This is a genomic window from Pedobacter nyackensis, assembly GCF_032678475.1.
GTDB classification, from domain to species: domain Bacteria; phylum Bacteroidota; class Bacteroidia; order Sphingobacteriales; family Sphingobacteriaceae; genus Pedobacter; species Pedobacter nyackensis_A.
The window spans coordinates 461371-576713 of sequence record NZ_JAVTSF010000004.1; the positions used below are offsets into that span (position 1 = coordinate 461371).

General features: G+C 40.2%; 82 protein-coding genes (2 of these 82 only partly in view). 13 read left to right on the forward strand and 69 right to left on the reverse strand.

Annotated features, from left to right (window positions below):
• The 6 genes from R2Q84_RS15915 to rocD form a co-directional block, all read right to left on the reverse strand.
• Window positions 1-2528, reverse strand: the 5' portion of a protein-coding gene (locus R2Q84_RS15915; RefSeq protein ID WP_316817563.1) for a TonB-dependent receptor. It extends 931 nt beyond the left edge of the window; 2528 of the gene's 3459 nt are visible here — the first part of the coding sequence; the start codon lies at window positions 2526-2528; the stop codon falls past the left edge of the window.
• 267 nt (window positions 2529-2795) lie between these two features.
• On the reverse strand, window positions 2796-3962 hold the full coding sequence (locus R2Q84_RS15920; RefSeq protein WP_316817564.1) for a FecR family protein: 1167 nt from the start codon (window positions 3960-3962) through the stop codon (window positions 2796-2798).
• Window positions 3963-4069: 107 nt separating this feature from the next.
• Window positions 4070-4642: an RNA polymerase sigma factor gene (locus R2Q84_RS15925; protein ID WP_316817565.1), complete on the reverse strand. Its 573-nt coding sequence runs from the start codon at window positions 4640-4642 to the stop codon at window positions 4070-4072.
• A 246-nt stretch (window positions 4643-4888) separates the two neighbouring features.
• Window positions 4889-5956, reverse strand: a complete 1068-nt coding sequence (locus R2Q84_RS15930) for a saccharopine dehydrogenase C-terminal domain-containing protein (protein ID WP_316817566.1) — start codon at window positions 5954-5956, stop codon at window positions 4889-4891.
• Between the two features lie 125 nt (window positions 5957-6081).
• Entirely contained in the window at window positions 6082-7041 is a 960-nt protein-coding gene (locus R2Q84_RS15935) for an arginase (protein WP_316817567.1), read from the reverse strand.
• A 4-nt stretch (window positions 7042-7045) separates the two neighbouring features.
• A complete protein-coding gene (rocD, locus tag R2Q84_RS15940) occupies window positions 7046-8305 on the reverse strand; it encodes an ornithine--oxo-acid transaminase (protein WP_316817568.1) in 1260 nt (419 codons plus the stop codon).
• Between the two features lie 149 nt (window positions 8306-8454).
• Here rocD and R2Q84_RS15945 point away from each other — a divergent pair, with 149 nt between their 5' ends.
• On the forward strand, window positions 8455-8910 hold the full coding sequence (locus R2Q84_RS15945; protein WP_316817569.1) for an Lrp/AsnC family transcriptional regulator: 456 nt from the start codon (window positions 8455-8457) through the stop codon (window positions 8908-8910).
• A 64-nt stretch (window positions 8911-8974) separates the two neighbouring features.
• On the opposite strand, the gene R2Q84_RS15950 is transcribed toward R2Q84_RS15945, so the two are convergent.
• The gene (locus R2Q84_RS15950) at window positions 8975-9421 is read right to left on the reverse strand and encodes an SRPBCC domain-containing protein (RefSeq protein ID WP_316817570.1); all 447 of its coding nucleotides are present in this window, start codon (window positions 9419-9421) and stop codon (window positions 8975-8977) included.
• 121 nt (window positions 9422-9542) lie between these two features.
• On the opposite strand from R2Q84_RS15950, the gene R2Q84_RS15955 reads away from it, so the two are divergent.
• Window positions 9543-10523 carry a GlxA family transcriptional regulator gene (locus tag R2Q84_RS15955; protein ID WP_316817571.1) on the forward strand — a complete coding sequence of 327 codons (981 nt, stop codon included), beginning with the start codon at window positions 9543-9545 and terminating at the stop codon, window positions 10521-10523.
• On the opposite strand, the gene R2Q84_RS15960 is transcribed toward R2Q84_RS15955, so the two are convergent.
• Window positions 10520-11008: a hypothetical protein gene (locus R2Q84_RS15960; protein WP_316817572.1), complete on the reverse strand. Its 489-nt coding sequence runs from the start codon at window positions 11006-11008 to the stop codon at window positions 10520-10522. The genes R2Q84_RS15955 and R2Q84_RS15960 overlap by 4 nt on opposite strands.
• A gap of 9 nt (window positions 11009-11017) precedes the next feature.
• Window positions 11018-11368: a DUF2200 domain-containing protein gene (locus R2Q84_RS15965; RefSeq protein WP_316817573.1), complete on the reverse strand. Its 351-nt coding sequence runs from the start codon at window positions 11366-11368 to the stop codon at window positions 11018-11020.
• Window positions 11369-11573: 205 nt separating this feature from the next.
• Here R2Q84_RS15965 and R2Q84_RS15970 point away from each other — a divergent pair, with 205 nt between their 5' ends.
• Window positions 11574-13535 carry a right-handed parallel beta-helix repeat-containing protein gene (locus R2Q84_RS15970; protein WP_316817574.1) on the forward strand — a complete coding sequence of 654 codons (1962 nt, stop codon included), beginning with the start codon at window positions 11574-11576 and terminating at the stop codon, window positions 13533-13535.
• Window positions 13536-13582: 47 nt separating this feature from the next.
• Window positions 13583-15763, forward strand: coding sequence for a glycosyl hydrolase family 95 catalytic domain-containing protein (locus R2Q84_RS15975; protein ID WP_316817575.1), 2181 nt, complete (start codon window positions 13583-13585; stop codon window positions 15761-15763).
• A gap of 44 nt (window positions 15764-15807) precedes the next feature.
• Here R2Q84_RS15975 and R2Q84_RS15980 read toward each other — a convergent pair whose 3' ends face one another.
• From R2Q84_RS15980 to R2Q84_RS16005, 6 genes are all read right to left on the reverse strand, one after another.
• Window positions 15808-16566 carry a hypothetical protein gene (locus R2Q84_RS15980; RefSeq protein ID WP_316817576.1) on the reverse strand — a complete coding sequence of 253 codons (759 nt, stop codon included), beginning with the start codon at window positions 16564-16566 and terminating at the stop codon, window positions 15808-15810.
• A 24-nt stretch (window positions 16567-16590) separates the two neighbouring features.
• Complete coding sequence (locus tag R2Q84_RS15985; protein ID WP_316817577.1) at window positions 16591-19908, reverse strand: TonB-dependent receptor; 3318 nt, start codon at window positions 19906-19908, stop codon at window positions 16591-16593.
• 136 nt (window positions 19909-20044) lie between these two features.
• Window positions 20045-21049: a FecR family protein gene (locus tag R2Q84_RS15990; RefSeq protein ID WP_316817578.1), complete on the reverse strand. Its 1005-nt coding sequence runs from the start codon at window positions 21047-21049 to the stop codon at window positions 20045-20047.
• 93 nt (window positions 21050-21142) lie between these two features.
• Window positions 21143-21730, reverse strand: a complete 588-nt coding sequence (locus R2Q84_RS15995) for an RNA polymerase sigma-70 factor (protein WP_316817579.1) — start codon at window positions 21728-21730, stop codon at window positions 21143-21145.
• A 90-nt stretch (window positions 21731-21820) separates the two neighbouring features.
• A complete protein-coding gene (locus R2Q84_RS16000) occupies window positions 21821-23950 on the reverse strand; it encodes a GDSL-type esterase/lipase family protein (RefSeq protein WP_316817580.1) in 2130 nt (709 codons plus the stop codon).
• A gap of 22 nt (window positions 23951-23972) precedes the next feature.
• On the reverse strand, window positions 23973-25544 hold the full coding sequence (locus tag R2Q84_RS16005; RefSeq protein WP_316817581.1) for a sulfatase: 1572 nt from the start codon (window positions 25542-25544) through the stop codon (window positions 23973-23975).
• Between the two features lie 283 nt (window positions 25545-25827).
• Here R2Q84_RS16005 and R2Q84_RS16010 point away from each other — a divergent pair, with 283 nt between their 5' ends.
• Window positions 25828-26631, forward strand: coding sequence for a DUF6266 family protein (locus R2Q84_RS16010; protein WP_316817582.1), 804 nt, complete (start codon window positions 25828-25830; stop codon window positions 26629-26631).
• On the opposite strand, the gene R2Q84_RS16015 is transcribed toward R2Q84_RS16010, so the two are convergent.
• Window positions 26617-27045 carry a hypothetical protein gene (locus R2Q84_RS16015; RefSeq protein WP_316817583.1) on the reverse strand — a complete coding sequence of 143 codons (429 nt, stop codon included), beginning with the start codon at window positions 27043-27045 and terminating at the stop codon, window positions 26617-26619. The genes R2Q84_RS16010 and R2Q84_RS16015 overlap by 15 nt on opposite strands.
• A gap of 725 nt (window positions 27046-27770) precedes the next feature.
• On the opposite strand from R2Q84_RS16015, the gene R2Q84_RS16020 reads away from it, so the two are divergent.
• Window positions 27771-28298 carry a DinB family protein gene (locus R2Q84_RS16020; RefSeq protein WP_316817584.1) on the forward strand — a complete coding sequence of 176 codons (528 nt, stop codon included), beginning with the start codon at window positions 27771-27773 and terminating at the stop codon, window positions 28296-28298.
• Window positions 28299-28383: 85 nt separating this feature from the next.
• On the opposite strand, the gene R2Q84_RS16025 is transcribed toward R2Q84_RS16020, so the two are convergent.
• The 15 genes from R2Q84_RS16025 to R2Q84_RS16095 form a co-directional block, all read right to left on the reverse strand.
• Window positions 28384-29205, reverse strand: coding sequence for a BRO family protein (locus R2Q84_RS16025; protein WP_316817585.1), 822 nt, complete (start codon window positions 29203-29205; stop codon window positions 28384-28386).
• A gap of 253 nt (window positions 29206-29458) precedes the next feature.
• Window positions 29459-29806 carry a hypothetical protein gene (locus tag R2Q84_RS16030; RefSeq protein WP_316817586.1) on the reverse strand — a complete coding sequence of 116 codons (348 nt, stop codon included), beginning with the start codon at window positions 29804-29806 and terminating at the stop codon, window positions 29459-29461.
• A gap of 78 nt (window positions 29807-29884) precedes the next feature.
• Window positions 29885-30349: an Lrp/AsnC family transcriptional regulator gene (locus R2Q84_RS16035; RefSeq protein WP_316817587.1), complete on the reverse strand. Its 465-nt coding sequence runs from the start codon at window positions 30347-30349 to the stop codon at window positions 29885-29887.
• A gap of 114 nt (window positions 30350-30463) precedes the next feature.
• Window positions 30464-31273: a sulfite exporter TauE/SafE family protein gene (locus R2Q84_RS16040; protein WP_316817588.1), complete on the reverse strand. Its 810-nt coding sequence runs from the start codon at window positions 31271-31273 to the stop codon at window positions 30464-30466.
• An 11-nt stretch (window positions 31274-31284) separates the two neighbouring features.
• Window positions 31285-32439 carry a cysteine desulfurase family protein gene (locus R2Q84_RS16045; RefSeq protein ID WP_316817589.1) on the reverse strand — a complete coding sequence of 385 codons (1155 nt, stop codon included), beginning with the start codon at window positions 32437-32439 and terminating at the stop codon, window positions 31285-31287.
• A gap of 168 nt (window positions 32440-32607) precedes the next feature.
• Window positions 32608-33999: a sulfatase gene (locus R2Q84_RS16050; protein ID WP_316817590.1), complete on the reverse strand. Its 1392-nt coding sequence runs from the start codon at window positions 33997-33999 to the stop codon at window positions 32608-32610.
• 92 nt (window positions 34000-34091) lie between these two features.
• Entirely contained in the window at window positions 34092-36635 is a 2544-nt protein-coding gene (locus tag R2Q84_RS16055; protein ID WP_316817591.1) for a hypothetical protein, read from the reverse strand.
• A 110-nt stretch (window positions 36636-36745) separates the two neighbouring features.
• Complete coding sequence (locus tag R2Q84_RS16060; protein ID WP_316817592.1) at window positions 36746-37117, reverse strand: DUF1801 domain-containing protein; 372 nt, start codon at window positions 37115-37117, stop codon at window positions 36746-36748.
• A 7-nt stretch (window positions 37118-37124) separates the two neighbouring features.
• Window positions 37125-37583, reverse strand: coding sequence for a GyrI-like domain-containing protein (locus R2Q84_RS16065; RefSeq protein WP_316817593.1), 459 nt, complete (start codon window positions 37581-37583; stop codon window positions 37125-37127).
• Window positions 37584-37634: 51 nt separating this feature from the next.
• Complete coding sequence (locus R2Q84_RS16070; protein ID WP_316817594.1) at window positions 37635-38360, reverse strand: YafY family protein; 726 nt, start codon at window positions 38358-38360, stop codon at window positions 37635-37637.
• A gap of 212 nt (window positions 38361-38572) precedes the next feature.
• Entirely contained in the window at window positions 38573-40951 is a 2379-nt protein-coding gene (locus R2Q84_RS16075; protein ID WP_316817595.1) for an alpha-galactosidase, read from the reverse strand.
• A 23-nt stretch (window positions 40952-40974) separates the two neighbouring features.
• Entirely contained in the window at window positions 40975-42711 is a 1737-nt protein-coding gene (locus R2Q84_RS16080; RefSeq protein WP_316817596.1) for a RagB/SusD family nutrient uptake outer membrane protein, read from the reverse strand.
• A 23-nt stretch (window positions 42712-42734) separates the two neighbouring features.
• A complete protein-coding gene (locus R2Q84_RS16085; RefSeq protein ID WP_316817597.1) occupies window positions 42735-46052 on the reverse strand; it encodes a TonB-dependent receptor in 3318 nt (1105 codons plus the stop codon).
• Window positions 46053-46291: 239 nt separating this feature from the next.
• Entirely contained in the window at window positions 46292-47437 is a 1146-nt protein-coding gene (locus R2Q84_RS16090) for a FecR family protein (protein WP_316817598.1), read from the reverse strand.
• 58 nt (window positions 47438-47495) lie between these two features.
• The gene (locus R2Q84_RS16095) at window positions 47496-48092 is read right to left on the reverse strand and encodes an RNA polymerase sigma-70 factor (RefSeq protein ID WP_316817599.1); all 597 of its coding nucleotides are present in this window, start codon (window positions 48090-48092) and stop codon (window positions 47496-47498) included.
• A gap of 243 nt (window positions 48093-48335) precedes the next feature.
• Between R2Q84_RS16095 and R2Q84_RS16100 the strand changes: the two genes are divergently transcribed.
• On the forward strand, window positions 48336-50078 hold the full coding sequence (locus R2Q84_RS16100) for a hypothetical protein (protein ID WP_316817600.1): 1743 nt from the start codon (window positions 48336-48338) through the stop codon (window positions 50076-50078).
• A 114-nt stretch (window positions 50079-50192) separates the two neighbouring features.
• Here R2Q84_RS16100 and R2Q84_RS16105 read toward each other — a convergent pair whose 3' ends face one another.
• Both R2Q84_RS16105 and R2Q84_RS16110 read right to left on the reverse strand, forming a co-directional pair.
• On the reverse strand, window positions 50193-51203 hold the full coding sequence (locus tag R2Q84_RS16105; protein WP_316817601.1) for a zinc-binding alcohol dehydrogenase family protein: 1011 nt from the start codon (window positions 51201-51203) through the stop codon (window positions 50193-50195).
• Window positions 51204-51290: 87 nt separating this feature from the next.
• A complete protein-coding gene (locus tag R2Q84_RS16110; RefSeq protein WP_316817602.1) occupies window positions 51291-52199 on the reverse strand; it encodes a polysaccharide deacetylase family protein in 909 nt (302 codons plus the stop codon).
• Window positions 52200-52399: 200 nt separating this feature from the next.
• Here R2Q84_RS16110 and R2Q84_RS16115 point away from each other — a divergent pair, with 200 nt between their 5' ends.
• Complete coding sequence (locus R2Q84_RS16115) at window positions 52400-53245, forward strand: helix-turn-helix domain-containing protein (protein WP_316817603.1); 846 nt, start codon at window positions 52400-52402, stop codon at window positions 53243-53245.
• 65 nt (window positions 53246-53310) lie between these two features.
• Window positions 53311-55266 carry a TlpA disulfide reductase family protein gene (locus R2Q84_RS16120; RefSeq protein ID WP_316817604.1) on the forward strand — a complete coding sequence of 652 codons (1956 nt, stop codon included), beginning with the start codon at window positions 53311-53313 and terminating at the stop codon, window positions 55264-55266.
• 59 nt (window positions 55267-55325) lie between these two features.
• Here R2Q84_RS16120 and R2Q84_RS16125 read toward each other — a convergent pair whose 3' ends face one another.
• The 36 genes from R2Q84_RS16125 to R2Q84_RS16300 all read right to left on the reverse strand — a co-directional run bounded on the left by R2Q84_RS16125 (window position 55326) and on the right by R2Q84_RS16300 (window position 109618).
• Complete coding sequence (locus R2Q84_RS16125) at window positions 55326-56819, reverse strand: alpha-L-fucosidase (protein ID WP_316817605.1); 1494 nt, start codon at window positions 56817-56819, stop codon at window positions 55326-55328.
• Window positions 56820-56840: 21 nt separating this feature from the next.
• A complete protein-coding gene (locus tag R2Q84_RS16130) occupies window positions 56841-58622 on the reverse strand; it encodes an alpha-L-fucosidase (RefSeq protein WP_316817606.1) in 1782 nt (593 codons plus the stop codon).
• Window positions 58623-58632: 10 nt separating this feature from the next.
• Entirely contained in the window at window positions 58633-60405 is a 1773-nt protein-coding gene (locus tag R2Q84_RS16135) for an alpha-L-fucosidase (protein ID WP_316817607.1), read from the reverse strand.
• A 24-nt stretch (window positions 60406-60429) separates the two neighbouring features.
• Window positions 60430-61563, reverse strand: a complete 1134-nt coding sequence (locus tag R2Q84_RS16140; protein ID WP_316817608.1) for a glycoside hydrolase family protein — start codon at window positions 61561-61563, stop codon at window positions 60430-60432.
• A 70-nt stretch (window positions 61564-61633) separates the two neighbouring features.
• The gene (locus tag R2Q84_RS16145) at window positions 61634-63310 is read right to left on the reverse strand and encodes a RagB/SusD family nutrient uptake outer membrane protein (protein WP_316817609.1); all 1677 of its coding nucleotides are present in this window, start codon (window positions 63308-63310) and stop codon (window positions 61634-61636) included.
• A 3-nt stretch (window positions 63311-63313) separates the two neighbouring features.
• Complete coding sequence (locus R2Q84_RS16150; protein ID WP_316817610.1) at window positions 63314-66607, reverse strand: TonB-dependent receptor; 3294 nt, start codon at window positions 66605-66607, stop codon at window positions 63314-63316.
• Between the two features lie 206 nt (window positions 66608-66813).
• Window positions 66814-67944 carry a FecR family protein gene (locus R2Q84_RS16155; protein WP_316817611.1) on the reverse strand — a complete coding sequence of 377 codons (1131 nt, stop codon included), beginning with the start codon at window positions 67942-67944 and terminating at the stop codon, window positions 66814-66816.
• A gap of 66 nt (window positions 67945-68010) precedes the next feature.
• On the reverse strand, window positions 68011-68577 hold the full coding sequence (locus R2Q84_RS16160; RefSeq protein WP_316817612.1) for a sigma-70 family RNA polymerase sigma factor: 567 nt from the start codon (window positions 68575-68577) through the stop codon (window positions 68011-68013).
• Window positions 68578-68824: 247 nt separating this feature from the next.
• On the reverse strand, window positions 68825-70141 hold the full coding sequence (locus R2Q84_RS16165; RefSeq protein WP_316817613.1) for a MutS-related protein: 1317 nt from the start codon (window positions 70139-70141) through the stop codon (window positions 68825-68827).
• Complete coding sequence (locus R2Q84_RS16170; RefSeq protein WP_316817614.1) at window positions 70138-71493, reverse strand: MutS-related protein; 1356 nt, start codon at window positions 71491-71493, stop codon at window positions 70138-70140. Before R2Q84_RS16170 ends, R2Q84_RS16165 begins: the two co-directional genes overlap by 4 nt.
• Before the next feature lie 3 nt (window positions 71494-71496).
• Complete coding sequence (locus R2Q84_RS16175) at window positions 71497-73800, reverse strand: Gldg family protein (protein ID WP_316817615.1); 2304 nt, start codon at window positions 73798-73800, stop codon at window positions 71497-71499.
• Window positions 73801-73805: 5 nt separating this feature from the next.
• The gene (locus R2Q84_RS16180; RefSeq protein ID WP_316817616.1) at window positions 73806-74741 is read right to left on the reverse strand and encodes an ABC transporter ATP-binding protein; all 936 of its coding nucleotides are present in this window, start codon (window positions 74739-74741) and stop codon (window positions 73806-73808) included.
• A gap of 84 nt (window positions 74742-74825) precedes the next feature.
• The gene (locus R2Q84_RS16185) at window positions 74826-76247 is read right to left on the reverse strand and encodes a RagB/SusD family nutrient uptake outer membrane protein (protein ID WP_316817617.1); all 1422 of its coding nucleotides are present in this window, start codon (window positions 76245-76247) and stop codon (window positions 74826-74828) included.
• 12 nt (window positions 76248-76259) lie between these two features.
• Window positions 76260-79664: a SusC/RagA family TonB-linked outer membrane protein gene (locus tag R2Q84_RS16190; RefSeq protein WP_316817618.1), complete on the reverse strand. Its 3405-nt coding sequence runs from the start codon at window positions 79662-79664 to the stop codon at window positions 76260-76262.
• 138 nt (window positions 79665-79802) lie between these two features.
• Window positions 79803-81026: a FecR family protein gene (locus R2Q84_RS16195; RefSeq protein WP_316817619.1), complete on the reverse strand. Its 1224-nt coding sequence runs from the start codon at window positions 81024-81026 to the stop codon at window positions 79803-79805.
• A 143-nt stretch (window positions 81027-81169) separates the two neighbouring features.
• A complete protein-coding gene (locus R2Q84_RS16200; RefSeq protein WP_316817620.1) occupies window positions 81170-81778 on the reverse strand; it encodes an RNA polymerase sigma-70 factor in 609 nt (202 codons plus the stop codon).
• Window positions 81779-81937: 159 nt separating this feature from the next.
• Window positions 81938-82855: an endonuclease/exonuclease/phosphatase family protein gene (locus R2Q84_RS16205; protein ID WP_316817621.1), complete on the reverse strand. Its 918-nt coding sequence runs from the start codon at window positions 82853-82855 to the stop codon at window positions 81938-81940.
• Window positions 82856-82873: 18 nt separating this feature from the next.
• On the reverse strand, window positions 82874-83998 hold the full coding sequence (locus R2Q84_RS16210; RefSeq protein WP_316817622.1) for an agmatine deiminase family protein: 1125 nt from the start codon (window positions 83996-83998) through the stop codon (window positions 82874-82876).
• A 74-nt stretch (window positions 83999-84072) separates the two neighbouring features.
• Window positions 84073-84900, reverse strand: a complete 828-nt coding sequence (locus tag R2Q84_RS16215) for an AraC family transcriptional regulator (protein WP_316817623.1) — start codon at window positions 84898-84900, stop codon at window positions 84073-84075.
• Between the two features lie 145 nt (window positions 84901-85045).
• The gene (locus R2Q84_RS16220; RefSeq protein ID WP_316817624.1) at window positions 85046-86293 is read right to left on the reverse strand and encodes a glycoside hydrolase family 27 protein; all 1248 of its coding nucleotides are present in this window, start codon (window positions 86291-86293) and stop codon (window positions 85046-85048) included.
• Between the two features lie 123 nt (window positions 86294-86416).
• A complete protein-coding gene (locus tag R2Q84_RS16225; RefSeq protein ID WP_316817625.1) occupies window positions 86417-87283 on the reverse strand; it encodes a BT_3987 domain-containing protein in 867 nt (288 codons plus the stop codon).
• Window positions 87284-87306: 23 nt separating this feature from the next.
• Entirely contained in the window at window positions 87307-88866 is a 1560-nt protein-coding gene (locus R2Q84_RS16230; protein ID WP_316817626.1) for a RagB/SusD family nutrient uptake outer membrane protein, read from the reverse strand.
• Window positions 88867-88964: 98 nt separating this feature from the next.
• A complete protein-coding gene (locus R2Q84_RS16235) occupies window positions 88965-92222 on the reverse strand; it encodes a TonB-dependent receptor (protein ID WP_316817627.1) in 3258 nt (1085 codons plus the stop codon).
• A gap of 226 nt (window positions 92223-92448) precedes the next feature.
• Window positions 92449-93633 carry a FecR family protein gene (locus R2Q84_RS16240; RefSeq protein ID WP_316817628.1) on the reverse strand — a complete coding sequence of 395 codons (1185 nt, stop codon included), beginning with the start codon at window positions 93631-93633 and terminating at the stop codon, window positions 92449-92451.
• 120 nt (window positions 93634-93753) lie between these two features.
• Entirely contained in the window at window positions 93754-94323 is a 570-nt protein-coding gene (locus R2Q84_RS16245; protein ID WP_316817629.1) for an RNA polymerase sigma-70 factor, read from the reverse strand.
• Between the two features lie 193 nt (window positions 94324-94516).
• A complete protein-coding gene (locus R2Q84_RS16250) occupies window positions 94517-95767 on the reverse strand; it encodes a redoxin domain-containing protein (RefSeq protein ID WP_316817630.1) in 1251 nt (416 codons plus the stop codon).
• A gap of 5 nt (window positions 95768-95772) precedes the next feature.
• On the reverse strand, window positions 95773-97440 hold the full coding sequence (locus R2Q84_RS16255; RefSeq protein WP_316817631.1) for a trypsin-like peptidase domain-containing protein: 1668 nt from the start codon (window positions 97438-97440) through the stop codon (window positions 95773-95775).
• Between the two features lie 10 nt (window positions 97441-97450).
• On the reverse strand, window positions 97451-98683 hold the full coding sequence (locus R2Q84_RS16260) for a TlpA disulfide reductase family protein (RefSeq protein WP_316817632.1): 1233 nt from the start codon (window positions 98681-98683) through the stop codon (window positions 97451-97453).
• Between the two features lie 9 nt (window positions 98684-98692).
• Window positions 98693-99970, reverse strand: a complete 1278-nt coding sequence (locus tag R2Q84_RS16265) for a TlpA disulfide reductase family protein (RefSeq protein ID WP_316817633.1) — start codon at window positions 99968-99970, stop codon at window positions 98693-98695.
• A 19-nt stretch (window positions 99971-99989) separates the two neighbouring features.
• Window positions 99990-101078 (reverse strand): TlpA disulfide reductase family protein, encoded by a 1089-nt coding sequence (locus R2Q84_RS16270; protein ID WP_316817634.1) that lies wholly within the window; start codon window positions 101076-101078, stop codon window positions 99990-99992.
• Window positions 101079-101146: 68 nt separating this feature from the next.
• Complete coding sequence (locus tag R2Q84_RS16275) at window positions 101147-102628, reverse strand: RagB/SusD family nutrient uptake outer membrane protein (RefSeq protein ID WP_316817635.1); 1482 nt, start codon at window positions 102626-102628, stop codon at window positions 101147-101149.
• A 22-nt stretch (window positions 102629-102650) separates the two neighbouring features.
• A complete protein-coding gene (locus tag R2Q84_RS16280; RefSeq protein WP_316817636.1) occupies window positions 102651-106175 on the reverse strand; it encodes a SusC/RagA family TonB-linked outer membrane protein in 3525 nt (1174 codons plus the stop codon).
• Between the two features lie 253 nt (window positions 106176-106428).
• Window positions 106429-107352 carry a TlpA disulfide reductase family protein gene (locus R2Q84_RS16285; protein WP_316817637.1) on the reverse strand — a complete coding sequence of 308 codons (924 nt, stop codon included), beginning with the start codon at window positions 107350-107352 and terminating at the stop codon, window positions 106429-106431.
• Between the two features lie 15 nt (window positions 107353-107367).
• Complete coding sequence (locus R2Q84_RS16290; RefSeq protein WP_316817638.1) at window positions 107368-108564, reverse strand: FecR family protein; 1197 nt, start codon at window positions 108562-108564, stop codon at window positions 107368-107370.
• A gap of 88 nt (window positions 108565-108652) precedes the next feature.
• The gene (locus R2Q84_RS16295) at window positions 108653-109252 is read right to left on the reverse strand and encodes an RNA polymerase sigma-70 factor (protein ID WP_316817639.1); all 600 of its coding nucleotides are present in this window, start codon (window positions 109250-109252) and stop codon (window positions 108653-108655) included.
• 66 nt (window positions 109253-109318) lie between these two features.
• Window positions 109319-109618 (reverse strand): hypothetical protein, encoded by a 300-nt coding sequence (locus tag R2Q84_RS16300; protein WP_316817640.1) that lies wholly within the window; start codon window positions 109616-109618, stop codon window positions 109319-109321.
• A 260-nt stretch (window positions 109619-109878) separates the two neighbouring features.
• On the opposite strand from R2Q84_RS16300, the gene R2Q84_RS16305 reads away from it, so the two are divergent.
• From R2Q84_RS16305 to R2Q84_RS16320, 4 genes are all read left to right on the forward strand, one after another.
• On the forward strand, window positions 109879-110469 hold the full coding sequence (locus tag R2Q84_RS16305) for an RNA polymerase sigma factor (protein WP_316817641.1): 591 nt from the start codon (window positions 109879-109881) through the stop codon (window positions 110467-110469).
• 110 nt (window positions 110470-110579) lie between these two features.
• Window positions 110580-111593, forward strand: coding sequence for a FecR family protein (locus tag R2Q84_RS16310; protein ID WP_316817642.1), 1014 nt, complete (start codon window positions 110580-110582; stop codon window positions 111591-111593).
• Window positions 111594-111853: 260 nt separating this feature from the next.
• Entirely contained in the window at window positions 111854-115195 is a 3342-nt protein-coding gene (locus R2Q84_RS16315; RefSeq protein ID WP_316817643.1) for a TonB-dependent receptor, read from the forward strand.
• A gap of 10 nt (window positions 115196-115205) precedes the next feature.
• Window positions 115206-115343, forward strand: partial view of a hypothetical protein gene (locus tag R2Q84_RS16320; RefSeq protein WP_316817644.1) — the 5' portion only. The gene runs 672 nt beyond the window's last position; 138 of the gene's 810 nt are visible here — the first part of the coding sequence; its start codon is at window positions 115206-115208; its stop codon lies off the right edge, out of view.

Consider the following 115343-nt stretch of genomic DNA (forward strand, 5'->3'; position numbering starts at 1 on the left):
CCAAGTACAGCAGGAAGCTGCCTTGAAGAAGTTAACATATCTTTTACTTCTCTGATGTAATAATCATAAGAAATATTAAGCTTATTGTTCAATAACGCAATGTCAGTTCCCCAGTTTTTAGTATACTGTCTTTCCCATGTTAAACTTGGTGAAACAAGTCCCGGAGAAAACACCGCAGGCGGTTGTGCCCCACCAAGGATATTTGTTATTTTAGATGAACTAGGTAACATAGGAATATATGGGTAATAATCAGGATCGCTTGAACCAGGTTTGTTTACCGTCTGATTACCCAATGAACCATAAGAGAACCTTAATTTAAAATCGTTGATAACTGGCTTCAGCCCGTTAAAGAAACTCTCTTCGGATACCCGCCAACCTATTGATCCCGAAGGTAAAAATACATAACGGTCATCCACCGGGAACCGGGAAGAACCGTCTCTTCGTCCATTTATCTCAAGTAAATATTTGTTGTCATATCCGTAATTAAATCTAAAAAACTGACTTTTTAAGCCCCATTCTCCTGCTTCTGCAGTATAAGTTGGATTACCAAGGGCAAGCCCGATATTTGGTGTATTGGCACTAATCAGGTCATTACGGAATATAGAGTTTTCATCCTCACGAAATTCCTCCTGGCTATATCCAAGCATCCCTTTGATGTTATGCTTGCCAAAATCCCTTTCATACTCCGCAAACAAATTAAACACACTGTATTTGCTGGTATTATACCCCTGTCCTAAGCCACTTTGTCCATCACGTATACTCGCCTTAGGATCAGCATTCTGATAGTACAATGGGACATAAGGGTTTTGGTAATTTCCATTTACCGTTTGAAAAGTATAATTAGAAGTTACCCGAAGACTATTATTCAAAAAACCAGACTGCGCTTCAAAAGTGGTCAGATAATCATTCTTCTGGGACTCTCCACGTCCGCCATCTTTTAAATATCCCAGTAAAACCCCTGTAGCTGTATAAGATCCATTTGGATTATGTACAATTTCAAAACTCGGCTGTCTTCCTATTGCATGGAACAAATCACCTCTCGAAGGCCCGTTCCATAACGTAGGATATTTGTAGCCGGTTCTGCTAAATTGAGTGTTGTTACTTAATTTTAACCAGGAGGTCAACTTATATTCAGTTTTACCACGCAATGAATACCTGCTGTAAACGTCAGGGTTTCCTTCAAACAATCCCTCCTGTCTCAAATAGCCAGCGGAAACACTATAGGTAACCTTTTCGGAACCGCCTCTGACAGATAAATTATTATCCCAGGTTGGCGTATTCTCTCTGAAAAGCTCATCAAACCAATTTGTTGATCCAACATATATATACTTCGTTGGATCTGCAGGATCGGTATAATAAGGAGGCAGACTTGGATCGGCAGAACGTCTGTTTGCATAATCCATAAAAGTCTGGTTATAAAGATCTGTTCCGTAGTAAGCTTTATAACCTTCATTTTTAACACGCATTACAGTTCCCGGATCGGTAACAATGTTCGGCAACTGGGTTAAACGCTTTGCAGAAAAATTAGATAAAAATTCAACTGACGTTCCGGAATTAAACTTGCCACTTTTGGTGGTGATCAGGATTACACCAAAGGTAGCCCTTCCTCCGTAAATAGCTGCTGATGCCGCATCTTTCAAAACAGTAATGCTTTCCACATCCTGTGGATTGATTGCATAAAGGCTGGCATTTGAGGTTGTAGGCACTCCATCTATTACAATAAGCGGAGATCCACCATTAATAGATTCATATCCCCTGATATTCAGGTCAGAAGTACGGCCTGGTTCTCCACTAAAATTGGTAATGGTTAAATTTGGGATCACCCCCTGTAAGCCCTGGGCAATATTGGAAATCGGGCGGTCTTTCAGTACATCACCACTAACAGTACTTATTGCTCCCGTTAAGTTTACTTTTTTGGTGGAGCCATAGCCCACAACTACAAACTCTCCGAGATCCGCAGAACTTTCCTCAAGTTGTATGGTGATCGACGTTTGTCCGCTCAATGAAACCTCTTTGGATTTATAGCCTATAAAAGAAATAACGAGGACATCGTCTTTATCTGCTACAATAGAGAACTTTCCATCTGCGTTTGTAGTCGTTGCTTTTTTAGTACCCTTCACTTTCACGGAAGCTCCAGACAGCGGTAATCCCTTACTGTCTACAACTTTGCCATCGATACTGATAAAAACCGCCAGTGGAATCCCTAAAATCCCCGCCGACTCTTCCTCGACCCTGGTTTTCACCACAATGGTTTTGCCAATAATAGCATAACTAAGCGACTGATCTTTAAACACATCATTCAAAACCAGATAGAGCGACCTATCCTTTACATTCAGAGAAACTCTGTTTCCTTTTTTAAGCAATTCTGTTTGCACCCATAAATCATAGCCACTTTGCTTCTTAATTTTATCCAGAACAAGTTCCAGCGATGCATTCTTTACTGCTAAAGTAATGCTTTGCCCATAACCTGAAGCATACGTATGCAGGCAGGTTACAAAACAGATCAAGGCTACTAGTTTGATTCGCATGATAAATCTTCTTTTTCTATCTGGGCAAATCCCCATATACCAGGCTAAAAAACCCTGGGCACTTCTATTTGCCACCTTATTTTTATAAATAGGTAGGTACGGAGTAAAAAAATCCATATTTTTGTTGGGTTTGGTTGTTTCGTAAAAAAGTTATTCCATTTTTTTATTTTAGATTTCAGCCAGCTAATGCCGGATGTGGTACGAACACATTCCGGTTTTTTTTTGGCTTAATCGGGTAAAAACTGCCTTGCAGCTTTACCAAATCAGCTAGTCTTGTACTATAATCCTCCTTCCGTCAACTTTAAAATTTAATCCTCCTGTTTTTAATATTTCAAATATTTGGGATAATGGTGTATCTCTTGATATAGTTCCCCTAAAATGATAATCGGGAACCGCCCCTATAAATTCAACATCTACGTCATACCATCTTGAAAGCTGTCGCATAATGGAAGACAGACTGGCATCATCAAATTGAAAAGATCCATTTTTCCATGATAAGATTTCTTCCATTTTCGGATGCTCATTTAAACTTATCGCTTGGTTGGCATTTACAGCTTGCTGCCCAGGCACTAACGTAAGGCTGCTTTGTTTTTTTGAGTCCAAATGAACTTTTACACTTCCTTCCACCAAAGTCGTTTTTACATTTCCTTCATCCAGGTAACTGTTAATATTGAAATGTGTGCCTAAAACTTCAACCACCTGGTTTCTACTCGTCACTTTGAATGGTTTCATTTTATACTTGGCCACTTCAAAATATGCTTCTCCGGTAAGCACAACCTTTCTTTCATTCCCAGTGAATGTAACAGGAAATCTTAATGAGGAAGCAGCATTAAGCCATACCCTTGTTCCGTCCGGCAAATTAATAAGATACTGCCCTCCTCTTGGTGTCTGTATTGTATTGTAAGCAACACGACCTTCTGCATCCTTATGTGATCCTTCGCTCACTGTATAAACCAATTGTCCTTTAGTAGTTTTGGAAATGCTTATTCCTGATTGTTGGGCAACTTTACCATTACCTACTGCATCAAGATCAAGTTTAGTTCCATCGTCTAAAATCAGGAAGGCTTTATTTCCTCCCGGAGTTATGGCACTAACATTCGCACTTAATTTACTTTGTCCCTGATCTGTTTTATCTAATTTAAAATACAATCCAATAGCGGCAACAAAAACAACTGCGGCGGCGGCAGATAACCACCTATAATTTATTTTCTTCCCCAAATAAGCCTGTTTGTTTTTAATATTTAAATCAATTTGCTTCTTTAGGTTTTCTTTTAACGCTAACAATGTCTCTTTGTTCAAAGATTCCGTAAGGTCATCTTCACTATTGGAAAGCGCGGAATAGGCTTCCAAAAAGTCTTTTTCTTCATTAGATGCAGTTCCATTATTATATCTGGCTATGATTCGTAAAATTTGCTTTTCAGTAAGATGATCCATTAGACACGTGCTTTAATAGTATGACCCCTGACAAGAACAAAAGCCCAGTCGTCATAAATATTTTTTTTTAAAGCATGGTTTATTTGGAAAAACTCCCTTACGATGAGTTAAGAGCACATCAATAAAAGAAGCGTCATTGTAAGTACTGTTTTGAGTCGGGCCAGTGCCCGTCCCAAATGATTACGAACTGTTTTAGGGGATAAACAAAGTTGATCCGAAATCTCAAGCGTATTCAGATTTTCGTGATACCGCTTTCTAAAAATTATTCTTTGCTGATCGGGTAAGTTATTGATCAGTGCCTCATAAGATCTGACAAATTCTTTAAATAAAAGTTCCCCATCTGTATGATCGCATGACACCTCTGTTTCTGTCAATAAATCGGAAATCGGACTGCAACGCCCCTGCTTAACCATAAGCTTATAGGCCTTATTTCTAACAGCAGTAAAGAAATAAGCTTTAAGGTTTTCAATCTTATCATCCTTATCTCTTAACCATAGTTTCGTAAATATATCCTGGGTAATATCCTGTGCAGATGGTACATCTTTAATCTGCTTATAAGCTGTATTGTACACAAGCTTCCAATACCTATCATAAAGTTCATTAAAAGCTGAATTGTCAGAATTTCTGATCAGCTCTAATAACTCTTCATCGGTTCTGCCTTGTACCAGATTCAATTTCATGATATTGTAAAGTTACCCCTTGTTGCCTGTCGGCTATTATTAAATATAAATATACTAATACTAAACATTAGTTTATTTTAATTCAATTTTATTTTTTTATTAATTTTTACCTGAAAAAAAGCAAAATCCAGTATTAAAATTAACTTGGAACGTACGCCATGCAAATCCATAACTCAAAAGAGTCCGTACCATATAAAATCATGATACGGACTCTTTTGAGTTATATAGGTTACTTATCTGACTTTACTATTTACCTTCAAACATTCTACCTGTTTGGGTAGCAATCAGACCTTCAAAAAGGATTTCCTCTTGTTTAACAAAGCCTTTCGAAGGTAGTGTGCCATTGGCAACCATCTCTACAACTGCAACCAGACTGGCCGCAGTAGTCCAGGAAATAGCACGCCATAATTGTCCGTCTATAACTACCGGGGCATACGACCTGTAGAACTCATTACGTCTCAACTGTCCATCTTTCCAGCCCTCGGCAACTGCATAAACCAATACTACATCTTCCTCCACGGGTGGCTTCGCATTTTTCAGGATCTCTTCCAGTTGCGGTTTATCATTTTTAAGATGCAATTCATGGATTAAAAAATTCATAAGATCACAATGTCCCGGATAGCGAATGGTTTTATAATCCAGTTTATCCACTTTGCCTTCATAAGTTTCGCACATTGTGCCCAATCCCCCCGAAGTGTAAAATGCCTCGTATTCCGCTCCCTCTATGTTGATGACTTCTTTACCTTGCAGGGAAATGACTTCTTTGCGCTGGCCATTATGAATCGCCACCGCATCGTTGATGTATTCATTGACTACTCCTGTTGCCGACCATGTAAAAGAATAGCCCATTTTTCCATTCGGATATTTAGGGAGTGCACCAACACGCATTTCTATGGAACGCAATTTTTCAAAATCTTTAGCCAAATCAGCGCCAATAATCCCGATGATACCTGGAGCCAGACCACATTGAGGTGCCAGAACAGCTGTTGCCGTGTCACTCAGGCTTCTGATGTAATCAGTAGTAGCCACATCTTCTGTAAGGTCGAAATAATGCTTACCATGTTGATGCGCTATTTTTGCTATGGTCTTATTTAAAAAATAAGGAAGTGCAGATACCACCGCATCGTATTCAGCAATTAACTGCTCCATCAAGACAGCATCCGCAACATCACCTGTGATTACCTTAAACGGAAGGTCATAGTGGTAATATGGTTCCTGCTTGTCCATCCCGGTAACTTCAAACTGCTTGCTAAGTAGCAGTCCCACAAGCGTACCCACTTTACCAAGGCCGAGAGTTAATACTTTTTTAATCATAAGGTTAATATTTGGTTTTTTTTTTGAATGTTCAAATATGCTCACATTTACCATTAGCAAACAATACAGATTGATAAAGAAACGATAAGCGACGCTAATCAATCAAAACTAAAACACCTGACAGGTTATATTGTTTTCTTGATGGAAGACGTTATTTCTTCCAATATTTCGAAAGCCGTCTCCGCCATTTTATTGCCTTTATTGTCCAGCAAAGGATTAACTTCCACCACTTCAAAACACACAACTTTCCGGCTCTCGATAATGCGTTTAATAATGGCGATGATTTCATACTGATCGAAGCCCTTGGAAACAGGTGTACCAGTACCCGAAGAAATTAAATCACAATCCATACTATCCACATCAAAGGATATATAGATCAGGTCACACGCTGTTAGTTTTACCAGAGCTTCCTCTAAACAGGTATCTAAGCCTCTAAACCGGACCTCTTCCACCCTATAGTTTTTAATACCCAGGTTCCGCATTTGAATATCTTCTGCTTCTTCGGTATCACGAACACCGAAATAGATCACATGCTCAGGTTTTAACTTGGCCTGTGGAGTCCCAATCGTTTTCAGATTATCCCAGAAAAGTAAGGTTTCCCCCTCCACTTTATTCACCTGACAATCCAGGTTATCATTGGCTAATGCGGCGGCCATGGGCATTCCATGTATATTTCCCGAAGGAGAAGTATATGGGGAATGTAAATCTGCATGGGCATCTATCCAAACTACACCAAGGGTTTTATCCGGATAGATAGTTTTTATCCCGCTGATTGTACCTAAAGCCGAAGAGTGGTCCCCTGAAAATACCAGTGGGAAATGATCCCCGACTAAAGTCTGCCCGACGACTTTAGCTACCCGGGTACATTGCTGTAATACATGCTCGATTCTTTTGGCAAAAGAATTCCTGTCTTTGTTGTAGATCGTTTCATTGTGTGTTTCCACATCGACAAAAGGGAAACTATTGAAATACTCGCTACCCTTATTAATTGCAGCAATTTCAATAGCATCTATCCCCATATCAGAACCACGTGTCCCTGCACCAATATCAGATCTGTTTTTTATGAGCTTAATCGACCGCTTCATACTGCTAGGCAAAATCCAATAGCGATTTTTCGATGATCGTCAGGCTCTCTTTTATTTGTGCTTCAGTAATTACCAACGGTGGGGCTAAACGGATCTTGTTACCATGAGTAGGTTTTGCCAGCAAACCATTTTCCTTAAATTTAAGGCAAATATTCCATGCAAGATCAGACTCTTCTGAGCTATCAATTACGATGGCATTCAACAAACCTTTACCTCTTACAAGATTAATAATCCCTACCCTTTTCGCTATATCTTCCAATCCTGTACGGAATATTTCGCCAAGTTTAAGCGCATTTTCAGCCAGGTTTTCATCAATAACAACCTGCAAAGCTTCTTTAGCTACTGCACAAGCCAGCGGATTACCGCCGTAAGTAGAACCATGTTCCCCTGGTTTTATGGTCAGCATAATTTCGTCGCTGGCCAAAACCGCTGAGACCGGTAATACACCTCCAGAGATCGCTTTGCCTAATATTAAAATGTCGGGTTGGTTAGTTTTATCTTCAGCAGTGATGTCGTATGAAGCCAACATACTTCCAGTACGGGCAATTCCAGTCTGGATTTCGTCAGCAATAAAAAGCACATTATATGTTTTACACAAAGCTTTAATACGGGATAAGTAATCACTATCGGGTACAACTACCCCTGCCTCCCCCTGAATCGGTTCTACAATAAAACCAGCAATGTTTTTATCTGCTATCAATAATTTCTCAAAAGATTCCACATCATTATATGGAACGTGAGCGATCCCATCTACAAAGGGGCCAAAATTTCGCCTGGCGCTTTCATCGTCGGATGCCGAAATGACCGAAATGGTCCTACCGTGAAAATTCCCGTTGGCAAATACAATTTTTGCCTGATCCTGAGCAATACCTTTTACCTGATAAGCCCATTTTCTGCAAAGCTTCATGGCAGTTTCTACGGCTTCTACCCCAGAATTCATGATTAAAGCTTTATCAAAGCCAAACAACTTGCAGACAAATTCTTCAAAATCGCCCAATTTATCATTATAAAAAGCACGGGAAGTCAGCGTTAATTTCTCCGCCTGAACTTTTAAAGCGTTTATAATCCGTGGGTGGCAATGCCCCTGGTTTACGGCTGAGTAAGCCGAAAGAAAGTCGTAATACTTTTTCCCTTCTACGTCCCAAACAAATACCCCTTCTCCTTTTTCCAGTACTACAGGCAAAGGATGGTAATTGTGTGCGCCGTATTGATCTTCTTTCTCTATTAACTGTTCACTTTTACTTAAGTTTGCTGTAGTTCCCATTGTCGAATATTTAAACTGTTCACAACAAAGGTAACAATTTAACTTATTTTAACACAAAACAAAGTAAATTTAACTTTTTAAAACACACAAAAAGATTAATTTAACTTAAATTGATCAAAATTTGAACAAAATACTCCTTTAAGAAAATAATGATGGACGCTATAGATGAATTCGACATTCAGATTTTAAAACAACTCGAAAAAGACGGACGCATGGCCTATTCTGCAATTGCAACTGCATTGGGGGTATCAAATACCATGATCCATCAAAGAATATCGAGATTGACCGAACAAGGTATCTTAACCGGGATTAAACCTGTTTTAGATGAGAAAAAAATAGGTTACGACTGGGGTGCTTTTACCGGTATCACGCTTGAAAAAGATCACGATTCAGATCGCATTATCGAGGAATTAAAGAAAATTCCGGAAGTTACAGAGTGTTATTATATCACAGGAACTTATACCCTGTATCTAAAGATCATTGCCAAAAATCATGAGCATATGAGAAAAATACTCTATGAAAAAATTGATGGCATATCTGGTATCGCTAAAACCGATTCTATTATGGAGTTAGGTTGTGCATTTAAAAGGAATATCATTTTATAGATAAAAAAACAAGCTGTATCATTAATCCGGTCTTCATCCTGAATTAAAGATACAGCCTGCTATACTAATTCCAGTTGTCTATTTTTACATCAATGGGATCTGGAGTACCTTTTCCGGTTTCTATAAGAGACTTAAGGCTCATTAGAAATATTGCCCATTTGGTACTGCAATGATGCATAAACTCTACGGGTTCCTTCCAGTTTAAGTGCCTGAAAAGAACAATAACGTATTCGCCTTCTTGTTTCAGTTCCCAGGTAATGGTTGTGCCCACCCATTCATCCGGTCCAGCTACAACTACCCAACCCACATATGTAGGCGCTGTAAGTTCTGAAACTTTGATATCAAAACCTCCCGCTCCAAAGCGAAATTCGATGATATTGCCAACCTGATTACCTTCTCCCTGAGTGTTACTTGTCCACCACCCGGCAAGACCATGCCGTGTAGTCAATGCCTGATAAACATCGTCAATAGACGACGATTTGATTCCAATTCTATGCAAGATATCTGCCATAACTATTTTCTCCTTTTTATACGTAAAAATAAGGCTTAAAAATTTGATATACAGGGCGTAAAACAGACATTCCAATGGGTTGATTTAGACAACCAAAATTTTTATATTCGTTAAAAAGATTATGAAACATCTCACCATAGTTGTTCCGGATGGTCAAAATAACCTAAGCAGCATTGTAGGCGCATATAAGATATTTACAAGGGCCAACGCTTATTGGCTAAATACCGGAAAGAAGGAACTATTTAAAATCCAACTGGCAGGAATTTCCAAAGAAGTAGATTTCTATGAAGGATTGTTTACGGTAAAACCGCATACGACTATTGCCTCAATAAAGAAAACTGATCTCATTATTATCCCTTCATTAAACCATAATTACGAAGATGCGGTAAAGGGTAATAAATTAGTGATTGACTGGATAGAGAACCAATATAAAGCAGGTGCCGAGGTTGCAAGTATATGCACCGGTGCATTTATGCTCGCCTCAACAGGCTTGCTGGATGGAAAAAACTGTTCTACACATTGGGCTGCAGCAGATAATTTCAGGCTGATGTTTCCAAGGGTAAACCTACATGCCGATCAACTGATTACCGATGAAAATGGGATCTACACGAATGGAGGGGCATACTCCTTTCTGAACCTGATGATTTATCTGATAGAAAAATATTACGACAGGCAAACGGCGATCTTCTGTTCCAAAGTTTTTCAGATCGAAATAGACAGGCAAAGCCAGTCGGCCTTTACCATATTTACCGGCCAAAAAAAGCACGATGATGAAATGATAAAAAATGCCCAGGCTTATATTGAGAGTAAGCTTGATGAAAAAATATCTATTGAACATTTGTCGTCCCACTTTTCTGTTGGCAGGCGAAATTTTGACAGACGATTTATCAAAGCTACAGGGAATACACCTATCGAATATGCACAAAGGGTAAAAATTGAATCGGCCAAGAAGTCATTTGAAACCAGCCGAAAAACAATTAGCGAAGTCATGTATGGAGTAGGCTATTCGGATGTCAAAGCATTTCGGGAGGTTTTTAGAAAAATAACAGGATTATCTCCACTGGAGTATAAGCGAAAATATAATAAAGATATGCAGTATTAAATGGAAATCTCTTCATACAATACATCAAACCTGCCTTGATAAATATATGTCTCCCCCACTCCACCACCATATTCTTTACTTCTTTTCAAGTGCAGGTAAAAATCTCCTGTTATGCGTTTCTTTAAATTGTCGATAAGCCTTATCTCAAACTTGTTGGTTTTAGTAGAATCTAATTGATATTTATCAGAGATTGAAGCAGACAGACGAGTGGGTGATAAAGTGGAATAAGCCTCTAACTTTTCAATCTTTTCCTTCAGAGCAGGCCTCTTAAATCTTATGGTAAAGGTTTCATTAGCCTCATTTCCCAAAATCGAAATTATACTGTCTTTGGTATTAAAAGAGGCAGCGGCGGCCGTTTCCGACCACTGTACTTCATTTTTCTTAACTTTAATAGACGACGCAGAAGATCCACTATCCGAATTCCTCGTTTTACAATTTGAAAACAGCAGGACCAAAATACACAACGGTAACACTAAATATTTCATCGTTTTTTATTATTTCCTTAAAATTTTATCCATTGTCTTTCCTTTTGCCAACTCATCAATCAGCTTGTCCAGATAACGTATCTGCCGCATGAGTTCCTCTTCAATTTCTTCCACCCGGTAACCACAGATTACACCTGTAATTTTTGAAACATTGGGATTAATTTGTGGTGCCTGAGCAAAAAAAGTTTCAAAATCGGTTTTATTGTCTAAAAGTCGCTGGAATGTCTGCGCATCGTATCCTGTCAGCCAAAATATGATTTCATCTACTTCCTCTTTTGTCCGCCCTTTTTTCTCTGCCTTTTGAATGTAATGCGGATAAACGCCTGCAAAAGACATTTTATAGACTCTTGTATTGTTCATTATACCTGTTATTAATTCCTAAAGTTATTCGTTTTATCTGAAGGACAGAAATTATATGATTGCAAAAATAACATCAATATTTGTCAAGATAGTGGCTTCCAGACCAACACCATTACTGTAGTTTTGGAGTTGTTGCTTATCTATAACCAGACAGGCCAGCCATTGGCATGTTTCTATAGGACAGCAACACATAACGAATATTTCAATGGTTAGAATTCTATTTCTTTTGGCCTTTATTGGCCTTAATCTTAACACGGTAAAACTGTCTGCTCAAACAAAATCCGCAGCATCATTAGTCAATAGTAACACACATGATCGTAAATACCACGTATCTGTCAATGGTAATGATGCCAATAATGGATCATCCTCCAGCCCGTTAAAAACCATAACGGCAGCAGCCGGCAAAGCGATGCCTGGCGATGTAATTGTGGTGCACGCGGGCATTTATAGGGAGCAGATTACACCACCCCGGGGTGGCAATTCTGATACGGAGCGCATTGTATACCAGGCAGCAAAAGGAGAGAAAGTGACCATTAAAGGATCTGAAGTCGTAAAAGGCTGGCAACGTCAGGCACATGATACATGGATTGTGAAAATTGCCAACAGCTTTTTCAAGGATTTCAACCCATATAAAGAAGACATTCATGGCGATTGGTTTTGGCCAACCCCAAAAGAGAGAAAATACCTGAGAGGCGCCGTATACCTGAATGGCGACTGGCTGATGGAAGCAGCAAAAAAAGAAGAAGTTTTTGGGGAAACTGATCAAAAAAATCCGCTTTGGTGTGCAACGGTAGACAAAGACAGTACCACCATCTGGGCACAGTTTAAAAACGTGGACCCGAACCGGGAACTTGTGGAGATAAATGTTCGTCAAACAGTTTTCTACCCAGATAAGCCCTTCATCAATTTTATTACTGTTCAGGGATTTGTTATGGAGCAGGCTGCGACCAATTGGGCTCCTCCCACTGCCGAACAAATGGGTCTGATTGGCACACACTGGAGCCGTGGCTGGATCATTGAAAATAATACCATTCAATATTCCAAATGTGTAGGCATTGCCCTGGGGAAATACGGAGATCAGCATGATAACCATCAGACTGAATCAGCAGAAGGCTATGTTGGTACAATTAAAAGGGCGTTGGCTTTTGGCTGGAGTAAAGGAACTATAGGCGGACATCTTGTTCGCAACAACACCATTGCTTACTGTGAGCAAACAGGGATTGTAGGCAGTATGGGTTGCGCATTCAGCGTAGTAGAAGGAAATACCATTCATGATATCCATATTCGCCGCTTATTTAGCGGAGCAGAGCAGGCAGGGATTAAATTTCATGGCGCTGTGGATGTACAAATCCGCAATAACCATATTTACAGAAGTAGTTTTGGTATCTGGCTCGATTGGATGGCCCAGGGTGCCCAGGTAAAAAACAACCTGATGCATGATAATAAAGAGGATATTTTTTTAGAAGTAAACCATGGCCCAATGCTGGTCAGCAACAATATTTTATTATCTAAAACTAACCTGCTGATGAATTCCAGTGGAGCAGCTTTTGTACACAACGTTTTCGGTGGAAAAATAGAAGTGATCAATTACGATGGCCGGTTAACTCCTTATCAAAGACCTCATTCTACTTTTGTTGATGGCTTACATGACAATCCCGGTGGAGATGTCCAGTTTGTCAACAACCTTTTTATAAATGGTGGAAATGCAGGCCAATATGGGAAGGCACTACTACCAGTAACATTTATCGGAAATGTATATACGAAAGGAGCTATAAGGGCCATTAAGAATGACAAGCCGATGAGATTGGGTGAAACGACAAAAGACACAAAAGAAAAACTAAAACAGCAGAAAGAACAGGATGCAACTGAACAACAGGCCTTAATTAAAAACGACTTCGATGCAGGGGGACTACTAACAACCCGGGAAGGCCAGGTTTATCTGGACATTAATCTTGATAAAAAATGGTTAACGGAACAACCAAGAAAAATGGTGACAACCAAATCACTTCTACCTGCAATTGTGCCTGACCTGCCTTATGAAAATGTAGACGGCTCTCCATTCAAATTAGATACCGACTACCTTGGTCGTAAACGCAATACCAAGAATCCTTCACCGGGCCCTTTTGAAATTAAACAAAATGGCAAACAACAAATTAGGGTCTGGTAAATAAAATTTTTAATTTAAAGGTATATCCGCAGTTAGCACTAAGAATTATGAAACTGTTAAAACTATTTTCTTTTTTGTTGTTATACCCTTTTGGTATTTATGCTCAAAATCATCATCAGGAAATTCCCCATGTTGCAACGTTAAAAAACACCTGGACAAAACGGCCCCAACGTATTCCAAATGACGTTTCGATAGATGCACCATTGATGGGAAATGGTGATGTGACGATGAGCGTAGGATACAAAGACAATTCATTACGCTACTATATCTCAAAAAATGATTTTTGGCGGTTACGTTCCCAATCCGATAACCTATCTGGACCACGCGTGGCAGGATTTGTAGACATTAACATCGAAGATTTGAATGATGCGAATTTTACTGCGCAGCAGCTAATCAAAAATGGCATCACTACTTGCCTGTTGAATAAAGGTGCGGGTAAAATAGCAGCAAAATCTTGGGTATCGGCTACTGAGAACCTAATCTTTATAGAAATTAAGGCTATTCATAAAGCAGCAAAAATTTCTATTGGTTTAATCAGCCCGGAAAACCCACAGGCAAATGTAAAAGCGGGGAAAGTAAATAATATTTATTGGCTTACCCGTGCTTTTACTGATCAGGTGGATATTCCAACAGAAGTAGCGATAGCTTTAAAGACCATTAATTTTAAAGATACAATTACCCTGCAGCCAGGTAAGAAATTACTTATAGCTATTGCGGTTGAAAGCAAATTCAAAAACGAAAAACCGCTGGAATTTGTGTTGAACCAAATAAAAAAAGTCAATGAAAATTCGACTGCAATAACAATGAAGCAACACAATAAGTGGTGGGATGCCTACTGGAATAAGTCTGCAGTAACCATTGAAGATACCACTTTAATGAAAGCATATTACCAGGGGCTATATACGATGGCAGCCTGTAGTCGCGATCCGAAATTCCCTCCAGGGATATTTGGATGGACAACCACAGATAAACCGGCCTGGAATGGAGACTATCACCTGAACTATAATTTTCAAGCTCCATTTTATGCTATGAGCTCGTCCAATCGTCTTGAACAATCCATTCCACACGATGCACCGCTTCTTGATTTTATGCCAAGAGGAGAATGGTACGCTAAAAATGTTACGCATACCCGGGGGATTTTGTATCCCGTAGGTATCGGGCCTATGGGGATTGAAGTAACCAAAAGCCATCCTTCCTATATCAATTCAAAAAATTCGGAGCTGGAAGGCCTGTTTTTTGGTCAACGCTCCAATGCCGCCTACGGACTGCTCAATATGGCCCAGTACTGGCGTTCTACTTACGACAATAGTTATGGCAAAAAGATATATCCCTATGCCCTGGGCGTAGTAAACTTTTGGGAGGATTACTTAAAATTTGAAAACGGCAGGTATGTCATTTATGACGATGCAGTTCATGAAGGCTCAGGCAACGACAAAAACTCCATTTTATCACTGGGGCTTATTCGAAATACCTTTGATTTGATTCTTGATTTGAGTACTAGTTTAAAAATAGATGAAAACAGACAAAACAAATGGAGGGATATTTTAAGCAAACTCAGCGAGTTCCCTGTTCAAACCAGGAATAACAAAAAAGTATTTAGGTATAGCGAAGTAGGTACTGCCTGGTGGAATGACAATGGATTAGGCATTCAACATATTTACCCTGCTAATGCGATCACGCTCGACAGCAAGGAAGAGTTAATAACAATTGCCCGTAATACTATTGACGAAATGCAACGCTGGCATGATTCGAATACCAGCAGCAGTTTTTATACCGCGGCTGTCCGGGTTGGTTATGATCCCCAGGTTATTTTAAATGAATTGCATAAATATGCTTTGAAGACCTACCCAAATGGGTTTCAGTTCAACAATCCCCATGGTATCGAAAACAGTTGTACCGTTACAAATGCGCTCAATGAAATGCTTTGCATGAGTGTAGGAAACAACATTCGACTGTTTGGTAGTTTTCCTAAAAATAAAAACGCAAGTTTTAAAGACATCAGGGCCTGGGGTGCTTTCCTGGTTTCAGCAAGCTTAACAAATGAAATTGTATCTGATGTTAAAATCCGGAGTGAAAAAGGAAGACTTTGCAATGTAACTAATCCCTGGCCAGGCAAAAAAGTACTTTTGGTACGTAACGGAAAAAAGGCTGAAGTACTTGAAGGACATAAAATTTCTTTTAAAACAGCAGTAAATGAAACTGTGCAGCTGAAACCAATAGCTCGCTAATAACAGAGCGAGGACTCCAGTGCTGAAATCCTCGCTCTTCTCAACTACTTTCGAAAAAGAGGTACCAGGTCTTCCTGAGGATAAAGTACAACTTTTCCAGATGGTTCTTTTCCTAATCCTACATACCAGCTTTGCACACCTCCACCTTCATAGCCATATTTGTTAGGCAATTGAATCCCTGCAGACATAAAACTATAGTTGACGTCATTATCTATAAGATATTCTTTCTTCCCGGCCTTCAATAGAAAAACGTACATTTCACCCTCCAGCGGCGGTATCTTAATAAATTCTGTCCACTGCTTAGGTTGTACGTTTCTTACCAGGTATTCTGCTGCATTAACATCAGAACCATCACCATAAGCAACATCCAAAGCCATCCCCGGTGGAAAATCAAAATAGAAGGCAATTTGCTCTACTCCATCAACACCTGCCGGATATAAATAAGTTTCGGTCACTTTTACACCGTCATAAAAAAAGTTAATCGGTTTATCTGCAGGTCCGTTACTTTTTATGCTTTGCGTATAAAGCACCTCTCCTGAACTTTTTTTCTTTAGTTCCATCTTTACGACATCCTCTTTTTCGTAGGCCATGTTGCCATTAAAACTTGCCTTGCCATAGTATTCCCGCATCTTGACTCCGTCGAAATACTGTTCCAGCGTATCGCCCATTACAAAGCCCTTAAAACTGATGGGACGTAAATTTTTAATAGGTGTAATCGCCGGTTCGCCATCCTTTTCACATGAGGAAGTTAGTACCACCAGGAATGTGATCAAAATCATTAATGCATTATATTTTTGTTTCATGTTATTTCAGTATTGAGTATAGAATTAAAAATTATAGGAAAGTGAGAGACTGAAGCTGCGCCCTAAGTACCGGGTAAAAGTCTGACGGTCGCCAATCTGTCTGGAAATACCTTTACTATCATCCGCATAGCCTTCTTCGAATTTATTGGTAAAACCCCATTTGTATTTATAAACGTCATTCCATTCCGAATTAACAGGTGGCTTTGCATTTTTTATCTCGTAAGTAGAGGCATCATTTATAAAAAAGCGGTAAGGAGCATCCAGCAGATTACTCATGTTAAGTTTGAACTGCGCTTTATTACGGTAAAAACGATAACTGACTTGAGCGTCCAGCTGACTTCTTGGTCTTTCGTATTCTACCAGATTTGGATCATTTCCGGTAATAAATGTCTTATACCCCATGTAATTGTAAACCAGGTTCAGGCCTAAATACTTACCTGTGTAATTCAAACCACCATTTACTACCGTAGGCACCTGCCCATATAACGGACGTTTGTATTTCATATACTCGTAATAGGAAGTCTGTTTTCCCTGGGCATCTATTTCATACCTCAACACCCTGGACTGTACTTCAGATTTCAGCAAGGTAAGGTTACCACTCAATGTAATCTCTTTTAGCAAAGCAACTGAAGGCGCTATAAAACCGAGAGACTTGCGAACTTCTACCTCCATACCTCGGATTTTACCCCAATCGGAATTATTGGTATAGACATATAGATTGTCGGTTCCCGAAACATCATCAACGGCATAGAACTCTGCCGGTTTATCAAAATACTTGTAAAAACCACCAATGGAAATAACGTCTCCTGCCCCGGGAAACCACTCTAGTTTAATGTCATAATTGTCAATTGTCGTAGACTCCAGTCCCAAATTCACCTGCATCCTTCCAAAATTGGTATTGTACCTGGAGAACCTGGAATTATCCATTAATGAAGGCCTAACGGCAGTTTTTGCATAAGAAACACGCAGATTGAGGTTGTTAACCGGTGTATAGGTCAAATGAGCTGAAGGCATAAACTTCCATCTTACACTATCCCTAAGTGTCACTTCAGGCGTCCACTGCATATTGCTACTGTTCTGCAAACTATCGTACCTGAAATACTCATACCTTCCTCCCCAAACCAACCTTAATTTATTTGCGATCCTATTGTCGAGCATCGCATACACAGCCTTGTTGACATCCTTGCCTTCGTATCGGCTCAAGTGGAATGATGAGGGCATATAAAGCACATTTTCCATTGGCTTTTCCATCCCCATATGGTTACCAAATTCTTGTATCGCCATGTATCCATATGGATTGTTTAATGTTACAAAGCTAACTATCGGTAACATGTTCCACTCATAAGTGGCATGCCTGTCCAGGTAAAACACTCCGGTTTTGAAAACCTGCTTTTGTTTGCCGATATTAAAATCGATGGCTGCATTCAGGCCCGCAGTAAGGTTACGTTCCTGGTAAACGAATTTATCGCGTTCCAACACACCTCCACCACCCGGCGCACTACCCTGACCTGGCATATATTTATAAATCAACTTATTAGCCATTTCCTCAGGAAGAAGTCCCGCCGTAACCGCATCGGTTTCCCGGGCACTAATAGATACCCTTGCAGCGTTCCAGTCCAGTTTTACCTTACCCAACAAATGTTCCCCGCTCACTTTGTTCTGTAAAAGATCGGTAAAAACAGGCCGGTCATCTTCTTTAATTATTGGATGTTTATTGGTTCCCCCGTCTTTCGGCTCGCCATACCGCCAGCCAGTAATCCGTTCCAGCTGCTCGTTGAATACCCGTGAATAAAAATTGTTAGTCGTAATCTGATGTTTGTCGTCCCTGTAGCCTCCATTCAACAACGCACCCAATGTGGTATTGAAATTGTACAGATGACCTTTATTAACATTATCAGGATCATTGGGTGTTACATTGATTTCCCAGCCTCCACGCCTGATGTTGTCTATTTCGTCGATATTCTGGGTATTTCGGTAACTCAAGGACCCCACAAAACCTATTTTCTGAGCCGTTTGTTTCCGCAACCCGTAACTCTGTCCAATGCTTAACTGGTAATTCTGAGAAGGCATACTTTGGAAAATCCTGCTACCCAGGCGCTCAGTTCCCCCTATCATACGGTTCTGATTGGCTACCTCTGCAGCAGTAGTATTTCCCGGATTCGAATTCCTTGGGTTGAAACTGGAGACATCTTTCAGTCCCGCCGGAAAATGATTCCTACTTCCATCATCAAAGCCCAGGTAATCATATTTCCCACGCTTATAAGCATAAAAATCTTCCCCAATAGTCCTGGAATTGAAAGAGGTACCTGCACTGAAAGAAATGAAATTCTCCCGCGGAATAGAGATTGTATTTACCTGGATCAGCCCTCCTCCGAAGCCGGAAGTCATATCAGGCGTAGCCGATTTGTTCACTACAACGCTTTCAACCAGGTTACTCGGGATCAGGGTAAAATCAAAATTCCGGCTTTGCACATCAGTGCTCGGCAACATAATCCCATCCAGCTGGGCTACATTGTATCTTTCCGCAGCACCTCTTACCACCACATTCCTATTATCAGTAGTACTCAATCCTGTAATCCGCTTGAGTGTTTCTCCGATATGTTTGTCGGGGGTCGCACCAATCTGTTCGGCAGAAATACCATCGGTCACCGTAGCCGCATTCTTTTGCCTGGCATACAAACCTTCTACAGACGCCTTGCGATAGGTACTGGTAATTATTACTGTATTAAGACTCTGGGCATTTTCCTTAAGAACAATATCAAGAGGCGTATGCTTATCTGAGATCACCTTAACATCTGTAATTCTTGTAGAACGGAAACCAATATAGCTTACTTCTAAGGTATAACTGCCCGGGGCAAGAGCAATCTGGTAACTTCCATCCACGGCACTACTAACAACCTGGTTAAGTCCGGGTACTTTCAGGGATGCTCCCGGGAGAGGTTCACCTTTACTGTCGAGGATTTTTCCTGAAATACGACCAGGTCGTTGTACCGGGCTATAAGTTACCACAATATTTTCACCTGTTTGCTGATAACGGGTTCCAGTACGTTTAGAAAGCAGTTGCAGCACTTGTAGAAGTGTGCCGCTGAACTGAAGGTCTATCTTCCGGTATTCTCTAATTTCGCCCAGTGTGTAAACAAAACTAAAGGGCGTTTTTGTCTCTATTTCCTCCAGTATAGCAGAAATCGTTTGCTGCCTGGCATTTATATTAATGTTAATTTCACTCATTTTCTGCGCTTCGGCCACATTAGCCATCAACAGCGTAGAGGTTGTAGCGAGTAAAACAAGGATTAAGGTGCTGTACTTCATGATAACGAATAGCTTCGTTCGTATTTTTTTCATTATTTTTGTTTGATTTTAAGGAGTTTATTCTTTTTAAAATGTATCCCCTTCTTTAGTTGTCCAGACGCGAAAAGGGGAATAATATTGATGGTCTGCGGTTAACACTGCAGACCTTTTTTAATTGTTTGCAGTTGGTCTATAGGCAGCCCCTCCCCTTAATAATAATGTGATTATCATGAATACTATAGGAAAAACCTGCGCTCTTTTTAAGCAGGTCGAGTAAAGCAGTTATCGACAAACTTTTAAAAGTTCCTTTAAACCGGCAGTTTTTTAACTGTTCCTGTTCAAAGCTGATCTTAACATTATACCATCTTTCCAGCATTAAGGCAATCTCCTCAAAACGCTCGCCTTTAAGGATCAGGATATCCTTTTTCCAGGCAGTAACCTGGGCGAGATTGCTCAGGGTATCGACTTTCAAAAGACCTGAAACTTTGGTATAAGACAACTGCTGCCCGGCTTTTAAATTCGCTAAGGCTTTTTTCTCATGGGATCCATTTTTAATTTCTCCTACTTCCACCAGCCCTGTTGCTACAGTCACGTCAATATTTCTGTCTTTATCAAATGCCCGGATGTTAAAAGATGTCCCCAGTACTTTGGTATATAAGCCAGTATATTCGACGATAAAAGGTTTAGCCGGGTTCTTTGCAACCTCAAAAAATCCTTCACCCTGAAATGATATTGTCCGGTTATTTATATTATAGTCCGATTTATAGCTGAGGCTACTTCCTCCACTAAGCGTAACTACAGTACCATCACTCAGTGATATAGTTTTCCTTTCTCCATATTGTGCGCTCAGGGTATGCGACTTCAAAGGGGTTTGCTGCGAGTGATTAAGGCTGCTAAAAAAATAAAGAAAACCGATCACAATAGTCAGACAGGCGGCCACTGCGTAAGGAATAAGATATCTAATCCAGTCCCTTTGAGGTTTGATTTGCTGCATAACCTTTTGTATGCGCAATTCGCTATCGGCATCCAATACCGCCTTAAGCCTACATTCTTCCCACAGCTGTTCCATCGGCCCGGATAATGCATCCCTGGCATGTGATTGGCTTATGAAATTCATAAGCTCCTTCTTTTCTTCAACGCTCAACCTGTTATCTACATAAGCGGAGAAGAGCTTGCTTAACTTCTGTTGTTCCATTACCAGTATGACAAACCCGAAATGGGTTTTGTCTACCAGTCCATATTAAGTTTAGATTAAACTTAATTCACAATTATTTAACACCGCATTTAGCTAGCGTAGAAAGCTGAGCAGCACCACTACACACAACTGATCGGAGACGCTTGTTCTTAACAATTGATATGATTTTGCCAGCTGAGTGCGTACGGTACTCGGAGAAAGGCCAAGTTTTGCAGCAATTTCACCCGTCGTTAATCCCTGTTCCACTTTCATGCGATAAATGATCTTACGCTGTGGAGAAAGCTGATCTACGAGCGTGTCTGCTATTTTTTTCAAGTCATTGTATTGCATTTCTGCTTCAGCATCAAAGCTGTCCTCTTGTGCTGCTGCATATTTTTCTTCATGGGCATATCGCCGTGCAATTTCTTTAAGGGTATTTATCGACTGGTTTTTAGCCATAGAAAACAGCCAGGCAGGAAGTGACTCAATTGTATTCAGTGATGTTCTTTTTTCCCATATTTTAAGAAATATATCCTGTGAGATTTCCTCCGCTAGTTCTGGGGACTTAACAATCTTCAAAGCAAATTGAAAAATCCGGGGTTCATGTCTGCGCATCAATTCTTCCAGGGCAGATGTTGCTCCTGCTGCCATTTCCCTCAGAAGTTCAGTATCTGTATGTATGTCAGCCCGCATTCTATCCATCGTTTAGTGCAAAAATAAAAGCCCCAATGTTATGGTAGTATTAAGATTTAGTATTTCATCAATACGATCTACCATAAGTAAAGTACTCAACTATTTATCTTCCAGCATTTTTTTTACGATCGGTTCAATGGCGTTTGCCCAGGTTTTGTATCCTTCTGGTTGTAAATGAATACCATCTGATCCGTATTTCGAGGGGTCCAGATCACCATTGGACAACATAAAAGGTGCAGCTATCATTTCGTATTTAAATTTGTTATGCGGCTGTCGGGCCAACAAACGGTGGACTTCTTCGTATTTTTTTCTTCTTTCCTCATCTTTTTTCAGTCCTACAGGTAAAGGGCCTAGTAAAAGTACCTTTGTTGAAGGCATATTTTTTGATGTCCAATCGGTGATTTTTTTGATGCCTTCAGCAACTTCTATCGGACTATCTCCTGCAATCAAGTTGTTTACGCCAATCATTACCACCATCACCTTTGGTTTAGCCTTTGCATAATTACCATTTTGAAGACGCCATAGTATATTTTGAGCTTTATCACCAGAAATACCTGCGGTTTCCCATTTCAGGTTTACAAAAACACTATCAAAAAAAATTCTACCTGGTTTGTAAGTTACCGACGTTCTATTGCCGCCTATCCCTTGCGTAATCGAATTACCTAAAAAAAGAATATCCAGACCTTTTTCAGCCATTAACAGGCTATCTATGTCATCCTTCTGTGCCCACCAATCTTTACCATTATTCCACCCTGCTCCAGATCTGTATTCGAATCCGGGTGCTGCAATTGTAGCAAAATTAACCTTCTGCCCGGTTGCGGCTAAAATAAAATTAGTAATCGGCGTAGGGTCCTGTAAGCTGTGCGGATGGTGATTTACGCCAGGTTTATGTATAACCTTGATATTACCTCCTGAAGCCAGTACCCGTTGCTCAAATGGCGTTGTATTTTCCGCAATAGGCACAACATTATCCACATCTCCTACTACATGCAACATCGGAAAACCTAGCTTTGCTATTTTTTCGGCATTGTCTAAAGGACTATTTTTAAAGTTATCGGCTTGCTCATCTGTTAGCTGGTAATCTTTCTTAAATATTTCCCAGTTTTCCTTGCTGCCTGGACTTGTACCTTTGCCCCCCGGCCAGCTTTTTAAATCGAGCACCGGTGCATCGGCATAAACACAAGCTACCTTACCTGGATTGGCCAAAGCCCAATTGTATACATAAACCCCACCCCTGCTCATGCCTTCTAAAGCTACTTTTTTCGAAAGTCCACATACTTGCATCAGGTTGTAAAATTTGTTCCATAAACCGATGGCTTCTGTATTACCAAAAAGTTCCGACGCATCGCAATAGGCTATATGAAAACCTCTTTCCAGCAAGGAAACATCAGCTTGTGGTTCATGCCCCCAGAACCTTGCCCGCAAAACCCAGGGCTTGCCGACAGCGGCTATCTTTGGTTTTACAATTTTACATTCCCTTCCGTTCAATTTAAATGTTGCACATTCAAATCCGTTGAAATTGCTAATATTTTTCTCTTCTTTGATTTTAGAGAAGATATCTGATTTTTTATCCCCCTTTTGTGTGATGGCCTCATATAAGCGCGACGCGATTACCGCAGCACCAATAGACGATGGATGAATCTTATCCGGAAGCAGGTCGGGTTTATCAAGAAATAGGCTATGTAGGTTAACCACCTCCAATTTTTCTTCATAAGCCAGATGTTTGATCATAGGGATGATGTTCTTCTGTATCACAGCATCATAGATTTGATTGGTATCGGTTGAAAAGCTGGGTAAAGGCAGCAATAAAATGATACGGGGTTTGGAAGGCAACCGTCTAAAGCTCGAAATAAGTTCCTTATAATTACTTTCAAATTCATTGTATCTTCCCCTGTTGGCCGCCTTGCTATCATTGGTTCCAAGCTTTATCAACACAATATTAGGGTTGCTGGCTAATGCGTCGGCATAGGCCTTTGTTTTCCAATAAGGGTTTACAGTATTTTTTAACAAGGTGGCGCCGCTCTGTCCAAAATTCATTACTTCATAACCGTTACCCAGCATACGCTGCAATTGTGCAGGATAGGAATTTTTCTCCCGATTAAATACCCCCGAACCATACGTAATGCTATTGCCTACGCAGGCAACTCTAATCTTCTGGGCCGATACTGAAGTGTAGAAAAAGATAGAAAAAAGAAACAGGACAAGCTTAGTATTCATATTTGGTTTCATCAAAGTGTGTTTTTTATGTAGGTTAATTACTACCAGGCCAGGCTACCGGTTTGTTATCAGATTTATTAATCGGCATAGGTGCATTCCATCCTTTAAGCTTTTTCCCCAGCAAATCGGTTAATTCGTTTGTTTTTCCGGCGTTTTGCAGGGATAAGTCTTGCGTTTCTGAAATGTCGTTCTTTAGGTTATACAATTCCCTTTTGCCATTGCGTTGGTTGTAAACCAATTTCCAGTCGCCCATGCGCAATGCGCTAAAATAATTGATACCTATCTCTTTGGCGTTGTTCCATTTGTTGGGATAGTGCCATACCAATACACGGGAATCATCTTTAAACGAAGGGTTCTTAAGTATGGGTACAAAACTCTTTCCATCAATCTTCTGTACGGTTTTGTAGTTTTTAATGCCGGCAAGCTCCAGAATGGTAGGAAAATAATCTTCAATAATAAGATACTGATTGGCTACTGTACCGGGCTTTACCAATGCAGGATATTTGACCAGCATCGGTTCCCGGATCCCACCTTCATATACTGAACCTTTTCCTGCTTTTAGCGGCAGGTTCTGTGTATGTTCTTCACCTCCTCTTTCACTGGCTAAACTTAAACCTCCATTGTCGCTCATAAAAATAATCAAAGTGTTTTTTTCAATGCCTTTCTTTTTTACAAAATCAAGGATGTCGCCCAAACTTTTATCCATCCCCTCTACTAAACTGGAGTAAGCAGCGTCAGTTTTATCCAGTCCGGCATCAAGGTATTTTTTCAGAAATCTTTCATCTCCCTGTATAGGTGTATGTACCGCATAATGCGACATATTCAAAAAAAATGGCTGCTTGCTTTTAATAGGTGCTTCCAGTGTTTTCAACGCTTCTTTTGTCAGCCCTTCCGTTAAAAAAACGTCAGTACCAAAGTACTCTTCCATATCGGGAACTGCACGACTTGTAGTTTTACCAGGCATATTGCCATAGTTCTCCTTCGGCAGATAACTTTGCGGATGACCTGCTGCATGCCCGGCAACATTTACCATAAAGCCCATGTTGTATGGGTTTGCGCCTGGCGTGCCTGCCGGCCCCCAATGCGCCTTGCCTACATGTATGGTAAAATAGCCTGCATCCTTTAACAGTTGAGGAAACGGAGTGGCATGAACTGTTTTTTCGATGCCTGCAACAGGACTCATCCCGTTGATATTCCAGTTTGCCGGCAAGAACTGACTGTCAACTGCATCTGTATTTTTATTCTTCTCAGGATTGGTCCAGTTGGTAATGCCACTATGGGCAGGATTTAATCCTGAAAGCATAGCAGAACGACTTGGTGTACATACGGGGGCTGCATAAGCATTGGTAAATTTCATACCTTCTCTGGCCATTCGCTCCATGTTTGGGGTATGGTAACGTCTGTTTAATGGAGTTGTTTTTGACCAAAATGGCAATGAAGTATCTTGCCAGCCCATATCATCAACCAGAAAAACAATGATATTAGGTTTTGTTGTGACCTGTGCCTGTGTGTTTTGAACACAACCGATAGCCAGGGCGATTAAAAGTGTACGTATAAGCATAAAAAATGAAGGATCATCCATAAACATATAAAATATCTTGCTCATATTCATCAAATATTTTAAACAGTCATTGTCCAGGACATCCATAAAATAGCACCATTCGATCAGTTGTAGGATAAACAATAGTTATAATTATTGGGCTGGCATTACTCCGGCTTTAGAAGGGGGTTACTAGGGCCTTTCTAGGGCTAAACACCCTAGAAAAGCCCTGTTAAGGCTTAAGTAAAACCCTGATAATGATCAAATAAATATTAACACAGATCAAACTTTATCCTATTATGTATGTTATTCCCCTACTGTTTAATTAATTACGCTTAATATTTATGATATGGGAAAAATATTCAATGGTATGTTCGGTACCATAATCGGATCAATGGGAAATGTAACTGCTTATATGTTAAATGGGCAGAATGTAACACGGCTTAAAGCCCGAAAAATCAGCCATTTTAGCAAAAATCAACTTGCAAACCAACAGGAAATGAAAGTTGTTAATGAGTTCTTTTATTTTATGACGGACTTTTTAAAAGCTGGATTTGGTTTAGCTGCTCAAGGCACAACTAAAAATTACCATAATCTGGCTACCTCTTACAATAAAAAAAATGCACTAAAGGGTGTATACCCGAATATAGAAATGGACTATACAAAGGCTTTGTTAAGCACAGGAGACCTGCTTGAAGCACAAAACCCAGTTGTGGAAGCCGTACCCGAAGGATTGAAATTTAACTGGGATTTACCGGAAGTAAATTCAAGATCAGGAGAAGATCAGGTTATGATACTGGCTTATGGAACAGTCTCGAAAAAGGTACAAAGTATTTCGTACGGACCGAAACGATCCGCAGGAGAAGCCATACTTCAACTGCCGCCTAAAATGCAGCAGGAGCCTGTAGAAACCTATATTTCTTTTGTATCAGCAGACCGCCAAAGTATTTCAAATAGTAGCTACGCAGGCAGAATTGAACCCGTTTCACAAATTTCCAAGGTTGTCAAAAAAACGACAAAGAAGGGCATTATCCTTTTAGCTATTGTATCGCCTAAAATGACTACAGTACAGCTAAAGGAGCCATCAAATCCTATATCAACGGATGCTCAGAAGAATTCATCATTCCGTTCTCCATTTTTAGATCCGGGCTGAGGCTACTGTAAACTCCTTGTTTGTAATAGCCTTCTCTTTAATTTTACGTGCAATTTTTAGGGCTTCATTCTCTGATACAGCCATTACGTAAATACAGATTTGCTCGTCTTCAAAAAAATAATGCCCGTTCATAGCGAGTTCGGAACGCTGCAAGTCATTTGCCAGGGAAATGACGTATACATCATTTTGCAAATTGAGCTGGATGAAATAACAATCTCTGGTAATATCCGTATAAAACCCGGGGTTGAGGTGACATGCTACAATCTGTGCATCGCTAAAGGTATTAAATCTACTTAAATAGGCTTTAGCAGCATCTTCATCATCAAAAGCTACATGAACGGGAATATCATTCAGTTCGTTGGACTCGAGGATAAAATAGATGGTTGAGTGGGTTACTGGTTGATGGAATTTCATATTACTGTTTTTAAACGTTAAATAATATGAGTCCCGACCGGGTTTGAGAGGTCTTTAATCTGTTTTAACCACACACAGGGTTAAAACGAAGATGCACTATAGCGAACTCTAAATACCGACCTGCCAGGCTTACCACAGCCCTTGGACACGGATTTACAATAGAGCCCATAACGCTATAGTGCACTATCAAAAGTACAACAATATTCATTATGGGCATTAACCTATTGTCTCTGTCCATGCAACATGTGGTAATTTGGCAGACGAGACTCTTTAATTAATACCTCATTTAAGAAGTAATGATATGTTGTTATATTTCTTTATTTCATTGGCTTAATATTTTTTTGGGGATCTATTCTCAGTTTATTTCAAGGTTTCACCTAACAACTTTCAGCTGCTACATGCACCTTACTCAAATGTAATTAGAAAACTTTAAATAACAAAATTATCCAATACATTAACATAAAATCAAATTGGTAAAATTTTGACAAAAAATCCAATATTTTGACTTCAATCACTAACCATCCAAATCAGCCCATCAAAATGTCTATTTCACCTATCCTAAGACATAGCATCTACTTGTAAATTTGTCAATAGCTTAAATTAGGAAAACATTAAAGATTAATTAGTGTTAAATATTAAATCATTCGATTTCAAGCCGGTACATTGGTAGACAAGCGCAGGAAAAAGTTAAAAAATTTAAATACTCATTTTAAAATTTAAAAAATATGAAACTTAAAAGTTTAGCAATCGCGCTATGTTTAATCGTAGGCGGTCAATTGGCAATGGCACAAGTAAAAGTCGCCGATGTGGTAAAGGATTGGGAAAGATCGAAAGCTTATACTAAAGAATATCTGGATGCGATGCCGGAAAGTGGCTATGCGCTAAAGCCTACTCCAGAAATGCGATCTTTTGCAGAACAACTATTACACCTGGCAGATGCCAATTATGCTTTTGTTTCGGCAGCTACAGGAACGAAAGCTCCATATGCTCAGGCCGAACTGGAAAAAACCAGTAACAAATCCAAATCTAACGTGAGCGACCTGGTATTGGCAAGCTATGATTTTGTAATCGATAACGTAAAAAAGATGTCTGATGCACAATTAGACGAAGCTACCAAATTGTTTGATCGCTTCGATATGTCTAAAGGAGCGGCTATAGCTAAGGCTTTTGAACATCAGGTACATCACAGAGGGCAAACAACAGTATACCTTAGATTGGCAGGTGTTAAGCCTCCACAAGAAAAACTGTTTTAAGTTACTTTATGAATAGCACTTCAGTTTTATCTAAATGGGATGATTTTACTTGTATCAAACAACATAATCATCCCACTTTTTATTATTATTTCAATCTCTTTTTTTGCTCTCCTACTGGCAAAAAGTTCTCTTCAGATATCACCTTCTTACCTGTTTTTTCTTCAAGCGCCAACCTAGCGTCTTTGGCAATTTTCCCGCCTTTTTTACCTGCAACGGCATTTTCTTCTAGTCCCTCAGCTTCATCACTTTCTGCAATCTGGCGTGTCGACAACTCGGCCAACGCTGTGAACAACAGTTCCGCTTCGGTCATATGATCTCGTAGATTTTGTCTTTCCAGGCCTTTCACATCTTTATGTGTCTTTACCGTCATACCTGTCCATTCCTGATGAATAATATTGGTTAGCAAAGAAAACTCATCTCCTTTTTGAACACCATGCTCTTGCCAGTAATCAGTCAACTTACTACGGGTCTCCTGTCCAGACATGCGCTGCTGAATCCATTTCTCACTCCTACCAGCCTTCTGCCAATTTTCTCTGGCTCTATCCAGACTTTGCTCCGGATCGGCGATTTCCTGCATCCGTTCATAGCCAACTTTAGCAAGCCATATTTTAAATGGCTCAGCTTTAGGTGAGGGAATAGATTGAATTAAACGAAGTAAAGACGTTGTATCAGCTACGTCGGTTTCGCGCATCTTGCCATCTCCAGCCTTCATTTTCAACTGTACGATTTTTTCGTACAGTTCACTCCCCTCAATGTCAAGTTTCTTTTTCAAGTCACTCCAATACCGTCTAGGTACAGAACTTCCCGTCAATACCTCAATTACGTCAATCACAGAAAAATACCATTTCTGATCAGTTTCACTCCATTCTGAACGAATTCGCTTGCTCTCAAATAATTTGATATTCATATTATAAAGATTAAGAGCTAATCTAAGCCCTTTTTCAGCCAACAGCCACAAATAAATAGGAATATATTATTTATTGGAGATGATTTCCGGACTACTAATTGTTTTAACGATCAACCTGTTTCTGAGTTTATTTTCTTCAGGAAATACGCAATCAGACTTAATCGGTGAGAAAAAAAATCCCTATACATCCATAATCCTCGAATATTCCGGGACACATTTTTCCCTTTAGGATCAATCAAAATATAGATTTGTACTAACGAGGATTGGAGTGCCTTTTCATTATAACCTTACCTCTGGCACGTTTCTTAGACTCTTTAGCATACTTAACCTGAGCTTTATCTTTTTTGCCGAAGATCTTCGTAAACCACTGACTGAATTTGCTGGTTTGGTTTTTACTGGATTTGTGCAGTAAGTTACCTGAAGGAGCGATAACAATCGCTGCACTCCCGATGACCGGTTGCGTACCATTTGGATCAGCGACATTACCGTTTACGACAGGATTTGTACGCACAGGATCCCCTACAACCTGAGCCTTGCTCAGCTCAGTACAAACCAGGCATACAGCTATTATAAGAAACGTAGACTTTAGATATTGGTGCATTATTTTTTTCGTTTAGTTTGACTAAATATACAGTATTTGTATCAAACAAAAAACAACAAAGAAATGAATACCAACGTATTACAATGGATATGCGGTATCACTTTTAATTTCAGACATCACAAATGACGTTTGAATAGTACTTATACTGGATAAGGTCGCTAGTTTTTCATTATAAAATAAATTGTAATCATCCATGTCGCGTGTGGCAATCCTGAGAATAAAATCAAATGTACCGGTCATTTGAAAGCATTCCATTACTTCTTCAAATTTTGCGACTTCTTCCTTAAACTCTTTCAAGCACTCTTTGGTATGGGATTTTAAGTGGACTAACGAAAATGCGATATGACTTCTTTCTATTTTTCTGTTATCAAGAACAGCGACAACCCGCTTAATGAATCCATTCTCTTTTAACCGCTTTATCCGTGCGTGAGTTGTAGCGATAGACTTATTTACCTTAGTGGCTATAGCCTCATTGCTTTGAGCAGCATCTTTCTGCAAGATCTGTAGTATTTTGATGTCAATATCATCTAAACCTGTAGCCATAAAAAGTCGATTCTAAATTGTTAAACTGAATAAAGATACAATAAAAACAGATATAACTGAATAATTTACGGATAATCGAAAAAGTATAGCGAGATCTTATTAAGATATGCCTACTTAGTTCATAATTTTCAAAAAGTTATAGCCTTCTCGGGTAATGATCAGGATACCAAGTATTAAAATAAACCAGCCAAAACAGGCTTTTAATCTTTTTGAATTGATCCTGTCGGCAAGCCTTGCTCCCGCTACACTACCTACCAATGCTATTGCAGAGATGATGAGCAAGAATTTCCAATTTATGTCCACGTGATCAAGATCATTTACGAAACCCGATAATGAGTTTAGTGCGATAACGGCCAGCGATGTGCCCACCGCTTTTTTAATGTCCATTCCTAGCAGTAGGGTCATTACAGGAATTAACATGAACCCACCACCTGCCCCCAAAAAACCTGTGACGATTCCTACCAACAGTGCATAAGGAATAGTTGATAAAAGGTTTCCGTTAGCAGGGATATTTTCTACATCGTCTTTCCTGCCTTTATTGATCATAACAATTGCTGCTAAAATCATCAGACAGGCAAAAAGCACAATACAGAGCAGGTCGTAACTTACAGGTGCATTACCCAAATGTCCAAAAGATTTGGGCATTACCGGAATGATGAAATGTCTGATGGCAACGACCACAATCATGGAAGTAAGTCCGAACGCCAGCGCAGAACCAATTAACACATCACCTTTACGAAATTTACCTGTTGCGGCGAAAAAACTAGTTATGCCTACTACAAACAATGAATATGAAGTAGCCAGAATTGGAGGCATATCAAACAGGAAAACCAGTACCGGAACCATCAATATACTTCCACCTGCGCCAATCAGCCCAAGTGAAATGCCTATTGAGGCACAAGCAAGATATCCTATCAGTTCCATTTTATTGGAAATTATATAGTTGAAGGTTCCTTCTTTTGAAATATTGAGGCTGCAATTTCAACCGCTTTGAAAATTTCCGCCTCAGTAGTATGCTTACTAAAAGAAAAACGCAGGGTAGCACAAACATCAGATTTGCCAATCGCCCTGATTACATGTGAACCGCCATCACCACTACTGCAGGCACTACCTCCCGAAACACAAACACCCTTCATATCAAATAAAGTAACCAGGTATTCACCTTGTTCATCTAAAGGGAAACAAACGCTTAATACCGTATAAAGTGAATTTTCAGGATTATTAAAAGAAACGCCAGGAATTGCCAACCTAAGCTGCGTTCTCATAAACTGGTTTAGCTGTGCAATGTATTTGCTGTCACGATCATAACCCGCAGAAGCAAGTTCAAGCGCTTTTGCAAATCCGACTATACCGTGTACATTTTCTGTCCCGGCACGTAATTTCCGCTCCTGGCCACCTCCAAAAATCAAAGGATAAGCCTTGATCTCATCACTCACATAAAGTAAACCTGTACCTTTTGGACCATGAAATTTATGTCCTGCGGCAGAGGCGAAATGTACCCCGCACTCTTTTAAATTGATTGGATAATGTCCAATGGTCTGAACACAGTCGGAATGAAATAAGGCTGCATTTTCCCTACAAATTCTACCCACCAGTTCGATATCAAGCAGACTTCCTATTTCGTTATTGGCATGCATTAATGACACCAAACACTTTTTCCCAAGCTTTGATTGTGTAGAAAGCTGGGTTTCCAGATTCTTATAATCAACTTCACCACTCTCTGTAAGTTTAACATACGAAAATGTTATATTTTTACTATGTGTATAATGCTCAACGGTATGCAACACCGCATGGTGTTCAATAGGAGAAGTGATGATATGTGTACAATGAAGTTCATTGACAGCTGAAGCGATAGCCGTATTGTTGCTTTCAGTTCCCCCACTTGTAAAAATAAGTGTTGATGGTTTTACACCCAGGATCTTCCCAACGCTCTTTCGGGCTTCCTCAATCGCCGATTTTGTATTCCGGCCAAGGGAATACGCGGAAGAGGGATTACCAAAATGTCCCTGCATATAAGGTAGCATGGCATTTAAAACTTCAGGGTCAAGTGCCGTAGTTGCTGCATTATCGAGGTAGATAGGTTGTTCCATACTGAAAAGAAAAATAAGTTAGTCAACAACAAAACTCGATGAAATTTAAAAAAACATCAATACTCCTTCATTATTCCATAAATTATTCGGTTTTTTAATCAAATTACAGCATTAATTTCAGCAACAGTACCTATTCCTCTCATTGAATTGAAAATATACTACTTATGATTATTTATCAGTACGGATATAATCTTTGTTAAGGTCAGTAACAGGTGGTGCATAAGTTTTGCTTTTCCAGATCTGCATTAAGGTCATTAACTCTTTTACTTTGTCGGCTTTTTTTGCGGCCAGATTAAACTTTTCACCTAAATCAGTTTTTAAATTATACAACTGTACCGAATTATCCTCGAAGTAATGATGTAATTTCCAATCTCCCTTGCGTATAGTTTCACCTGGTCTTGTCCGGAAAATTGGGTCGTTAGTTTCTTTATTCCCTCCTTCTAAATAAATTGGAAAATACCAATATAAGGGGCGATCAATTAAAGTTTCACCTGCTTTTTGGGTAAGCAGATAATTGTAAACACTTTCCCCGTCAACCTGCGGGTAATTTGTAATTCCTGCCACATCCATTAAAGTAGGATAAAAATCTAAGTTAGTTACAGGCAGGTCAGATGTTTTACCGGGTTTTATTTTATCCTTCCAAATAAAGGCTAATGGTACACGGGTACCGCCTTCAAAATAACTTCCTTTGCCTGCCCTCAATGGATGTTGATGGGTTACGCCATTCAACCCTCCGTTATCTGAGGTAAAAATGATGAATGTATTTTCCAATACACCTTTTTCTTCGAGTGCTTTTACCAGAACCCCAATATTCCTATCCTCGTTATTAACCATAGTAGCGTAGGCTTTATTGGTTTGCCCTTCATCACCTTTATTCGCAAACTTGTACATTAAACTGTCTACTTTTTGGATTGGGGTATGTACTGCGTAACTAGCATAATAAAGAAAAAAAGGTTTGTCATTTTTTAAACTTTTTAAATAATCAACCGTTTTATCCACAATTAAATCCGGTAAATATTTGGTATTCGGTCCTTCCAGCTTAACATTTTTATAGGGTGGATAATAACTACCTGGGCTACCAGCATGAGAGCCTCCAATATTAACATCAAAACCATATTGTAGTGGATCATCGCTCATATGCCATTTCCCCGCAATACAAGTAGCATATCCGTTTTCTTTTAAAACCTGTGGGAGAATTTTAAACCTGGGATCTAATGTTTCTATATTCTTTACAGGAATCAATTTTCGGTCTCTGCTGTTCCCTCTCGCTGAAGTACCCACCGTATAAATACCGTGTCGGGTTGGCCATAAGCCTGTTAGTAAACAGGCCCTGCTTGGCGCACAATTGGAGGCTGCGGCATAACCATTTGTAAAAACCACACCTTGCTTTACAAGCGCATCTATTACTGGTGTTTCATAAAACTTAGAACCCATAAACCCCGCATCTTTCCATCCCATATCATCAATATTAATGATTAGGATATTAGGTCTTTTCGACTGGGCATTTAAAAGCGTCGAGCAAAAAAGAAATAAAAGAATTATGCTAAGATTTTTCGTCATGTTATTCCGTGTTTTCAGATAAAATTAATGCTTTCATTTTATCAACCAACAATTTCTGTACAGACTGCATAGCAATCACGATAAAACTCCCCTTAGAACATCTTTACCGTTTGTCTTCTGGTATCATTTGTCATTGCCCACAACATATCATTTGCATTTTTTGCCGGCTGTGTGCTCACTGTTCTTTCTGCCAGGATATGTGCTTCGAAGCCTGAATTTTTATCGTATTCAATTTTAATTTCCTTTCCGGCATAGGGTAACAAATTAAAAGCATGCATTGTCCATGCCTGTGCTTTGTCATTGATCATACCCGATTTGGCATAGCTGGCAAAGGCATTCAATTTCGATTTATTGCTTCTGCTTGGTTTGAGCAGCTCTCCGTTTATCTTTATCGCCGGACTTTCGGGATAACCTATAACCAGCAAATCGCAACGTCCCTTTACATCACCTGGTACCATCAATGTAGTCGCAGGCAAATTATTGTCCGCTTTGTCTGTAGTGAACTTTAGGTCTGACAGCGCAGCAACAGGAGCTCCGGATGGCTTACCTTTCTCGAACTCAAATGCCAGGGTAGCATAGCCTGGTATTTCAATCACCATATCCTTACCTGAAACAAATGCCAGCGGATACGCTGCCTGGTATGGGAATACCACGTTGGCACGATAAGCTTCCTGACTTCCTCCCTTATATCCCACAGTATGATCGAACGGGACAATAAGTTTTTGTGTAACCGCAGCGGTATTCCGGGCAATCAGCACACCTTTATCACCTTCCCATCCTACATAGCCATAAGCTTTGCCATCATCAGGTCTTCCACCGACAAAGACTGTATTGGTCAGCATTGCGCGGTTCTTTTTCGCCCAGCCATCAACAGTGCAAAGTACCTTCCAGTCATCAGGTTTCATTACTGATGGAGAGATGTACCATTCCTTTAACAAAGTACCCCGTCCATAGTGCATCAGTACATATTCTGCCCAATCCTGCAGGTTGTCTTCCTTGCTTTCCATCATTCCTGTACTCGTTTTGATGATACCATGTGTCATCAATCTTGATATGGGGATCAATGGTCTGTCTGCCGGGTTACCATACATCCGCCAGATGTATGTATCCCGATCTGTCGACCCCATTGTTCTGGTCGAAATTTCGGCCCAGTTACCATTCGTACCGTCATCTCCGGCAAGCATCCAGAGGTAATCCGAATATTTTAACCACCAGGGTGAGAACCAGATCCAGTTGGTCATGTTCTGATAAATACCAGGGTTCATTTTACGGGTAGCTGTCAGTACTTCAAGCGTTGCATCCAATGTTGCCTCATGACCGTGGCGGTCTGTTGCCGGATGATTATTCCCTTCGCCCATATCGCTAAGCACATTAAAGTCGTGCTTGTAATAAATTGTGTTGGTTTCTTTGGCAATCTGCGGAATCTTTTTCAATACTTCTTCTTTGTATTTGGTTGCGGAAATACTGTAGTTTCTTCCGTACCTTTTGAAGTAATCATTCCGGACTGCTTCTTTATATCCATTTTCAACGCCCCAATCAATATTATTGGTATAACCGTTAAGTGACAGCCACAACCCAAACCCTACACCTTCGTCATTTAGTTTATCACTCAATGCCTTCACATCTTTATAACCATTGGGAAAATATTTAGGTGTTGGTTCCCAGATAGACTTTCTGTCCTGCCAACCATCATCGGCCACCATGGCGTCCATTTTTACCCCATACGGACTTATTGCGGTTTTGAATGCGCGCCATATATTTAGTAATCCGTCGCCTTTTAAGTCCTTAGCCTGCGGCTCAAACCAGTTATTAAAATGCAGGAACGAACGTGGGGCTTTCCATATTGTAGCCAGGTAGTCCATGAATGCCAGCTCTACATCTTCCTGTTTTACAGTCGTCCCGGCAACTGCAGTCTTGCTCACAAGCTTATATTTTGAACCATGCTGAACAGCAAACCCTGGAAAATGCATTAAGCGCAACAATCCCTTTCTGGCCTGTGGTTCAATATCTCTTCCATCAAGGTCAATAAAACTGTAGTTACCTACTTTCTCATAATGCCGGCTATAGTCTTGTGGCGTATTGCCGTCGGTATGCCGGCTATAGCCAGCAGGATATTCCAGACCGAAATACCATAGCTGGTTTACAAACACAGGTTCCCCACGTCCGCCACCAATTGCCTGCTGATCTGTTGTAAAACGTTCTACCTCCAGGCGGTCTACCGTAGCTGGACTTGCATATTCCAAGGTCAGTTCTTTTCGACTAAAAGACTGCCCTTTCAACAGATAATACTTAATGGTTAACTTTTGCGGTACCGCATCTTTACCTTTGTTTACAGGTAAGGGTTCATAAACAATACTAAGGGAAACAGTATCCTTAAGTGTTTTTAAAACCGGCTTTGCTACTACTCTGAAATCGTTAATGGTATATATTTTATTGCTGTTAAGTGGCAGAATAGAGAATTCGTCGCTATTCACTATCAGTGTTTTATTTCCCTGCAGGTTTGAAAATTTTTGGGTTCGCCATCCTTTCCCATCAAACTTTAAGGTCCGTGCTATTTTATCGTTTTTTAAAATGATTTGCTGAGCATAAATACTGAACGGTAAACAAAGTAATACGATGAGTAATTTCCTGATCATGATAGTGATAGCTTAGTATTTGGTTTAAACAAATAACGCCATTACGAACATACGATCATTTTACGCTACTAACATTTCATTAAAGAATTTTGGCAAAGACACTGGCTGTGTCATGCTTTGATTATGATGATTCCTTTCCTATATAAGTCCAATGCTTTTTGCAGGATGTTTTCAATTGTCTTTACAGGCAGATCTATGTTTGGGTTAACTCTAAAAATCTTCATCCTGGAACGATCGCCTTGTTCAAGTTTGGGATGGTCAAGGTATTTCCCTTCTACCATAAGGATATATGGACCGCCTGTTTTTTTATCAGTCCATAAATAGCAAAACATTTTTTTTTTATAGCAGAAGCAGGGCATGCCCCACTTCTGTGTTTCGGTGACCTCTGTATCCTGCTCAAGTATAATACTTCGCAATGCGAGCAAACAACTTTTGTTGGGCTCGTCTTTGTTCAGATAGTAGTTATGAAGGTCGTTTAACATTGATTTCTTATTTTACGGCTATTAAAAAGTCTATCTCTGCATTTGCAGGATTTTGAGCTTTTTCTCCAAAAACTTCCAGGTCTGCAGTAAACGCTCTGTCTAAATCCATTCCCCAGATTTCAATCCATTTATTGATAATCAGTCCTTCCATCAAATCTCCTTTTGCGGATAACTTCACATAGTTTCCACCGTCAAATGATTTTCCGGTCATTCCATCAGGAATATCATTTAAGCTTTCTACTTTACAACCTAATATCGTAGTGTAAGGTCTTGTATGGTCTTTTTCATAATCAGTATAGATCGAATATACAGTATTATCAATTTTGTTGGGAATAGCTTCCATGATTTTCTCTTGCATAAACCTGGCCCACAAATTTGAGATATCTGTTCCTGCCTGCCCGTTTTCATTTGTGGTTCTTACTGAAATCCCAATTACTTTAAAAGGCTCTATTTTTAAACTGTTCATTTTTTTATTTTTTTTGATGAACTACAAAATTAAAATGGCAATGCGACAGCCTTATGTCAAGGGTTTAGATAAATATTTCGCTTTGCAAATTTCAAAATACTCCTGCAGCGTCATTTTATGAGGTTCAAACCTGTCTGTCAAAGTGTTTAGATTTTGTATTCTATCCAAACGGAAGGACCTGAAATCTTTTCGCAGTCGGCAAAAGGCAATAAGTATCCAATTGTCTTGTGTACTATAAAGTGCAAATGGCTCAATAGTCCTGTCAGTCGTTTGTTTCGTTTCCGGTGAATGATACTTTATTTTAACAAGATTAAAATTTGTCAGAGCCAACTGTAAGGTTGAGAGGTAATCACTGGTTTTATCATTATCGGTCCCCTGTCTAAACACAATGCGGCTGGAAAGCAGGTTAGCTTTATCTTTCGTATTGCTACGTAAAACAGATTTTATTTTATTGATGGCTTCAGTGTATTCTTTTACGAACGAAGCATCTTTATTTTTAAGTATGAGTTGCTCCGCAGTGATCAATGCATTGGCTTCGCTTTCGGTAAACATTACAGGTGGGACAGTATAACCCTCCATTAAGGTATAACCTTTCCCTTCTTCTGCAAAAATGGGTATACCGGCTTGTTCTAATGCCTTTACGTCCCGATAAATTGTCCTGTTGCTCACCGAAAATTTGGTTGCAAGTTCGGAAGCAGTTAAAAGCCGTTTTGTTTGCAGCTGTGTTAGAATTGCGGTTAATCGTGAAAGTCGTTTTGTGTCTTTATTGTCGTTCATCAGTCGTTTTCTGTCGTTACATTTTGAGCCAGTTCATAACTATAACTACAATCAACTCAAATATAATAAAACAACGGGTCGATTAATTTACACTAATGACGATTTTACACATTGGACTTCACTATCATAAAAAAGGCGGGCTTTGCGCCCGCCTCACCTGCTCTCCAGACCAAGCATTTGTGATCAACTTATGTTGAGAACCTTTACAGATTTTACTTTTTAAAAGAGATCTGCCAGTTAATCACCTGGTTTTCCCGGGCTTTGATCACAACTCTCAACCATCCCTTTTCTGTTTGAGGTAAAATATCAATAGTTACATTTTTTGCATCCCCAATTAATTTTGCTTTATCTACCTTCCAGGCTGCGCCATCATTTAAACCCGCAATACGCAACTCATAAGTGTCTCCACCAATTATTTTGCTGGTTCCTGTTAATACCCCGGCTTTCCAGTCTTCCTTAAGCAAGTCGATCATTCCCTGGGTTACGTGTTGCGAAGTAGAAACCACCACTGGATGATTGGTTCGGGCACGAACAGCAATCATTTTACATGATTCTGCAGGCAACTCCTCTGAGATGGCACCGGAGATATTCTCCATCGGCTTATTCGCCCAAAAATCAAATGCATAATACGTTTTTTTACTATTCAATCCTGCCCAATCCAGTGTGGTACTTATTTTATGAGTGGTAGTTTCCCAATTAAATAAACCAATTACATTTCGTTCCGTCCCTGTTTTTTTATCTGATGCACGCCAGATAGATGGTAAAAATTTATCAAACAAGTCCACAGGCCGGGCTATGCCTTCATGAGAGGCCATACAGCGTTTCATAATATCAAGTCGTTCCTCCGGTAAATCAGGAAGCCAATCGCTGCTCAGAAAGAACTGGCTTGTAATTGCAACAAACGAAGGTAGCAACCTGGCTCTTGTCAAACTACCAATTCCACCAGCACCCGGATCTGCGGTTGACAACCCCTTTTCCCTAAGCATAGATGGATCAGGATCATTCCACCAAATCTTACCGTTCATGAAGTAGAGTCTGGAGGCGCGAATTACACCTGTGCGAATGGTTTGCCCATCATGATTAAAATCGGGCCCAATGCGCATGGAATTGACTAAGCCAATTGAAGCTCCAAATGAGCGCATATTCTGACTTGCGCTACATCCAGAAAAAAACACATCCTCACCAACTGCTTTCCTTATAATCCTCAAACCATCTCTATAAGCTTCAATTTGAGTTTTAAGTGGGTTGAACAAGGGTTTTGAATTACCAATACTGTCGTTTTTGTAACCATCATTAATATAAACCAGCTTGGTAACTGTTCCTGTAAAAAGTCCATCCATTTTAAAATAATCATAACCCCAGTTTTTCATGGTTTTGGCAAGATCAGCGATATGGGTTTGCACTTCAGGTTGAGTAAGATCAAGAGAGGTTCCGCCCCAGTTTGTATCGAAAGGCTTACCATTTGTATGCTTCGCAAACCAGTGCTGACGGTCTTTGTATTCGGGATCCTGATAATTACGGGCGAAGGGCATCCACCAGATTCCATTTCCTAAACCAGCCGCTTTAAGTGCTTTTGCAGAACCAGACATCCCATTGGGGTAGCCACCTTTTGGATCCACCCGATCAAAACCACGACGGGGCCCATTGAATTTACCACCTGCCTGCCATTCGTCATCTATTTGAATTACGCCTAACCCAAACGATTTTAGATTCTTTTCTTCAATAAATTTCGCCAATTCAATATTAGAAGCTTCACTACCGGCACCACCGTTTTTTTCGGAATACCATGTACAATAAACCGCACTACGTGCCTTCAGCTTAATATTTTGTTCCTTTGCCACAGCATCTGCAAATTGTTCTTCACCTAAACGAGCATCATCAAAATAACCTACTATCATTGTCTCTACAGCTTCACTTTTTCCGGCAGGCAAAAGAAAGTGCCCATAATCTATCTGTGCCTTTATTTTAACTAAGTTATTCTCAATATTTGAGAAAAGCACACCACTACCTTTTTCGTTGGTAATCCAACCTGCTACCACACCATTACGGGATTCAGGATCAACCGTTGTCAGGAAAACATAACTACCTGGATTTTTATCGGGTGCAAGCAATCCACCAGTGCCTATGGTTTTCAATTGATTTGCGGGCTTCCCGAGGTCAACACTGAAAGAAACGGGGATAAGTTTTGGAATATCGACATCGCTGTTGCCAGCATTTTTTATAGTCTGGCTTATAAAAAGAAAAGGCTGTTGGGGATAAAGTGCAAATGAAAATAAATTCCCATCAGTTGTTGTTACTAACAATGCCGCACCGTTACCAAAAGCAGTACTAACCACTTTTTTCTGCTCCACAGTTTTAATGACGCCGTTTGGAACCACATTTTTCAGGAATGTCTTTTTAGCTGATTTAGCTCTTACTTCAAATCCTTTAACTGCGGGATTGTATATCACCGTTAAAAGCTGATTACTTATACTGTTCTTTGTAACAGGAGGGACAACATTGTCCCTCCCGATGTATTTTATTGATACCGGATACGCACTAGTCACCGAAAAAGTGAGGAGTGCCATTGTAATTACAAATAGCTTCTTCATATATTTTTATAAATTTTATTTCATTAAGGTTGGTACCCGGGATTTTGGGTTAGTTTATTATGGCTACGCTGAATTTCGCTGTAAGGAATAGGTGCCCAGTACATTTTATCAACCCACCTGCGATTCTGATCTACAACAAAATTGTAGTTATATTCCATAACCGATCCATTTTTGTATATATCTACACCCATTACTGGTTTGTTTAGCGCTTCGGGGCCTGTTTTCCACCGCCTGATGTCATGCAGCCTGTGATCTTCAAGTACCAACTCAACTCTTCTTTCTCTTCTATATCTGACAAGCAGTGCATCCCCGCTTTCAGTTACCGGAATTAAACCGGCAATTTTACTACGAACAGCATTTATTGCTATTCTAGCAGGGCCTTCATTGCCAAGCGCAATTTCGCATTCGGCATAGTTCAAATAAAATTCGGTTTTACGAAAATAGATCCAAGGATTAACTTGAGTAACGCTACCAATACTTCTGGATTCAAGTCCCTCCACTGTGTATTTCTTAAAATTATAGCTGGTAGGAGAAGCTCCATCTGCATAAAAAGCAGCCCCCCGGGATTCGTGCCCATTCAATGCCGGGTTGGAAGGGTTATTTTTATCACGATAGTACTGAAGTGCGCGAGTCATTTTTGTAGTATGCGGGTCGTAGAATATGGCTCCGTTGAACATAAAATTTGCATAAAACCGTGGGTCCCTATTTACATAAGGATTCTGTGGATCATAACCAGAACCGGCTTCCAAAGGTAACTTACCATTCATCATTTCATAGCTATCGACGATATCCTGTGTTGGGGCTACTCCCGACCAGGCATTCATCGAGTTGGGATAAAGCCAAAAATTGGCGCCTTCTCCGGCAGTATTCTCCGACTGTGAGTTGGCCGGAGTGAAATAACGTGCAAATATAATTTCCGTTTGGTTTTTACCATTAAAAGTATTGTAATAGTCCGCATCACTACCATTGCTGATCATATTAAAACCTGGCAAATTCATTACAGCTTTATTGGCATCTCTGGCCGCGATCCATTTATTTTGATCGTTAGATGGATTAAATAAAGCACTAGCCGCATATAGCAAAGTTCTCGCCTTTAAAGCCATTGCGGCCTCTTTGGTTGCCTTTCCTTTTGGAGCGCTTGCAAAACCTGGCAAAACGGTTATTATTTCATCACATTCCTTTACAATAAATGCGGTAACTTCTTCGATACTGTTTCTGGATACATCAAAAGTTTTAGCATCAAGCTGGAAAGTATTGGTAATAATGGGTACTCCACCGTAAAACTTCATCAGATCGAAATATTCGAATGCTCTTATAAACCTCATTTCGGCACCAAGACTGGTTAGGATGCTAGCATCTATTTTACTGGTAGCCGCCTGTTCTAAAAACGAATTTGTCCGTCTTATAGCCGTAAAGGCATTGTTCCACAGCCCCCGTGTCATTCCCTCCCCGTTATCTCTAACTATCTCCCCGGCAGTATAAGCCAACTGGCCACCGACATATCTTGCGTATGCATTATCCGTCATCCCTTCTGTAAGGCCATCATCAGCACTAAAAGGTTGTCTAAGGTATCTATAGGTTCCATTTACAAAAAGGTTCAAAGTCGCGGCATCGCTAAAAATACTTTTCTCGCTGAATGAATCTAAAGGTTCGAGGTCCAATGCTTTACTGCATCCTGCAAGGAGAGCAGCAGCTAATAAAATGGCTGAAAGAGAATTCCTTCCACCTATTAAAAATGAATATATATATGTGCGTTTCATGATTATCATAATTTTAAGTAAGACTAAAAAGTTGCGTTTAATCCAAACGAAATGATCTTTGTTTGAGGAAATACGAAACCTCTTGAATCAACAATTTCAGGATCTCCCAATCCATCTTTTTTAAGTTTATCAAACGTTAGCAGGTTATAACCATTCACAAATAACCTGGACGATTGAAGGCCTATTTTGGAAAGTAAGTCTTTGGAGAAAGTATAACCGAGCTCAATATTCTTTAACCTCAGGAAAGAAACATCTCTGAGGAAAAGATCATTGTTTGCTGCACTTCTGCCTATGCTTGGCAATGGCGCATTTACATTCTCGGGGGTCCATGCATTTTTTACGAAATATTCCGGCGCATTATTGCTATTATCGAACAAGTAACCAAAGTACTGAACCGCACGCGCCTGTCCCTGAAGCTGCGCACTGAAATCAAACTGGGCATACTGAAATCCCAGGTTAAATCCATACTGAATTTGTGGGGTAGCATTCCGTTCTATTGGATATCTGTCATCTCCATTTACTTTCCCATCGCCACTTACATCTTCATAAATAAGATCTCCCAGCCTTTTACCGTCCAAACCAGGGTATTTACTTAAATCGTCGGCTGTTCTGTACACGCCGATAACCTTATATAAAAACTGTGTTCCTAGTGGCCTCCCTGTAGTATTCTGATACGGGACTACCGGCGGCACTTCGTCAACAAACACAACTTTGTTTTTGGCATAAGTAAAATTACCTCCTACATTAAAACGCAGACCACCGAAAGTTTTCGTATAATTTATTTCGCCATCAATACCGGCATTATCTACAATCCCTATATTTTCATTAGGTAATAAAAGTCCTGTATAGTTTGGTACCGTTGCATTTCTTTTGGCAAGTATATCTGAGGTTCTACTTTTAAAATAATCAACGGTAAAGGAGAGGGAATTGTTCAGTATGGTCGCATCTAAACCGATGTCAAAACTTTTTTTCTTTTCCCAGGTAATGTATGGATTTGCAGCAACACCAGGGTTTAAAGTGGAAACATCTTTACCATCGAACACATAGCCGCTGCCAAAGTTGTACACATTTAAGTACTGATACTGAAGTACCCGATCATTTCCAAGTAAACCATAAGAAGCTCTTATTTTCAAAGCATTCACCAACGAAATGTCTTTCATAAAACTTTCTTCTGACATTACCCAACCCAGGGAACCACCTGGAAAATTACCAAAACGCTGTCCTTTAGGAAAAATTTGTGAGCCGTTAATCCCAACGTAAAACTGTGCCAGGTACTTTTTATTGTAAGCATAAGATATGCGGCCAAGGTAGTTCTGACGGGCACCATCGCCTGCAGTACCATTATTACTCTGGTTATCTTTTATCGGACTACCTGCAAAAAGTTGATCAATTGCCGATGATGCAAACCCCACTCTGGATGCCGAGAAATTTTGACTATTGCTTTCATTTTGTTCAAAGGAAACAAATGCAGAGATAGTATGTTTATCAAACTCCCTTTCGTAATTCAGCTTTGCATTTTTTGTAATGGATTGGCTTTTGGAAACGCCTTCTGAAAGTGAAGCAGGATTGGGGCGAGTACGTGGTACCGCAACCCCGTTTTCTTCCACATAAAAAGTCCAGGGTTGTTGCCACACTTTTTGAAAATTCTGTCCCTGATCTATTGCAAAAAAACCGTCAATAGATAGACCTTCTACACCTGGTATTTTGTATTTAGCCTTTAATGTTCCATTAAACAAGAAATTTTCTGTTTTATCGTAAGACTCTCCCGTAACAACGCCAAGAGGATTGTTGTTTCCTCTTCCTGCTGCTGGATAACCGCCCAAAATTGTTGCAGGCAAAACAGGTGGTCCCAAAACGCTCCAACTAAACAATGCTCCGTCATTAACACCAAGAAAATTCCTATTCTGTTTTCTCCCGGCAACATCAAGTCCTACGCTAAAGTTTTTTGAAACCTGCGCATCAATATTGGATCTGAAATTATATTGAGCATATTTTGAGGTTTTATCTCCCACATTTATAGTACCTTGTGTTCCCATTCCGAGCGATAAGAAATACTTTACCGCTTCAGTTCCTCCACTAACACTTAGGTTATGCCTATCTTGATTAAAACTTGATTTTTGTGTTGCTCTCAACCAATCTGTGCTCGGCAAAACACCGTTGGCATAATCGGAAAGTTGTTGTGTTGTGTAAGTAAGGGGTCTACCAGCCTGTCTGTCCAAATCGTTTATTCCCTTTACGTAATCGGCTGCGTTACTCATTTTCATATAGCGTGTTGGGCTAACTATACCATGATTGAAAGAGTAATTAACCGAAGGTTTCCCTGTTTTTCCTCGTTTAGTGGTAATGAGGACAACACCATTGGCAGATTGAGCTCCATAAATAGCAGCCGAAGCATCTTTCAATACGGAAATAGACTCTATGTCACTAGGATCAATTCTAGAGATTCCGTCACGGTTGGCCACGCCATCAACCACAATTAATGCTGATGCATTTCCTGTGGTGCTTGCCCCGCGAATAAATATAGAAGCTTCATCATTGCCTGGTCTGGAATTACGTTGGTTCACAATTAAACCAGGTACCCGTCCTGCCAGAGAATTAGATACAGAAAACGATTTACTTTCCAGTATTTCCTTGCTACCAACACTGGATACAGCAGTAGATAAATCTCTTCTTTTTTGTGTACCATAACCGACTACTACGACTTCTTCTAATCTGGAAGTCTCCTCTTTAAGTACGATATGGAGGCTTGTTTCCTTTCCAACCACAATCGTCTGACTGATATAACCAATAGCTGAAATGATCAATTCTTCTTCTCCTGTGGCCAGCACAATGGAAAAGGTTCCTTTCGAATCCGTAGATGTACCTTTATTAGTCCCTTTAACCAGAATATTTACGCCTGGTATTGGTTTACCCAGCTCGTCCAGAACCTCCCCTTTAATCGTTTCCCTCCTTATTATGCCATTACCAGCGGTATAGAAAATTTCCTTCTCCCGGATGGTGACGGTATTTTCATTAATGCTGTAGGTTAAAAACTGATTCTCAAATATCTGTTTGAGGGCTTCCTCAATTTTGATTTCCTTAAGCTTGACATTAACTGGCCTGGCCTTCTTAAGGATATTATCGGTATAAAGAAAATTATAGCCACTTTGCTTTCTTATTTCTCTTAATACATCTTTTAAAGATGTATTAGATCTGGATAAGGTGATTCTTTGTGCAAGGCCAGAGGCACTAACCTGCATAAACGTAGCAATTAATATTGCGGTGGTTAATCGCATAATTCGCAGTATTTTAACGGCATGAGCGCTCCCCATACCACGTTTAGTAGTATATTTTTTATACATTTGGTTTATAGTTTGGTTTTATGCAGTTGCCTCTTGCTTCGAATCTTTGGGCTTCTGCTTTAACAATTAATTAATTTACGTGGGCCAAACACTTAACCAGGAGCGTTAGTTGCGCTTCTGGTTTTTTATATGATGTTCGCCATATCTTCTTGTAGCCTTAGCTTTTCTGTCGTAAGTATTTCTTCATCGTTCTTCGTTTTAGTAATTTATTTGGTTAATTATCATTATTTGAGGGCTGTTTACTTAGAAACATATATTTTTCGTCCCTGAACTCTGAAATGGACTTTCCCTGTACTTTCCAGAGATTTCAAAACTTTAGAAACATGATCAAATCTGGAAACGGCCCCACCGAACCTTTCTTCTGTCTTTTCTCCTGTGTATTCAACATCTACATCATACCAACGTTCAATCATCCTCATAACCGTCTCAATCTTTTCACTTTCGAACATAAATTGTTTGTTTTTCCATGCAACCGAAAGTTCCGTATCCACATTAAAAACGTTGAGCGCTCCACTATTGGTTAAGTCTGCCTGTTGTCCGGGTTTAAGCGTTCGTTCCGTCATATTGGCGCTACTTACTTTTACACTACCTTCCAATAAGGTTGTTTTAACCGACGGCTCATCTGCATAGGTATTGACGTTAAAATGTGTCCCCAGAACTTTTACTACCTGCTGATCAGACTTTACGATAAACGGATGTTTTTGATCCTTAGCGACTTCGAAATAAGCTTCTCCCTTTAGCTCCACTCCTCTTTCCTTAAATGCGGAAAAGTTTACAGGGTATTTGAGACTTGAAGCCGAATTAAGCCAAACAGCTGTACCATCTGGCAAGTGTACCTGATATTGACCTCCTTTAGGCGTTTCTATCGTATTGTATACATTGGTCTGACCCATAGGATCATATCCATCTATGTCATAAACCAACTGTCCACTTTCTCTTTTCGTAATTCTAACCCCAGCCTGCCTGGCTATGGTTCCATTTGCGAGGTTTGCCAAGACCAATCTTTTTCCATTACCCAAAACCAGGAAGGCCTTATTGCCACCGGGAGCAACATCATTAGCGTATAGGGAAGCAGGAGGCTTAACTTCTTTGACACGATTCATATAAAAAATCGCAATTCCCAAAATCAGAATGCTTGCAGCAACCCCAACGTATTTATATAGTCGTGAGTGTTTCTTTCTCTTTTCAAATTGCTGAACGTCGTTAATCAGGGAAGAAAAAATACTATCCTTAACTATTTCTTCATCCTGCATTAATGTCTCGTCCCAAGCTGGATAACGGTGACTTAATAGGTTGTAAACTTTATCAAAGCGTTTCTTTTCTTCTATTGTTGCCGTTCCTTCCTCACATTTGTTGGCCAGATCTCTAAATTCTTTATTGGTCATAAGCTGTTGTGTATAGATAAGTCTATATAAAAGCTCTTAACCCCAGTAAGAAATGAAATTATTTTTTCATCATGGATATAATCAGCGCAATAATCAACGCAAGAAAGAAAAAATCACCCATTTTAGCCTTCAATTGCTTTAAGGCGATAGTCATTTGAGATTCCACTGCCTTTACCGTTATCCCCATGCGTTCCGCGATCTCTTTATTACTGAGTAATTCTTTGCGACTAAGCATAAAAACCTCCCTACAGCGCTCAGGCAAAGCCGCAATCCCTGCTTCCAGGATATTATTGATATCGTTTATGTCTAAGTTGTTGTGGGATTCCTGTACCCCAGCTAATTGTTCTAGTTCCCCTTCTTCTACAAACACCTTACGGTGATCTGCCGACCTGACATATGACAACACCTTATAGCGAACTGCAGTAAAAAGATAGGAACTTAGCTTTTCTATTTTAACCTCATTTTTCCGGACCCACAACTGTAAAAGTACGTCCTGAACAATATCTTTTGACTGTTCATTATCTTTAAGAACAGAATAAGCAGAAAGATACAGGCGCTTCCAGTATTTTTCATAAATATGTTTAAGCGCGACCTGATGATCTGCTTTCAACAAAGCAGTTAATTCATGATCTTCATAAACTTTGTGTTCTAGCATATTCCTAATGTCCCGGCCAAGGTAAATAAAATATCTAAGTGAGAATACACCTTTCTAATTTCAAACAACCATTAAATAAATCCACCTGATCATTTAAATTAACGATCGCCTTATTAGAAAGTTTAAAAATGTAAATTAGCTTCCTGAACAAATAAACTAAGCCCCTTGAGAAGAATCATATTTTTAGTTTTACTAACCACCGCCTTAAATTTTTCATTAACTGCACAAAACAGTGTAAAAATAATGAAAACATATAAATTAACGGCTTTCGGCATCAAGCCTAACACAGGAGAAAACATCACACCGTTACTGACTTCAGTGCTTCAAAAAATTAAAAGTAAAACTTCCGGCCTTGAGAGTGTGATCATACAGTTTGAAAAAGGCAGGTATGATTTCTATCCCGAAGGTGCTGTTAAGAGGGAATACTACATCTCTAATCACGATCAGGACAACCCTAAAACGGTAGGTATAGAAATAGAGAAATTCGACAACGTTACCCTGAAAGGTAAAGGGACTGATCTGATGTTTCACGGACGTATGCTGCCTTTAGCATTGATTGAAAGCCAAAATATTAAAATTAAGGACCTGAACATCGACTTTGAAAAACCTCAGATTACCCAGGTAAAAGTTATTACGAATGACACCATCGCGGGTAATATTGTATATGAAACTGCACCGTGGGTAAAATATAAAATAAAAGACAGCACATTTTATAACACTGGCGAAGGATGGGAGATGCAGCCAACCTCTGGTATAGCCTTCGAAAATGCGACTAAACACATCATTTTCAATAGTGGCGATATCCGGGTTGGCACTAAGGGCGTAACTGAGCTTTCGCACGGGATCATCAAGGCGCATCACTGGACGAATAAAAAACTGATTCCCGGAACAGTAATCGCAATGCGGAGCTGGCATCGACCTGCCCCAGGTATTTTTATCCACAAAGGAAAAAATATCAGTTTTGAAAATGTAAAGGTACATTATGCAGAAGGGATGGGACTTTTGGCACAGCTCACAGAAAACATCTATATGGATGGCTTTGGTGTTTGTTTGAGGGGAAAAGATGACCCAAGATATTTCACTACGCAAGCTGATGCAACTCATTTTTCAGGGTGCAAAGGAAAAATCATCTCTAAAAATGGTTTGTATGAGGGCATGATGGACGACGCGATTAATATCCATGGAACGTATCTTAAAATAATAAAGAGACTCGACGATCATACATTGATTGCGAAATATATGCATGAGCAATCTTATGGTTTTGATTGGGGAAACACACAGGACACCGTACAGTTCATACAATCTAAAACCATGGAGCTGTGGGACACAAAGAATACCATCGCATCCATTAAACCTATATTGGCCAATAATAATGATCCGATTAAGGAATTCAGGATTGAATTTACTAAAGCCTTGGACCCTACGGTTGATCCTTCCAAACTGGAAATTGGAATTGAAAATCTAACATGGACACCGTCAGTGGTTTTTACGGGCAATACCATTCGCAACAACAGGGCAAGGGGTGCATTGTTCAGCACGCCAAAACCTACTCTTGTAACCAATAATATATTTGATCATACTTCGGGATGTGCAATATTGCTGTGCGGTGATAGCAATGGCTGGTATGAAACCGGATCGTGCAGAGACATTACCATTCGCGATAACAAGTTTATAAATGCCTTAACAAGCATGTATCAGTTTACCACTGCCGTAATTTCCATCTATCCTGAAATTCCTGATCTTGCAAATCAAAAGAAATATTTTCACTCTGGTATAAAGATTCAGAACAACCAGTTTGAAACCTTCGATCTACCTATCTTGTATGCGAAATCTGTCGACGGACTTTTGTTCAGAGGTAATACCATCAAAACAAACACAGAATATCCGGCATTCCACCGCAACAAGAAGCGTGTGCTTCTTGAGCGTGTAACAGGTGTCGATTTTAATGATAATAAGGTAAATGGGAAGCCTGTTGATTTATTGTAGGATGCACTAAACAAATGAACATAGGAAATATCAAGTTCTTTTACTTCCAGCACAATGGCATCCGAAATCTCGGATGCCACAGCTGTAAAAATATTTTACTCCCTGCTTTATAAATTAATATTCAATTACAATTTTACCAATAGCACTACCACTTTCCAGCATTTGGTGTGCCTGCTTAAAATGCTCTGCCGTGAAGCCTTTAAGTGTCTCATTCAAAGTTGTTTTTAGCGTTCCGTCATCTAATAGTTCTGCTATTTTATTTAAAATATGGTGTTGCCCGATCATATCTTCTGTTTGAAACATAGCGCGGGTAAACATCAGCTCCCAATGAAAACTCACGCTTTTGCCTTTCAACTGCCGAAGATTTACAGGCTCTGCTGGATCACTAATCGAACCAATACGGCCCTGAGGTTTGATCAGTTCTACAAACGCATTCCAATATTGATTTACATCTACAAAATCTACAATAAAATCTACCTGCTGAAAACCAGCATTGCGCACTTCTTCTAACAGGTTCCTATGGTTTACTACAAAGTCTGCACCCTGCTTTTTACACCATTCCACACTTTCGGGGCGGGATGCTGTTGTAATAACTTGCAGGCCTGCCAGTTTTTTTGCGACCTGAATGGCAACAGAACCTACACCACCTGCACCGCCAATGATCAAAATGGATTTCCCTTTGTCTTTATCACTGATGTGCATGCGGTCGAACAAAATTTCCCAGGCAGTGAGTGCAGTTAAAGGCATTGCTGCAGTCTGGGCATCGGATAACCTGGAAGGTTTCTTGCCAACAATACGTTCATCAATAATCTGATATTCGGCATTACTACCTTGCCTGGTAATATCTCCCGCATAAAAAACTTCGTCACCAACTTTAAATAAGCTCACCTTTTCACCGACAGCCTCGACAATTCCTACGGCATCCCAGCCTATGATTTTAGGGGTTTCCAAAATTTTATCTACAGCACTATTCTGACGAATTTTAAAATCAACCGGATTTACTGATACCGCCTTTATTTTCACCAACAAATCCTGGGCTCCGGGAATCGGTTTTGCAATTTCAAATTCAATAAAACTATCTTGTTCCGTTATTGGTAATGATTTTTTAAATCCTATTGCTTTCATATTCTTGCTTATATATTTATTCATTTCTAAAAATAGCTTCCAGCAAAACACCCCAGGTGTAATGACAATTAGGTATGGAGCTCCTATTTAGTTATTAAACTTTTCTTCTGCATTATCAACAGGTGTTTTTGGATCATTTTGAACCATCTTAGCAATCTCATCCTTTCTCATAAACACCACACCTTTTTTAGATTTTGCATATTGAATGAAGGTATCCATTGCTCTAACCATTGCAGGGGCCCCACCAATCCTGTCATGAAAACTAATCGACATCATCCTTCGTCTGAAAGCACCTTCTTCATAAAGCTGGTCAAATTCCATTTTCAACTGTGCCAAAAACTGATCAGGGCTCCAGTGTTTGCCTTCTATATTTACAATATCATTGTTCCTAAGTGTATATGGCATTACAACAAAGTTCTTTCCATTTACTTTGGTAATAAAGGGTTCATCACGACTTAAATCATCTATATGATATAAAAAACCGAGTTCTTGTAATACCTTCAAGGTATTAGGACTTCTGCGCAACCAATTGGCATTATAACCAATTCCTCTTTTACCAGTAATTGATTCTACCGTATCAATCCCTTTTTTTACAAATGTAAGTTCATCCCCATAACTCATATTCCACTGGTTACTCCAGGCCATTCCGTGAGCAGCTATTTCATGTCCGCCATCTGCAATCGCTTTTGCTATTTCCGGGTATTTTACCGCAGCCTCACCTACTACATGAGAAGTAACTTTGATATTGTATTTTTTCCATAAGTCCAGCATTCTGTATATACCTTCATTTGCACCGTAACGAAACCAGCTTTCTGCTGGTAAGTCTGGCTGCCCTTTTGGTAAGGGACTACCTGAAAACGGACTTTCAGCTCCCTCCGGCTGACCTCCTGTTTCAAATTGCATTGATACAGAAATAACTAACCGGGCTGCATTGGGCCAGGTTTTACCTGCCGCTACTTTTTTAAGCTGGGCAACTGTAGATAGTGATAACATCATACTAATAGTTAACAACATTATTCTTGTAGAAGATACGATCATTTTTTTATAAGTTTAAATTCATGAACAAATTTAGTGTAGAACAACCTGCATTAATTTGTAATAAATCATTGAATATTTGTAAATTTCAATTGTGCATTAAAAATTCGTGACATATTGTATATTTTCATTGTACTTTTGTACATATTTATCAACTGCACATGAAACGTTTTAACAGCTATCACTCCTTAAATGTATTTCGATTGCAATTGGATAAATGGGAATTTCCGACGCACAGGCATAATTTTTATGAATTTATTTTTGTAGAGAAAGGCCATGGAAATCATATACTGAACGACACATTGTTTAACTACAATGCGGGAGATGCTTTTTTATTAAGACCGGAAGATGCTCATTCATTCGAGATAGCAGAAAACACCAGTTTTATTTTTGTAAAATTTACAGAACAGCTTTTTATTGAGAAGCTGGAGGGGAGCAAAACTGCAAAGTGGATGGAAGTCATTAAAACTCTTTTACAAAACCCATCTGCTGTAGATGGAACTTTGATTACCATTGAGGAAGATAAGAAACACATTTGTTCTCTTTTACAGATACTGTTGAGCGAATTTTCTAAAACATGCACTTATAGCAGGGAGATTGTATTAGAACTATTTGGAGCAGTGATGATCATGGTAGCAAGAAGCCAATCAAATGCCCGGCATGGAGAACAATGCCCAAGTAATATGGAACTTGATAAACTAAATCAAATTCTGGGATATACTCGCTTACATGCGCTAGATGCTGATAAAATGCGCATTGAAAATATTGCAGAACTATTTGCTATGTCGCCAAATTACATTAGCATTTACGTAAAAAAGCACAGCGGTGTTTCCATCCAACAACATATCATACAAACAAAACTTAAAGCAGCTGACCAATTACTTAAAACAGGTCGCCATAACATAAACGAGATTGCCTCGAAATTAGGTTTTACTGATGCAAGCCATTTTAATAAAATATATAAGAAATACAAGAAAATCAGTCCTACTGGATTTATAAAGTCGTAGTAAAACTACGCCAGAATACAAATGATTATTCCTAAATTAAAGGCGCAAATCCTAAATTAAGTGCTATGAATCGAATATGTATTTTTTTATTTTTACTTACATTGCCTTTCCATCCACTGAAAGCGCAAGTGATCAATAATCCTGCTTTTGACTTTTCGAATACAGGTCTTTTCAATATTAAAAAGATTCAACTGAGTGATACGGCTACTACTGTAGATGTGGGTATCACATTTATGCCCAACTGGTGGACGCAATTTGGTAAAGACATCTTCTTAGAAGATGCCTCAACTGGGAAAAAATATATGGCGAAGGGGATCACAGGGGCAAAATTTGACCAGAAATTGTGGACACCCAAGTCGGGAGATACAGCGGTTACCTTACAATTCCCTCCCCTGAACAAAAATGTTAAAAAGTTGAATTATGGTGAGGCTGATAAAGCTCAAATTTTTGGGATAACCCTGGATAAAAAGTCTGCTATTACAGCAAAGACTGGTATTCCGACCGAAGTTCAAAAATGGTTGAATAAAAAAATCAACCAGGCTAAAGTCAAAACCTTAAGAGAAAACTATGATCAGGATTTTTTTAAAACAGATTCTATCAAGATCGTTGGTTACATTAAAGGGTATGACCGGCGGGCGGGTTTTTCGAGTGGCATCATCTATCATAGCAACAATTTAACCCGTGAAGATTTCCCTACGACCATTAGGATTTACGAAGATGGCCGGTTCGAAGCTGAGATTCTCGCTGTCCACCCCCTGAGGTCAACTTTAACATTCGAAAACCGAAGGATTAGCTTTTATGCGGAGCCAGGTAATACGGTCGGAATCATTTTAGATTGGAGGGACTTTCTAATCACAGACAGATATCGGGATGGCAGTAAAGAATTCGAACATACCGAATTCCTTGGTCCTGGTAAAAATATCAATAAGCAGTTAGCGGCTTTTAAGATCAATCGTCCAGACTACAATTCACTGGAGAACATGCGGAAAACAATACCTCCAAATGAATTCAAAAAGATCCAGATGAACAAATGGTCTGCCGAACGAAAAAGGGCAGATAGCGCCCTTCGTATTCAGCAGTTATTGCCTCAAACACAAGCCCTTCTAAAAAATGAGATTGATATCGTATATGCCAACTATTTGTTCGACTATGAATTGAGCCGTTCATACTATAGCAAGGAGGATACCAGTAATACGATTTTAAAAATACCAATACTTCCTGAGTATTACGACTTTGTAGACCAGATCAATCTAAATAACAAAACGCTATTAATCAGTAATGAATTCTCCACATTTGTCAACCGTTTTGAGTTTTCACCGTTATTTCCCTATATGAGATTGCAATCTGAAAAGAAGCTTTTCGAGGCATTAGATTCATTTGGTTACGAACGTTACAAAACGAAAGAAATCCCATTGGTATTCAATGTTGCTAAACTTCGTACACTAAAGTCAATCATAGAATATACGGGCAGTGATAGTACATTGCAAATATTGCTTCAATCCGCAAAAAAGAACATGGACCCGGTCTTTTTTAAAAATGAGGCAGATAGGCTGGTCAAACTGAATGAACGAAATAAGCTTGGTTATGAGCTTCCAAATACAGCCGGGGCAAAGGTTTTTAAAAAGATTATTGATAAATATAAAGGGAAAATCCTGGTCGTTGATTTTTGGGCGCAATGGTGTGGTCCATGTAGATCAGGTATAGAGAGTAGCGTAACAACAAGAGAAAAACTGAAGGATAGTAAGGACGTTGATTTTGTCTTTATAACGGATTTGAGTGGTACTCCAGATACTAAGTTCTTCAATGAGTACAACGAAAAAAATCAAATGTGGAATTCCTACCGGATCAGTGCTGATGAATATTTACTACTGAGGGAGCTATTCAAATTTAATGGAATTCCGAGATATATTTTGGTAGATGCAACTGGAAAAATCAAGAATGATAATTTTCGAAACTACAATTTCAGAAATGAGCTTATGAAATATTATCCTGAGAAATTTACATCCGATTTTTTAAAATGATAACGGCACTATAAGACGAAAGACCGGGGCATACCAGGTCTTTCGTCCGGTAAAAGTCTTTACTTAGCTAAAACTTTCCTATAATGTTTTTTAGTGTCATTTGAAATCCCAATATGATAAATGGAAGGTATACTTTTTGAATGCAAGATATTCAATCTCAATTTCGAGGCATTATACCCCACTGGTAATTTAATTATTTTACATGCCCCTATTTCGTCTCCCATATAAACAGTTTTCCAATTCCCATCCACCATTAATTCAATTGAGAACTGATCTATATGATATTTTTTTAAGGTTGAAAAACTGTCGTTAAGATCTATGCTTTTAGGGTGTTCAAAAATTGTAATCCTATTTATAACTTTCAGAGCAACCAAATCCATTTCAACGGAGGCTGTTGTATCTCCGGCAGTCCAGTATGTTTCCATGCTGAAATCATTAATTTTTGAAATATCAAATTTGTCGTTTTTTGCAGAATTTGTTGCCTTAACCGGCAGCTTAAATGATAAGTTGGTTGGACCGGCAGGGAACTTGCCTCCTCCACGAATTCCAAGCCTGTCAGCCAGCTCAAAAATCCGGTTCTTTTCGTGTTCTCTGATCTGCCCATGCTCATCAGGCGGCACATTTAAAATCATGATGTTGTTATTGGCTGTTGTCCAGTAAAACAATTCTTCCAATTCATCCAGTTCTCTGGCGGGCAAATTGTCTTTTTTCTGAAACCAATTCCAGCGGTTAGATAAACAAAGTGTATGTTCAAAAATCAGATATTCCTGCTTACCAGACTGATCAAAGATTTTAGGGTCATCCCATCTGGCCAGATTTGGATCTTTTGTTCTGAAATCAACGGGCCAAAAGCGCACTTTGTCGCCAGTTTGCTGATCTGTTGGCTGCTTTATTGTTCCAGGTTTTCCATCAATACTGATGGTATGGTTTACTGTTACCAGGCAGTTTGGCTGTAGTTTTTTAATATGAGCATATACTTCAGGGATCTTCCAGTCATCATCTTTTTTTGCCCAGGCGCCATCAAACCAGATTTCACATATCTTTCCATAATTGGTTAATAGCTCAGTCAATTGATTCTTCATAAAATCAACATATGGCTGAGGGTCTTTTAAGTCATGACTTTTCTCATGTCTGTCCCATAACGAGTAATACAGGCCCAGTTCAAGACCGTATTTCTTACATGCTTCGGCTACTTTGGCAATTACATCTGTTTTTACAGGGCTTGATGCCACATCGTAATCCGTGTATTTGCTGTCCCATAAACAAAAGCCTTCGTGATGTTTGGTAATCAGGATAACATATTTGAAGCCGGCCTCTTTCGCTATTTTCACCCAACTGTCCGGATCTAACTGGTCTGGGTTATAAGTTGAAAGTGGCAATTTACCATCAGACCACTCAATTTGATTAAAAGTATTAATACCGAAATGGATAAACATCCCATAACCTCGCTTAACTTGCGACAGCTGGAGCTTAGAAATTTGCTGAGCAGCGGAAAACAGATAACATATACTCAGTATGAGGGTAAACAGAAATTTTGTTTTATTTGGGTTCATGAATAGGTTATTAATATTAAATTATTTAGAATAAAGACTGATGATCAGGTTAGGTTTATGCTGGTTTGTCAGTTTGATATACCTGATTTCTTTTCCGGGGATGTATACCCCGGCTAAAAATGAAGTCAAACTTATCGAACTTTTGCTTTTGGAGCTGCTGCCCTCTTTTTGCCAGTTTTTCCCATCTTTTGAACTACTAACAACCAGCGTCCCGGAGTTTCCCGTCACATCCAGTCCTGTTATTTTTTTTACTGCATACAGATCTATAGTGATATTCCCTTGTTTCCAGTCACTGTTTCCCAGCTCAACAACTTTAAGCTTTTGTCCATAAGCGGGGTCGTCAAACAGGGACAATGTTTTGGTCTCTATCACATTGTTAATTGTCTTCGCCATAGTTAAAGCAATAACAGTAACCAGCTTATCCGGATTTTGAGGTTTATGAAAGGTTATTATTGATCCGCTTTTCTGATAATTTAGTTTTTCGCTAATATTTAGGAAGCTGGCAGACAGCAGCTCATTACCAGGAATTTTTGGTAAACTTAATTTATCACCATTCCAATTGTACACATAAATATAGATTTTGTTTTTTGAATAAACAGATCCATAATTTTTGGTAGGCATCCAGGGTCCTCCATTTGTACCATAGTAAGCTTCACCATATTTCTTTAACCAGTTGCCTATTGTTAACAAGCTGTCTTTTTGGGTACTGTCGAATTCCCCATTCCAATGGGCACCCCAGCTGAGCAATACATTTCCATTGCCTGATGCTGCCGATAACATTTCCTGCAATAAGGATTTGACTGGCCTCACTTTGGGCTGTGGTGAATACGCCCAGCTTCCGTTTAAAGTCATAGCACTTTCCCAGGGTCTTTTTTGATACATTCCAATACGCTGTTCAGGTGTATCAAAGTCGCCCGGAATACTTGCCCTGTTATTAATTACAATTCCCGGCTGTAAACGTCGTATCATTCGGGTAAGGTTTTCCGAATCCCACATGTCTGCCGTAAACATACCTCCCCAATACACAGCATCAAACCAGAAAATATCGATCTTACCATATTTGGTACATAATTCCCTTATAGCGTTATATTGATAATCGATATACTTTTGATGACTTGGACCGGGTTTGACTTTTTTACCAGGAAGGGCCTGGTAATATGGTGGATCTGGTATTTGTTTAATGGTATTTGTATCAATTGGTGCATAATCCGGGTGATACCAGTCTCTTTGTGAATAATAAAACCCAAATGGCATTTTAGCTTTGTGACAGGCATCTGCGATTTCTTTAATATAATCCCTTCCGAAAGGTGTATTGGTGATTTTAAAATCAGAATACTTAGTATCCCACATATGAAAACCATCATGATGTTTCGCAATCACCACAATATATTTCTGTCCGGCATCCTGAGCAATTTTCACCCATTCCTCAGCATTAAATTTTTCCAGTTTAAACTGTTCCGGCCATTTCGTCCAGACATCATCAGGATAACCACCATGTCCCTGATCCGGTGCTTTTCTGGTGTAAACAATTGGCCAGCTCAGGTCTTTACTTTCGTGGGCAGATAATCCAAAATGGATAAACATCCCATATCGGGCGCTATTAAACCACTGCATATCTCTGGTTGTAGCAAAATTACTTGCGTTCCATTGTTGAGGTGTAAATGACTGATACAAGTAAAACTCACTTTTATTTAAAGGTATTCTTTCATCATCTTTTAATACAGACCATTGAGCAGAAGCACCCGTGTATATAAAGGCAATTAAGATAAAAAGCAGTCTTTTGATTTTGTTTGTAGGACTCATGATTAATTACTTATAGTATTACTGGCTGAAGTTTAAGATCGGACAGACTGGATTTATTTTTGTCGCCATCGACTAATGAGACGGAGATTTTATAAGTCCCTGGTTTACTAAAATGCAACCATCCCATGGGATACCAGGTGTATACGGATGAGGAGCTTTGCTGATTTTGAATAAAATGTTCTGTATTGTCAATTTTCCACACTAACCTCCCCACACCGGTATACTTCAGTGACGATTGATAATATCCTGGTTTTAATATGTTCACTGTCCAGGTAGCGGCTCCGTTTTCCTGCCAATTGACAATTCTGTATACGTGTTTCCATTCTCCAAATTTTTCCATCCAGTGCTGACTGTTTTTTTCCGCTTTATCTGAACTGGCAAACAGTGCATCTAGTGTGATCTCCTGTTGTGGGTCGATCGCCAGGGTAGCATCTACTTTTGGCGTACCTTTAACCTCAACTTCTATCACAGAAACAAGATTTTCAGGAGCTTTTATGGGTAGGTCAATTTTATACCATTGTCCTTGTTTTTTGAACGTTAGCGGATATTTCTTACCATTATTTAAAAGCCTGACCCTGGTGACAGCAGATTGCAGGCCCGGAAGAAAAAGGGCACCGGTAGATGGCCAGTTGTATACTAAGAGTGAAATTGTCTGATTGTTGACAACAGCATCTCCCCAGGGTAGTGCATGTTGCCATGGAGATGCTTTACTTTTATAAATGATATCGGGGTATTTTTTTATCCAGGCACCTGCACTTCGTAAAGCAGCGGCGGCTTGCGGAGGGACTATCCCCTTATCATTGGGACCTATATTGAGCATGTAATTTCCACCTCTCGCTATTGTAGAAAGGGTATTGGTAAGAATTTCTTTTGGTGTTTTCCAATTGTTGTCGTACCATGCAAAGCCCCAGGCATCGTTTGTAACATCAACAGACTCCCAAATTCCACCGACATTTTTTTTAGGGACTTCCATGTCTCCCAGGGTAGAATAATCACCAAGACCGTGTCCTACCCTTCCGGAAACATATGCCCCCGGTTGATTTTTATGAACTACTTCCACTAGTTTTTCTACATATTTTTTCTCTATATCACCAGGTGTATCGAACCAGACCAATGCCAATGGACCGTAGGAAGTAGTAATTTGTTCAACCTCAGGTAAACATCTTTTGTAGAAATATTCATCAAATGTGACCACTTTACCGGTTTCGTCCTTTTGCGGGCCACCATTTCCACCAGGGGTAGTCCAGTCCTGATTTTGTGAATAATAGAAACCGAAACCCAAGCCTATTTTTTTACAGGCCTCGGCAATTTCTTTCATCGGATCGCGCTGAAAAGGTGTAGCATCAACAATATTAAATTTAGTGTATTTAGAGTGGAACATCGCAAAACCATCATGGTGTTTGCTGGTAATCACAACATATTTCATCCCGGCATCTTTGGCGAGCTGGGCTATGCTATCCGCATTGAAATCTTTTGGATTGAAGAACTTTGAAACCGGCATATAATCCTGTGGAGCAATGTTGGCCATATTTTCGTTCATTAGCCATTCTCCGATACCATAATATGTTTTATCCTTCCACTTATTGGCCAGTTGAGAAAATAATCCCCAATGGATGAACATTGCATACCTGCCTTCGCGAAAGATCTTTCCTCTTTCCGCATTCAAGGTATTATTTTTAGCTTGTCCATTCCACATTTTATCCATCCTCGGTTGCTGTGCATAAGTAGAGCAGCTGATTAGCCCCAACAAAATCGCTGTAGTTATTTTCATATTCGGTTTCATTTGTGTGTGTTTTGTGTGTTCCGATTAATTTCCTTTACCCCAATCAATTTTAAAAACGTAAGTTTCTGCGTTCTCGCCGCCGTTTATATTCAATCCGGCGGATGCATAAAAGTAAGCTGGTTTACCATTGAGTACCAGGACTGCCGGGCGCTCCAGTTTTCCACTTTTACTGTATTCAAAATGCTTTGGCTTTTGGAACAGGTTTTTATGATCTTCCGCAGTCCCCCAGTAATCGAGTACTGTGCGCATTCCGATTTTTGCATCAGCAAGTTTAAAGTTCAGTCCTGTTTTTGATTGCCAGAGTATAATATTTCCGAAGCCGCCTGTATTGGTGCCATAATTGTCCGTTGTTAAAAGGTAATATTTTTTATCAGTTTTAAAAGCCATAGCGTCTTCAATATAATCAATATTATCTGTTATAGGGTGGTTAGAGAGTGTATAAGGGCCTTCAAGATTATCCGCTACGGCATAACCATATTTAGCAGTCCTTTGGGTGGGCATCCCGGATTTAAAGTAAATATAATACTTGCTTCCAATTTTCATGAATGCCGGATTGTCAGTACCGATCACTCCTCCGTAAGTCCAATGTTTCGGGTCTTTTGAGTTTTCGACCATTAAGCCGTCCTGTTTACCTGCAAACCTCCATGGGCCATTGATATGATCGGCAATCATCATCCCTGTATGCATTACGGCTTTACCTTGCTGAGTTTGGAAAATATAAAGTAATATATACTTTCCATCTACGTACTCAATTCTTGGATTGTGTGGCGCCCACATTTTATCGGGATGAGGAAAATCTGAGGTTTTTAAGACCGTACTTACATAGGTAAAAGGTCCTTCTGGTTTGTCTGATACGAAATGTGCGATTTCAGCATTTTGTCCCATCCATCCGTTCATACCTTCCTTAGCAGGCCAGCGGCTGCCAAAAATATGAATCTTTCCGTCCTTCCCCTGGATTGGACTGACACACCAGTTATACCAATTCGCATCCGTAGTTGCCGGACCAATAAACCTGGCCGTTAAAGCCATGTTACTGTAAGGCATTTTTGTTGCTTTCTCCTTCACTAAGGACGAAGCATTTTTAGATTCCTGTGCCTTCAAATAAAAATTTGAGCTAAAAACAAGCATTAAGGCAATCATAAAGAAGTTCTTTTTCACAATCAGTTCTCTGTGTTGTTAAGTTAATCCCTTCCTCCCCTTATTCAGGAGAGGAAGGGAAAAGGATTATTTATTTAGGCCAGTTAGGGTTTTGTTCAAGTTTAGAATTTTTACTCAATTCTTCTTTTGGAATAGGCATTAAGTACATTTTTGCAGCATCAAAAACCAATGGTTGAGGATCAATAGGGAAATACTCATAGGTAAAAGTGTTAGGCGCGTTTTTGGTAATGACTACACCAGTAAACTTCTTCCCATTGAGTATCTGGTCCGCTATTTTCCATCTTCTCAAATCCCAGTACCGCTGGCCCTCGAAGCAAAGTTCTATATACCTTTCATTTCTGATCAGGTTTCTCATCTGGGTTTGCGACAGGTTCTGAACCAGTTTCGATTCAATCCCAGCTCTTGCCCTGATTTTATCCAGCGCATCATAAATCAACGCAGATGGCCCGTCGGCCTCATTAGCAGCCTCTGCGTAGTCTAATAATATTTCTGCATACCTAAATTCTATCCAGGGCTGCTCGCTCCCGTAATCATAACTATACACCGCATTATCCGGATTGGTTGCTTTAACCGTATAGTAACCTGTAATGGTGTTGTATTGGGTATAAGGTGGAATTGAATCATAATCGGTACCTCCTTTATAGATATTTAATGCATACTCTTTAAACAGTTGTCCTGGTGCTGCACCTGGATAAGGCCTGGCAAGAATCCCTGATATCTTGGATTGATTGTAGGCAATAAAACTATAAAATCTGTCATCTCTACCTATATAGGGTTTGGTCTGGTCATAGCCAGAGCCCGATTCATTGATTAGCTTACCATTTTTCATAGGAAAAGCGTTGACAAGTTCCTGTAAAGGCGAACACTGCCCCGCGTCTCCTTTTGCAAGCCAAACCGGCTTAACCATTGCATCCCAACCATGTGAAGTTTCAGGCAAATGATATTGCTTTTCTAAAATGATCTCCACATTTGTTGCTGATTTGTCGAGCCATAAAGTTTTTAAATTAGGGAACAGATCATATTTTCCTAAGTCGACTACCGCATTTGCAGCCTGGGCGGCTTTTCTCCATCGTTCCGTATCATTGTTACTATTGAACAGAGGACTAGCTTGATACAATAAAGTACGCGCTTTTAAAGCCAGGGCAGCTCCTTTTGTAATCCTTCCCCTATCTGCATTTAAAGGTAGGTTCGGCAAGGCTGCATCGAGCTCAGCAGTTATAAAGTTGAAACATTCATCAGCAGTATTTCTGCTCACCATCAGATCGTCGTTCAGCTTTTGTGCTGTTGTTATAAGAGGCACACCTCCATAACGCTTTACCAGGTTAAAATAAAAGAGGGCCCTTAAAAATTTGACTTCAGCAACAAATTTACTTTTTACATCTCCGCTAACCGGTGAGGTTTCAATGTTTAAAAAGAAGTCGTTAGCTACCCTGATTTGCTGATAAGACCGGCTCCAATTGTCCAAAGGATTACTGGTTTCGTTCCATTCTCCGATTAATATTGAATTGGGGCCACCAGGATAATTACTACGTGCCTCATCGGCTATATTATTGTACGTATTATAATCCCATCCTGGAATATAGGTATACAGGTTATTCACATAAAGCCCGATAAGTCCTGCATCTTTCCAGACATCATCGGAGCTTATAGTTGCAGGATTCTTTTTATCCAGCAGATCTTTTTTACAGGAGGCCAGGAAAAGGATCCCTGCAAGAAATAAAATTGAAATATTGCGTATCATATTCATGATCTAGAAGTTAATGTTAACACCGAAACTAAATACTCTTTGCTGTGGATAATAGTTACCTGCACCGTTTTCAGCTTCCGGGTCAAAGTTTTTAAGCTTACTCCAGGTAACCAGATTAAAGCCACTGGCAAAGACCCTTAATCTGTTTAGCTCGAACGTTTTGATGGCAATTTTTGAAAATGTGTACCCAATGTTTAAAGATTTTAAACGCAGGTAAGACGCATCTTTTAACCAGACACTTGAAGTACGGTCGTTATTGGAGTACGCACCAACAACAAGGGACGGGAACTCGGCTCCTGTATTTGTCGGAGACCACGCATCCAGCATGTAATGAAAGATCCCTCCCTGAAATGGTATGCGCCCATTTGTAGAATAAAGAAAGTTCATGGCGGCAGCTCCCTGAAGAAGAAAGTTTAAATCAAACCCTTTCCAGTTCAGGCCTCCGGATAAGCCCAGCATAACCCTTGGTGCAGGTGTATTATCAGACAATACTTTTTGGTCATTACTATCAACGGTCCCATCACCATTTAGATCTGCATACTTAATCTGTCCAGGCAGTGGTTTTAGTCCGAACTGTTTGCCGCCCATCCAGTTGTCGGCCTCAGCCTGACTTTGGAAAAATCCTAATGCTTCATACCCCACTCTAAAGCCTAAAGGTCTGTTAATCTGTTTTTGAAAGTCCTGGGCGTTGGCAGGATCATCAATTTCTTTTACCCTATTCTTAGCATAACTGCTAATGAACTTCAGGTTGTAGTTTACACTACCTATTTTACTTTCATGCGAAAGTACAAGGTCTATACCTTTGTTCAACACTCTGGCATAATTTTCATTCGGTAAACTACGACCAAATGTACCTGGAACAGAACGGGTTCTACTCCATAAAATATCCCTGGTATCTTTAATAAAGTAATCAAATTCTATCCCCAGTTTATTGTTCCAAAGGTTTGCCTCGAAACCAATATTTGTATTATCAGCTTTTTCCCAGGTGATGTCAGGATTTGGATAAACACCATAATAGGTCAGAGCCTGTGGTACTCCATTGAAGAAAGGCCCAGCATTGGTAGCCAAAGTAAATGCATCCTGGAATTGAAATGCACTAACCTTATCATTTCCAACCAAGCCTTTCGAACCTCTTATTTTAAGGTTTGTAATAAATGCTAATGAAGGGTTGTTTTTGATAAAATCTTCTTCGGAAATCCGCCATCCAGCTGACACTGCCGGGAAGAACCCAAATCTTTTTCCTTCCGGAAAAATATAGGAACCGTCATATCTGAAAGATGCATCCAGCAAATAACGGTCGTTAAATACATAACCGATTCTGCCGACCAATGCTCTCCTGGCATCATTAATTAAACTACTTCCACTGATAGATTGGTTTTTTGGCCCACTTACGAAAAATTCATCTTTTGACACAATTGGAAAATCCTGCTTAAATGCATTGAACTGATCTCCCTGAGACTCATTGTCTTCGTACAACAACAATCCGCTAAAATCATGCTTACCAAACTTACGCTGATAATTTAATGAAGCATTGAAAAAGGTGGAATAACTCTGGTTAAATGTTTCAGATAAGCTTGGCAATGGCCCTACAGTTTTTGTCCCTGTTATTTTTCCATCAGCATCTTCATTGTACATGGCATAAGGCAATGAGAATGCCTTTCTAAATCCATACTGCTTTCCGAAGGACACCTTTGCCTGGGCACTAAGGCCTTCTGTAAGCACATCTAACTTTTGGGTAGCGCTTAATGTACCCTGAAATGTATTTTGTAATAATCGGTTATAACCTGAATTCTTGATCTCTTCACCTACATGGTCTCCACCATTGTTTACAGGTCTTCCACTTGGAAAGTAAGCCCTGTAGGTGGGATTTGCCCTCACTACATGTTCAAATATAGTGTTGGCATCAATCCTTGGCGTTTCATTGTTCTCTTGTCTTCCTTCTAAATCTATACCAACACTTAAGGAATTGTTGATTTTTGCATCAATGTTTGAGCGGAATTTATAGGCTTTGTAGCTGATATTATCATACATCCCGCTCTGATCAACAGTACCCAGAGAAAGAAAATACTTGATGGCTTCGGTACCGCCATTTACGGTCAGGTTATGATTCGTGATCAGTGGATTCTTCTTAAAAGTAGCTTTGTACCAGTCTTCGCCATCTTCTCCCCGCTCATAACGTCCAATCGCTTCCTGTTTAAAAAAGTTTCCGGCCTGCGCAGGGTTATTAGGATCAAAACCCGCATTCAACAGCCCCTGATTGTAAGCTTTTGCATATTCCGCAGCACTCATTACCTTAGGATATAATGTAGGTTGCTGAATTCCAGTATTTCCGCTATAACTAATGGAGGGCTTGCCAATTTTTCCACGTTTAGTGGTTACTAAAAATACGCCATTGTTAGCTCTGGCTCCATATACAGCAGTAGCGGCCGCATCTTTCAGGACACTAATGCTTTCGATTTCATTGGGATCAAAAGCATTGAAACTATCTCTTTGTACTCCATCAACAATGATTAACGGACTGTTGTTCCCAAGTGTACTAAAGCCTCTGATGTTTAGATTAGAACCGCTACCCGGCCTTCCATTTGGATTGGTAGCCACAACACCAGATAACCTTCCTGCAATCATGTTGGAAAGGTTTGAACTTGGTGCTTCTGTTAATTCTTTTCCGCTTACAGTAGCAACTGATCCCGTCAAATGGATTTTCTTTTTAGTACCGTAACCGATAACAACCACATCCTCAAGTTTTTTATCGTCAACCTGCATTAAAACACTTAAGTTATTTTGGTTAACCAAAACTTCTTTTGTCTTGAATCCTATATAAGAAAATACAATAACATCACCCATGTCGGCTTTAATGGAAAAGGTTCCCTGGGGCGTAGAAATTGCCGAAATACTTTTCCCTTTCACACGGATATTTACACCAGGAAGAGACTCCTTAGTGAGGCTGTCTCTAATTGTTCCTGTAACATTCGTTTCAATCGTTTTGTCGACGACCTGAACTTTACGCCTGATCATGATCATCTTATCTTCTATTATAAAACTCAGGGGCAAATTGGCCAATGATGCTTTCAATGCCTGTTCGACCGAAGCGCCTTTAAGATTCAGTTCAGCAACCCTGTAACTGGTCAATGCGTCCCTGTTATAAACGACATCATACCCACTTTGTACCCCTATCTTCGTCAGGACAGCTATCAGGGACACGTTTTTTTCATTAATCGTAATCTTTTGGGCAAAGCTGTTTAGTGCTTTAGCCTGTAAAATGCCGGTCAGTAAAATTATTGCGATTACCTTTATCATAAAAAGGAATTTAAAGGTATAGCGTGATAGCTTACCTCGATTATTGGTAATTTTTTTATACATTTAGTTGATTGGTTTAAGCGGATCCACAATGATGCATCTCGCTGGTTGATAATTCCTTGTCAAATTAATTGTCTGACTCCAATCATCCACCGGGAGTGCTTCCAACACTCCCGGCTTATTTTGGAACCAGCCTTTAAGCACATTTACTTAGTCATGCTGATCCTCCTTCCTTCAATTTTAATTTTAATGTCACCCGTCCCCTCCAACATTTTCAGTACGCCTTCTAAATTCCGTGTACGGGAAATACGGCCTCCAATATGGAGATCTGCCAATGCAGGATCATAGCTGATATCTACATCGTACCACCTGGAAATATTATTGACAATTGTCTTAAAATCCTGTCCATCAAAGATAAACCGGCCATTTTTCCATGCAGTTTCCATTTCTACATCTGCCATTACAACCTTTGCTACGCCCTGGTTAAAAATTGATTGCTGCCCGGGCTTTAAGTGTGTCTTTTTATTTATTACCACAGCTCCTTCGATCAGGGTGGTTTTAATCGCTGTTTCCTCAGGATAAGCATTCACATTAAAATGTGTTCCCAGAACCGTTATCTCCTGATTTTTTGAAACCACCATAAAAGGACGTTGCTTATCCTTAGTAACCTCAAAATAAGCTTCCCCTTCTAACTCCACTTTTCTTTCTTTTCCCCTAAAGTTTACCGGATATTTCAGCCTGGATTTTGCATTTAGCCAGACATGAGAGCGATCGGGTAAAATAACCTGCCATTGTCCCCCTAAGGGAGCTTCGATCGTATTGTAATCATGTGCTGTATTTTTATTTGTAGTGGGGTTTACAGCTTCATATATTAAGCCTCCATCTGGCGTTTTGATAATGCGTATGCCTGACTGAACAGCAATTTGTCCGCTGGCCGTATCGTTCAAATTTATTTTTTCTCCATTTGCTAAGGTTAATACTGCCCTATTAGTTCCTGGCTTAATTGGTGTCGCATTTACTACTTGTTCCTTATTATCTTTATTTTCTGATTTTGGAAGCCACAGATAGACAGCACTTGCAGAGATTAATAATACGGCAGCAGCAGATATCCACCGATTCATTTTTAAGGTTCGCCCCCCCTTAGTTTTTTTCTTAACATTGTCCAATAGACGATTGCTCAATTCTTCTTCTGAGTTATCTTTACCCGTCCAGGTTAACGGCTCAGTGGCATCCATGTCATACCATTTATCAAGTATTTCCTTTTCCTGAGGCGTAAGTGTTCCCTTTAGCCATTTATCTGCTAATTGGTTCAATTGGGCTCTCGTAGGCTCTGTCATAATTTAAGGCATTTTTTTACATAGTGTGTAAAATTGGTGCGCTACCCTATATGACCCTAAAAAAAATTAAAAAAAAGTAAGGAATTGCCCGATAGAAGTCCGTAAAGATCTTAATGCCCTGCTGATATGGGCTTCAACAGTTTTCTGAGATAAACCGAGATCATTTGCAATTTGTTTATCCGTTAAACCTGATTCCCTGCTCATCCTGAACACTAACTGACACTTTTCAGGAAGCTCTTTAACTGACATCTCGATTTCGGATTGGAGATTATAAAAATTCAGCCACTGTTGTGTGGAGTCATCTACAACGTACGAGTGATCTATTTCCTCCACATTATTGGATGCCAGTTTCTTATTCACAGCCATTTTTGCCATGATTTTAAACCGGAGTATAGCGCTAACATAAGTATGAAAACTATTCTGAATTATTATTCTCCGGCGACTGTTCCAAATGTCAATAAAAACATCTTGTACAACTTCCTCAGCATCAAAATCTGATTGCAATTTAAATATGGCTTTGCAAAGCATTTTCTTCCAATACCTGTGATACAGTAATGTAAACGCTTCCTCATTGTCTTGCTTTACCAGAGCAAACAATTCATTGTCATTTAAATTGTCTATAATATTCCCCATTAAATCTATCCCAAAGCTATAGATGACTTATATTTGATTTCATAAATATATTTCAATGATTATAGTTCTAAAATAGACTATATGATTATTACCATGGACTTTTCTATTGTTTGAATATCAGTTACGTCGACAAAAAAAGGGATCTCATTTCTGAAATCCCCTCTTTCTTTAGTGCTCCCCTTCGACCTGAACTCAAAAAGTTTTATGATGATTTGAAGAATATCGCAGGGATCATTGGATTAGTTGCTTACCGACCAATAATCTCCAATATATTTTCATTTTCAATGATCATCATTCCCTGCCGGTCACTGGTTATCCCTTCTTTAAGCAGATAGGTGTACTTTGGCACACTTCCTTCCATTATAGTGGGCAGGTACCTGAACTGAATATTTGCACAACGTTCCCTCAACTCTTCTCCAACTTCAATAATATGCGTAGAGATCACAAACAGACAATTTGTATAATTAGCAAATGCCTGGGAAACGGCAAGAGTGGCATCATAAGCATCCTTAACATTGGTTCCCTTAAACAGTTCGTCAAAAAGCACCAGAAGGTTTTTACCTGCACTCACCTGCTGCGCAACATCCTTCACACGAAGCACTTCGGCATAAAAATGACTATAACCCATATTCAGGTTATCCGGAACATTAATAGATGAAAAAATCCCTTCCATCACCGAAAATTCCAGGCTTTTAGCTGCAACAGGAAAACCCAGATGTGCCAGGTACATACTCAAACCTATGGTTTTCATCCAGGTCGATTTACCCGCCATATTCGCGCCGGTCAGAAAAAGCATATTTTGCTCCCGATTTAATGAAATTGAATTGGCAATGGCTTTGTCCAAAGCAGGATGGCTCAAGCCCGAAGCCTTCAAACAATCCACAGAGGCAGGCAGTGCCCTTGCATAGCCCATCCCCTTTAACCTGGCTACATCCGATACGGCAATATATACATCAAGCTCATAAAGCACTTTAAAAACCAATTCCAGTTCTTTCTTTAAAGTTTTGCTGAGCAGGTAATGATAGCGGCTTAACTTAAAGAACGACAGTTCAGCACTTTCCTTTAGCAGGTCAGTCAGCCGTTGATCTCTGAAAATCTGTTTCAGTTTCCCAATATCTGCCATCAGGGGATGATTTTCCGCATCCTTAAACTGCTTCAGGTAGTCAGACACCTTCCTCAACAGATCTATTGTAGCTTTTAGTCCATCGGTTAGCTGTTCATATTCGGGAGAATGGAAGACGGCATGCGATAGTTTATGCTTTAACAAACCAATGGCAGATCCGATATAACCAGCGTCATTTCCTTCATGCAGGTATTTTTCTGCCTTCTCTATCTTTTCCTTATCAAACGGGAAGGCCAGTTGCTGCTGCTGAAAATAATGAAAAACAGCACTTCGCCTGTTGATCTCATCAGGATCTGACAAAGGATGGTTAAATATTTGTTCCAATAGCCGCTCCCCACCCACAGTCTTCACCTGGTTGAACAAGCTATAGATCGAGTTGCGTTTATATTTCCCCGTAAGATTCAGGTCTTCCAGGCTTTGCTTATCAATTATAAAACTCATATGCTCAATTTCTTATTCAATATATCCAGTATCCCTTCGTTGTTTATGATAATCATGCCATGCCGGTCGGCCGTAATCCCTTTTTCAAGGCGGTAAGTATACACCGGCAGCTTACCATCCATTTTAGTAGGCAGGTAAACAAAGTTGATGTTATTACAGCGCTGTTTCAATGTATCTCCCGCTTCCATGATATGGGTCGACATTACAAACATGCAGTTTCGTTTGGCAGCAAAAGCAGATGTAATTGCTACTGTGGCTTCATAAGCATCTTTAACATTTGTGCCACGGAAAAGTTCGTCTATGATGATGAACAGGTGCTTATTCTGGCCCAGCTCCTGCGATACCTTTTTAATCCTTAAAACCTCTGCATAAAAATGGCTCATTCCCCTGCCCAGATTATCCGGCAGGTTAATGCTGGTATAAATACCTTCTCTTACTGAAAAGCTCATTGCTTTTGCAGGTACCGGAAAACCCATATGCGCCAGGTACATGGCAGTCCCCAATGATTTCATCAATGTAGACTTACCGGCCATATTGGCGCCGGTAAGGAAGATCACATTACCTTGTGGGTCAATCCGCAATGAGTTGGCCACCGCCCCCTTTACAAAGGGATGATATACCCCTTCAAATACAACTTCCCCTCGCTCTGCAGGCATTGCATCGGGATAACAAAAGCCCCGCTGAACTGCAATTCCAGCTACTGAAAGATATACGTCCAGCTGATAGATGGCCTGCAAACAAGACCGGATTTTGTCTCTTTTCTTAAAACGCAGCAAAACATCATAACCTGCGACTGCGGTATAAGACAAAGTTTTACCGGCATTTTCTTCCATAAAACCATTAAGATCAGCATCCTGCAGTAATGCTTGCATAGGCTGCACCTCAGCCGAATAAGGGTGTTGCCCATCAGTTCCGGTATTTTGCCCAAAATCAGGATCAGCAAAAAAGCGCTGAAGATCGGCAAGAAGCTGTCGGAGGGCGGTTACACCATCATTTATACTTTTGGTATGTGGATCGGCCACAACCAGGCCCTTCAGTTTTTCCGAAACCGAAGATTCCCTGGGCTGTAATTTAGACCGTTCATCAGTATTCGACAAATACTGTTCAATGACATCAAAAAGGGCAGGCTGAAATGGAAAAGCTAGTTTTTTAACTGCAAAATACTGAATGATCTTGCTGCGTGTATTGATTCCCTCAAAATCGGCCATTGGATAACGGAACATATCAGCCAGTTTTTCTGCTCCTCCACTGGTTAAAGTTTTATTGAACAGACTTAAAATAGAATTTGCGCCTGGTTTACCAAAAACCATTAAATCATTCAGCGTTTGCTGATCGGTTGAAAAATGCATCATTGTTTATTTGCGTTTACGTCGTATCAGTAATATCGCTCCTGCTAAAAGCAGGACAGCTGGAATAACGAATAATATAACCAGTTTAATTCCTTTCACACCATCACTTGTCACGTTCAGTGAATTATCGGTAGTACTGGCACGGTTCGTTTCAATCGGGAACTTTCCATAAGTGAACCAGCCTAAAAGCCCCTGGTAGAATTTACCATTTGCGGTTTCAGGATAAACCTTTCTTGACAGTTCGATATTGCTTAAAAAATCTGCATCACCTGTAACCAGGATCCGCTGCTCTTTTGCGTCTATATTTCTTGTTAAATATATTGCAGTAGGCAGCGCCTTCATCTCATCGCCAGCCTTCGGATTAAAAATCACATCAGCCGAATCCAGTACCAGTTTCCCCGTTTTATTCCAACTCGATTTCCCGTCTGTACTCAACAAAGTCCGGATTTTAAAATCACCGTTATTAACAAAAGTTAAACCTGCTGCCCCATATGTATTTACAGGCGTCTTGCGGTTGTACATGCTAATAATCCTGCTTCCAAATTCATCCCCTACGGCCGATACATATGACTTCACTTCATCAGGTGCAAGACTCTTGTTTCCCTGCACTATGGTGCCATCCATTAATTGTACACCCAGGCGTTTTAAAATGGGATTTAAAACGGATTGCTTTCCTGGTTCTCCTGCTAAAAGCAGGTTTCCGCCCCCATCAATATACTGCTCAATTTTTTTCAGGACAACAGGATCAAATTCAGCGCGCGGGTCTGCGATCACCAGGGCAGTCAGCCCCTTCGGGATATCCTGTTCTTTTAACGACAAACTCAGTACATCAAATCCCTGATTGATCAGTGCTGCCCGGGTATTTACTTCGCTGGTAGCCATTTTATAGTGCCTGTCTCCCGATTTGTCGATGCTGCGTTCTTCTTCCCCCTGTAAAAAGGCAATCCGTGGAAGCGGAACAGTTAAACGCTTCAAAGCAGCTACAATCTCAATCTCAGAAGGATAAACATCAAGATCATCGAAAACACGCAGAAAAGTTTTTTTGCCTTTGTATTCCAATAGCATAACCAGGCGGTTCTTCTCTGGTACCAGATTGATCATTTTCCTGATTTCAGCCGGCTTTATAAACCAGTCCAGATCAACCTTAAAAGCTTTGGCCCTGTCTTTGGCTATCTGTTCCAGTGTTTTACCGGGATTAGTTTTATATATATATTCATTCCGGGTACTGTCATAATAATTTACATAGTTTAGCCTGATGTCTTTTTTAAAACGGATATATTCTTCCCAGCGCCTTTTATCGGCATTTCGGGATCTTCGCTGCCCGTAAAAATAGGTATCATCCAGAAAATTGACATAGGTAGTCACTGTTAAAGGTTCATCTCCCAAGTCCTTTATTACTTGCTGTGCCTTTTCACTAATTGTATTCATACGGGTACGGGTAGTATCCCAATAGCCAACAAAACCGGGCATCGAACTCACATATCCGACTACCAGGACAACGGCTAAAACCATGCTGTATCTAAGGGCAGATTTCATCCAGCTATCGGAATCCCTCTCGCCTTTTAGTTTTAACCAGGCAAAAGTCAGGAACATAGCTGTAATCAATACATAATAGAGCACATCTTTGGTGGTAATCAGCCCGAAAACCATAGTTTCGGTACGGCCTGAAATCGACAGATAACTGGTCAGGTCTCTAAAAAAATCGTAATCCTGCCATAAACCACCCACAAACTTCAGCAGCGCAAACACTGCGAACGTAGCGATAGCCGCAACCACCTGATAGGTACTCAGACAAGACATGAAAAGTCCTATTGCAGCATATGCACTAAGTAATAAATAGACTCCCAGCAGACCACTAAAAATCAGTCCTGCATCCAGTGATTCAATATGAAAGGAAGCAAAAACCACAGAGATCATGATGACCATGATCATACACAGGTTAAAGATCAGCATCGCTACATACTTCCCTAAAACAATGGAAGAAAGTTTAACCGGCGAAGAATAGAGTAATTTAATGGTACCAGAGTGGGTTTCCCGGCTGATCAGTCCCATCGTTATCAAGGGAATATAGAGGTATAAGTTACTCAGTACTGTTGAAATTAAAAGCCCGCCCTGTTGCGGATTGGCAAAAAAATTAAAGGTTAAATTTCCCAGCAGGCGGCCAAGCTCCTGATCTGTTACCGCGTAATCAAGCTTATCTACATAGGCCATGCCCAGCTGAATGTGAAAAAGTATCAGTAAAAACCAGGCAATCGGAGAATAAAATAATGCACTTAGCTCCACACGAGCTATTCTAAGTATTGTTTTCAAAATATTTAATTAACTGATTTGGTATAATTGGACAATTGAGCGAATATTTCATCTAATGAGTTTTTGTCAAAAAAGATCTCTCTCAGGTGCCAGTCGTGATGAACACTCGTTTTGATGATCCGGTCGGTTACTTCATGATCACCATCAAAATATATTTTCAGGCTCCGCGCGGTCAGGAACTCTACTTTGGTAACCCCTTCTATTTTTAAGAGTTCTTCCCCGGCAGGCGGACGGTCCATTTCTACCCGTATACTTTGTGCGGCCACATAATTATTAAAGGCGTCCATCGTATCAGAAAAAACCAGTTTACCCTGATCTATCATTCGAATTTCCTTACAAAGCAATTGTACTTCTGAAAGGATATGCGAAGAGAAGATCACAGCACGTTCTTCTGCAATTTCTTTGATCAGCGACCGCACTTCAATGATCTGGTTGGGGTCCAGTCCATTGGTCGGCTCATCTAAAACAACCAGTAAAGGTTTGTGGATAATAGCCTGGGCTATCCCCACACGTTGCTGGTAGCCCCCCGAAAGGTTCCCGATCAGGCGTTTACTGAAATGCGTAAGTCCGCACCGTTCTTTGGCCTCGTCTACAGCCTTCCCAATCATTCTTTTGTCCAACTGTCTTAAATAGCCGCAGTGCAACAGGTACTCATCAACAGTTAGTTCTTTGTAAAGCGGTGCCTGCTGAGGTAAAAACCCGATTTCCTTTTTTGCCAGCTCAGGTTGTTTCCGCAAGTCAATCCCATTAATAAATACACTGCCTTTGGTTTGGTTCAATACCCCGCACATGATATTCATGGTTGTAGATTTTCCGGCTCCGTTAGATCCCAGCAATCCTAAAATACCGGTTTTGTTAATTTCAAAACCGATATCCTGGATCGCCCAGGAGCTACTGTATTTATGAGACAGTCCCTCTACAGAAATAATACTTTCTTTCATTGTGTGTTATTGGTTTTTCATGACGATACCATCGCCCTGAAACGAATTCAGGGCGACCATATCTTTTTTATAAAAATTATACGCTTAGTTTGGCGTCAGGAATGGGTTCTTTTCCCGTTCTGCCAGTGGTACAGGATACAAAACAGCCCCTGGCTTCCAGCCAGGTTTTTCAGCACCCAGTATGGCATCGGCAGTACCGGTTCTTTTCAGGTCGAACCAGCGGTTGCCCCATTCGCAGAAAAGCTCAGTCTGACGTTCCTTCATCAGGGCTTTCAATGCATCGGCTTCTGATAATGTGTTGCTCAAATCAGGTAAAGGGTTCGGGATTGCTGTAGTAGCTGCTGCTCTTGCCCTGGTACGGAGCACATTCAGGTCATCTATCCCTCCTGCAATGTCCCCCAGATGAATACGGGCCTCTGCACGGATCAGGTATTGTTCAGCGAAGCGAAAGATCATATAATCTTCAACCGTAGAAGCGGGTACTTGTGCAGTATTTTTATATTTATAAGGATAATAATAATTCTGACCACCAACAGTTGATATTCCTAACCATTTTATCATACGTGAGTCCCCGGGTTCGAAGGCGTTTTTGAGGTAAGTGCTTAGCGGATAAGTTGGCATAAGACCATTGAAAAAAGGGATAAAATTATCGGTATCCTTAACCCTCAGGTACCTGGAATCAAAATGGGCAGGCAACTGCCATATGGCTTCCTTGCTGCCATCTAGAAAAACGGCATTCAAATCCGTTGGCAGGGTATATACCCCCGACGTAATTACTGAATTCGCCGCATCATAAGCTGCCTGCCAATTCTTGCGATACAAATAGACCTTTGCTAAAAAAGCCTCGGCAGTATAACGGTTTGGACGAAGCCGGCCTGCCGAAGGATAATTCAGTGCCAGATCCTGCTTTGCTTCGGTAAGGTCCTTAATGATCTGTGCATACACCTCATCCACAGAGTTACGCGGCAAAACGGCATTTACTTTATAGTCAGTTGACGTAATTACCGGTACTCCCCCAAACAGGTTAACCAGGTTAAAATGATAGAGTGCCCGCAGCACTTTCATTTCTGCAACAATCTGCTTCTTGAAAGTTGCAGACAGCTTGCTACTACTCCCTACCTGCTCCATGATCGTATTTACAGGATATATTCCTTTGTAGGGATCAGCCCAGAGGATAGCAACCGTGGTATTGATATCAGTCTGACTGTAGCTATAAAAGTCAGCGATATTTTGATTGGTGCTCGTTGTAGAAAACTCATCAGCAGAAAGTCCCGTGGCAATAGTTAAAAAACCATTGTTAAAGGTAAAACCACCCAGAGAGGGATAGGAATAAACACCTGCAACGGCCATCATGGTCACGGTACTATCAGCAAACTGCTGCTCCTGTGTAATCTTGGTAGGTGGATTTCCGGGGATTTCAATTAATTTTTTGCAGGAAGCTGCTGCCAGTACAATAACCAGCAAACCCATTATTACTTTATAATTTAAAAAAAAGTTCTTTTTCATGACGGTCGGTAATTAAAGGTTAAAGTTTAATCCAAAGGCTACGATACGCTGAACCGGCAAAGCAGTATAACTGCTGGTCAGCTCCGGATCTCCTACCTTATAATTGGTGAACGTTAACAGGTTCTGTGCGTTTGCAAAAACCCGACAACCACTGATATGTGCTTTTTTCAGCCAGGCATCCGGCAGTGCATACGATAAAGCCAAAGTTTTTAAACGCAGATAAGTATCATCGCTATAAGCCCCTGAAGAATTACTAAAACTTCTGGATGCAGTACTGGCAGCCGATGAAAAATTAACAGATAATTTCTGCATAGTAGTCTGATCGCCAGGATTCTTCCAATAATTAAGTGCTTCGACAGGTAAATTGGTCATACTCATTCCTGGTGCTGACCCAACATACAGCGTATACAGGTAGTTTGCCGCTGTCCTGCTCGAAAACTGGAAAAAGGCCATAAGGTTAAACCGCTTATAAGTAAACGAGTTTCCAATTCCTCCCATATATTTAATCTCCAGGTCTGCAATTGGTACCTGGTCGCCTCCAACAGCAGCTACACCGCTTTTTGGCATATTGGTTATATTTCCGCTTTTATCGTAGTACTCGAACAAGCCAGTAGTTGGGTTAACACCTTTATACTTGTAGCCCATGATAATGGAAGTTGGCTCGCCGATCACATATTTAGAATTGTAAGGCGACGATTCAAGATTTGGGAAATCCAGCAGCTTGTTGTCATTAAAGCTGATGTTGAAATTTGTTGTCCAGCTGAAATCCTTTGTTTTGATATTGGTTGAATTAACCGAGAACTCCCAGCCCTGATTTTGAATGGTAGCAGGAATATTTCTCAACACTGAAGGAAATCCGGCCTGGCCTGGAAGTGGATAACCGCCAAGCTGATCACTTACCCGATTCCGGTAATAAGTAGCATTTAAAAGCAGGCGGTCCTTGAAAAATCCGAGGTCAAGCGAAACATTCAGTGCTTTCTTCAAAGCCCAGCTGTACTCAGGATTGTAAAGGTTATATGGCGTATTGGGTCTGGCGCCCTGGAAAGGAGGCAGTGTACTCTGCAATTGCCATAAAGCCTGATATTGATAAGCCTCAACACCATCAGTTCCGCTGGTTCCATAACTACCCGAAAGCTTGCCATAGCTGATCAAAGGCAATGCCTTATAAAAACCCTCTTCCTCAGAAAAGATCCAGCCTGCACCCACTGATCCAAAATTACCGAATTTACGACCAGCACCAAAATTACTTGATCCATCGCGTCTGCCCGTTAAGCTAAGGATATATTTCTGATCATGTACATACTTAACCCTGGCAAAACCTGCAGCGTATTTATAAATATCACTGTCATCAGAGGTAAGTATTGATGCCGCACCATTGATGGAGCCCAGAAAATAATCGCTTGCATAACTGTTTCCTATCATCCTATTGGTATAGCCTAAGTTCTTTTTATAAGTACCTCCCAGCAAGGCAGTAAGCATTCCCTTTCCCCATGAATAGCTATAATCTAACTGCGGCTCTATATTGATAGACTGGTAATTGTTATTGGAAAATTGTGCCGAAGCATTTGCATAGGCCGGATTTTGCGCAGCAGCCGGGTTCGTTAAATGCCCCTGGGAAGTATTGCGGCTATAACCCATATTCACACTTACATTTAAACCAGAAAGTATTTTATAGCCCAAACGCAAAGTATTGTTCTGATTATAATTCTGTAATAGCGTTGGCCTTCTAAGGTAAGCTATAAACTGGCTGCCAAGCAGGTCTACACCTTTATAGCTCCATACCAGGTTTCCCTGTGCATCCTGAAGTTCAGGTAAATTAGGAGGTAGCAGCGCATACTGTCCACCACCAAAACCCGGTGAATTATTCTTTGCATAGCCCAAATCCATGATCAGATCTACAGTCAGCCTGTTGTCTGCAGAGTTATGATGAAATGCGCTGTGCAGTGTCATTCGCTGATCTGCAAAACCCGCTCCAGGGAAATTAAAGTTACTATGGGTATAACCTGCTGAAACCAAAAAAGTATTGTTTACACTTCCGCCTGATAAAGTACCATGCAAATCGGTATTGGTAGTTGTTTTTCCAAACATAACCTTCTGCCAGTCTGTATTTTTATTCTGGTCAAAGATCATCAGATCAGGTGCATAACCAGGCCCAAAGGCTACAGTAGGTGTAATTCCATCTGCAGCAAAGGCATCTCTGCGCATCTGGAAATACTGCTGCGCATTCATCAGTTCCGGTGCCCTGGCAGATGTATTAAAGCTCGTATTGGCGTTCAGGTTAAATGTGGTCTTACCGGCCTTTCCACGTTTTGTGGTAATGAGAATAACCCCATTGGAACCTTGCGTTCCATAAATAGAGGTAGCATCGGCATCCTTAAGTATGGTTATGCTTTCTATATCTGCAGGATTGATCCCCATAAAAGGGCTCATACCTACAGGCTGGTCACGAATGCCCAGATCCGCAAGGTTTGAAAGCTGACTGATATCGTTATTTTGTGGGGCAAAAGGTGTCCCGTCTATGATGAACAATGGCTGATCAAAAGGCTTGAAGCCCGAAGAATTGGACAACATGGTATTCTGGCCTCTCACCTGGACTCCTACCCTGCTGCCCGGAACCCCGCTTGTTGCAGTGATGGCCAGACCGGGTGCCTGCCCCTGCAGGGTAAGCAATAAATTAGCGACCGGTTGTTCTTCTATTTGTTTGGCCGAAACTGTTGCAACCGAACCAATAGAAAACCGTTTAGTATCCGTACCGTAAGCAATCACCTGTACCTCATCAAGCTTAGAATCACTAAGTTCCAGAACAATAGATTGTAAATCTGAACTTGCTTTGATTTCTTTCTTTGTATAGCCTATAAACGATACTTCAAGCACAACATCCTTCTCCACTCCCTTTAAATGGAATTCTCCATTCCGATCTGTTGTAACGGTTTGTTTTGAGCCCTTTACCTTGACCGTTGCTCCGATAAGCGGGCCTCCCTTACTATCCAGTACCCTGCCGCGTACATCAATAGCAGCAAAAGCAGATACCACTTTATCCAGAAAGGAAGGCGATTCGGTTTTCCTGCTGATGGAAACTGTTTTTCCCTTGATCTCGTAGTCAAGTGGCAGCCCTTTTAAAACTGTCTGAAGCGTTTCTTCAACAGTTGCATTGTTAATTATAATACTTATTTGCTCGCTCCCGCGCACAACTTTACGGTCGTATGCAAAATCATAGCCACTTTGTTTGCGGATTTCCTTTAACACAAGTTCGAGTGTTACATTACGTTGGTTAAGCGTTATGCGCTGGGCAAAGCCGGCGGCGCTGACCTGTATGAGCGTTGCTATCAATATTACGGTGGTTAAGCGCATAATTAGCAATATTTTAGAAATGTACCCACGAGGCACACCCCATTTCATGGTGAAATTTTTATACATTTACATCTAGTTTGGTTAAGCAGCATGCCACGGCTTCGAAACTCAGGCACCTGCAATTCAGTTGATAAGAAATTATTAATTTGCCAGACACACACCAGGAGTGTTAGCGCATTCCTGGTTGTTCTTTATTTTTCGTAGTTATTTATATACAAAGACCCTCCTTCCGTCGATTTTAAATTTTACCTGTTTAGTTGATTCTATTAACTTTAATACGGATGCTATATTATTTTTTCTGGATATCCAACCACCGATCTCAATGTCACTGCTAATCCCTTCTTCATAAACGACTTCTACATTGTACCATCTTTCAATTTTGCGCATAGCGGTTTTAAAATCATCACCATTAAAAACAAAATCGTTCTCTTTCCAGTCTGTGATGTTTTCGGTATTCACTTTCTGAACATTTAAAGACCGTCCATTGTTTCTTGCCTGTTCTCCCGGACTAAGCACCTGAGTTTCCCTTCCGGCAAGTACCTTAACCTTTCCCTCCAAAAGTGTAGTTTTTATGGCATTTTCATTTTTGTAGGCATTTACATTAAAGTGGGTTCCCAGCACTTCCACCTTTTGTCCGGCACTTTCCACAATAAAAGGGACTTGCTCAGGTTTGTGGCCATCCCTCCCGGAAGCATACAGGAGTTTAGCTACTTCAAAATATGCTTCACCTTCAAGCTTTACAATCCTTTGGGATTTGTTCTTATAGCTGGAGAAAAATTCCAATTTACTATCAGCATTCAACCAAACCCTGGTGCCGTCTTGTAAAACGAACTCATATGTTCCACCGCGGGGCGTAGTTGCAATTACGACACTGTTCTCATCCTTTGGAAGAGCTGACTGCTCAGCAGAGAGGGCACTGCCATCACTATAGATAAGTTTGTCATTATCAATTTTCACCCCTGTCTTTGCTTCACTAAGCTGCATCGATTTTCCGTTAACGCTCAATGTTGCAGTGTTTTTTCCGGAAGCAATGCCATAAGATTCCGAAACAAGTTGGGCATAACGGGAGTCGTCAGATTGACGGGAAGCAAAGAAGAACCATGTTCCAAAAGCTATTGCCGTTAATGCAGCTGCAATACCAGCAATACGTGGCCATAGTTTTATAGTTTTTATTCTTGCAACAGGCATTTTAGACGTTCCGCTGATCATCCCGGCTTTGGTTTTATTCCATATAGCCTGTTTATCTGCTTTGTTAAACCTGATTAGCTTCTGCTTTACAAGCTCCTCCTGCATCAATGCATCAAACAGCAGTCTGTTTCCTGCATCTGCTTCCAGCCAGGTATCCAGCCTTTGCTGTGCATCAACATCAGGTTCGCCCCTTAACCGGGCAGCCAATATAGAGGCTATATCAAATTCCTGTTCAAGCATTACTTCTGTTTTCTAAATGTTTTATGGCAATAATTTAACCATAATTATCCTAAATCCCCGGGGTGTGAGTTATCATTATTTAACCCGGATTTAACATAGAGACAACATTTTTGGCAAACGCCCAATTTTTTTTTGATTTTTTTTTATTTGCTCTTCAGATACAGCGTCAGGGCCAGCATCAGCACATCTGGCAAACCCTTCTTTAAAAATGACGTACGCAGTAATTCTACCGCCCTGGCTTTATGGTTACGCACTGTCTTTACATTAATATCCAGCAATTCGGCTATTTCGTCCGTTTTCCTGCCTTCATAATAAATCAGCTTAAAAACCTCGGCACATTGGCCCGGTAGTCCGGCCACTTCTTTATCCAGCACATCCAGAAATTCTGATTCTACCACCTGTTGTAGCATCTTTTCGTTGCCGTTTTCCAATTGTTGCAGATAATCCTCCTGCCACCCGGTCCTACGCTTTAGTTTTTTCAGGTGGTTAAGACATGCATTTCGGCAGCTGATATATAAAAAGGCTTTGATAGTTTGTGCTGTTTCTTTTCGCTCATGCTGTTCCCACAGCTTCACAAAACAATCCGCCACTATATCCTCTGCCTCGGCATCATCACCCGTAAGCCCTGCAGCAAAATAACATAGGGATTTATAATGGAGATCAAAAAAATACTGTAAGGCGGTTTCATCCCCCTTCCTGAAAGCCTCCATTACATCAGACCCTGGCTGCTTATGTTTATCGCTGCTGCTCATTTAATGCGAACTTAAATAATAATTGAGCGAGAACAACAAAAGCAGAACAATATTTTTTGTCCTGCTTTTGTTGTTAGCTCGGATTTTAACCTTCAGTTCGACAAAATGCCCCCGGCTACAGAAAAGAAATATATTATTAAAATAAAGTAAAAGCTATTTTTACTTTATTTTAAAGGTTGTCACAACAAACCCATGGTCAGAAGGATATAAAATTTCTTTACCGTTCAATTTTATTGTTTCATCAAAAAACACTTTATAAGACTCCGATTTTATGGCTTTTAACTTCGGACTTTTGTAGAATATATAATCTATCCGATGATCATCATTTTCTCCTTTAGTATGCCATGTAATGCCAGGATGTGTGATGGCATTTGGGTTCAGGGTTCTATAGGTATCTACCAAGCCGATATCCTGTAGTACTTTTGTTGAATACCATGGAACTACCAGATTATTATGATTTTTCCTGGTTTTGGCAGTCCAATCCAGATGAGAAGGGGTATTTAAATCTCCACCGAGAATCATAGGTATTGAATCCGTTTCTGCTGCATATTTTTTTATATAGGGCAACACCTTTTGTATCATTTCATATTTAGCTCCTGTTCTTTCCCAAACCAGAAGTTCTTCTGCGGTTTTACCTAATTTTTCAGGCTCGTTTTCCCATGGTAAATAATGAAACCAATTCGAGAAAAATCTTATCCTCTGGTTTTGAATTATAATTTCTCGTCCGCCCAAATAAAAAGGATACTCCGTATCAATTCGTTCCGCAAAAGGATACCTTGATATAATTGACAGATTAACACTTTTATCATCCAAGGCAGTACCTTCTTTGGCAATTAAATGAAAGTTGTAGCCTAAGGAATCAGCTATCATTTTGCCAGAACCGTAAGTTTCCACCATCAATATTACATCCGGATCAATTTCTCTTATAATCTGTATGGCGTTGGCTTTCCCATTCTTGCTGTCATTTGCGCCGTGCAATATATTCCAGGCCATTACTTTAAAAGTACCTGACTGCTTTTGAGCTTCGCAGTTTAAAAAAAATAATATCAAGGCTAGAAAGAAAAAAGTATGTTTCATCTTGGTTTTGTATGTTTACTAAAATTTATCTTTAGGCTGTTGTTGAGTTACGCAGTGAATCATTCCACCATTGGCATATAAATCTCTCACGTCTATCCCAACTACGGTTCTATCAGGATAGAGACTTTGTATAATTTTATTCGCTACTGCATCATTAGGATCATTATAATTAGGAACCAGTACTTTTTTATTTCCAATATAATAATTTACATAGGAACCTTTGTAACCCAATTTTTTGCCATAAGTTGTTTCAACATCATTTTTCGTTAACGGGAGTTTCACAATGTTATAGTTCTTTCCGTTTCTATCAGTGGCTGCATAAAGGCTACTAATATCATCTTTGGGTACTTGCCAATATAGTAAATCATCTTCATTCATTGTTACTAAAGTTGTTGTATTACCAAACCGGGCAAAACCATCTATATGCATATCTGTAATTTCCAGACCAGCCTTTCCTTTTAACCAAACAAATTTGGTTACGCCCAGATATTTAGTAAAAACAGCTTCTGCCTCTGCTTGTGTCATATCAGGATTTCTATTGTTATTCAGTATCGCACTTTTAGTTGCCAAGAGCGTTCCATTTCCATCAATTTCAACAGCCCCACCTTCATTTATCATGACATTATTTAGATCAACTTTTGTCCTGTTTTGATCATCAGCAATTTTTGCAGGAACAGCGTTACAATTTTCATAATCTGCTTTTTTCCCCCAGCCATTAAAGCCCCAATCTTCTATAACCAGCTCTCCTTTCTTATCTCTTACGTAGATTGGACCATTATCTCTTACCCAAACATCATCAGTTTGATAAATTTTAAAATCCACATTCGTCAAAGGGATACCTGCCTTATCGAGTAAGCGCATAATCCTGTTTTTTTCTGTATCATCATAAGCGATAATGTGAACATTTTCACTTTCTACCAATGCTTGTGTCATTTTTATCCAGGTGCCATCCAATCTGTTGCGATAGGTGATACCATATTGATATTGATGGGGCCATTGAAGCCAGGTACCCTCGTGCGGCGCCGATTCTTCTGGCATGGTATAAATTATTGCAGAGTCTGCAGGTTGATAATTTTCTTCACTTTTTTGACAGGAAGAAAAAATAGTTAATATCGGTATCATCAGGAATAACATTTTGTTCATGACTTAAGTTTAAACAGTCTTTTTTTTACAAAAAAACCGATAATACAGGTCGATATATTGTCCAAAATTGACAACTATTTCTTTTTAACCGGAATGAGGATCTCTGTAATGTAGTCATCCATGTTTCCTGTGTTATAATCATTTTTCATGTAGTGTTCTATAATAGGAGAGCTATCAAATTCAAGTATCGAGTTAAAAAGCCAGTCTTTATATATTTGTCTGTAGGTATCTTCTATTAAACCATAACTCCCTTTATGAATGTATTTTGCATACCTACCGCCAAAAATCCGGGTCGATAGAAATTCTTTACCCGGAGGTTCTTTATCTATACAAGCTTCATACCTGCATTTTAATTTGTCAGTAATTAATGGCTGATCCACTATGATTCCAAAACATGCTGTAGTTTTGTCTTTTCCGGTAACTATATCAACTTTATCCCATAACAACTCAATTTCAGTACTATCGTAGTTTTTTGTTTGGATTCCAATATAAAATACCTTCATTTCCTTTAAAAAGACCAGCTCATAATTTATACTTCTATTTTCTTCGTTGCTGTTATTGATAAAATTTTCGAAAACAACCAGCTTTTCTCTCCTTGCTTGAATTGGTGAAACTTTAAACTGCTTTTTAAATGCTTTAGAAAAAGATTGCAGGCTATCAAAACCTACAGAATAAGAGATATCAGTAATGGAATCACTTGTATAAATCAATTTTTTATAAGCATGTTCAAGCTTCAGTCTTTTTTGAAATGCGCCTAACGATTCCTTAAAAATAATTTTAAATACACGTTGGACATTCCGATAAGAATAATTAGATATATGTTCTAATTTTTGAATCGGAATATTTTGATGGTAATGTTCCTCAATATATTTAATTATATGCTGAATTTTCTCCAATCCCATATCAAATATGTAATACTCAAAGCTACAATAATGTACTATTCAAACATTGATTTATTTGAAATGGGATTAGCTTTTTTAGTTGATTCCGAAGTGCTACTGGTGGCAGCGAATTGGCCCAAGAGCTATCTGGGCCAGATCCTTGTGATTATTTTAATGCCGCTTTTTTTGCGTCAGTACGCTCAAAAACATTGAAAGGCAAAGACTTACCTGATATCTTTAATACCACAACACCGTGTGCAGGAACCGAAAAAGTGGATGTTGCGTTACTGGAAGTCGTTATATTTTCATGCTTCCACAAATCACGGATAGTATAGGCCTGTTTTGTATCAATCCCTATTTTATCTATATGTAATGTTGCATCTGTGGCAACACTGTTAGTATTGAGAAAGGCTACTGCTACTTCGCCACTTTCGGCACTCGCCAATGGTTTTGCCCAAAGCTGTATGCCTAAACTATCTTGAAGCCTTCTTGCCTGGTAGCAAAACGGGTCCTGATTTAAAGCGATTAACTCTTTATTGGTAACAATAGAAAGCGTTTGCTTTGAAATGGAGCGCAAGTCGTTACCCAAAAGTAGCGGCGAATTCATCATACACCATAAACTAAAATGGCTTTTGTCTTCTTCAAAAGTCATTCCGCGGCCTACCTGCAAAATATCCATATCGTTGAAGTGGCCTGGTGAACAATATCGCCACAGATCGGCGTTTTGATTGATAATGTGAAGTATCGAATTGAAGTTATTAGCAATATCTCCCGATACACGCCAGGAGTCTGCAATCAGCGGAGCCCATTCACCAGGAAATTTCCAACGGCAAATGTTGTAAAGTACCTGTGGCTTAATTACTTTTATCCAATTGGCAATTTGCGTGTAACGGAGTTGTTCATTCAGGTTCATTTTTTCAGCACCGCACCAATCCACTTTTAAAAAATCATAGCCCCAGGTTTTTAGGAAAAGCGTAAGATCTTCTTCATCGTGGTTGTAAAGCCCTGAATTGGTGCCAATAGTATCCTGATCCCAAATAGCAGCGCAGGAGGTAATACCTGCTTCGGTGTAGATACCTGCTTTCAAGCCTTTACTGTGTATATAATCAGCAATGGCTTTCATGCCATTGGGGAAACGCTTTTTATTGTATTGAAGTTCACCCTTGGCATTTCTACCTCCAAAAAAACCATCGTCTATATTTATAAAATTATAGCCCGAATTTTTAAGGCCCGATTTAATCAAAGCGTCTGCCTGTTCTTTAATTAGTTTCTCATCGATGTTGACCCGAAAGTTGTTCCAACTCGACCAGCCCATCATAGGAGTTTTGGGCTTAGATACGGACTGAGCAAAGACTGAGGGGAGTGACAGAAGGATAGCTATAAAAGCAAGCGAGCTGATTTTTATTAGTTTCATTGTTTTTTTCTAAAGATAATTATTTTCAAGTTATCAGCTTGTAGAGAATGATTGGTAAGGGCTGGATTTTAAGCTTACCGGGAAATAATACCCGGTAAGCAAATTTAAATTGGAGCGTTCTAACTATTTTACGAATTTTTGTACCACAATACGTGGCTCTGATGTATTGTAAGAATAATTAAGAGAAAATGTATTGGTAGCAGGGTCAAAGGTATTCGGTCCCCAGTGCTGATCGATATTAGGCGTAACTCCCGACGGGCTGATGGTTACTGTATTGTCGTCGTTAACCTTCAGCAACATATAATAGTTGGAACCAGCCAGATCGGCCAGTGGAGCCCGGTAAGTTTTGTTGCCCTGATATTCAAGCGTTGCCGACAGGTTAATAGCTCTTTCTCCTGAAGTTGGGTGCTTAAATACACCTGTTGCTTTGTAACTGCCGGCAAATTTTGTCCAGGGATCTGGTACATCAAATGTAAATATGGTAGTATTCAGCCGATCTGAAATCTTAAATCCATTGCTAACCGAGCTGAGTACCAATGGAAGTGCGTATTTGCTTCCCGAGGGTATAACCTTACTGTCGATCACTAAATTTAAAACATCGCTGCTGTATTTTCCTTTCTTTATTGTCGTCGTCAGTGACTCAATGCTGTACATATTGGAAGGCAACAATAAATAAGGCGGTCTGTTTTCCAGCGCTTCTGCTTTATTCAATTCGGCCAACCCATTTGCGTTTACAACAAACGTAGCACTAATATCCTGGGATGTCGGATTATAGCCACCAAAATAAGCCCCAAAGTTCAGCACTGTTTTTATTGGGTCAGAAGGTAAGATTGGCTGGAATACGGATACCTTGGAAAATGGCTGGTTAATTGCCTGTGGCATATATATGCTCACAGTTTCGGCATTATCAGTAAAATCAAAAGGAATTTCTTTTTTACACCCGCAAAAAAAGAAACATGTTGTAATGAATATGGTGAATATTTTTTTCATTTTTATTTCTGATTAGATTTGTACTACCATCCTGGGTTTTGGATAAGTTTGGGATTCTTATCAATTTCAGACTGGGGAATTGGGAATAAATAGTGTTTAGTCAGGAATGTTCTTGTTTCACGTACCGGATAACTGTAAATATTCGTTGCGCTTACACTCATATAATGAATTGGTCTATTGTCGGTTACTTCTGCAATTTTCCATCTCCTCACATCCCAGAAACGGTGGTCTTCGAAGGCAAGCTCTACCTGTCTCTCACTACGTATACGTTGTTGCATCTGCGCCTTCGTAAGCCCTTCCGGAAGCTCTGGCATATTGGCCCTTCTTCTGATGGCATTTACAGCATTGTATACTATTTGACCCGGCGCAGCCTCGGCTTCATTTTGTGCTTCAGCAAGATTGAGGTATAATTCCCCAAGCCTCATCAAAAGCCATGGGCGGTATTTTTTATTGGTACTGTTAAAGATATTCACCTCTTCTGCCATAAACTTACGTAGAAAGTAGTTGGTAGGTGGGTGATCTGTTTTCAGGTCTGCCCCTCCCGGACGAACGTCTACCACGCGGTTTTTCCAGGTCATACCATGCCCTACTATTGTTTGATAAAATCTTGGATCCCTGTTTTTAAATGGATCCTGAGGGTTATAACCCGATGCAGGATCGTCAATTGGCAGTCCGTTGGTCATTTGATAGGCTTCAGCCATTTCCTGTGTTGGTCCGGTACCGTACCATCCCCCGACAGCGTTCGACTGGGTAACCTGGTCACGTGAAAAATCATCGCCTGGCCGGGTAAATATAGCTTCCGGATTATTCAGTTCCAGAAAAATCCTTTCATATGCTTTTTTACCGTTAAGATCAGTCAAACACAAACTATATCCATTGCTTTCTGCAGCAGAAATAGCATCCGCATTTGCCGCAGCGGCTGTTGTCCATCTTTCTGGCAGTTTAGCCGGATTATGAAGCGGGCTCGCAAAATACAGTGCGGTCCTGGCCCATAGAAATTTACAGGCTACGGAAGTCATTCTCCCAAACTGGGAATCCACATGCCTCGCTGGAAGTAGAGGAATCGCCAGTTCTACGTTCTTTTTTATAAAAGCGACAACTTCATCAGCTGAATTTCTGGGCACCAGTACACCGTTTGCGTCACTTGGGTTCAAACTTTTTTCTAAAAGGGGTACACCTCCCCACATCCTGAAAAGTTCAAAATAATAGTATGCCCTTAAAGCATAGGCCTCGCCCAGCATTCTTTTTCTGCGGTTCACATCCAGCTCATCCTCAGGGATCATGTCATAATTCTCTATAAACTTATTGATCCTGCGGATAGAATTATAAAAATTAAACCAGTATTGCTGCATCGGAAAATTCTGGGCATTCCAACTTCCGCTGTTAAAGTAATTACAGTCCAGCCCATTGTCCCAGATCTGTTCGGATTCATCCGTTCCCGATGCCAGCAACCAGTTGTTGTCGGCACCAAGCTTAAATATATTGGGCAAAGAGGTATAAGCATTGTTTAAAAACTGCTCGGCATTGGCTGTATTATTAAAAACGTCTTTCTCCGGTATAAAATCACTTGGAGTTCGTTCCAAATAGTCTTTTTTGCATGAAACAGCAGCCAAGCACACAATAAATAAAACAGTACATGTTTTTATATAAAATGTTTTCATTATAAATTTCATTTAAATCGTTATAACCTGATTGATAGACCTGCATTGATGGTTCTCGATGCAGGATATGCTGTCTGTCCCTGTGATGATTCAGGGTCTTGTTCCTGAATCCACATGTTATCCCAAACATGCAGGTTCTGTCCGTTAACAAATAACCTTAAGTAGTTAAGTTTAATTTTACTTATCCATCTTTTCGGAAGTTCATACCCGATTTCTGCATTCCTTAACTTTGTATAATTTGTCCCCATGATCCAAAAGCTGGAAGTCTGGTAGTTGTTTGATGTCCGCCTTCCGTTAGGTAACAGAGGGTTTTCAGTATTTGTCGGTGTCCATCTCTGCTCCCAGACACTCCTTCCCCGTAAAACAAAATCAGGATTGCTGCTTCCCATAAAGGTTGTACTTCCAAGTGCGCCGTTCAGCAAAAAACTAAAATCAAATCCCTTGTAAGCCAGACGAAGAGAGGCTCCCCATACATACCTGGGAACATTTTGGATCTGAACAGGAACCCTGTCGGCAGCATCAATTACTCCATCCTTGTTGACATCCAGATATTTGATGTCGCCGGGCATTGTTGTAGAAAAACGTTGCACCGGACTATTATTAATTTCCTCCTGTGAATTGAAAATTCCGATCGATTTATAGGCCAGCTGATAACCAACTTCATAGCCTTTCAAATCCTGATAAGGGTATGCCGGGGTGGGCTGATCATTGTTAATAATTTTATTTCTTGCATAAGTAAGCTGCATAGTTGAAGAGATCGTAAAGCCTCCAAACTTTTTTGTAAGCAGTAATTCCGTTTCGAAACCTCTATTCAATACTTCTCCTGTATTTCTGGGTGCCAGGCCACTTACTCCAATATAATCAGGAACAGTTCCTGCATTTAACAGAATGTTGCTCCTGTTTTCACGAAAAATATCGAACGTAATTTTCGCAAAATCCTTAAATAAATAGGCGTCTACACCTAAGTTAGCTTTCTTTGCCTGCTCCCAGGTTACATTAGGATTTCCGACCCTGTTTTCAGAATAGCCACCCTGCCCTGCTGGAGATACACCAAAGCTATAACCGCCTGTCGGTGCAAAGTCTGAAATGAACAGCCACCTGTTACCTCCAACCTTATCATTTCCCGACAACCCGTAAGAACCACGGACCTTCAGGTAAGATAGCATATCATTTTTTGGCAAAAACGATTCGTTTGTAACTACCCATCCTGCACCAAATGCAGGAAAAAAGCCATATCGTTTTCCTGCCGGAAAGTTCTCTGAACCATTATAGCCGAGGGTAATTTCCGTAAAGTACCGGTCACCATAGCCATAAGTAATCCTGCTACTCAATCCCTGATAAGCGTATGGCAGATCGTCGTTTATAATAGATAAAGTACGGTTTGCCAATAACTGTGCTGAAACGTCATGCTTTCCGAAACTTCTATTGTAATTAACCCTGAAATCTATATAATTACTTCTTGTGATCCTGCTCGAACCTGACGTAGCCAGAGATGTCTTGGTACGGATCTGCTGATATATGGGTTTATTCTCTGCATCCAGTCCTTTATACCAGAAACTGTCATAATTCTGGGTTCTTTGAGTAAATTTATTATTGTCATTCTGAAAAGTGAAAGTTGCCTGCGCGCTTAATCCCTTAGTCAGAATATCCAGGTTATGTCTCGCGGTAAATGCACCGTTAAGTACATTGGTATAATCGCTGTAATATCCTGACTGTGTAAGTGCCGCAAGCGGATTATGTTTGTCGGATGCCCAAAATACTTTACCCCCATGCGCAATTGACCCATTTGGATTAAAAGGAGCGGTAACATTAGGTAAAATAGAATTTAACGCTGAAAAAATCGCACCGTAACCAGCTCCCGGGCCATCTCTCTGTTCCAGCCTTCCGGCAACATCTACCGAAAGCTCCAGCATTTTTGTGACTTGCAAATCAATATTTGAGCGAAAGTTGTAACGATTAAAGCCACTCTTTACTCCATAAGCATTCTGGTCTTCATATTTAAAAAGTGCACTTTGATTGGTCATACTTCCCGAAACAAAGTATTTCGCGAATGTAGAACCTCCCGTGAAATTAACATTGTATTGCTGCTGTGGAGTCGATGATTTCAGGAGATAATCAAACCAGTTCATATTGGGATATGTGTAAGGATCGGTACCGGCTCTGATAATGTCCAGATCTTTTTGTGTCCAGATCTCAGTTTGCTGGGCCTCATTATCAAATAAGGCACTGTTGTAAGTATCCATCATCTGAGGTAACCGGATAGGTGCTACCGAGGCATACTGGCCTGTAACATTTATTTCTGGTTTTTGATTTAACTTACCCCTTCTGGTAGTTACTACGACCACACCATTGGCTCCCTGAATGCCATACAGAGATGTAGAATTGGCATCCTTCAAAATGGTCAATGATTCAATTTCATTCGGATCCAGCTGTGCGAAATCATTTGTAGATCTGGGCAAACCATCTACCACAAATAAAGGAGCCGTAGACGATCCCAATGTAGCAAGACCACGGATGTATAAATTGGCCCCGTCTCCTGGAGCGTTTGAAGTTTGTGTGGTAATTAAACCGGGTAAACGTCCGGCCAGTGCATTGGTTAAGTTCGCAACCGGGCTTTGTTTTAGTTCTTTGGTTGTAATACTCGCAATGGCCCCGACAACTGATATTTTCTTCTGGCTGTTGCCTAATGCTGTAACCACAACCTCATTTAAACTCCCCACGTCTGATACAAGTGTAACGATGAGCTCTGTTTTTGCGCCCACAGAAACTTCCTGGGCTATATAACCAACGGAAGAAATAAGCAGTATAGCGTTTTCACTGATGTCGCGCAGACTAAAACGTCCATCCTCATCTGTCGTTGTAGCTCTTGCTGTACCTTTTACTTTAACACTAACACCCGGTATGGCAAGACCGGCGTCATCTATTACTCTTCCTTGAACATTAATATTAGCGGTGCTGACTACAAGTCCTGAAGGTAAAGGGTTAGCCCGCTGTTTAATAATGATGTTCTTTAACTCTATCGTAAAATAAAGCGGCTGGTTCTTAAATATTGCCGTCAATGCATCATTTAAAGGGACATCCTTAAGGTTTACAGTGACCGGAGACGCCTTTTTCATATCCTTTGAAATATAGAAAAGTTCAAAACCTGATTGTTTTCTTACGTTTTCCAAGACCTTTTCAAGTGGACTGTTTTTTTCAGTCAGACTGATGCTTTGTGCGAGGGTTGATGCACTTGCCTGGAAAATGATAACTACCAGGAACATAGCGGTTAGCTTCATAGCTCGTATTATATTTTTATTTAAACCGCTCAGGCGGTTTAAATTATACTCATAAAATTTCATACATTTGGTTAGTTTGGATTAAAATGAATAGACACAGCCATTTGGCTGTACATTTTCATTGTTCAGTTAATGTTTGTTTCGTTGCAATATTTATTGAGTTTATCCAAATATTATAAACTGGGAGTGCTAGAACACTCCCGGTTTTAATTGGATTAAGGTAGATTTATGTCATAACCTTTATCCTCCTTCCTTCGACTTTAAATTTAAAACTTCCGGTAGAACCGAGTACTTTAAGCATTTGAGAAAGCGTGTAGTTTCGTGATAACCGGCCTTTGAAATATATTTCCGATAAATCACCTGTATAACTTACCTCTACATCATACCATCTCGCAATTTGTGCCATTGCCTCCTTTATTGGCGTGTCATTAAAATCAAAAAAACCATTTTTCCAGGCTACTGCACTTTCCGCATTAACTTCATTTACCATGATTTGATGAGCCTTAGTTAAAATGGATTGCTGATTGGGTTTTAGTACAGTGAATTTTGAATCTTCGGTATAACCTACCGGAATCACCTGCACCGCACCTTCCAATAATGTCGTCTTTATAGCAGCTTCGTCAGCATAAGCATTCACGTTAAAATGTGTGCCCAAAACCTCTACTTTTTGTCCTCTGCTAGACACTATAAAAGGTATACGTTCTGTTTTTGACTTACCTTTTGTTACTTTCTTTAACCTACTACTTTTAGCAACTTCAAAGTAAGCTTCACCTTCCAGATGAACCACCCTGGTATCCGCAGTAGAGAAATCAATGGGAATTTGCAGTTTACTCGCGGCATTCAACCATACCTTAGTTCCATCTGACAATGTAAACATATAAGTTTGGCCAATGGCGGTGCTGGCGATTATATCATCCGTCTCTTTGTAGTCATCTTGCGTTCCCGCGGGATCCAATCGCTCTCCTAAAACAGTTCCATCAACGTAAGTCAGCCTATCATCGCTTATCATTACTCCGCTTTTTGCAGGACTCAGCTGAATGACCCTTCCGTTTGCCAGTGTTAATACTGCACCATTTTTTCCAGGTGCTATATCTTTTGCGTAGTTCATGGGGGCTTTCTCCATCTTATTTCCTTTAAAATAAGGTGAGGTAAAAAACCAAATTCCAAAAACAACCATCGCTACTGATGCTGCAACTGCAGTACTTCGTATCCACAGCCTGGTAGTTTTGCGTACCAGGGGTAAATTTTGTTCTACAGCCTGAAGACCTTCTGTAATTTTTTCCTCAGTCAGCTCCTCGGCGCCTATATGTTCATAGGTAAGATACCAGCTTTCAAGCAAAGCCAAATCTTCAGCGTTCGCCCTCCCCTCTCTATATCTTTCCCAAACTGCTTTTACTTCTTCTTTTTGCATAAGTATCGGAAGACTTGATTTTCTTCTTAATACCAATACAGTTTACAAACAGTAATCGGGTACAACGTATTGAAATTATTTTAGAATATTTTTTTTAGAGATAAAAAAAGCAATCCTATGCTATAAAAAAAACAAACAAACCATTACCCCTAAACGAATCCTTAGCTGTCTTAAGGCGCGTTTTAACTGAGTGGCCACTGTATGTTCTGATATGCCAAGCAGATCAGCAATCTCTTTATTTCTTAGGTATTGATACCTGCTAAGCGTAAATATCTCCCGCATTTTATCAGGAAGTTCATTGATTTCCCGAGCTATCAATTCGGCCATTTCATGCTCCCTCACCAAATGGTCTGTCATGACTTCATATTTCAACGAGAATTCCTGTACAGAATCCTCATAAAGAGTCCTGACATTTTTCTGTGCAAAAAGATTTAAAATTCTATTCCGCATGGCGACATACAAATAGCCAGAGAGGTTTGCAGCGTGATCTAAATTTCCTTTATTGTTCCAAAGCATTAAAAAAACATCCTGGATAACATCTCCTGCTTCACTAGTATCACCAAGCTTTTTATAGGCATGACGATAAAGTAAAGACCTATATCTCTCATAAATTTCTGTATAGGCATACCTATCTCCCTGCTTTAGTAAAGCAGCAAGTTCCTGATCTGAATAGGTACGGTATGTAGCCATTAATTTGAGTTATCCCTTTAAATCTAACAAAATTTTTACAAGAATATACAAGTTATTCGACAGTACCCAAATGTAATAAGTTTTTTTCCCTTTTCTTCTAAAAGGGATTAGAAGGCTAGCTCTCTTTCCGACAGGTTGCAATGAAAAAAAAGCCTTAGATTTCTCTAAGGCTTTCAGTGCTCATTGATTATCTCTAACCCTTACGCGCCATCTCTACCATCTGCACAACTTCTTCTGCTACAGCTTCGTCTTTACCCTCAAAGCCCTCTAAACTAAACCGCACTCTTCCATTACCGTCAATGATAAATTTAGCGGGGATTCCTTTCACCTTAAATAGCGTAGCGGCTGGAGGTAGTTTAGTAGCAGGATCTATAGTGTCCATATATAAATCAAAATTATACTCACGTTTGCTCAGAAAATTTTTGGCATCAGTCAGAGGATCTGCCACATTCTCCCAGGTGTGAATAAATAGAAATTTAACATTCGGATCATTGGCATATCGGTTTGCGGCCATTTGCATAGCTGGGAACGATGCAACACAAGGCATGCACCAGGTAGCCCAAAAATCCAATACAATTGTTTTACCTTTAAAATCTGTCAGAGAAACTTTTTTCCCATTTACATCTGTTACCGTAAAATTCGGCGCAGCCTCGTTGATTATCAGTTTAACAACACGGTCTTTGATCTTCTCAATGAAAATGCTTTTCAACCCGGCAATATAGGTGTCAATATCCTTGTCTGGATTTAATTTGGCGTAACCCTTTCTTACCTGTTCAATATATCTTTGCTCAAACTTGCCATTCTCTACCGCTTTTGCTAAAACAGGTAGAGCTTCCTCATATTTACCTTGCAGACTGGAAAGAAAGGCGTAATTTTCAGTAAGCTCCCCGTCCCTGTTTTTAATGTTATGATAAGCCTCAGATGTATATTGATAGGCCTCATCATTTTTCCCGGCCTTGAAAAGGAGTTTACCATACAAATTTATAAAGTCGTCGTAAGCAGCTTTAGGGTCTACCTTTAATGGCTGACTTAAAGCAGTCTGACCTTTCATTTTTTTGGCTTCTTCTAATTTTCCTGCTGCAAGTTCTAAGGCTTTTGCGTTATCTATTGGAGCCATAAGCTCAACTGCCATTGTTAAGGCCCTTAACCTAAATACAGGATCTTTCATTGAATTGACGTATTGAAGCACTTTAGCTGAGTTTGGATCTTCAGCGTATGAACTCGAAACCAAACTTTTTTCCATATCTAAATTAATATTCGGATTAGCTTTAATCATGGATTGAAGGTGAGCTTCAATATGCTCACTTCCACTTATTTTTAGAAAGGAGGTCATCCGTTGCATTCTTGCCTCCTGACTGTTAGGATTTTTTTTAACAGCCTTTTTCTGTTGTGCCATAATGCTTAATGAACTTAGCATCAAAATGGCTAAAATTAGTCTTTTCATTTTCTTTATTTTTTAGTGTTGTTCTTTATAAATTCTGCAAGTGCTGCTATGGGCATAATAATGCTCGATGTTCTGCTTCTCCTGGCAATGTTAATTCCATAAAAATCCCCTGCATTATTGAATACCGGGCTTCCACATTCATCTGCTTTGATAGCAACATCATGAATCAGCACATTTTTAAAACCGTCAGACCGGGCACTACGTCCACCGGGATATTCGAAAGATACGTGCCGCACAGTCGGTTGTCCTTCCAGGTATACATTAAACTGCATCGGACTTCCTTCCCTGGTAATGTCTATGGTGATGGAATCGCCCGCTATATACTTTGCAAATTCCTGGTCATAGTCTGCCGCCGTATGCACCGCAACTCCATTGACTTTGGTCACCTGATCTTTTGGCTTAAGATAAGATGCTACTGCGCTTCCCCTATCAATTCTATTCAACGTGATTTTCCCATCCGCATACCGGGCAGCTGCACCTAAGTATCCCATACCAGATGTCAATGGCATATCGGTATAAGTGGCACTAAGTATTCCTACACTGGTAGCATCCTTTGATAATGCCGTAACCAGAATCTTTCCCAAATCTTTAATTTCAAGTGTCGGATTTTTAGCATCAGCTTTGATCCTGATTCCATTCTCCAACCTCCCGGCAACGCTTAATAATACGAGATCATTTTCCCTATCTCTTTTAACGACCTGAACGGGTAGAGTTTTGTCACCAATTTTGAGCAAGGCATTATTGAATACCATAGAACTTTTACTGACAATGTAGCCGGCATTGCCATAATTAATCAAAGTTCCCAGAATAGACACCTGTTGTTCTCCTCTACTACTTGTTAGTCTCAGCACACTTTTACTTTGCATAGGGGAAATTTCTGCAACCTTCTCCAGCGCAGGAACGGTTTCCATAGATACTGAAGTTACCGTTGCAGGCAAAGCATCTGCTTCAGGAAATGCCGCGTAATCTTTTGCGACATTTAGCGCCGTCCAGTACTTCAGAAAATGATCAACAGGAACATCATAATTCTGGGCTTCATTTTCCTTGATCCAGCTATGAATTCCTACAACTCTACCATGTTCGTCAAACAAAGGGCCTCCCGAGTCACCTGGTTCCATCTTAGCCGATGATTCGATAAAACCATCGCTTAAATCTATATCAGATATTCTACCATATCTTACATTTGGCATCGCTTTGAAAAAAGCACCGGGATAAGAAATGCTGATTACCGGCTGATTCAATTTCAGTTCAGTGCTCGGCGCCATTTTTGCAAAAGGCCATTTTCCCGGCTTTAGGATTTTCAGCATTGCCATATCATAATCTTTTTCCTTATCCTGCAGTCCGATCCTTCCCAATCCTACCGCTACGCGTTTACTCCCGTCTGGAAAAGAAACCATATATACCTGGTTAGGCATTGCAGCATGAGACACTGTAAGAATATGACCTTCTGCGGAAACCACCACTCCTGTAAAGCCATTTGCTTCATCCACTCCATCCTGCACCTTATTCTTTAGGGTATCCCATTCTATAATATAAACACTACTTGTCATCGCCTTTTCCACGCAATTGGCAATTAGTTTTTCAATCCTTTTAGCCTCTGGCTTACGCTGGCTGTACCCATTTATTAAGGCAAGACAAAACAGTCCGAGTAAACTCAGCTTTAAATACTTCATTTTAATTCAATTAATTATTTACTGATTTAACTGACGACCGTGCCTTAGTCAGCTCTATCATAGCTTTGAGCTTATAAAACTCCTTATCGTCTGACCCTGCGTAGCCAATTCCCGTTTGATTGATATTTCCGTTCGCATCAATGATAAATTTCTGAGGTGTTCCTAAAGCCCCTAATGCTTTAAAAATGGCTTCATCATTATCGAATAATACAGTTAGTTTATAGCCTTTCTTATCCATATAAGGCTTTACGATATCCGGACTTTCCCCTTCATTAATCACAAATAACTGGAAGGATTCATTTTTATAAAAATCAACAGCGCGTTCAAATGCCGGAAATGCCGCGACACAAGGTTTACAAGCTGTACTCCAAAAATCTATAACAACGATTTTACCTTTGTAATCAGACAACTTAACGGCCTTGCCCGTCATGTCCGATAAAGTAATATCCGGTGCAGGTTTGGTGTCTGCAATCCATGCTTTTTCCACTTCCTTTACAATCTTCTGATAAGCCTCCTCTTGTAACGCAGTGATATACTTGTCCACCTCCGGACTGTTACCTTTAGCTTTTTGATAGACTTCTTTTAATATAACTACCGTTTTTGGGGTTGAGATGGCAGTACGTACTGCAGCAGAAAGCGTATCCAATGCCCTTTGGTGCTGACCAGCTACAGAAAGTATTGCTCCATAACGGGTGAGGTAGTTCGCCTTAGAATTTCTGAAATACGGCATATTTCTGAACATTGCATTGACGCCTGACTTTTCGATGTTTTTCAGGGCTATATCAATGTTACCTAACCTGGCATTTGCCAATGCATTTACTTCAAGCAAAATTCCGGTTCTGCTAAATGTATCATCGTGTACTTTCCTTGCTATCTCATCTAAAATTTGCTTTGAAATTTGCTCCACTACAGCAATATGCTTATTATCATCAACCCAATACTCAAGCAGATTACTCAAATCAAATAACTGCAATGCTGTAAATTTTGGATTGGTATTCTTGTAAAATTTATATTTTTCAATGTTACCCTTAATAAGCCAGTCTACGGCAAGCTGTGCGCGGTACTCACTATATTGATCTGGTTTAGCAGGATCAACAGGACTTTTTTCGATCAGGTCATTATAAAACTTTTCTTCATCCTCTACTTTAACCAAAGCGTTAAATTGCCTGGCAATCTGTTGTGATTTCTGCTGCGCATAGACTGAGCCCGAAACCATGAACAATAAAAATATTAGCTTTTTCATATGCGTTGATTAACTGCGTGCTTTGGTAATCTCAACCATGGCTTTTAGCTTATAATATTCTCTATCTGTAGATCCGGCATAACCTGAGCTGAAAAATCGAATATTGCCCATTGAATCAAAAATAATCTTAGTAGGTGTAGCGGCTACATTGTACGCTGTATTTTCCTGATCCTGTAATACACTTAGGGTAACAGGTTTTTGTGCAGCAAATGCCTTTACAGCAGCGTTCTCCTCAAATATATTCACCACAAATAATTGCAAATCATCTTTTTTATAATCCGACACAACTTTTTCAAATCCAGCAAAAGCAGCTACACAAGGAGTACATAATGTAGTCCAAAAATCCAGGACCAATATCTTTCCTTTATAGTCTCCAAGATTAACTGTCTTTCCATCCAAATTTTTCATTGCCACGGATTCAAGGGGCGTTTTAGCCTCGAAAGAGGTTATCATTTCAGAACCACCACTAGGGTCTGGGAACTTTCCTGTGATGGTCTTGCTTGGAGCGGAAACATAATGCGTCTCTACTTCCTTATAATATTTTTGATAAGCTTCGGCTTTGAGGGATTTAAGGTAAGCATCAAAGCCCTGATCTGTACCTTTAACCTTCTTGAAAGCTTCTTTAAATGTCTCAACCATATATGAATTGGATTCTGCTTCTTTAAAGGCCTTGTCCAACACATCATAAGCCTTTTGATACTCACCGGCAGCCAACATCACCATAGCTTGGCGATTCAGATAGTTAGCTTGCATGTCCTTAAAATATTTAATCAGACGTGATTCGCTCGATTTATCCTCAGATGATTTCGCGATCATCTTCTTAGCTACATCAACATTTCCCAACTTCGCATTAGCTGCCGCATTCACTTCAAACAAAACCGAAGGTCTGACAGCATCGCCATCCATTTTACCTTTAGTCAAATCATCTAAAAGCGCTTTTGAAATTTTTTCTGCATTAGCATAGTCTTTCTTTTCATCTAATAATTTCTCTACGGCATAACCTAAATAAAGCGCTTGCCGATATGAAAATTTAGGACTGGTAGATTTATAATATTGATATCGCGCTACATTTCCTTTGAATAACCAAGCCAATGCGAGTTCGGCACGAAAATCATTTAAAGCGGTCGGTGCCAGGTTCTGAGCCGGCCCTTTGATTACTTCATTGTATTTTTTCTCCTGATCTTCCACTTTCTGGATCAGGATAAATTCGTTTATACTGTATTTATTTTTTGGTTGCTGTGCCCAGACTGAGCTGGAAATCAATAACAACAGAATAATTTTCTTCATGATCTATGATATAATTGATTTATTTAATTAATTCGGCAAGTGTGTCGTGCAAAGCCTTTCCTCTTAAATCTTTACCAACGATCTTACCCTGGGGATCAACAAGTACATTCGCGGGAATAGAAGAAACGTTATACATTTTGGTAACCTCACTTTTAGAAGCTTTGAAATCACACACTTGTTTCCAAGGCAATTTGTCCTCGGCAATAGCTTTTAACCAGGCCTCTTTTTTCTCATCTAATGAAACACCCAGTACCTGAAAGTTTTTGTCTTTATATTTCTCGTAAGCAGCCAGTACATTGGGGTTCTCCGCGCGACAGGGTACACACCAGCTGGCCCAAAAGTCTACAAGCACATAGCCTCCTTTGTAAGATGCCAGTGATATTGCCTTTCCTTCCGTATCGTTTAGGGTAAATTCAGGAGCGGATTGAGTTCCAGACACCGCTAGTTTTGCTTGATCCAATTTCGGTTTCCAACGCAATACCTTTTCCGTATTTTGCATTCGTTTGCTGAGCGTATTGTACATAGGCTCCACAAGCTTCGGATTTATGGAGCTTTGTGTAAATAAATCCATCAGGTCTACACTAACGTAGCTATCCGGATAAGATTTTACCATATACGAAACCAAAACTTCGTAAAATTCCATTCCGCCATCATTTCCACTTGCCGCTTTACTCCTGGACGTTGCCTCATTAGCGTAAAACTCCCATGCTTTCTGGTCCTTACCGCCACCGGCATACGAAGCCATTCCGGCAGTATCAAATGTGACATTGATATTTCCATCCAGATAAAACAGCGCTACATTCTTCATATTATTCCCTTCTTCGCCTGATTGGTTTCTACGACCGGTTTCTCCGGCAGGACGGGGAATGATCAGATTCAGTTCCGCCAGTTGCGGTCTTGCGATAGTGGCCTTAAACTCAAATTTCCCACCCTGAATTGCTAACGTATCCGCTTTGTATTCGCCACCTTTATCATCCGGTGGATAAGACATCACAGCGTGTGTAGCTTTATGTGTTGCCGGAATTTCACCTTTTATGGCATATTTCGTTTGCGCATTTGAGCTTACCGGTGCCAGAAATGCAAATGCTATTGCAAGTAATTTATTCATATATACATCTTGTTTAATAGCGGATTGCTACCGGAGCAGCAATCCGCTCATCATAATTTGATTTTTCGTTATTGATTTTCTTCGAGTCCCTTACTCTCTCTCAACATGCGTTCGCCGAATTTTAAGGCAAATCGTTCAGGCTTCAGCGTATGGGTTTCCGAAATATCTCCAGCCACGCCATCATTATTGGTATCTGCCATAGTGCGAACTTCATGTGTCATTTTCACATGACTACCATAAACAGGTTCGTTATACAAACGGCGCATATCCAGCCAACGCAAACCTGTAAAGGCAAATTCCCGGATACGTTCATCGAGAATATACCTCACCAATGCCTCTTGGTTATTCGCAACTGATCCCGGTACATTTGGATTACCTGATCTCTTTTCTCTTAATAGTTGAACATCAGCAACTGCTCCGGCCAGATTGTTGGCGCGTGCCCTGCATTCAGCACGCATCAGATATAAATCTGAAACACTTGGCCCCACTGATGTAAAAAAGCCAATTGAGCGTCTCATTTTTAGCGGAAACTCTGAATCACCTTGCCATTCCATATTGTCAAACAGGTTTGGCCGCTTATCCAGGGGGTCAAACAAATTCATGGTTTGAGGTGATAGTACAAACCCATTGGCGCCACCACCAGTAAAATCACCAACGGACACGGTAATGTCATAAATCTGCTGGATATTCTCAGCTGGAAGAGGTTGGTTAGCCAAGACTAAGCCAAAAAGCAGCGGAAACCAGGTCTCCGAATCAGCGGGGTCCAATACTTTGTTATAATCGTACAGATCCAAATCAATAGTTGACTTCGATTTTTCGAGAAGCGCCTCATCCAGGATTGGATGAGCAAGCTCATACTTCCGCATTGCAAAATATATACGGGCGAGATAAAATTGTGCAGCAATTTTGGAAATCTTACGCCTGTGAACCAAAGGCCCCAATTCAGGCATGGCCTCTTTAAGATCCTTAATGATCAAATCATAACTTTCCTGTTTAGTTAATCTCTTAAATTCAGTCAATGTTACATCAGCCTCTATAAGGTTAGGAATACCCAATTCTGTCGCTGCGGTTGCCTCCATATAAGGCGTTGTAAAGTCACTTAAAAACATAAAATTACAGATCGCCCTTCCAGCACGTGCTTCGGCCAGGATAGCCCGTTTTTGAGCATCTGTTCCGCCTTTTGATTCCATTACCTCATTGATAATCTTATTAAAAAGGTAAAGCCTGTTGATATAGGTCTCTCCTCCACTCAGCTCATCAGGCAGTTGATCCGATTCATAGACCCTGCTTTCATATTTAAACAGACGCTGTTTTCGGATGGTTAGTTGTGCAAAATATGGGCGCAATGCGGCTATATCGTCTCCCATGAATGCCCCGGCGGAACTTGTTGACAAAGAATTGGCATTAAGTATCAGTTCGTAATCCTTCGTTGTTACCGCAATCTGTTTGCCTTTGGGCGTGATCTCCAAAAACTCCTTTTTACATGCAACTTGTGACAGCAGTAATAAAGAAAGTGCTGATCCAAGAATATATTTTTTTAAAATTTTCATATGTTGTCAATTTATACAGTCCTTAAAAAGTGATATTTGCACCAAGCGTTACAGTCCCCTGAGCGGCACGTGATCTGCTTGAGCCATTTTCCGGATCATAAAACTTGTCATTGGCCGTCCAGATCAATAAATCATTCATTTGAACCCGGAAATTGATTCCTTGCACATTTAGCTTACGGGCAAAAGCTGCCGGTACACCATAACTTAAGGTGATGTCCCTGATTTTCGCATAAGAGGCATCCAGAATTCTGGTATTTGCATTGGTATAATATCCGGTAAACCGCTCCTCTGATTCCTCTTCCGACGCTACATATCTCGGAATATCTGTTCTATTTTCATCTCCAGCTACTTTCCATCGATTTAGAAATTCAGCATTGATACTGTCTACCCTTTCAAGAGGTGAGCGTAAACCATTTAGAGGATCACGCATTTTATGTCCGAAGCTATACACAATGTTTACCCCTAAATTGAAGCTTTTATATTGAAAATTATTGCTTAACCCGCCATTCCATGGTGCCTGGGTAATGCCTACATACAAAATATCTTCAGGCAATGTTTCGTTGCGCAACGAGGTTAAAGACCCGTCAGCGCGTCTTGCCTGAGGATCTCCTTTAGCATTCAGGCCTGCATAATTATACGCATGCAGTAAATAAAGGGGCCTGTCAACAAGTAAAGTCGCACTCACAAGATCAGCACCCGTTGTTGGTGGCGTATTATTTAATTTAGTGAGCTTATTTTTGTTGTATCCAAGGCTTAGACGCGTACCCCATTGGAAATTTTCAGTTCTCAGGTTCACCGAGTTTAATGACAAATCTATCCCCTTATTCTGCATATCACCGTAGTTACCGATAACCGAGTCATATCCTGTCAACGGAGCAGTGAATACCGTTCCGATTAAGCCGGAGGTATTTTTTAAATAGGCGTCAACAGATCCGTACAACCTACCTTTTAATACTGAGAAATCTATCGCTCCATTATACACCTTAGTCAGTTCCCAGGTCAATTTATTATTTGCAGGTGTTGCCAGAATAAGTCCACTACCGGATACATAGTTTGGGTTAGCTTCCGGATCAAAAATATCAGCACTGGCGCTGATACCAGGATTAGGAGCATTCCCGGTGATACCATAACTCAAGCGTACATCTAAGCTGTTCAACCAGGTTACAGGCTTCATGAAATCTTCATTTCCCAGGGCCCATTTTGTTCCAAAACTGTACACTGGTCTGTTTTGAGCGGATTTATCTAAGCCGAATAAATTACTCTTGTCTATTCTCCAGCTCGCATTCAAGGTATACTTTCCGGAATGAGTATAGCCCGCGGTAGCATAGTAAGAGGTAGTTCTGACAATTTCACCCTCGCCTCCACTTACATTATTACCCTCCAGATTTACACGACCACCTATACCATTAATACCTGTCGCTAAGCGCTGTAAATCTACAGGGCGTGAAATCTGCAATTGATCGTCCCAACCATAATAGATGGCGCTGGCGCTATACCCCTGGCTATGTGTAGCCTCTTGTCCGGCCATAATGGATAGCTGACTTTGCTTCCAATCCAGGTTATAAGACATTTGATTTCGAATGGTCCAGCCCCTCTCCTGATCATTTTCAGAAGTAAGTCTTCCACCAAACTGAGGCAGATAATATACAGGAGTTGCGGCTACAGTTGGCGCCACAGTGAATCTCGCGACGTCACGTCTGACAATGAAATTAGATTCATCTAAAACTGTTCTGCCTGTATTGTTGGTGATGTTATATCCATAGGTACCGATAAATTTAAGGCCTTTCAAAATATCTATCGTTCCACCGCCCACAAATCTACCTGAAAAATTGTTTCCCGTTTCGTATTCCGTATCTCTGTTCAACAGCGGATTAAACTGCAAATTGATCCGGCTTCTTCTTTGATAATCGGCCAATTGTTCTGCGCTCACACTGATTGGCCACGGAGCGGCATAATTGACGGTTAACGGGTTGCCATTAGCATCCTGATAAAGTTGATAACGGGGCACGGCAGTGCTCACAGCACCAAGACTTCGAGTCAGTGCATTGGTAAGGTCTGCATTCACATAGGCTTTAAATCTTTTTCCTAAAGTGAAATCATTACGCAAATTCAATTTGAATCGGTTATTCTTGTCTCCAGGTGTATTGTTTCGTGTACCAACATGGTTGATTGAACCATAAAAAGTATGGACATTTCCTCCCCCTGAAATGGAAATTGTCTGATTGTACTGAGCTGCATCCCTGATCAGAATGTTATCGAGCTGCCCCCAGTTGTCTAAATCCGACAAGCTGTCTAATTTAAAATTGGACTGAGCTTCAGTGAGTAACCCTCGCTGGCGATCCCATAAGATCTGGCGATGAGGTGTGAGAATTCCACCGATGGTTTCGCTTCCATAGGTAGTTGCTGCCGCGTCCAATGCGAATATTTCTCTTTCTGTGCTGATAAAGTCCCTGGTGTTGAGCACGGGTAAATAATTACGGTTGGAGCGACCTTGAAACGCATAATATCCATCGTATACAATATTTAGCTTATCACCGGCCTTACCGCGTTTGGTCGTAATTACGATTACCCCATTCGCAGCTTTCGCACCCCATATGGAAGCCGCAGTAGCATCTTTCAGGAAAGTAACATCCTCAATATCCTGTGGGTTGATCCGACTGATCGCATTACCTATGTCCCCTCCCTCAGCATCATAACTGGTTACAATTCCGTCTACCACAATCAATGGGGATGAAGAAACATATTGTACGCGAGTAGGATCAACACTACCAGTAGTAGTAGTTCCGCGAATAGCAAGACCACCACTCTGAGCCCTTCCGCTGGAAAAGCCGCCTACCAATCCTTCCAGACGATCAAGGATGTTAGTACTGGTTGAACGTTGCATTACCACCTTCATATCAGGCTTCGCAAAAGATCCGGCACTACGTGCTCTCTCAATTTTCTCATATCCTGTATTAAACGTGATCTCAACTTCTTCAAGACTCCCGGTTGAAGGCTTCATCTTTATCGTACCCAGATCACGTGCTGCATCAAGCTCCAGCGGTTGATAGCCAACATAACCTATAAGTATTTTCGCATTATCACTCACATTTTGAAGAAAAAATTCGCCTTTCTCGTTGGTAGTTGTCCTGTTACTGGAATCTTCCACAAACACTGAAGCTCCTGGAAGAGGATTTCCATTCTCATCAACTACCTTTCCCCGAACGTCTATACGTTCCAATACCGAGATGATCTTGTCTATCAAAGTAGGTGCAGTTTGCTTTTTTATGGTCACAATTTTCCCCTCAATCGTATAGCTAAGTGCAGAACCTGCAAGTACCTTTTTCAGCGCCTCATTGATGTCTACGTTTTTCAAGCTTACATCAACCAACTTGTTCTTGGGTATTATTTTCCCGTCATAGAAGAAATCGTAATTACTTTGAGTTCTGATCTCCTTCAAAAGCGACTCCAAAGAAGCATTTTTTCGGTTGATGGTAATTTGCTGGCCGTATGTAGCTGCACTGACCTGCAAAATGGATGCTATTAATATTACGGTGGTTAATCGCATAATCAGCATAAGTTTAGACCAAAGGGATGGACATACCCCCTGGTATCTGTTAGAAATTCTATACATTTGTTTAGTTTGATTATTACAGCAATCCTTGACTTTCGACGGACCAGGCTGCTGTAGTTGACGTTTAGTTAATTTCAAGCTGTACCAGTTCCAACCGTGTTGGGACTGGTTCTTTTTTAGGTTCTATGGTAGATTTCTCTGCATATCTGGTTGGTTTAGGTGTATAATTAAGTTTTACATTTTTTACTTATATCTTAAATAGTTCAGCAAGCTTCGCTTCCAGTTCTTCGCCATGTAAATCCATAGCTACAATATTTCCTTTCTGATCGATCAATAGGTTTCTGGGAATAGCTATGATATTGTATTTTTTACTCATGGGAGATTCAAAGCCCTTCAAATCACTCAGATTCGTCCAGGTATAGCCATCTGCCTCAGTTGCTTTCTTCCAGGCTTTAGCATCTGTATCCAATGAAACGGCGATTACATCAAAACCTTTTGATTTATACTTATTGTACATAGGAATCAATTCCCGCCCTTGCTTCCGGCAAGGTGTGCACCAGCTTGCCCAAAAGTCAATAAACGTGTACTTACATTTTGAGGTGATGTCTTTAGATGAAACAGTTTTGCCGTCCATGTCAGCCATTGCAAAATCCTGGTATATAAATGAGGTTATGGCTTCATTCTGCGAATTGCTGGAATTCATAGTACCCTCAGCAGTGGTTTCCCTGGCCTGATCATTTAATTCCAGCGCAAATTTCTTTTTCGATGGCGGAAGACACATCTGATTGGTACATGCCATATATTTAACTGTGAAGGTCAATGCAGTCTTCTTTTCAGACTTTAGTTTGATTGTCTGTGTAAACGTCACTCCTTTTGAGTAATAGGCTAAACTTTCCTCACCCTTCTGCTCTTCCCCTTTTTCTTTCATCTCTCCAACGAATTCTACATTATCATCCTGATCAAACAAAAATTCAGTAGGCATTCCCATACCTCCTGCCGCCCCCTGAGGGTAAATGTGATAGGGTTCCTGAACAGTAGCATGCAATTTGATTTGATAAGTTAATGGCGCGATCTTTTCACTACTGAACTTCCAGGAAACCGGATGATTGTTCTGTGCAAATACCGAAAACGCCATCTGGCAAATGATTATAAAGAAAATGAATCGTTTCATATTGTTCATATTAAATTATTGCGTTACGTAGATTTTTCGACCTTCTACCTTGAATTTTACCAGTCCGGATGATTCTATAGACTTAAGAACAGCTGATAATGGCTTGTCTCTTGATATCCACCCGCCCGATTCCATATTATCTGGTACAGAGTCATCATAAATAACATCCATGTCATACCATCTGGCAATTTTTCTCATAGCTGTTTTAAATTCTATGTGATTCAAGTTAAAGTCACCATTTTTCCAATCCACCACATTGTCTACGTCAGTTTGCCTCACCGAAATAACACCGGAACTGTTTAATGCCTGCTCACCCGGCTTTATAATTTTTTGTGCTTTTCCAACTTTGACCTTCACGGATCCTTCCAACAAGGTGGTAGCAGTACGCGGTTCATCCCTATAACTATTTACATTGAAATGCGTACCCAATACCTCTATTTCCTGTCCTTTGGTGGCTACAATAAACGGATGTCGTTTATCTTTGGCGACTTCAAAATAAGCTTCTCCTTCTAAAAGCACCTCCCGTGTCTTCTTAGTAAACTGTTGTTTAAATGAAATTTTTGAATCCGCATTCAGCCATACCTTCGTACCATCAGGCAATGTAAATATATAAGTCTGTCCTTTTGTTGTTGTGGCGGTAAGTCTTTCATCCCGGAAGTTACTTTCAGACTCCGTTGCCACAGCACTTCCATCGGTATAGGCCAGATGGTCGTTTCCAATGACAACACCGCTTTGATAGTCGCTTAGCTTAATAACTTTACCGCTGGCAAGGGTTATTGTAGCGCCATTTTTTCCGGGTTTGATATCCGCATATCCCTTAGCATACTCATTCTGATTGGTACTTCCCGAACGATAAGCCGCATTAAAGAAGTAAATAGAAAGCACAAGTATCGCCACGGCGGCGGCAATTCCTGCAATTCGTGGCCAAAGTTTTATCTGCCCAGCCGAAGTTTGCGCCCCACCTAAAACAAGATCTGCTTTAAGCCTGGTTTCGGTAAGCTTCCATATATTTTCAGTATCTACCTGGTTAAAATTTTTAAACTCTTGCAGGAAATATTCCTGAGCGATCAAACGGTTGTAAAACTCAAGATGTTCCGGCGAAGCGTCTTTCCAGGCTTGAAGCTCGTTAGCCTCCTGCTGGTCAAGCGGCCTATTAAGTTCTGCGGTAATCAGGGTGGATATATAAAATTCCTTTTCTAACATGTCGGCCATTTTATTCAATTTAACATTTATTAAATGTTTTATGATATAGAAACGGGACGACTGCCTAAAGCAACCATATAAAATTTAAATATTTTTGTTATTTGTCAATAAAAAACAAAAAGGCCAGTTGCAACGCATTGGAAACACCTTTTTTAACTAAAGAATTTTTCAGGATCGCTATAGCCTTTGTCTTTTGATTACGTACTGTCTGTATGGAAAGTCCCAGTTCTTCCGAAATTTCAGTTGTGCTTTTTCCTTCAAAGTAGAGCATTTTAAAAATCACCTTCATTTTATCCGGCAGCTCCTCGATCTCCTTGTTAACCAGATCTAATACTTCTGTCTGGATTACATCGTAAAGAATAGTTTCCTCTCCCTGCTGAAGATGCATGATGTACTTTTCCTGCGAAGCCGTTCTGACTTTCAGGCTGGCCAGATAATCCAGACAGGCATTGCGACAACTGATATAAAGAAAAGCCTTGATATTTTGTACTGTCTTAAAGTCTTCATGTTTTTGCCAGAGTTTGAGAAAACATTTGGAAACAATATCATCAGCCTCCGCTTTATCCTCCAGCATACGGTTTGTAAAATAAGCAAGTGACTTACTATGAAGCTTAAAAAAATGAGCAAGAGCTTTCTCTTCACCATTTTGAAATGCTTCCATCCAGTATTGTTCTGTATATTCCTGCTTTAATGCCATCAGACTTTTTCCCGCAGACAATATTAGTAAAAAATCCGGATGTTAAAATTTGCTGAATCCAGGAATTTACTTTAACGCCTTCATCTTTTCCGCCAGTAATACCAGGACTGGCTGTCTTGCAATCAAATTAAAACTCCAGATATCGTCTGTGATAAAAATAAAGTGATTATCAAAACTGTAAATAAAGTCTCCTCCTTCCATGCCAATGATCCAGTCTTCTTTTTTCAGGTCAGGATAACTACGCAATACCTGCCAGCAATATTCCCTGATCTCTCCTTCATCTTTAAAATCATCGAGCATAGGTAAAATGCTGCATTCCGCGCTCAATCCATAAGTCAACAGCATTTCATCAATTTTACTTTTCATATGACGCCACTCCCGCTATTGTTAATTCCTGTTCTTTGTTCTTGTCACGGTTATAAACTGTTAGTTCGTACCCTGCTTTAAGAATAATCACACGCACCAAGTTACAATTAATCTGCTCATCCAAATTAATTTAAGAGTAGATATCTTATCTGAACGATAGGGTCAATGCGATAACCTTTATTAATAATACCTTAATAGTTATTTAATAATGTGCTAGACCATTTGCGCTACTTTTGTTTCAGTAAAATACTGCGTAAGCAATGGCTCAAAAAGTAGAAGATTTACCGGACAACATACTCTTAATGCAATGCAGAGAAAGAAGTCAGGATGCTTTCAATATATTGTTCCATCGTTATTTTGATAATCTGCTACAGTTTGCCACCAGGCAACTCAAAGACGCTGAACTGGCCGAAGAACTGGTTATGGACATGATGCTGAAACTCTGGCAACAGTCAGATATGACCAACATACAACAATTAGATCAGTATCTATATCGTTCGATAAAAAATGCCATCATCAGCCACTGGAGGAAAAAAGCGCTTTCATTTGTTCCATTAGAAGAACTGACCAAAGTCAGTGAACCCCTGACCTATTCTGCCGATTACGATATGATGGATACAGAAGCGCAAAAAGTATATCAGAACAAACTGGCTGCACTTAGTCCCCAGCGCCGTATGGTATATACCATGAGCAGAGAGCAGGAAATGACCAATACCGAAATCGCACAGCAAACAAACCTCTCGGTCAATACAGTAAAAAATCACCTTAAAGCTTCCCTCAATTACTTCCGTAAAAACCTCAAAACCTATACAGAGGCCACACTTATTTTGCTTTTTTCAATCCCTTCCTAAACTATACATCACTAAAAATCAAAACGTTGCATTTTTATTAAAAAAAATATTAGTAGCCATTGGCCCTCACATCCTTTTTCTGCGTGTGTATATGAGAGAGGCATTCATAAATGGCACAAGAAACAGATAAAATACTCATCCGAAAATTTATAGCGGGGAACTGTACATCACAGGAACAGGAGCGCATGAAGATATTCATGGAGCAGCCTGGTTCACAGGAGCTGTTTAATCAGGTCATGGACGAGGACTGGCGAGCGTTTAAAAAAGAAGCCCCAGCCACAGACGAATATATTCTGAGCTTTCAAAAGCGGTTAAACAAACGTCTTGATGAAAACTGTGCAAAGCCATCCCCTGTAATCAGTCGGATCAATTTTTACAAATATGCAGCAGTATGGACGGTATTAATTTTAGGTGTTGCAACTTATGGGGTCTGGCATACTAAAAAAGTGGCAGTCGGACCGGAAACGATTTCGATGCTTTCCAGTCATAACCCCAATGGACAGCGTTCAACCATCACACTCTCTGATAGTTCGGTAGTAACCCTCGGTGCGGGTAGCAGTATTTCCTATCCTGAACGCTTTACTGGCAATACACGAGAGATTTCCTTACAGGGAGAAGCCTTTTTTGAAATTACTAAAAATCCAGAAAAACCTTTTATTGTACAGACCGGAGACGTTCAGACTAAAGTACTGGGTACTTCTTTTAAAATTGAGGCATTTAAGGGCCAGGAAATTGCAGTTGCTGTAGCAACTGGAAAAGTTCAGGTCAACCGGAAAATAGCAGGCTCCGGTAAATCGGAATCCCTTGCCGTGTTGCTGCCGGGCGATGCGATTGGATTTAATCCTGTTACAGGTTTAGCCACTAATAGCAACATTCCTGCCATTGAGCTCACAGGGTGGAAAAAAGGTAAGCTCACATTTACAGGGACCTCACTTAGCGAAATGCTGAAAGTTCTGGAACGCTGGTACAATGTTAAAATAGAGCTCCGCAATAAGCAGATCGGGAGGTACAGGATGAACATCCAGCTAGACGGCACCAGGCCACTAACACAATCACTGGAAATACTTAAGGCCACCACAAAGGCCGGTTACATCATAAAGGACAAAACGGTAATCATTCAGTAAATAAGACACTTATTTAAGCAGGAGGAATATGATTTAAGAAATTGATTCAAAAAAACCGCTCCCAAAATGGGAACGGCCTTAAAATTTTACTAAGCCATGGTTTGGACGCCTGGCGGCTTAGCGAAAATAATGGTGATGCTATAAAGCTTCACCACATTAACAGATTTTTTCATAAATGAAACAACCCGATAACATACAAAACTATGCAAAATGTAGTAAAAAGCTACGATAAAGCCTTTATAAATAAACTCTTATTCCTGATGAAGCTATCTTTTATTATCCTGAGCTTACAGCTTACCCTTTCAGGAGTTCTGTTAGCAGCAACAGCGAACAGCCAGGATCTAAGCAAAGTAAAGGTCAAGCTGAATCTGAAAAATGCCAGCCTTACAGAAAGCCTGCTGGTCCTGCAAGCAAAAAGTGGGATTAAATTCTCCTTTTATGAGCAACTGTTAGATAAGGAAACGAAGAAAATAACATTCCTTTCGGCTGATATTTCAGTCAGCGATGCGCTGAAAAACATATTAAGCAATACCAATCTTCGGTATAAACCCTTTAATGATTTTGTAGTTATCGAGGCTAAACCCATCCCCCATCAACAGACTGGCCGTATAAGCGGCAAGGTACTGGATGACCGTGGCGAGCCGCTTCCCGGAGCATCTGTAAAGATTATACAACTCAACAAAACTGTGCAAAGCGGTGTGGATGGCAGTTACAGTTTTAGCATTGCACCTGGCACATATACCCTCGAAGTAAGCTACATATCCTTCCAGACCAAGCGCGTAACTCAGGTAGAAGTGAAAGCGGATCAGTTAACCGGTCTGAACATCGTTCTGGTTCCATCAACCAACAAGCTCGATCAGGTAGTCATCACAGGTAGTTACAAAAAAGAAAGCGTTGCCGGACTATATGCCACACAGAAAAATGCAGCTTCCGTAACCGATGGCATCTCCGCCGAGCAGATTGCCCGTACACCAGATAATGATATGGGGCAGGTATTGAAACGTGTTACAGGCTTGACTACTGTGAACAACCGAAGTGTCATCGTGCGTGGTATGTCCGATCGCTATAATCAGGCTATGCTGGACGGTGTAGTAATTCCAAGTACCTCACAGAACAGGCGTGATTTTTCCTTTGATATCATCCCTACTGAGATGGTAAGCTCCGTTGTGGTCAACAAAACGGCGACACCGGATGTATCTGCAGAGTTTTCAGGAGGACAGGTTTCCGTAAATACGATCGATATCCCCGAGCAAAATTTCACCAGTATACAATTGGGTACAGGTGGTAACACTCAAAGTATTGGCAAAGATTTCTACCAATTAGGCGAGCGCCATACGAGCGAGTATTTTGGCTTCTTTAATAAATCTGAAAAAATGCCAGAAGGCATCAAAACCTGGGGATGGAATAGCCGGGCAACGCAACTGGATGCGCCTCCGGGCTATATCCTGACCGACCCCGAATTGAACGCTGCACCGCTCAATCCGACAGAATTTGGAGATGCCCTGAAATACAATGACCTGGATGCCATTGCCCAATCCAAAAGGTTGAATAGCGATGCGATGCGCCTATACAAATACAAAACTTCACCAAATCAAAATATGCGTTTCTCTTTAGGACGGGTGTATGACTTTAAAAACGGAAATCGTTTTGGATTTGTAACATCTGCAAATTTCAGAAATGAGCAAAATATCGTTTCTTTTAACAATGTGAGACGTTCACCCAACGGTAACTATATAGACAGTGTAGGTCTTGGTGACAATGGTGCAGGCACATCTTATCGGTTTAACAGTAGCGGTGGATTAGTCACAAATATGGGATTTCAAGGGCAGCGCTTTAAGTTAGCTTTAAAGAATATGTATGCTCGTACGTACAGTGATAACTACAATGAATCGATCCAGAAACCCCGTGAAGAATCTATTCCGACAGTTACAAAACTGGTTTATCAGTTGCCTGAAGCTATGTCTTTGCAACAACATCAGCTGACTGGCGAATACCAATTGCCCTGGAAGATCAAAGCTGAAGGGATGTTTACCATCAATAAGATTAATCAACAGATTCTGGATGAACGTAAACTCTCGTATAGATTAACCAGCATCATTGACGGTAAACCCTATTTCCAAACGCCGGGATTAATGACCCATTCTTCTGCATCAACGGGCAATTCCTTTAAAGACTGGCGCATGTGGACCCGTATTGATGAAACGGATTACAATTGGAGTGCTGCATTTTCCCGTAAATTTGGAGAAGGAAAAACGGTTTCTACCCTACTCAAATTGGGCTATCAGGCATGGACAAAAAAGCGATCGCTGGATGTCAATAAAATGGTTCCCTGGACAAGATCCTGGATTGAAGGAACTACCAATCAAAGAGCTTCCAACGATATTCCATACGACCAGCTGTTTACGGCCGAAAATATCGGTAATGGAGATGGTCAGGCCTATTACTACGCGGATGTACTTGGAGGCAGATACTATGATGGAGATATGAGTTCACATGCGCTCTTTCTGATGGCCGATCAGAAACTGTGGACTAATCTTCGCCTGGTATACGGTGTTCGGGCCGAATATTTTGGTCTGAATTCGAAGCAGGAAGAGCTTTATACGCGATCCTATCAGGACGAACCAGATCCTGATGATGTGCAAAAACATCGATTCGGTGTCAAGGAAAACAACTGGCGGTTCCTTCCATCGATCAATGCCACCTATAGTTTAACTCCAGAATTTAACGTCCGGGGAAGTTATTCAAGAACAATCATACGCCCCGACTTTAGAGAAGTAGGCATGTTTGCGATGTATGATTTTGAAATAGACGGTTATGTATACGGAGAACATGTTCAGTCTACCTTAATCGATAACATAGATTTACGATTAGAATGGTACCCTTCGCCCGGCGAGATTATTTCATTGACGGGATACCACAAATACCTGGATAAACCCATCGAATTGGTTCATTCAGGAAATGGGACCAACCAATATACCTATGCCAATATGGAAAGTGCAAGGAATCTTGGACTGGAGCTGGAAATCCGGAAAAATTTAAGTTTTATAACCGATCGGGATTGGGCAAAAGATCTGTTTATATCCGCAAATGGGACACTACTCAAATCTAAAGTCAATGTGCTAAGTCACTGGGAATGGATAAATAATCCAGAAACACAAGTAGCCGAACGTGTCCAACTGCGCTATCCGGGTCAAGACAGACCTTTGATTGGTCAGTCCCCTTGGTTGCTGAACCTGGGACTAGGATACTGGGGAGAGCGTTTTGGTACTACTATAAGCTATAACCACCGTGGTTATCGAACCAATCTGGCCAATGTTAAATTGGCATTGGTGGAGTATGAACTGGCACCGAAGCAATTGGATGCACAATTTTATGCCCGCTTCCTAAAGAAAAAAATGGAGGTTAAGTTCAATATATCGAACCTGCTGAACGATTGGACCCGATATTATATGAATATACATGATTATGAACAAGATGACACAAAGCTTGATGTATTAAAAGAAGGCAAATCCATTAAATATAATAAAGAAGAAGGCGACAACATCACCTATCGTAAAAAAGAAGGTCGACGTTTCAGCCTTTCTGTAAGCTATAATTTTTAAACAAAGCGCTATGACAAATTATAAAAGAATTTCTATTTACCTGTTCTCGATCATGATGAGTTTTAGTTTCATCGGGTGCAAAAAAGGAGTATTAGTGGAAGAACAGGAACTATTGGCAAGAATATCCTTTCGGGCTTATTCGGGTGAA

What these genes read in the sequence shown, in the direction of transcription:
- R2Q84_RS16105 (WP_316817601.1), bottom strand. Translation starts at nt 51,203, where the DNA reads ATGAAAGCAATAGGATTTAAAAAATCATTACCAATAACGGAACAAGAT.
- R2Q84_RS16095 (WP_316817599.1), bottom strand. Translation starts at nt 48,092, where the DNA reads ATGCTAGAACACAAAGTTTATGAAGATCATGAATTAACTGCTTTGTTG.
- R2Q84_RS16015 (WP_316817583.1), bottom strand. Translation starts at nt 27,045, where the DNA reads ATGAAATTCCATCAACCAGTAACCCACTCAACCATCTATTTTATCCTC.
- R2Q84_RS16000 (WP_316817580.1), bottom strand. Translation starts at nt 23,950, where the DNA reads ATGAAACCAAATATGAATACTAAGCTTGTCCTGTTTCTTTTTTCTATC.
- R2Q84_RS16290 (WP_316817638.1), bottom strand. Translation starts at nt 108,564, where the DNA reads ATGGCCGACATGTTAGAAAAGGAATTTTATATATCCACCCTGATTACC.
- R2Q84_RS16195 (WP_316817619.1), bottom strand. Translation starts at nt 81,026, where the DNA reads ATGCTTGAACAGGAATTTGATATAGCCTCTATATTGGCTGCCCGGTTA.
- R2Q84_RS16265 (WP_316817633.1), bottom strand. Translation starts at nt 99,970, where the DNA reads ATGAAGAAAATTATTCTGTTGTTATTGATTTCCAGCTCAGTCTGGGCA.
- R2Q84_RS16135 (WP_316817607.1), bottom strand. Translation starts at nt 60,405, where the DNA reads ATGAAACCGAATATGAAAATAACTACAGCGATTTTGTTGGGGCTAATC.
- R2Q84_RS16160 (WP_316817612.1), bottom strand. Translation starts at nt 68,577, where the DNA reads ATGGGGAATATTATAGACAATTTAAATGACAATGAATTGTTTGCTCTG.
- R2Q84_RS15945 (WP_316817569.1), top strand. Translation starts at nt 8,455, where the DNA reads ATGATGGACGCTATAGATGAATTCGACATTCAGATTTTAAAACAACTC.
- R2Q84_RS15925 (WP_316817565.1), bottom strand. Translation starts at nt 4,642, where the DNA reads ATGAAATTGAATCTGGTACAAGGCAGAACCGATGAAGAGTTATTAGAG.
- R2Q84_RS16130 (WP_316817606.1), bottom strand. Translation starts at nt 58,622, where the DNA reads ATGAGTCCTACAAACAAAATCAAAAGACTGCTTTTTATCTTAATTGCC.
- R2Q84_RS16035 (WP_316817587.1), bottom strand. Translation starts at nt 30,349, where the DNA reads ATGGCTACAGGTTTAGATGATATTGACATCAAAATACTACAGATCTTG.
- R2Q84_RS16075 (WP_316817595.1), bottom strand. Translation starts at nt 40,951, where the DNA reads ATGAAGAAGCTATTTGTAATTACAATGGCACTCCTCACTTTTTCGGTG.
- R2Q84_RS15965 (WP_316817573.1), bottom strand. Translation starts at nt 11,368, where the DNA reads ATGAACAATACAAGAGTCTATAAAATGTCTTTTGCAGGCGTTTATCCG.
- R2Q84_RS16215 (WP_316817623.1), bottom strand. Translation starts at nt 84,900, where the DNA reads ATGGGATTGGAGAAAATTCAGCATATAATTAAATATATTGAGGAACAT.
- R2Q84_RS16300 (WP_316817640.1), bottom strand. Translation starts at nt 109,618, where the DNA reads ATGAAAAGTAAAATTGATGAAATGCTGTTGACTTATGGATTGAGCGCG.
- R2Q84_RS15960 (WP_316817572.1), bottom strand. Translation starts at nt 11,008, where the DNA reads ATGAAATATTTAGTGTTACCGTTGTGTATTTTGGTCCTGCTGTTTTCA.
- R2Q84_RS16180 (WP_316817616.1), bottom strand. Translation starts at nt 74,741, where the DNA reads ATGAAAGAAAGTATTATTTCTGTAGAGGGACTGTCTCATAAATACAGT.
- R2Q84_RS16210 (WP_316817622.1), bottom strand. Translation starts at nt 83,998, where the DNA reads ATGAACAAAATGTTATTCCTGATGATACCGATATTAACTATTTTTTCT.
- R2Q84_RS16025 (WP_316817585.1), bottom strand. Translation starts at nt 29,205, where the DNA reads ATGAATATCAAATTATTTGAGAGCAAGCGAATTCGTTCAGAATGGAGT.
- R2Q84_RS16270 (WP_316817634.1), bottom strand. Translation starts at nt 101,078, where the DNA reads ATGAATAAATTACTTGCAATAGCATTTGCATTTCTGGCACCGGTAAGC.
- R2Q84_RS16055 (WP_316817591.1), bottom strand. Translation starts at nt 36,635, where the DNA reads ATGATCAGGAAATTACTCATCGTATTACTTTGTTTACCGTTCAGTATT.
- R2Q84_RS16275 (WP_316817635.1), bottom strand. Translation starts at nt 102,628, where the DNA reads ATGAAAATTTTAAAAAAATATATTCTTGGATCAGCACTTTCTTTATTA.
- R2Q84_RS16100 (WP_316817600.1), top strand. Translation starts at nt 48,336, where the DNA reads ATGAAAACATATAAATTAACGGCTTTCGGCATCAAGCCTAACACAGGA.
- R2Q84_RS16295 (WP_316817639.1), bottom strand. Translation starts at nt 109,252, where the DNA reads ATGGCATTAAAGCAGGAATATACAGAACAATACTGGATGGAAGCATTT.
- R2Q84_RS15985 (WP_316817577.1), bottom strand. Translation starts at nt 19,908, where the DNA reads ATGAAAAAAATACGAACGAAGCTATTCGTTATCATGAAGTACAGCACC.
- R2Q84_RS16285 (WP_316817637.1), bottom strand. Translation starts at nt 107,352, where the DNA reads ATGAAACGATTCATTTTCTTTATAATCATTTGCCAGATGGCGTTTTCG.
- R2Q84_RS16085 (WP_316817597.1), bottom strand. Translation starts at nt 46,052, where the DNA reads ATGTATAAAAAATATACTACTAAACGTGGTATGGGGAGCGCTCATGCC.
- R2Q84_RS16080 (WP_316817596.1), bottom strand. Translation starts at nt 42,711, where the DNA reads ATGAAACGCACATATATATATTCATTTTTAATAGGTGGAAGGAATTCT.
- R2Q84_RS16280 (WP_316817636.1), bottom strand. Translation starts at nt 106,175, where the DNA reads ATGCGATTAACCACCGTAATATTAATAGCATCCATTTTGCAGGTCAGT.
- R2Q84_RS16150 (WP_316817610.1), bottom strand. Translation starts at nt 66,607, where the DNA reads ATGATAAAGGTAATCGCAATAATTTTACTGACCGGCATTTTACAGGCT.
- R2Q84_RS16060 (WP_316817592.1), bottom strand. Translation starts at nt 37,117, where the DNA reads ATGTTAAACGACCTTCATAACTACTATCTGAACAAAGACGAGCCCAAC.
- R2Q84_RS16045 (WP_316817589.1), bottom strand. Translation starts at nt 32,439, where the DNA reads ATGGAACAACCTATCTACCTCGATAATGCAGCAACTACGGCACTTGAC.
- R2Q84_RS15920 (WP_316817564.1), bottom strand. Translation starts at nt 3,962, where the DNA reads ATGGATCATCTTACTGAAAAGCAAATTTTACGAATCATAGCCAGATAT.
- R2Q84_RS16115 (WP_316817603.1), top strand. Translation starts at nt 52,400, where the DNA reads ATGAAACGTTTTAACAGCTATCACTCCTTAAATGTATTTCGATTGCAA.
- R2Q84_RS16200 (WP_316817620.1), bottom strand. Translation starts at nt 81,778, where the DNA reads ATGAGCAGCAGCGATAAACATAAGCAGCCAGGGTCTGATGTAATGGAG.
- R2Q84_RS15950 (WP_316817570.1), bottom strand. Translation starts at nt 9,421, where the DNA reads ATGGCAGATATCTTGCATAGAATTGGAATCAAATCGTCGTCTATTGAC.
- R2Q84_RS16315 (WP_316817643.1), top strand. Translation starts at nt 111,854, where the DNA reads ATGAAGCTATCTTTTATTATCCTGAGCTTACAGCTTACCCTTTCAGGA.
- R2Q84_RS15990 (WP_316817578.1), bottom strand. Translation starts at nt 21,049, where the DNA reads ATGGAACAACAGAAGTTAAGCAAGCTCTTCTCCGCTTATGTAGATAAC.
- R2Q84_RS15980 (WP_316817576.1), bottom strand. Translation starts at nt 16,566, where the DNA reads ATGAAACAAAAATATAATGCATTAATGATTTTGATCACATTCCTGGTG.
- R2Q84_RS16170 (WP_316817614.1), bottom strand. Translation starts at nt 71,493, where the DNA reads ATGATGCATTTTTCAACCGATCAGCAAACGCTGAATGATTTAATGGTT.
- R2Q84_RS15970 (WP_316817574.1), top strand. Translation starts at nt 11,574, where the DNA reads ATGGTTAGAATTCTATTTCTTTTGGCCTTTATTGGCCTTAATCTTAAC.
- R2Q84_RS16225 (WP_316817625.1), bottom strand. Translation starts at nt 87,283, where the DNA reads ATGAAAAAAATATTCACCATATTCATTACAACATGTTTCTTTTTTTGC.
- R2Q84_RS16245 (WP_316817629.1), bottom strand. Translation starts at nt 94,323, where the DNA reads ATGGCTACATACCGTACCTATTCAGATCAGGAACTTGCTGCTTTACTA.
- R2Q84_RS16040 (WP_316817588.1), bottom strand. Translation starts at nt 31,273, where the DNA reads ATGGAACTGATAGGATATCTTGCTTGTGCCTCAATAGGCATTTCACTT.
- R2Q84_RS16305 (WP_316817641.1), top strand. Translation starts at nt 109,879, where the DNA reads ATGGCTCAAAAAGTAGAAGATTTACCGGACAACATACTCTTAATGCAA.
- R2Q84_RS16005 (WP_316817581.1), bottom strand. Translation starts at nt 25,544, where the DNA reads ATGAGCAAGATATTTTATATGTTTATGGATGATCCTTCATTTTTTATG.
- R2Q84_RS16165 (WP_316817613.1), bottom strand. Translation starts at nt 70,141, where the DNA reads ATGAGTTTTATAATTGATAAGCAAAGCCTGGAAGACCTGAATCTTACG.
- R2Q84_RS16065 (WP_316817593.1), bottom strand. Translation starts at nt 37,583, where the DNA reads ATGAACAGTTTAAAAATAGAGCCTTTTAAAGTAATTGGGATTTCAGTA.
- R2Q84_RS16220 (WP_316817624.1), bottom strand. Translation starts at nt 86,293, where the DNA reads ATGAAACTAATAAAAATCAGCTCGCTTGCTTTTATAGCTATCCTTCTG.
- R2Q84_RS16010 (WP_316817582.1), top strand. Translation starts at nt 25,828, where the DNA reads ATGGGAAAAATATTCAATGGTATGTTCGGTACCATAATCGGATCAATG.
- R2Q84_RS16310 (WP_316817642.1), top strand. Translation starts at nt 110,580, where the DNA reads ATGGCACAAGAAACAGATAAAATACTCATCCGAAAATTTATAGCGGGG.
- rocD (WP_316817568.1), bottom strand. Translation starts at nt 8,305, where the DNA reads ATGGGAACTACAGCAAACTTAAGTAAAAGTGAACAGTTAATAGAGAAA.
- R2Q84_RS16020 (WP_316817584.1), top strand. Translation starts at nt 27,771, where the DNA reads ATGAAACTTAAAAGTTTAGCAATCGCGCTATGTTTAATCGTAGGCGGT.
- R2Q84_RS16030 (WP_316817586.1), bottom strand. Translation starts at nt 29,806, where the DNA reads ATGCACCAATATCTAAAGTCTACGTTTCTTATAATAGCTGTATGCCTG.
- R2Q84_RS15995 (WP_316817579.1), bottom strand. Translation starts at nt 21,730, where the DNA reads ATGGATAGAATGCGGGCTGACATACATACAGATACTGAACTTCTGAGG.
- R2Q84_RS16255 (WP_316817631.1), bottom strand. Translation starts at nt 97,440, where the DNA reads ATGAAGTATTTAAAGCTGAGTTTACTCGGACTGTTTTGTCTTGCCTTA.
- R2Q84_RS15975 (WP_316817575.1), top strand. Translation starts at nt 13,583, where the DNA reads ATGAAACTGTTAAAACTATTTTCTTTTTTGTTGTTATACCCTTTTGGT.
- R2Q84_RS15935 (WP_316817567.1), bottom strand. Translation starts at nt 7,041, where the DNA reads ATGAAGCGGTCGATTAAGCTCATAAAAAACAGATCTGATATTGGTGCA.
- R2Q84_RS16235 (WP_316817627.1), bottom strand. Translation starts at nt 92,222, where the DNA reads ATGAAGCTAACCGCTATGTTCCTGGTAGTTATCATTTTCCAGGCAAGT.
- R2Q84_RS16125 (WP_316817605.1), bottom strand. Translation starts at nt 56,819, where the DNA reads ATGAACCCAAATAAAACAAAATTTCTGTTTACCCTCATACTGAGTATA.
- R2Q84_RS16155 (WP_316817611.1), bottom strand. Translation starts at nt 67,944, where the DNA reads ATGACAGAGCCTACGAGAGCCCAATTGAACCAATTAGCAGATAAATGG.
- R2Q84_RS16260 (WP_316817632.1), bottom strand. Translation starts at nt 98,683, where the DNA reads ATGAAAAAGCTAATATTTTTATTGTTCATGGTTTCGGGCTCAGTCTAT.
- R2Q84_RS16070 (WP_316817594.1), bottom strand. Translation starts at nt 38,360, where the DNA reads ATGAACGACAATAAAGACACAAAACGACTTTCACGATTAACCGCAATT.
- R2Q84_RS16120 (WP_316817604.1), top strand. Translation starts at nt 53,311, where the DNA reads ATGAATCGAATATGTATTTTTTTATTTTTACTTACATTGCCTTTCCAT.
- R2Q84_RS16240 (WP_316817628.1), bottom strand. Translation starts at nt 93,633, where the DNA reads ATGCAAAAAGAAGAAGTAAAAGCAGTTTGGGAAAGATATAGAGAGGGG.
- R2Q84_RS15930 (WP_316817566.1), bottom strand. Translation starts at nt 5,956, where the DNA reads ATGATTAAAAAAGTATTAACTCTCGGCCTTGGTAAAGTGGGTACGCTT.
- R2Q84_RS16185 (WP_316817617.1), bottom strand. Translation starts at nt 76,247, where the DNA reads ATGAAAAAGAACTTTTTTTTAAATTATAAAGTAATAATGGGTTTGCTG.
- R2Q84_RS16190 (WP_316817618.1), bottom strand. Translation starts at nt 79,664, where the DNA reads ATGTATAAAAATTTCACCATGAAATGGGGTGTGCCTCGTGGGTACATT.
- R2Q84_RS16145 (WP_316817609.1), bottom strand. Translation starts at nt 63,310, where the DNA reads ATGAATATGATACGCAATATTTCAATTTTATTTCTTGCAGGGATCCTT.
- R2Q84_RS16050 (WP_316817590.1), bottom strand. Translation starts at nt 33,999, where the DNA reads ATGACGAAAAATCTTAGCATAATTCTTTTATTTCTTTTTTGCTCGACG.
- R2Q84_RS16090 (WP_316817598.1), bottom strand. Translation starts at nt 47,437, where the DNA reads ATGACCAATAAAGAATTTAGAGATCTGGCCAACAAATGTGAGGAAGGA.
- R2Q84_RS16205 (WP_316817621.1), bottom strand. Translation starts at nt 82,855, where the DNA reads ATGAAACATACTTTTTTCTTTCTAGCCTTGATATTATTTTTTTTAAAC.
- R2Q84_RS15955 (WP_316817571.1), top strand. Translation starts at nt 9,543, where the DNA reads ATGAAACATCTCACCATAGTTGTTCCGGATGGTCAAAATAACCTAAGC.
- R2Q84_RS16110 (WP_316817602.1), bottom strand. Translation starts at nt 52,199, where the DNA reads ATGATGTTATCACTATCTACAGTTGCCCAGCTTAAAAAAGTAGCGGCA.
- R2Q84_RS16250 (WP_316817630.1), bottom strand. Translation starts at nt 95,767, where the DNA reads ATGAAAAGACTAATTTTAGCCATTTTGATGCTAAGTTCATTAAGCATT.